Source organism: Kitasatospora sp. NPDC088742 (genome assembly GCF_055584905.1).
On record NZ_JBVJLD010000001.1, the window covers coordinates 228,714 to 341,150 of the forward strand.

Here is a 112,437-nt window from a genome sequence, read left to right on the forward strand (position 1 = left end):
GGGGTCGAGTGCGGCGGCGCGGCCGCGGGCGTGCAACTCGGTGATGAGGCGGCTGAGTTCGATGGGGGAGTAGCGGGCGTCCCGGGCCGCGTGGGCCTCGGTCTGGCGGTGCAGGGCGGAGACCACGGCGGTCGGCCAGTGCAGCGAGGCATCGGCCAACTGGGCTGCGGTGTGCTCCAGTTGGGCGGTGAAGACCGGGGTGGTGCGGGACGGTCCGTCGAGCAGGAGCTCGTCCGCCAGGGAGAGTGCGGTGATGAGGGGGCCGTCCGGGTCGGAGGAGGGCGCGTCGCCGAGGGTCACCTGGGTGGAGCCGGAGGCGTCGGCCGCGCGGAAGGCCCAGACGGCGAGGACGACGGTCTCGCCGTGGAGGCGGGCGGCGGCGTCGCTGATCGCGTAACCGAGGCCGTGCGGGACGGGGAAGCGGACGGTGCAGGACGGGAGTTCGACCCAGGGGGCGGGGTGGTCGGGGCCGGCGGGGTGGACGGTGGCCCGTCGGCTGCCCCGGGCCAGGGTGCGGCGGGCGGCGGCGAGGGCCGGGCGGCCGAGCACGGCTTCGAGCTGCTCGTCGTCGAACTCGACAGGTGACCAAGGGAGTTCGGGTGGGGAAGCGGTGGGGAGACGGCGCTGGTGGGAGATGACGAGGGTGATCAGGTGGCGGCAGACGCCGACCGCTTCGCAGCTGCAGGAGGCGGCGTCCAGGCCGAGCCCGGGCGGTAGTTCGCTCCGGCTGCCGTCCGGGTGGCGGCCGGAGACAGTGCCGTCCTCGGAGACGGTCACCTCCGGTCCGGCGCCGGCCTCCAGTTCGCGGGTGGCGCGCTTGACGAGACCCCGGTTGGTGAGCGCGGCGAGTGTGTCCGGAGTGAGGGCGAGCAGGTCGGGGCGGTCGGCGGGCGTGGTCATCGGCCGACCTTCTCGGCGACGAAGGCGGCCAGGTGTCCGGGCGTCATGGCCCCGACGTGGGCGCCCGCCTCGGCCAACTGCCCGGCGAGGACGCGGTCGTAGGACGGCTCCGCCTCCTCGTCCAGGGCCGCCAGGCCGAGCACGGTGGCGCCCTGGCCGGTGAGCGAGCGGACGGTGCGGAGCAGGCGGTAGCGGTCGCCGCCCTCGTAGAAGTCGGAGACCACGGCGACCACGGTGCGGCGTGGGTTCTCCACCAGCCGGGCGGCGTGGTCCAGGGCCCGGGCGATGTCGGTGCCGCCGCCCAGTTGGACGCGCATCAGCAGTTCGACCGGGTCGGCGACGTCCGAGGTCAGGTCCACCACCGAGGTGTCGAAGGCGATCAGGTGGGTGCGCAGGCCGGGCAGGCCCCAGAGGCAGGCGGCGGTGACGGCGGAGTGGATGACCGAGCCGACCATCGAGCCGGACTGGTCGACCAGCAGGATCAGCTGCCAGCGCTCCAGGTGCCGTCGGGAGCGGGAGTGGAAGCGCGGCCGTTCGATCAGCACCCGGCGCCGCTCGGGCTGGTAGTGCCTGAGGTTGGCCCGCAGGGTGGCCCGGAAGTCGAAGTCGCGCGCCACCGGGAGGCGGCTGGGGCGGCGCGAGCGGGCGCCGGTGAAGGCCCGGCGCAGCTCGGGGCGGAGACGGGCCGTCAGGTCCCGCACCACGGTCTCGACGATCCGGCGGGCCGTCCCCAGCAGGTCGGGGTTCATCAGGTGCTTGGTCCGCAGGACCGCCCGCAGCAGGGTGACGCTCGGCTCGACCCGGATCAGAACCTCCGGATCGGTGAGGATCTCCTCGATGCCGTAGCGCTCCACCGCGTCGCGCTCCAGACGCTCGACGGTCTCCTTCGGGAAGAGGCGGTGCACGCTGTCCAGCCAGTCCACGGCGGTGAGCAGGGAGGGGCCGTCGGAACCCTCGCGCCGGGCGAGCGGCGCCGGACGCCGGATCCCACGCCCCGTCAGGTCCTCGTCCCGGCCGTAGAGCCACTCCAGGGCGGCGTCCCGTTCGGCGACGGCCGGGGAGAGCGGGCCGGTGGTACGTTCGGCCGGTGCGCCGAGCAGCAGGCGCCAGCGCTCCAGGCCCGGGTCGGTGGCGGGGAGTTGAAGCTCGGTAGGGAGTTCGGGTTCGGCGGGGGTCTCGTCGGTCATCGGGCGGTCCGGGGGTCGGAGGTGAGGCCGTGGCGGTGGAGCGACTGGTGCACGTTCTCCTCCAGGGCACGGGCACGGACCAGGTCGAGCGGGTCGGCGGTGGTGCGCAGGAGGGTACGGGCGGAGCCGCGGCGGCCGCGCCGCTCCAGCAGGCGTTCCGCGATCCGTTCGCGTTCGCGGGGCGGGAAGTGGGCGAAGGCCTGGCGCAGGGCGGGCAGGCCGGTGAGGAAGTCGTGCTCGGTCATCGCGGTGACCAGTTCGTCCAGCGCGTCGAGCAGGGCGGGGGCCGGGGAGTCGGTCAGTTCCTCCCGGGCCAGGGTGAACAGCCCGGTCAGCCAGTCACCCAGCCGGTCCGCGCCGGAGGTGGCGAACTCGCGTGCCAGGGATGGAAGTTCGGGGACGGTGGTGTCGAGGGAGCGGAGCAGGCCGAGGGCGGCGCCCCGCAGGTCGGGCGGTGCGGCCGGGTCGGTGGCGATGCGGCGGGCGGTGTCCAGCACGGCGGCGGTGGGGAGGGGCAGCAGCTCCGCGGCGTGCCGGACGGCGTCCCGTGCGGCGGTCAGGGCGTGCAGGCGGGCGGGGTCGGGGCGGGTGCGGTCGCCGTGCAGGCCCTCGGCCAGCCAGAGGACGCGGTCGGCCGAGGCGCCGATGGTCCGGGCGAGCAGCGGGGAGGCGGCCGCGCCGTAGACGCGGTCGTGCCGCCACAGGTGCAGCGCGGTGCTCAACACCGCACCCGCGTCGGTGAGTTCGGGGAGTGCGGCGGCCCGGTCGGCGAGGGTGTGCAGGAGGCCGGCGGAGAGGGCGTCCGCGCCGCAGAGCACCGCGTCGAAGAGCAGGGCGGCGAGCGGGGCGGTGGCGGAACCCCCGTCGCGCAGGCGCTCGGTGAGGGCGACCACCGCGGCCTCGGCCACCCGGGCGCCGTACGCGCCGGCCTCGACCAGCGCGGCCTCCCGCCCGCCGGGCGGGGTGGGCTCCCACTCCTCGGTGAAGACCGGGTCGGCGCCGGAGGCCGGGCCCGAGACGCGGGTGTGACCGGGGATGCCCAGCACCCGCAGCCGGTGCAGCAGCCGGCTGCGCTCCAGCCCGGCCGGCTCGGTGAGATCGGCGGTGGCCGGGGATCCCAGGAGAACGCCGTGCACAGCGAGTTGGGCGGCGGCCTCGTGCACCAGCGGCGGTGCGGGGGTGTCGGGGTGCAGCCGGCCGACGCGGTCGCCGGCGCCGGCGGCCACCATCTCGACGACCACCGGATCGGAGCCGGGGGCGAGCGTGCCGCGCCCGTTCCACGGCAGCGGCCGGTCGAGCGCCTCCTTGACCAGGGCACCGGCCAGACCGTCCAGCACGTCGGTACGGCTGCGCACCCGGTGGCCACGCAGGGCGGCCAGACCGTCGGCCAGTCCGCGCGCGGCCACCAGGTCGGCGGTGGAGGCGGGCACCCGGCGCTTGCGCAGCCGGCGGACCACCTGCTCCAGCAGACCGTCGGCGGCGGCGGACGGGCCCTGCTCCCAGAGGAGTTGGTAGTAGCCCGGCGAGGGCAGGCCGGACTGGTACCCGGCGAAGGCGTCCAACTGCCGGAAGGAGTACGGGACGAGGAAGCTCCCGCCGACCGTGCCGGCCGCCGGTGCGGGGACCGGTGGCCAGTCGGCGGAAGAGGCCGAGGCGGAGAGGGTGCGGAGGGCCGGGGTGTGGAAGCCGCCGGTCACCACCAGCACCGGCCCCTCGGCGCGGGCCGCGGCGGCGCGCACCCAGGAGGCCATGTACTCCTCCCGGGCCTGGTCGCCGGGGTCCGCGACGGTGTCGCCGCGCACCAACTCGAAGTAGGTGTCCAGTCGTTCGGCCAGTCCGGCCGGGTCGGCCACCTCGAAGAGGCCGTCCCAGAGGGTGTCCACCGAGTCCGTGCCGAAGTGCTCGCACAGCCGGGCTACGGCCTCGGCGTACCGTGACTCGGCGTCGGCGAAGCGGTTGGCCGGTGCCGGCACCGAGATCCCGGACGCCCGTTCGGTGAAGGCCGGGTGCCAGGCGGGCAGGTCGATGAAGCGCACCTGCGCCCCCGCCGCCCGGCCGTGGGTGAGCGCGACCCACTCCGGCGAGTGCTCGCAGAACGGCGCCCAGGAGGTGGTGGTGCGGTGGGCGTCGCGGTGGTGGCCGAAGAGCGCGACCGGCAGCCGGTGGCCGAGCAGCAACTCGTCCAGGCGGTCGTTGAAGTCGGCCGGGCCCTCGATGAGGACGTGCGCGGGGCGCAGCTCCGCGATGGTGCGGGCCACCAACCCGGCGCAGGCGGGGGAGTGGTGGCGCACCCCGAGCAGGACGACACCGTGCAGGACGACGCCGTGCGGGCTCCCGGTGGCCGGGCCCGTCACGGTGCCAGCAGGTGCCGGGCCTGGTACAGGGCCTTCCACTGCGCACCGCGCCGTCGGGATCCCTGCTGCTCCAGGAAGCGTCGCAGCCGGGCCAGGTCCTCCGGGCTGTCCTTGGCGGCGGTGCCGGCCAGGCAGGTCACCAGGTCGGCGGCGTCGCCCGGTTCGCCCCGCAGGTACCAGCCCCGGACGCCGACGGCGTGGGCGACCGAGACCGCCTCGGCCGTGCTCATCACGGCGGAGATCCGCTCCCCGGCCGGCGCGCCGGAGCCGCCGCCCTGCCGCAGCTCGCGGAAGGTGGCCACCAGGACCTCCAGCACGTCCCGGTCGGCCGCCACCGTCACGCCGGAGCGGCGCAGCAGGGCACCGGCCTCGGCCTCGACCAAGGCCAGCTCGGTGTCGAAGTCCGCGATGGGGAAGACGGTTTCGAAGGTGAAGCGGCGCTTGAGCGCGGCGCTCATCTCGTTGACGCCCCGGTCCCGGGTGTTGGCGGTGGCGATCACGTTGAACCCGGCGCGGGCGAAGACCATGCCGTCCGGTCCGTCCAACTCCGGTACCGCGAGCACCCGTTCGGAGAGCAGGGAGAGCAGGCAGTCCTGCACCTCCAGCGGGCAGCGGGTGATCTCCTCGAAGCGGACGATCCGGCCCTCCGCCATCCCCCGCAGCATGGGGGCGGGCACCAGGGAGCGGGGTGACGGGCCTTCGGAGACCAGCAGCGCGTAGTTCCAGGAGTACTTGATCTGGTCCTCGGTGGTGGCCGCGCCGCCCTGCACGGTGAGCGTGGAGGTGCCGCTGACGGCCGCCGCGATCAGCTCGGAGAGCAGTGACTTGGCGGTGCCGGGCTCGCCGACCAGCAGCAGGCCGCGGTCGGTGGCCAGGGTCACCAGGGCGCGCTCGACCAGGGCCGTGCCGCCGACGAACTTGCGGCTGACACCGGCGCGTTCGTCGCCGATCACGAAGCGCCGGGCCGCCCGCAGGCTGAGCTGCCAGCCCGGCGGGCGCGGATCGCGGTCCTCGGCGCGCAGGGCCGCCAACTCCTCGGCGTGGCGCACCTCGGCGGGTGGACGCTGGAGCTCCTGGGAGGAGGTGCTCACGGTGAGGTCACCTCCTCCAGGTCGACGAGCAGCTCGGAGGCGGTGATCGGGTCCAGGTCACGGAAGCGCAGCCGCAGGTCGCCGCGGTCCCAGTGGTCGCGCGGTACCGTGTCCAGCCAGACCGTCTCGAAGGTCTGCTCGGGGAACATGTCCACGACGCCGACCGCGATGCCCTCGTGCAGCCCGATCACCAGGTGGCAGCGCTCGCCCAGCCGCCTGGAGAACCACCGCTCCACGCCCGCGTCCTGGGGCGCCCCGCGCTCCCAGCCGCGCTTGGTCAGACCGAGCAGCCGGCCGACCGGGACTTTGTAGCCCTCGAAGCGGTGCAGCCGGTTGGCGGCCAGCTCCTCGGGGGTCAGGTGACGTACCTCGCGGCCCAGTTGGGGGAAGGGCTGGAGCAGCTCGTAGTCGGCGAACAGCTCCGACCAGGCCGCCAGGGCCGGCCCGTCGAGCAGCAGCGGGTGCGCCAGCCGGACGGTCGCGGTGTCGGGCAGGGTGAACCCCTCGTCCGCCGCGTCGGCGAAGGTGCGGTCCTCGGCCACCCGGAACGCGGTGGTGACGGCGCCGCCGTCCAGGTCGGCCAGCCAGACCAGGCGGCGCGCCAGGTGCCAGACCAGTGGGTGCCGGACGAAGAGGTCGCCGAACTCGGCGGCGGTCCAGGTCCGTTGGGCCACCATCGCCGCCTCCAGCCGGCGCAGCTGGTCGGCGGCGACGGTGCGCACGTCCTTCTTGAGGGCGGCGAAGCGCTTGCGTTCGGCCGGGGCCAGCTCCGGGTGGTCCTTGACGCCCGGCGCGGGCAGGTCCTTGCGCCGCCGGCCGTCGGCGTCCAGCACGTACGGGCGCAGCTGCTCGTCGAAGCCGACCGTGAAGCGGCGCGGGCCGTAGTCCACCACCGTGGTGCCGTCGGCGTCGAGGCCGAGATCGGGCACCAGCCGGTCGGAGAGCTGATCGGCCGTCAGGCCCAGGCCCTCGGCCACCTCCGCGATCCGCTCCTGCGCACGGGACTTGAGCGCCTTGAACTTCACCCGCTGGGCGATGCCGTGCAGGTGCAGCAGCGCCACGTCGCTGCCGATCGCGGCCAGCACACCCAGGCCTTCGACGGCCCGGTGGTGGGCGCCCTCGCCAGGCCACTCCCGCAGCACCGGGGTCAGCCGGCGGACGGTCCCGTCGTCGCCGAGCAGGCCGAGCGCCGTCAGCGCCCAGCTCTCCTTGGACGGCATCCCGGCCTGGCGCCACTCCTCGAACAGCGCCCAGCCGAAGGCGGCCAGCGAATCCCGCCGGCAGGCCTCGGTGACGACCGCCACCCCGGCGTACGGCTCCTCCGGGCGGCAGAGCGCGAGCATGGTGAGCAGGTGCCGCACGGCCGTCTCGGGCAGCGCGGAGCCCGAGGTGAGCAGCAGTTGGGGCAGGACGGCGGGCTGCACCCAGACGGGGAGAGCGGGCAGCTTGGCGGGCAGCGCGTTCTCCAGCGGGTCGGCGGCCAGCGCCTCGGCGACGATCCCGGCCGCCTCGACGCCGTAGCGACCGGCCACAGCGGCGGTCAGGGTCGGTGTACCGGCCTCGACGGCGACCAGCCGCAGCGCCTGCTCGGCCGCCTTGCGGGCGGCGCCGTCCGGGCCGACGGCCTCCGGCACCAGCAGCAGGGCGCCCCGGATCCCGTGCCGGGCGAACCACGAACGGGCCGTCGGCTGGGCCGACTTGAGCCGCACCAGGCAGTCCGCCATCACCTGGGCCACCGCGGCGTCGCGGAACGGCAGCAGCAGCGGGGCGATGTTCGCGGGCTGGGCGGAGGCGGCCGAGAGGACCGCGGGGAGGGCGGAGAGGCCGTAGCGGGCGACCACCGGCCGCAGCTCGTCGGCGCCGCCCCAGGTCTCCACCGGACGCCACTTCTCCAGCCAGGGGGTGAGCAGCTTGAGCGGACCCTGCATCAGCAGCCGCCGCGCGTACCAGAGGTTGGCGCTGTGCTCGAAGACCTGCCAGGCCTCCTTCTTCCAGTCCGTCCCGGGCAGGTACGGGTGCAGCTCCTCGGCCGTGCCCCAGCGCTCGCGCTCACCGTCCCGCCACTCCAACTCCGGTGCGGCGTCGGCCTGGAGGCCGGTGAGCACGCGGACGGTACGGCGGGCACGGGGGCGGCTCCACGGCGGGGAGACCAGCAGGGCGGGCAGCTCCTCCGGGGTGGCCTCGGCCGCGCGGGGCCCGGCGCCGTCCAGAGAGGTGATCAACTCGACTGTCACGCCGTCCAGTTGGGACAGCAGCTCGGGCAGGACGCCGTGGTGGAGCTGGACGTGGGTGGTGAGCAGCCGGCGCGCGTCCGGGGCGCTCGGCCCGTCGGCGAGCACCGTCTCGGCCAGCAGGCGGGTGGCCCGGACGGGGTGGAGCCGCATGGCCTCCTGGAGCGCGGGCCGGGCCTGCTTCTCGGCAAGCCGGCCGAGCAGGAAGCGGAACGCCCGGTCGGTCGGGAGCTGTACCGCCACCGAGGCCACCGCGCGCAGCTCGTCCGAGCCGTGGTAGCTCCCCAGCGCGGTGTCGAGGTAGCGGTCGGCGGCGGTGCCGACGCCGTCGGCGAGGGTGGCGAAGAGGCCTGTGGACCATGCGCGGTACGGGAGTTGGGGGTCCGGGTCGAGCTGGTCCAGCTGGGCCGGGTCGTCCACCGTCGCCAGCAGGAGGGTGAGCAGCGGGCCGCCGTGGGCGCCGTAGTGGGGGGCGTCGGCGAGGCAGTCCTCGGTCCAGCCCGGGGTGCCCGGCGCCAGGTAGGCGGCCAGCAGGCGGCGGACGCTGTCGGTGCGGAGACCGTCGATCGCCTCGACGGTCTCCCGGTGGACCGCCTCGTCGGCGACCGCCAGCAGGGAGCGGAGCCGGGGGGCCAGCTCGCCGGCGCTGTTGAGCGAGGCCCGCTTGACGGAGCGGTAGCGCAGGCGGGGGTCGGTCCGGACGTTCCCGGCCTGGTGGTACTCGACCCGGAGCCCGGACAGCTCCAGCACGGCCTCGGCGGCGAACGGCAGGCCGAAGGTCACCGCCCAGGCGTCGACGAACGGGGACTTCGAGGGGCCGTTGTGCTGCCAGACGGGCGGCAGGATCGCGGCGATCACGGCGGCCCCGAGCGGGTCGGCCGCCCCGGCCAGGTAGGCGCGGGCGGCGGTGACCAGCTCCGCCGGTGCCTGGTGGGAGGTCAACACCCGCTCCACCCAGCCGAGTTGGTCCGCGATCCGCTCCTCCGCCTCGCGGACCGCCTTGGGTGCGGGGCGGGGCACCGCGCGTGTCCGGCCACCGCGGCGGGGCTGGAGGACGCGCTGCCAGGCGGCGGGGAAGACGAAGGCGGTCTCGTCCGGCAGCCCGGCCGGCTCCGCGTCCTCCTCGGCCTCCGGAACGATGGGCTCGGCGGTCTCGCCGGGAACGGCGGGCGCGGTCACCTCGGCGAAGGCGGGAGCGGGAGCGGAGCCGGCCTCGGTGTAGCCCTTGCGGGTCTTCTCCGCGATCAGCTTGGCGAGGTGGGCCTCGGCCGCCCCGGCGGAGGCGAGCTCCTTCACCTGCTCCCGCCCAGCCGTCCCGATCCGGCCGTACCGGACCACGACCGAGCTGCCCTCTACCGCCGCCTCCCAGAACTTCTCGGACCCGTCACCGACGAACTCCCAGCGCCGCACCGCTTCTCCTCCAGGCATGTGACGGGCCACCGGGTGCCGTGATCATCCGGTGTTCGATGCGGCCACCCTAACCAGCGCCCCCGACAGCGGAGCGGGGGAGTCCGCACCGCTGCCGGGGGCGCCGGCCGACCTGGAGACGCGAGGGGGCGTCAGCCCATGCTCTTGGCGCCGTCGATCGCCTCGCGGACGATGTCGGCGTGGCCGGCGTGCTGCGAGGTCTCGGCGATGACGTGCATCAGTACCCGGCGGGCCGACCACTTGGCGTCGCCGTCGAACCACGGCGCCTTCGGCAGCGGGTGGGCCACGTTCAGGTCGGGCAGGGTGGCCACCAGCTCGTCGGTCCGGGCGGCCACCTCGGCGTACGCGGCCAGGACGCCCTCCAGGGTCTCGCCCTCCTGCATGCGGAACTCGCCCTCCCGCGCCGCGAAGTCCTCCGCGGTCATCGCGGAGAAGTCCGGCATCGCGGACGGACCCTCCAGGATGAAGTTCACCCAGGTCTTCTCCACGCTCGCGACGTGCTTGATCAGCCCGCCGACGGTCAGCCCGCTGACCGTCGATCGGTGCGCGGCCTGCCGGTCCGTCAGTTCGTTGGCGGTGAAGCGGAGGAAGAACCGCGACTTGCCGAGCTGCTCCAGCAGGTCGGCGCGCTCCCCGTCGAGGGCCGGGGCGGTGGTCGGGGCCTGGAGGTTGGTGGTCATGGTGGCTCTCCGTCTTCGTCTTCGTCGTTCTGGTCGGTCGTTCCGTCGACAGGACCAAAGGTAGGCCGGAACTAGGTCAGAACGTGTCCGCTGTGCCGCCGGTCGCGGCAGAAGTTCCGGAGCCCGCCGTTCCGGGTCCCACGGGCAGGTGATCCCCTCGATCCGGTCATGGCCGGGCAAAACTTGGCGGCCCGCTCTTGAGCCGCGCACGCCGGTCCGAATAGACAGCTTCCGCACAGTCACCACCGATGCCGCCGCGCGGGAGGTCTCCGCCGCGGCGCGCTCCGTCACGCCTCCACGAGGGGCAGTTGACACTCCGTCGAACCGAGAGGGGAGCCGACGTGCCCACCGCACGGAAGCAGCTTTCCAAGAGCGTCGGCCCGGCCACCGCCACGGCCACCGCCGCGATAGCGACCGCAGCCGCCCTGGTCCTGGCGACCATGGGCGCGGCCGCACCCGCCTCCGCCACGCCCGCCGGCGAGGGCGCCAGGACCCTGAGCGGCAGCCACCCCGCCTGGGCCACCCCGCAGGCCGACCTCGGCGCCGTGGACGCCGCCGCGCCCGCGAGCGCCCGGATCTACCTGGCCGGCCGGGACGCGACCGGCCTGGCGGCGCTCGCCCAGGCCGTCTCCGACCCCGGATCGCCCGCCTACGGCCAGTACCTGACGGCCGATCAGGTGCGTGGCCGGTTCGGCGCCACCCCGCAGCAGGTCGCGGCCGTCACCTCCTGGGTGACCGGCGCGGGCCTCACCGTCTCCTCCGTCACCGCGCACTACGTCCAGGTGACGGGCCCGACCGGCGCGTTCGCCAAGGCCTTCGGCACCGACTTCCGCAGCTACCGCACCGCGGACGGCACCCACCGCGCCCCGGCCCGGGACGCCCAGCTGCCCGCCCCGGTGGCCGGCGCCGTCCTCGGCGTCTCCGGCCTGGCCGACGCGATCCACGTCAACGTCTCGCACGCGGTCTCCGTCCGTGAGGCCGAACGGCGCTCCGCCGCCGAGGGTTTGGCCGCGCCGGACAAGAAGCCCCCGGCCACGCTGCCGACCGTGCCGACCTGCTCCGAGGACGGCTACGGCTCCAAGACCGCCAAGGGCGCCCCCGAGGGCTACGAGAAGAACGAGCCCTTCGCCCCCTGCGCCTACGTCCCCGCCCAGCTCCGCACCGCCTACGGGGTGACCGGCGCCAAGGCCACCGGCAAGGGCGCCCGGGTCGCCGTCATCGACGCGTACGGCCTGCCCACCATGGAGCAGGACGCGAACCACTTCTCCACCCTGCACGGCGACCGGCCGTTCGCGCCCGGCCAGTACACCGAGCACGTCACCCCGGCGCAGTGGACCCACCAGGACGAGTGCGGCGGCGCCGACGGCTGGGCCGGCGAGGAGGCGCTGGACGTGGAGATGGTCCACGGCCTCGCCCCCGACGCCCAGGTGGTCTACGTCGGCGGCAACTCCTGCTACGACGAGGACCTGTACGACGCGATGGCCAAGGTCGTCGACGAGCACCTGGCCGACGTGGTCTCCAACTCCTGGGGCGAGATCATGCACGCCACCGGCGGCGACATCGACCCCGCCGTGGTGGCCGCGGACAACCACGTCTTCCAGCTCGGCGCCGTGACCGGCATCGGCTTCGCCTTCTCCTCCGGCGACTGCGGGGACAGCTCGCCCGGCGCCGCCGCCACCGGCGTCAACTGCGAGGCGGCGACCAACCAGGCCCAGACGGACTGGCCGTCCTCCTCCCCGTGGGTCACCTCGGTCGGCGGCACCGCGCTCCAACTCCGGGACGGGGACGGCCGGTACGGCGACGAGGTCTCGATGGGGGACAAGCGCTCGGTGCTCTCGGCCGACCAGAAGTCCTGGACCCCGTTCCCGGGCGCCTTCTACTTCGGCGGCGGTGGCGGTGTCTCCAAGGACTTCGCCCAGCCCTGGTACCAGAAGGGCGTGGTCCCCGACCGGATCTCCACCACCGCGGCCGACGGCACCCACTCCGCCACCCCGCTGCGCGCCACCCCGGACCTCGCCATGAGCGGTGACCTGGTCGCCGCCACCCTGGTCGGCTACACCGCCGACGGCGCGTACAGCGAGGGCGGCTACGGCGGCACCTCGGTCTCGGCGCCGGAGGCGGTCGCGATGCTCGCCGACGCCGTCCAGGCCCGCGGCGGCCGTGCCCTCGGCTTCGCCAACCCGGCGCTCTACGACCGGGCCGGGCGCGGGGTCTTCAACGACGTCGACGACACGGCCAACCACTCCAAGCGGGGCAACGTGGTCGACCTCGGCACGGTGAACGGCGCCCTGAAGATCCGCCTCTACCGGATAGGCGCGGACTACGGCCTCTCGGCCGCCCGCGGCTACGACACCGCCACCGGCCTGGGCTCCCCGGGCCGGGACTTCCTCCGGTCGTTCCGCCTCGGGGGCTGACGGCCGGTCAGGCGGGAAGGACCTCGTCGACGTGGTCCGCGCCGTAGCGGAACTCCTCGGCGAGTGACCGGAAGCGGCCCCGCCGGTCCTCGGTGACGGGGACCTCGCGGGCGCCGAGTGTCTGGAGGAGGAGACGGAAGCCCAGGTCGGGGTCGACCTCGGTGACCAGGGCCGCGAGCGCCGCCTCCTCCGGACCGCCCAGCCCGGCCTCCCGGACCTCCCGGAGCACGGGTCCGGCGAGGCCGGTGCGGGCGGGGGAGACCGAGGGCAGGTAGCAGGGGTCGACCTCCGCCAGGCGCTCGCGGCAGACCCGGGCGACCTCCTCCAGCCAGGCCCGCACGTCGGCGTCGAACTCCTCGGGGTCGGACCGCCGTTGAGAGGCCGTCAGCCACAGCGTGGTGAGCTCCCGGTCGGACAGCGCCGAGTCCAGCAGCCGCCGCACGTCCTCCAGCAGCACGGCGGCGTGCGAGCCGGGCACCTCGCCCAGGCCCTGGTCGGTGACTGTCCGGATGTTCTCCCGCACGGTGCCCAGGTGCCGCCAGTGCGACCCCCGGAACACGGCGGCGAGCATCGGCAGCCCGAACCGGCCGAGCCCGAAGTCGCGCCGGCCGGAGTCGATCGGGGGCCAGCGGACGTTCAGCTCCGCGCAGACGGCGGCGACGGGGTAGGCGAGCGAGTCACCGAGAGCCAGCAGCCGGGCGTACTGCTCCGCCCCGACCGGTACGGAGTACGCCTTGGCGGCCCGGAGGAACAGGCGGAACCCGAGATCGGCGTCCACCTCGCGCACCACCCGCAGCAGCGCCGGGACGATGTCCGGTACGGCGACGGCAGGTTGAAGGCCCTCCGCCGCCTCGATCTCCGCCGCCACCGTCCCGCGCAGCGTCGCCTCCGGGACCTGTGGCCGTACCGCGTCGAGGGCCTTCTCCTCGTACGGGCCCCGCTCCGGCGGGTACGGCGGGCACCGTTCCGCGATCCGGTGCAGCCAGGCCCGGACGTCCGTGCCCTCGGCGGCCGGGTCGAAGCACCGCCGGACGGCGGCCAGCCAGACGGCGCGAAGCACTTCGTCCGGCAGCGCGGAGCCGACCAGCAGCCGGGCGTCATGGCCCAGCACGGCGTCCTCCTCCGCCGTGGCCAGGACGAGCACCACCGGCCCGTCGAGCCGGAGCGCCGCCCGGGAGCACAGCGTGCCGGTCAGGCCGCTGAGCCCGAAGTCGGCCGGGTGGTCGTAGTAGTGGACCTCGCGCACGCGGGCCATCGTCCCTCCTGAGTGGAACGGGCACCCCTCGGTGTGAGGAGTGCCCGTTCCGTCGGTCATCTGCTGGTCACTGCGGGAGCGGGAACGAGGTGAAGACGACGTACCTGCTCGGATTGTGCGGCACCGAGCCGTCGGGCATCTTCTTGGGCACGTAGTTCAGCACGACCCGGATCTTGTTGCTCGCGGCTTCCGGTGCCGTGGCCTCTCCACCCTTGCGCCAGACCTGGCCGAGCGAGCCCTCGTTGTGGAGGGTCCATTCGAAGGAGAGGCAGTCCCGCTCGGCCAAGAAGCCCTTGTTGCGGCCGATCCGCTGGGCCTGCTCGTCCTGCCACCCCGCGAAGCGGGCCGCGTTGGTGTCGACCTTGATCCAATCCTCGATCGCCTGCTTGACGGCACGGGCCGCCGTCGCCTCGTCGGTCCACTTTCCGGCGATGCCGTCCTTCTCGGCCTTGGCCTGCATCTGAGCGGCGCTCTTGCGGAGGTGGTCCTGGAGCGTGTGTGCCCCGTACTTGCCCTCGTCGGCGACGAGGTCGGTGCAGTTGTGGACCAGGACGTCCCCGGTCCGCTCACCGCGCGGGCTGACGTAGAAGGTGTGCAGACCGTCGACGGTGAGGTCGAACACCTCACGGGGCGTCAGACCGGCCCGCTCGCGCAGGGCGGTGACGGTCTGCTCCGTACCCTCCGGGGTGCGGAGGCGGTCGCCGACCTGGAGCTCGGCGACGGTGGTCCAGCCTCGGCCGATCACGAAGAAGCGGTGCCCGACCGTGCTGGTGAGCTGCCCGCCGTCCAGCGAGAGGTCCGTCAGGCGCTCGGTGTCGTGCCGGAAGGTCTTCGTCACGGCCTGGGCCCGGAGGGCCCCGGTCCGGGCGTCGGTGGCCAGGACCCGGTCACCGACCCGGACCTCGCTGATCGCGCGGTGCGAGCCGTCCGCCATCAGGACGCCGGTGTCGCCCGGGAAGCTGTTCCGCTCACAGGCGACGAAGACGTCCTCGTAGGCGTGGACGGTCCCCTCGACCCGGGCGAGGGTCGCCGCGTCGAGGTCCAGGGCCCGCAGGGCGAGGAACGCGTCCCGGACGCCGACGCCGGTGTGCAGCGCGGCGTTGACCGCGTGCAGCGCGTCCCCGATCGCCTTGAACGCCTTGCCGGGGATGAACCAGGTCGCGGCCCAGGCGCACGCACCCCAACTCCCCTTCTCCCCACCGGGAACGAGGTGGGCGCACTCGATGAAGTCACCGAAGATGATCTTCACCGGGTCGATGCCGGAGTTGAACTCCACCATCGTCAGGGCGCGGACGACGTCCTGCTTCTGGTTCGGCAGGGTCGCCGGGCCGAGGTAGACCGTGGCGTCCCTCGGGCAGCCGGACTGGGTGGCCGGCACGCCCTCGGCGGTGCACAGGTAGAGGTCCACGTAGGCGTCGAAGTGGATGACCGCGGTGATGACGCAGTCGCCGATGTGGAGGATCGGGTTGCAGTTCTTCTGGTCCGTGATCTCCGGATCGCCGATCGGCTCCATCCGGAGGAGGACGTAGAAGAGGTTGGCGGTGCCACTGGTGGCACCGGTCGCGAGCTGGTCGTTCTTCGCCTTGGTCGCGGCCCGGTCGGCCGCCTCCTGGGCCTCCTGGGCGTACTTGAGCGCGTCCTTCGCGGCCTGCTCGGCCTCGGTGGCCGCCGCGTCGGCACGGTCGGCCGCGGCCCGGGCGTCCTTGGCGGACTGCTCGGCCCGGGCAGCCGCCTGCCGGGCACCCTCGGCGTCGAGGGCGGCCTGGTCGGCGGAGGCGCGGGCGTCGCGGGCGTACCCCTCGGCCCGTCCGGCGGCCTTGTCGGCGGCGGCCGCGTCCTCGGCGGCCTGGCGGTCGTACTCGGTGGTGCGGGCCAGCGAGGCGGCGGCCTTGGACGCAGCCGCGGCGGCGTCGGCGGCGTAGCCCAGCGCCTCCTTGGCGTAACCCCGGGCCTGCGCCGCGAAGCCGGCCGCGTTGGCCGCGTGCTGGTACGCCGCCTTGGCGTCGCCGGTGGCCGCGTCCGCGAGCGCCTTGGCGGTGGCCGCCTCCTGCTGCGCGTTCGAGGCGTGCGCGGCCGCGACGGCCTTCTGCTGCTCGGCGATCGTCTTCGAGGACTGCCCGGTCAGCACCACCAGACCCGCGGTGGCGTCGGTGGTGACGTACGGGGAGCCGAGCTGGATCGCGTCGTTGGCGGGCTTGGCCACCTGGCTCGCCGCGGCTCCGGCGTCCACGGCCGCCTGGGCGGTGACGTAGGCGTAGCCGGTGGCCTTCGCCGACGCGGCCCGGGCGTTGGCCGCCTCCTTGTCGGCGACGTCCGCGTGGGCCATCGCCTCCTTCGCCTTGCGTCCGGCCTCGTCGGCCATCGCGACCGCGGCGCGGGACTCGGCCGCGGCCCGGTCGCTGGCGTTCAGGGCCTCGGCGGCCGCGCTGGTGGCGGTCCGCATCGCGGCGTCGGCCTTGAGCTTCGCCGCCTGGGCGGCGTCCGCGTCGGAGCGGGCCCGCTTGGCGGCCGCCTCGGCGCGGGTGGCCGCGGCGTCTGCCTCGGCCGCCGCCCGGCCGGCCGCGTCGGCCTCGCCGCGCGCCCGTCCCGCGGCGGCTTCGGCGCGGTCGGCTGCCGCTGACGCGTCGTCAGCGGCCGCCCGGGACTCCTGGGCGAAGCCGTCGGCCTCGTGGGCCTGGGCGTACGCCTCCTTCGCGTCGGCCTTGGCCCGGGCGGCGTTGGACTGCTGCTCGGCCTCCCACGCGTCGTCCCGCTTGGCCTTGGCGTTGTCGCGGGCCCGGACCGCGTCGTTCTTCTTCCCGACCGCGGTGGCCTCGGAGGCCTCCGCCGACTTCCTGGCGTCGTCGGCCCGGACGGCCTCCGCCTCGGCGTTCCTCTTGTGCTGCGCCGCTTCGGTCTGCTTGGCGGCGGCGGTGTCCTTCTCCGCCTTCGCCTTGGCCTCCTCGGCCTCGGCGGCCAGGCGCTTGGCGTGCGCGTCGGCGGCGGCCGCCTTGGCGTCACCCTCGGCCTTCAGCGCCTCGGTGAGCTTGGCCTCGGCGGCCTCCTTCTCCTTCTTGGCGTTGTCGCGGTGCAGCTTGGCCGCCTCGGCGGCGGCCTGCGCCTGCAGCTCGGCCGTGCGCGCGGCCTCCTTGCGGAACTCCGCCTTCGACTGGGCGGCCTGGGCGAGCGCGCGCTGCGCGATCGTCTCGCCGTCGCCGGCGGCGGCCCGGGTGGCGGCCTCGGCGGTCTCGCCGGCCTTCACCATCGCGTCGAGCGCGGCGGAGACACCCTTGGTGACCTGGGCCTTCTGCAGACCCACCAGCAGACCGCGGCCGCGCGGCGCCCCGTTCTTGTCGGCGATCGCGTACGCGGCCTGCACGGCCGCGTCGGAGGCGGCGGCCGCGGTCTTCGCGGCGGCGGCCTGCTGCTTGAGCGCGGCGAGCTGCTTCTTGGCCCCGGCCTGAGCGTCCGTCAGGCCCTTGGCGGCCTGGTCGAAGTGGGCCTTCGGCTGGACCTCGCCGGTGTGCCCGGAGGGCTTGATGGTGAGCTGCTGCGGACCGGCCCCGTTGCAGGTGGCCAGCAGCGCGTCCTTGCCGAGGTCGTAGGTCGGGAAGTTGAGGCACTTGCCCGAACTCACGTGCTTCAGCGCGGTGGTGGCGCGGACGTTGTACGCCCAGACCTGGGCCGGGCCGCTGTTGCAGGTGGCGATCTGGAGCTTGGTGCCGTCGGCCTTGCCGTTGCCGGCCGCCTCCAGGCACTTCATGGTGCTGACGTTGCGCAGGTACAGGCCGTGGTCGTCGCCCCACACCCGCCAGCTCTGCGCGCCCGAGCCGTTGCAGGTGTAGACCTGCACCGGGGTGCCGTCGGCGGTCGCGCCGCCCTGGACGTCCAGGCACTTGCCCTTGGCGGCGGTCAGCTCCACGGTGGCGTTGGCTTCGCCGATCCAGCCGATCCCGCCCGCGGACCAGAAGTCCTGCCAGCGGGTCACGTGGTCGGCGACCCAGGAGTGCCCCAGCATCTGGCCGAGCGACTCGGCGCCGAGGGTGAGCGCCTTGGTGGCGTCCTTGGCGGAGTTCACCACCTGGTTGCGCTGGGCGGCCTGGGAGGAGACCTCCTGCTGCCACTCGGCGGCGGCGGTCGCCGAGGCCGCGTCGAGGACCTTGCCCGGGTCGATCGGGTCGCGCCAGGCGCAGGTGGAGAACCGGGTCTTGAGGTCCTCGACCGCGATCCGGTACTCCGCCGTGCCCGGTGCGGGCGCGGTGCGGGGGAAGCCGCCGGAGCCGAGGAAGATCCGGGCGTTGTCCGCGCCCATCGGCTCGGAGGAGTTGCTCCGCAGCCAGTCGAAGCCGTCGTGCTCCGCGCCGTCGCGGTACCAGTCGGTGCTGGTCGACGGGTCGGGGGACTTGCCGTAGAGCGGGGTGCCGAGGTCGGTGACGGCCTTGCGGGTCTTCTCGTCGGCCTTCGGGGTCGGGTCCGCGTAGAAGTCGCCCTCGCTCTTCCAGTACCGGTCCGCGATCCAGGAGGTCAGACCGGTCTGGGTCTGGAAGTCCTGGCCCTCGCTGATGCCGGGCGGCTTGTGGAAGGTCCAGTCGTTGATGCCGGCCGGGGTGGCCAGCCCGTACAGCGGCTTGGTCCAGCTGTCCCGGAGCGCGTAGAGGTCGGCCAGCTCCTTGTCGGCGGCGGCCTTGTCCTGCGCGTACGCCTGTGAGAGCGGGGTGGTCTGCCAGTGCTGACGGTCCGCCAGCAGGTGCAGCTTGTCGGCGGGTTGGTTGAGCCCGTCCTGCGCGGTGGCCGCCATGGCGGGCCCACCGAGCCGCAGCACGTCGGCCATCAGGCACTGGTCCTGCCGCAGCTGCTCGGCGGCGGTGTCGGTGTACCAGCCGTAGTCGTTGCCGGCCGGCGAGATCCGGTTCAGGACCTGCGGAAGGACGGCCGCGCCGCCGAGGACCGCCATGGTGACGACGGCCGTGACGGCGGGGGCCAGGAAGCCGGACCGCAGGGATCCGGGGCTGAACAACCCTGGTCTGTGACGCAAAGGGATGTCCCTTTCTCCGTTCGAGGGCAGCGGCGGGAGGAAGGAACGTCAGAATGCGGGCACGGCAGAGCGAGACCCCCGTTCCGGCGACGGTTCTCCCCCCGGGCCGCCGAAATGACATGCGTACGTGGTGGATCGGTGAAGATCCACTGCGCACGGGCCTCACCCTACTCATACTTTTTCGCGAACACGACAGGCATTTGCGGCGCCGGGTGAGTCGCCGCCGCCCGTCGAGGGGAGGCGCGGTCACGCCAAGGTGAGCTCCAGGCCGCCGGGTTGGCCGTCGGCCAGGGCGAGCGCGGCGGTGACCTCGGCGGGGAAGGGGTGCAGCCCGAGGAGCGCGGCCGTGAGGTCGGCGGTGGTGCGGTGCCAGTCGCCGAGCCGCTGCATCAGGGCGTGGCCCGAGCCGTGCACGGTGAAGCCCGCGACCCTGGCGCCGGCCTCGCGGGCGCGGGTGGCGAGCAGCCGGGTGGCGGCGGGGTCGGTGACGGTGTCCCGGTCGCCGTGCAGGGTGAGCAGGGTGCGGTCCTTGAGCTGGCCGACCGGCTCCTCGGGCGGGCACCACGGGGCCAGCGCCACCACGCCCGCCACGCAGGGGTGGCCGGCCGCGCGGATCGCCGCGCGGCCGCCCATCGAGTGGCCGATCAGCACGGTCGGCACGGGGCCGAGCGCCTCGGCGAGGTCGCTCAGGGCGGCGTCCGCGTCGCGCGCGGCGTCGGCGTGGTCGCCGTTCCAGCCCCGGTAGCGGTAGCGGACGGCGCCGAGGGCGATCCGCTGACCCGCCGTCACCTTGGCCACCGCGCGGGCGAATCCGGCCATCCGCAGCGCCGGCAGGTTCACCGGGCCGGGCCGGTCCTCGCTGAACTCCTTGCCGCCGTGCAGCACCAGCACCGCGGCCTCCGCGCCGTCCGGCGGCCCCCCGCGCCACCGCAGGGTCCGGTGGCCCACCGCTCTGCTCACGTCTCGCCCGTCCTTCTGCTCACCCGCCCCGTCCGGGGACGGCAACTGTACGCCCGCAGCGCGCGTGGACTGCCCGCAGGGCAGTCAGGGGCGCGAGGAACTGCGCGAATCGGAAGACAGAGACCCGTGTGCCGGGTACGGACAACCAGTTGCAAGTGAGCGCCCGTACCCGGCACACGGGTCCGTACCTTCCGCAGCGCGCAGTTCCCCGCGCCCCTGACTGCCCTCCGGGCAGTCCACGGGCCCGGCACTAGCCGAGGGTGGCGACGCCCGCGCGGAGGAAGGTGATGGCGGCCTCGATGTTCTCCTGCTCGGGGCTGTAGCAGAGCTCCGAGATGATGCCCGCCGCCGCGGCCGCCGCCATCCGGGGAGCGAAGTCGTCCGGGGCGCTGCCGGTCTCCTCGGCGAAGAGCCGGGTGCCCTCCTGGATCACCTCCGCCAGACGGGAGTTGGCGATCGCCTTGAGCCGCGGGTCGGCCTCCAGCATCTGCTCGCTGAGCTGGTCCAGTTCGGTGGTCTCGGCGAACCGGGTGCGCAGCCAGTGCTCCAGCGCGTTCAGGATGGTCCACCCCTCGGGGCGCTCCCGCAGCCCCGCGGCGAGCTCCGCGGCGAAGCCGTCGAAGTGGGCCAGGGCGAGGTCGAGCTTGGACGGGAAGTAGAGCGTGACCGTACGCGCCGAGATCTCGGCGGCGCTCGCGATGTCGGCGATGGTGGTCGCGTCGAAGCCCCGGGCGGCGAACTGCTCCAGCGCCGTCCGCACGATCGCCTCGCGGCGCCGGGCCTTGGAGCGTTCCCTGAGGCCGTCCTGGCGCTCGTCAGTGGTCATGCTGCGGAGATTACCACCAAGGGTTAAATTACAGTCCAGTGTAAAAATGCCGTACGGTGCAACGGAGCGCCCGGACGGGGCACGGAGCGAGGCAAGAGGGAGGACGGCATGGCGGCACGCCTGTACGGCTTGGGGCGGTGGGCGATACGCCGCCGCGGGCTGGTGGTCGCGGTCTGGCTGCTGGTGCTCGCGGTGGTCGGAGGCCTCGGGGCCACCCTGCACGGCAAGCCGAGCACCCAGTTCACCGTGCCCGGCATCGAGTCCCAGCAGGCCCAGGACCTGCTGGAGCGCCGCTTCCCGACCGCCTCCGGCGGCACCGCCCGGGTGGTGTTCGCCGCGCCCCAGGGTCAGACGCTGACCGACCCGGCCGCCCAGCAGGCGGTGGCCGAGGGGCTGAAGAAGGCCGCCGCCGTGCCCGGCGTGGTGCACGTCGCTGCGCCCGCCGAGACCGGCACCGTCACGCCGGACCACCGGATCGGCTTCGCGGACGTGCTGTTCGACCGGCCGGCCGACCAGGTGCCGCAGAGCTCCAAGGACGCGCTCACCGAGGCCGTCACCCAGGCGCGCGGCGCCGGGCTCCAGGTGGAGCTGGGCGGTTCGGTGATGGCCCCGGTCACCGAGGTCGGCGGCCCGGCCGAGGTGGTCGGCGTGGTGATCGCCTTCGCCGTGCTGTTCCTCGCCCTGGGCTCGCTGGTGGCGGCCGGGCTGCCGCTGCTGACCGCCGCCGTCGGCGTGCTCATCGGGGTGATGGGCGTTCAGTTCGTCTCCCGCTTCGTGGACCTCACCAGCACCGCCACCGTGCTCGCCCTGATGATCGGCCTGGCCGTCGGGATCGACTACGCGCTCTTCATCATCTCCCGCCACCGCGAGCAACTCGCCGACCCTGAAGCCGAGTTGGACGACTCCATCGCCCGGGCCACGGCCACCGCCGGCAGCGCGGTGGTGTTCGCCGGAGCCACCGTCATCATCGCGCTGGCCGCCCTCGCGGTCACCGGCATCCCCTTCCTCACCGCGATGGGCCTGGCGGCCGCCGTCACCGTGCTGCTCGCGGTGCTGATCGCCGTCACCCTGGTGCCCGCCGCGCTGAGCTTCGCGGGGGAGCGCCTGCGCCCGAAGCCGAAGCCCGCGAAGTCCAAGAAGGCCGGGGGCACCGCGAACTCCCCGTCCTGGAGCTCCCGTTGGGCCACCCTGGTGACCCGTCGCCCGCTGGCCGTGCTGCTGGTCGGGGTGGTCGGCCTGGTCGCCCTCGCGCTGCCCGCCAAGGACCTGCGGCTGGGACTGCCGAGCAACGCCTCCCAGCCCACCAGCAGCACCCAGCACAAGAGCCACCAGCTGCTGACCGAAGGCTTCGGCCCCGGCTTCAACGCCACCCTGGTCGCCGTCGTGGACACCGCCGAGGTGCCCGCCGAGCAGCGCCCCGCCACCGTCACCGGCCTGGCCCGCTCGCTCGCCGCCGACCCCGGTGTTGCCGCCGTGGCCCCGCCGGCCGCCGGCCCCGACGGCAGCCTGAGCGTGCTCGCCGTGGTGCCGAGGACCGGCCCGGACGACGAGGCCACCAGCGACATGGTGCACCGCCTGCGCGCCCTGGCCCCCGAGGTCGAGAAGGCCGGCGGCACCCTCTTCATCGCCGGCGGCACCGCCGCAACCATCGACATCTCGCAGAAGCTCTCGGACGCGCTGCCGCTCTTCGTGGCCGTCATCGTGCTGCTCGCCCTGGTCCTGCTGACCATCGCGTTCCGCTCGGTGCTGGTGCCGCTCAAGGCCGCGCTCGGCTTCCTGCTCTCGATCGCCGCCTCGCTCGGCGCCACCGTCTGGGTGTTCCAGCAGGGCCACCTCAACGGGGTGCTGGACGTGCCCTCGGCCGGTCCGGTGACGGCCTTCCTGCCGGTACTGCTGATCGGTGTGCTGTTCGGCCTGGCGATGGACTACGAGGTCTTCCTGGTCAGCCGGATGCGCGAGCACCACGAGCACACCAAGGACGCGGCCGGGGCGGTCACCCAGGGCCTGGCGCAGAGCGGACGGGTCGTCACCGCCGCCGCCCTGATCATGGTCGCGGTCTTCGGAGGCTTCGTCTTCAACCACGACCCGATCATCAAGTCGATCGGCTTCGCGCTCGCCTTCGGCGTCCTGGTCGACGCCTTCGTGGTCCGGATGACCCTCGTCCCGGCCGCCATGGCGCTGCTCGGCCGCCGGGCCTGGGGCCTGCCGAGGTGGCTCGACCGGATCACCCCGGACGTGGACATCGAGGGCGCGAACCTGCCGCCCCGCGGCGCCGCGCCCACCGCCGCGCAGGCGCAGGAGCCGGTGACGGCGGGGCGCTGACCCCCGCCGTCCGGGGGTGTCGCCCGATGATCTCCGTGGGATAGGACGTACCGGGAACGACGGGCCCTCCACCTGGGAGAGCCCCACCCCGGAGGAGAACTGATGCACCGTCGGACCTTCATCACCGCCGCCGTGGCGGGCACCGCACTCGGTCTCGCGCCGACGCTGCCCGCCGCGGCGGCCGGTCCGTACACCTCGCTGGACGCGCTCCAGCAGGCGATCGACCGCGCCGTCCCGGGCGACAAGCTGGTCCTCGCCAACGGCACCTACACCGTCCCGGCCAACCGGCCGGTCCGGATCTCCGGGCGCAACGGCACCCCGGCCGCGCCGATCACCATCGCGGCCGAGTCGCGCGGCGGTGTGGTGCTGCAGGGGGCGAAGGGCTTCGAGTTCGCGAACTCGAGCAACGTCACCGTCAGCGGCTTCGCCTTCCGGCAGAGCAGCACGCTGGAGATCCCCGAGAACTGCTCCCGGATCCGGCTCACCCGCAACGACTTCCGGCTCACCGACACCACCGGTTTCCACTGGCTGGTGGTCTCCGGCAACGACGTGAAGGTGGACCGCAACCACTTCCACGACAAGAGCACCGCCGGGGTCTTCCTGGTGCTGGACGGCCCGGGCGCCGACCGCTACGAGGTGGCGAAGCGGCTGACCGTGCTGCGCAACCACTTCTCCGACCACCGCTACACCGGCGCCAACGGCGGCGAGGCGATCCGACTGGGCGTCAGCCACCGGGCGCTGGGCGACGCGGACGCCACCGTCGAGTACAACCTGTTCGAGCGGTGCGACGGCGACCCGGAGGCGGTCTCGGTCAAGTCCTCGGGGAACACGGTCCGGTACAACACCCTGCGCGACGGCAAGGGCGGCATCGTGCTCCGGCACGGCAACGGCTCCACCGTCGAGGGCAACCACCTGCTCGACGGCGGCGAGGGCATCCGGATCTACGGCAACGACCACGTGGTGGTCAACAACCACCTGGCCGGACTGACCGGCCGGGCCCTGGTGATCGGCAGCGGCAGCACCCGGGACCACTCCGCGGGCGAGCCGGACTCCGAGCGGACCGGCCACGACGCCTGCGACCGCGCGCTGATCCTGCACAACACCCTGGCCGGGAACGCGGGCGGCCTCTCCGGCGAGGACCGTACCTACGAGCCGAGGGACGTGGTGATCGCCGACAACCTGCTGACCGCCGAACGCGGCACCCTGGTCAACCTCGGCCGCACCACCGGCTTCACCTGGCAGGGCAACATCCTCTGGGGCGCCGCCGCCAACGGCACCGTCCCGTCGGCGGGTTGGCGCCGGGTGGACCCGCGCCTCCAGCGCGGCACCGACGGGGTCAACCGCCTCACGGCCGGCAGCCCGGCCATCGGGGCCGCCACCTACACCGGCGCCCCGGCCGTGACCGAGGACGTGGACGGCCAGCCGCGCGGTACCACTCGCGACGTCGGCGCCGACCAGTACTCCACCCAGCCCCCGGCCCGCCGCCCGCTGACCCCGGCCGAGGTCGGCCCGGACGCGGCCTGAGCCCTCCGTGCCTGCCTCGGCCTCGTTCTGACGGCAGGTCAGCCGGCGATCGGGGCCGAGGCCCGGTCCACCAGCCGGGCCAGGGCGGTGGCCAGCGCACCGAGCCCGGGCCCGGCCGGGCCACCCGGTTCGGTCATGTAGCCGTCGCGGCGGATCTCCACCATCAGCGCGCCGACCCGGGCGTCCTTCCCGTAGTGGCGCAGCGGCACGTAGGTGCCGGCGAACGGGCTGTCCAGCCCGGTGCCGCCGAAGCCCTCGAAGCACGCGCGGGCCGCCGCCAGCAGCCCGGCGGGGGTGTGGAACGGATCGGTGCCCAGGCAGACCGGCGGGCGCGGGCCCTCGCTGTGCAGCTCGTACGGCAGGGCCGAGCTCGGGTAGGAGTGCACGTCGATCAGCACGGCCCGGCCGGTGGCCGCCAGCCGCTCCTCCACCGCCTCGGTGAGGGCGGCCGCGTACGGGTGGAAGTACCGCTCCAGCAGCGGTTCCTGGTCATGGCCGTCCGGACGCAGCCGCTCGCCGTGGGTGGTCCGGGTGTACACCGCGCCCATCCCGGCCTTGAGCATCTCCTCGCGCTCGTCCGGGAACCGCTCCGGGTCGACCACCAGGCGGGAGAGCCGGTTGACGAACCGCCAGGGGGTGAGGGCGGCGGCCCCGGCGGCGGTGGCGGCCAGCTCGGCGGTGTGGGCGTCGGTGATGTGGTCCAGCTCCAGGGCCAGGGACGGGTCGTCGAGCAGGATGCCCCGGCGGACCTCGGGGGGTATCTCCCGGGAGGAGTGCGGCACGTGCAGGATCACCGGCGAGCGGGCATCACCGGAGTGGAGCCGGTACGGGCTGTCGTCGGTCACGGGGTACTCCTCGGTGGTGCGGCGGCAGGTGGTGCACCGCCATCATGCCCCGCCTCCGTACAGTGGAGTTCGATCTTCGACCAGTGACCGAAGCGACTGAGAGGCCGTCACCATGAGCCCCGTCACCATGAGTCAGAGCGCAGACCGTGCAGCCCGCGCCGAACTGGGCGTGATCGGCGGGTCCGGGCTCTACGCCCTGCTGGACGAGGTCACCGAGGTGGTGGTGGACACCCCGTACGGGCCTCCGAGCGACTCGGTCTTCCTCGGTGAGGTGGCCGGGCGCCGGGTGGCCTTCCTGCCCCGCCACGGCCGGGGCCACACCCTGCCGCCGCACCGGATCGACTACCGGGCCAACCTCTGGGCGCTGCACTCCCTGGGGGTCCGTCAGGTGCTCGGCCCCTGCGCCACCGGCGGCCTGCGGGCCGAGTACGGGCCCGGCACGCTGCTGGTGCCGGACCAGTTCGTGGACCGCACCGCCGGCCGTCTGCAGACCTACTACGACGGACTGCCGCTGCCCGGCGGCGGCCGCCCCGAGGTGGTGCACGTCTCGATGGCCGACCCGTACTGCCCCGACGGCCGGGCCGCGGCGCTGGCCGCCGCCCGGAGCTGCGCCTGGGAGCCGGTGGACGGCGGCACGCTGGTGGTGATCGAGGGCCCGCGCTTCTCCACCCGCGCCGAGTCCCGCTGGTTCACCGCCAACGGCTGGTCGGTGGTCGGCATGACGGGCCATCCGGAGGCCGTGCTGGCCCGGGAGTTGGGCCTCTGCTACACCTCGCTGGCGCTGGTCACCGACCTGGACGCGGGCGTGGAGACCGGCGAGGGCGTCACCCACGCGGAGGTGTTGGAGGTCTTCGGGCGGAACGTGGACCGGCTGCGCACCGTGCTCTTCAAGGCCCTGGAGGGCCTGCCCGCCGACCGTGACTGTGTCTGCTCGCACGCCCTGGACGGCCTGGAGACCGGCCTCCCCGGCGTCGGCGCCTGACCGCCGCGTCGCCCGCCCGAGGTCAGTCCGCGGTGGCCCAGGCGGGCGTCGGCGCGTCCACCGAGAGCGGGCAGCCGGCCGGGGTGAGGTAGGTGACCATCAGCACCACCGGTTCGGTGCCGTGGTTGTGGCCGACGTGCGGGTGCTCCGGCCCGGCCGGCTCGAAGACCACGCCGCCCGGCTCGGTGGTCTCCGCCGTGCCGTCGGCCAGCAGCCTGGTCAGGGTGCCGGACTTGACCACGGCCACCACCGGGCCCGGGTGGTAGTGCCAGCCGGTGGTGCCGCCCGGGGCGATCACCACCTCGCCCACCACCACGTCGGTGTCGCCCCCGGGGCGCAGCGGTAGCGAGCCCTGGTGCGAACCCCGGGCCAGCGGGGTAGAGCTGAGGCCCCGGGCGCCGTCGCCCCCGGCCCGGATCGATCCGCCCTCGGCCCGGACGGACCCGCTGTCGCGCGGCCGAGGGACGGTGCGTATGCCTGTGGTGGTGTTTCCCATGGTGTTCCGTGCCCCCGCACATCGGTTCCGTCGATCAGATGATCTTCGGTACGGGAACATACCAGCGTTGTTGATCTTCGCGTCCGCCCGCCGGTGCCCGATGATGGACGGGTGCCAGAAGGAGACTCCGTCCACCGCGTCGCCGCCGAGCTGGACAAGGCCCTCACCGGCCGGGTGCTGACCCGGGCCGAACTCCGGGTGCCCGCACACGCCACCGCCGACCTGACGGGACGTCGGGTGCTCGGCACGGTCCCGCGCGGCAAACACCTGCTGACCAGGTTCGACGGGGGCCTGACCCTCCACACCCACCTGCGGATGGACGGCCGCTGGGCGGTCTTCGGGCCGGGGGAGCGCTGGTCCGGCGGCCCGGCCCACCAGATCCGGGCGGTCCTCGGCACCGAGGGGCCGACCGCCGTCGGGTACCGGCTGCCGGTGGTCCGGCTGCTGCGCACCGCCGAGGAGTCCACCGCCGTCGGCCACCTCGGCCCGGACCTGCTCGGCCCCGACTGGGACGTGGCCGAGGCCGTCCGCAGGCTGCTCGCCGCACCCGAACGGCCGCTCGGGGCAGCCCTGTTGGACCAGCGCAACCTCGCCGGGATCGGCAACATCTACGCCAACGAGCTCTGCTACCTGGCCTCCCTCACCCCCTGGTCCCCGGTCGCCGGGGCCGCCCCGGTCCTGGACCGCCTGCTGGCCCGGGCCCACCAGCTCCTGGACGCCAACACCTCCCGCCCCGGCCACCCGACCGTCCCCGACCCCCGCCCCGGCCGGCTCAACTGGGTCTACGGCCGCGACCGGAAGCCCTGCCTGCGCTGCGCCACCCCGATCCGCGCCGCCACCCACGACCGCGACCGCCCCGCCTACTGGTGCCCCCGCTGCCAGCGCGGGCCTACGCCGGGCCCGTCACCAGTGCAGGGTGGCGCGGGTCGTCGCAGCGGACGGTGAGGTCGGCGAGCGAGGCAGGGTCGGTCTCCTCGGCGTAGCGGGCGAAGGCCGGCAGGGTCCAGCGCTGCTCGGGTGCGGTGCGGCGGGCCAGCGCCGCCGGGGTCAGCGCCAGATGGACCGTCAGGTCGAAGGGCAGCCAGCGGCCGAGCAGCAACGGCCCGTCCAGCAGCAGCACCGCGTCCGGCGGCAGGGTGAGGTAACCGGCCCGGGTGGAGCGGTCGGTGGCCGGATCGCGGAAGGTCGGCAGCACCCGGCCGCTGCCGCCGGGCTCCAGCGGGTCGAGCACCTCGCGCAGCAGCGTGCGATCGTCCAGCCAGAGGTCGTGGAAGGCGTCGGCGTCCTGGTGGCCGTACTCCAGCCGGATCGAGGCGGCCCGCAGGAAGTCGGCCGCCGAGACCCGCTGCACCGGGCGGCCGCGCAGCCGCAGCGGCTCCACCAGCGCGTCGGCCAGCTCGCCGGGCCGGGCGGCGTCCGCGCCGTCCAGCGCGACCCGGATGCGGCGGCCGTCGTCGACGGGCAGCGCGGCGATCCGGTCGGCGAGCAGCTCGGCCAGGCGCTCGGGCGAGATGGGCTGCACCGGCACGGGGTGCTCTCCTCTCCATGGGGGACGTCCTCCGCTCTCAAGGCGCGGGGGTGCCGGTGTATGCCCGTGTGACGGTGGCGCCGCATGGCGCTCCAGTGGCACCACTCGGTGCCACCGTGGCACCGTATGGGCCTCCGTGAGGCTCGTGGTGCCATGGTCCGGCGGGTCGCCTGAAGGGGATCGGTGCAGGTCAGGATAGATGTAGCACCACATGGCGCCACTATGACGCCAGGGGGGCTTGCGAGTGGTGCCACTGTGGTGCCATGATGGCGTCATGGACCTCACCCCGTATGTCGACACCCTCCGCCGCGAACTCGCGGTGGCCGCCGAGGCGGGAGGCGACGACGCCCGCGAGCTCGCGGAGCGGCTGACCGCCCCCCTGGAGTCGGCGACCAGGCTCACCATGCTCAACGTGCTCTCGGCCGCGATGGACGAGATCACCCGCGAGCTGGCCCCGGGCTCGGTGGACGTGCGGCTGCGCGGGCTCGACCCGGACTTCGTGGTGACGCTGCCGCCCGCCGGGCACGGCGCCCCGGCGGAGCCGTACGCCCCGGCGGAGCAGTACGCGGCGGGCGAGCCCGACGAGGGTGGCGCCACCGCCCGGGTCAATCTGCGGCTGCCGGCCCCGCTCAAGGCGCGGGCCGAGGAGGCCGCGAGCCGCGAGGGCCTGTCGGTCAACGCCTGGCTGGTGCGCGCGGTCTCCTCCGCCCTCGACGGCCCTGCCCGCCCTTCCTCGCCGGGCCGGGTCCAGTCGGTCGGCCAGAGCATCACGGGCTGGGTGCGCTAGTGCCGTGCCCGGCAAGGTTTGCCCCGTCACGCCGCCCGGCACGCACTCTCGCCGCACCGGCCAAAAGCCCGGGTAGCTCCGCTACGACGGGCCTTCGCCCGGCACGCCGATAGCACGCACCGAACGACGCGACGGGGCAAACCTTGCCGGGCACGGCACTAGCTCTCCGCCCGCCAGTACCTCCTGACGGTGCGTCAACCACGCGCCGGATTTCCACCGCACGTCCCCCACCTGCGGGGATGCCACCGAGAGCCGAGAGGACGCCACAGCCATGCCTTCGTTCGACACCCCCGCCCTGATCACCGTCACCGCCCACGTCGAGGCCGGCTCCATCCGCCTCACCGCCGGGGACCGTACCGACACCGTGGTCGAGGTGCTGCCCCGCAACCCCAAGAAGGACGCCGACCGCCGCGCGGTCGAGCAGACCGAGGTGACCTTCGTCAACGGCGCGCTCACCGTGAAGACGGCCAGGCACCGCAACTCGCTGCGCAAGCCGGGCACCGTGGACGTCACCGTCCAGCTGCCCGCCGGCTCGGTGGCCGACGTCACCGGCGCCTGGGCCCAGGTGCTCGGCGAGGGCCGGCTCGGCGAGGTGCGGGTGAAGACCTCCACCGGCGACACCCGGCTGGACACCACCGGCGCGCTCTGGCTGACCGCCTCGCACGGCTCGATCACCGTCGAGCGGGTCGAGGGCACGGCCGAGATCACCACCAGCACCGGCAGCGTCCGGGTCGGCAGCGTCACCGGCTCCGCCGTCCTGAAGAACTCGCACGGCACCACCAGCGTGGAGCTGGCCGGCGGCGACCTGCGGGTGAGCGGCGCCAACGGCGACATCGACGTCCGGCGGGCCGAGGGCTCGGTGACCGCCACCACCGCCCACGGCACCATCCGGGTCGGTGAAGTGGTGCGCGGCACCGCCCAGTTGGAGACCAACTACGGCGCCATCGAGGTGGGCATCCGCCAGGGCACCGCCGCCTGGCTGGACGTCAACTCCGACGCCGGGCAGGTCCGCAACATGCTCAGCAGCTCCGACGCCCCGGCGGAGACCGAGGAGACCGTCAAGGTCCGCGCCCGGACCCGCTACGGCAACATCGACGTCCTGCGCGCCCGGGGCTGACCCTTCCTCAATCCGCCGTCCCACCAGGCAAGTCCACTCACCGAAAGGGGAGGGCTCCATGCCTTCGTCTGTCATGCCCACGCCCAGGAGCACCGGCGGCTCGCAGGCCCCCGCCGCCGTCACCGCGGTCGGTCTGCGCAAGTCCTACGGCGACAAGACCGTGCTCGACGGGATCGACCTGCGCATCCCGGCCGGATCCGTCTTCGCCCTGCTGGGGCCGAACGGCGCCGGCAAGACCACCGCCGTGAAGATCCTCTCCACCCTGATCGGCGCCGACGACGGCCAGGTCCAGGTGGCCGGCCACGACCTGGCCACCCACCCGCAGAAGGTCCGCGCCGCGATCGGCGTCACCGGCCAGTTCTCCGCCGTCGACGGCCTGATCACCGGCGAGGAGAACATGCTCCTGATGGCCGACCTGCACCACCTCCCCAAGGCCGAGGGCCGCCGGGTGGCGGCCGAACTCCTGCGCCGCTTCGACCTGGTGGACGCGGCGAAGAAGCCCGCCTCCACCTACTCCGGCGGCATGAAGCGCCGCCTGGACATCGCCATGACCCTGGTCGGCGGCCCCAGGATCATCTTCCTCGACGAGCCCACCACCGGCCTCGACCCGCGCTCCCGGCACGCCATGTGGCAGATCGTCCGCGAGCTGGTGGCCGACGGCACCACCGTCCTCCTCACCACCCAGTACCTGGAGGAGGCCGACGAACTCGCCGACCGCATCGCGGTGCTGAACGGCGGAAAGATCGTCGCCGAGGGCACCGCCGACGAACTCAAGCGCCTCGTCCCCGGCGGCCACGTCCGCCTGCGCTTCACCGACCCGCACGCCCATCGCAGCGCCGCCGCCGCCCTCCCGGACGCCGCCCGCGACGACGAGGCGCTCGCCCTCCAGCTCCCCAGCGACGGCAGCCAGCGCCAACTGCGCCGCATCCTCGACCACTTGGACAACCACGGCATCGAGGCCGACGAGCTCACCGTGCACACCCCCGACCTGGACGACGTCTTCTTCGCCCTCACCACCCACCCCGCGGAGGCCTCCCGATGAGCAGCTCCCTGTCCCTGGCCGTGCGCGACTCCTCCACCATGCTGCGGCGCAACCTCCTGCACGCCCGCCGCTACCCCTCGCTGACCCTCAACCTGCTGCTCACGCCGATCGTCCTGCTGCTGCTCTTCGTCTACGTCTTCGGCGACGTGATGAGCGCCGGCCTCGGCGGCGGAGCCGACCGCTCCCGGTACATCGCCTACCTGGTCCCCGGCATCCTGCTGATGACCATCGGCGGCACCACCGTCGGCACCGCCGTCTCGGTCTCCAACGACATGACCGAGGGCATCATCGCCCGCTTCCGCACCATGGCCATCCACCGCGGCTCGGTCCTGATCGGCCACGTCATCGGCAGCGTCGTGCAGTCCGTCGCCGCCGTGGTGCTGGTCGGCGCGGTCGGCGTGGCCATCGGCTTCCGCTCCACCGACGCCACCGTCCTGGAGTGGCTCGCCGCCCTCGGCCTGCTGACCCTCTTCGCCCTCGCCCTGACCTGGATCGCCGTCGGGATGGGCATGGTCAGCCCCAGCGCCGAGGCGGCCAGCAACAACGCCCTCCCGCTGATCTTCCTCCCGCTGATCTCCAGTGCCTTCGTCCCCGTCACCGCGATGCCCGGCTGGTTCCAGCCCGTCGCCCAGTACCAGCCCTTCACCCCCGCCATCGAGACCCTGCGCGGACTGCTGCTCGGCACGGAGATCGGTGACAACTGGTGGATCGCCCTGCTCTGGTGCCTGGGCCTGACCGCCCTCGGCTACCGCTGGTCCAAGTCCGTCTACGACCGCGACCCCAAGTGACCCGTCACCACCCCGAGCGGTCGCCGCTGACACCACGTCAGGGGAGGCCGCTCCGGCGGCGTTCCCGGCGAACCCTAGGGTGGAGCGGGTGACGACCTCTCAGATCTCCGACCCGGTGGCCCTGCTCACCGCCGACCCCTACGCGGGCTACGCCGCCCTCCGCGAGGCCGGCCCCGTGCACCGCGTCACCGGCCCCGACGGACTGCCGGTCTGGCTGGTGACCCGCTACGCCGACGTCCGCCAGGCCCTGGCCGACCCCCGCCTGGCCCTGGACAAGCGCCACGCCGCCCCCGGCAACTACCGTGGCTTCGCCCTGCCGCCCGCGCTCGACGCCAACCTGCTCAACATGGACCCGCCCGACCACACCCGGATCCGCCGCCTGGTCTCCCAGGCGTTCACGCCCCGGCGGATCGCCGCCCTGCGCCCCGCCGTCGAGCGGACCGCCGAGGAACTGCTGGACGTGGTCGCCCCGCTCGGCCGGGCCGAGCTGATCTCCGCCTACGCCGCCCCGCTGCCGATCACCGTGATCTGCGACCTGCTCGGCGTCCCCGCCGACCACCGGCACGACTTCCGGTCCTGGACGGACACCCTGGTCGCCCCCGACCCGGCCCGCCCGCAGGACGCCAAGGCCGCCGTCGGCGCGATGCTCGCCTTCTTCACCGAGCTGATCGCCCGCAAGCGCACCGAGCCCGGCGAGGACCTGCTCTCCGCGCTGATCGCCGTCCGCGACGTCGGCCCGGCCGAGGACGACGCCCAGGACCGGCTCACCGAGGACGAGTTGACCTCGCTCGCCTTCCTGATCCTGTTCGCCGGCTACGAGAACACCGTCCACCTGATCGGCAACGCCGTCCTCGCCCTGCTCAGCCACCCCGAGCAGCTCGCCGCCCTGCGCCGCGACCCGGCGCTGGCCGCCCCCGCCGTCGAGGAGTTCGCCCGCTACGACGGCCCCGCCCCGCTGGCCATCCGCCGCTTCCCCAAGGAGGACGTCACGATCGGCGGCGTCACCGTCCCCGCCGGGGAGACCGTCCTGCTCGCCCTGGCCTCCGCCAACCGCGACCCGGAGCAGTTCCCCGCGCCGGACCGCCTCGACCTGGCCCGCCCGGAGAACCAGCACCTGGCCCTCGGCCACGGCATCCACTACTGCCTCGGCGCCCCGCTGGCCCGGCTGGAGACCGAGGTCGCCCTCACCGCCCTGCTGCGCCGCCTCCCGGGCCTGACCCTCGGTCAGCCCGCCGGGGAGCTGCGCCACCGCCCCTCGCTGCGGGCCCGGGGCCTGCTGGAGCTGTCCGTACAGTGGGGCCCCACACAGCCCACGGACCTGGAGGACGGATGCTGACCCTGGCCGAGGTGGACGCCCTGGCGGAGCGGGCGCACGCGGGGCAGACGGACAAGCTCGGGGTGCCGTACATCGGGCACGTCCGGGCGGTGTCGGCCGGGCTGGCGCCGTTCGGCGACGGCCTGCGGATGGCCGGGCTGCTGCACGACGTGCTGGAGGACACCCCGATGACGGCCGAGGACCTGCTCCGGGCCGGGGTGCCGGCCGCGGTGGTGGCCACCGTGCGCCGCGTCACCCGGGTGGCGGGGGTCGGGTACGAGGAGATGGTCCGTCAGGTGGCGGGGGATCAGGCCGCCGCCCTGGTGAAGATCGCCGACAACGCGCACAACTCCCACCCCGACCGCACCGCCGCCCTGGACCGGGCCAGCCGGGAGCGGCTGGCGGCGCGGTACCGGGGAGCGCGTTCGGTGCTCTGGGCGGCGGTGCCGGAGGCGGACGTCCGCGCGGTGCTGGAGCTGGTCAATCCGGCCCTGCTGGCGGAGCTGGCCTCGCCGCGCGGATGAGCGCAGGCTGGGAGGTGGCCCCGCAGCGGCGGGCCCACGAACCAGGGAGCACCACCATGTCGGACATGCAGCAGCGGCTCGGCGAGAAGGACGCCACCGACCGGGAGGACGTCCGGTCGGCCGACCCGGAGGAGGGCATCACCTCGTACCAGACCATGCACGCCTGGGAGGAGTCCCAGGCCGAGGGCGACCGCGACGAGGACGAGGGCTAACCCTCGGAGCGCAGGTCGGCGATCCGCTGGATCTTCCCGACCGAGCGCTCCAGCGTGTAGGGGTCGACCACCTCCACCTCGGCGCTCACGCCGACGCCGTCCTTGATGTCCCGGACGATCGCCGCCCCGGCCTCGGCCCGCTGTCGCGGGTCGGCGTCGGGGCGGGCCTCCACCCGGACGGTGAGGTGGTCGAGGCGGCCCCGGCGGGTCAGCCGGAGCTGGAAGTGCGGGGCGACCGACGGGGTGCGGAGCAGGATCTCCTCGATCTGGGTGGGGAAGAGGTTGACCCCGCGCAGGATGATCAGGTCGTCGCTGCGGCCGGTGACCTTCTCCATCCGGCGGAACGCGGGCCGGGCGGTTCCCGGCAGCAGCCGGGTCAGGTCCCGGGTGCGGTAGCGGATGACCGGCAGCGCCTCCTTGGTGAGCGAGGTGAGGACCAGCTCGCCGTGCTCGCCGTCCGGCAGGGACTCGTCGGTCAGCGGGTCGACGATCTCCGGGACGAAGTGGTCCTCCCAGATGTGCAGTCCGTCCTTGGTCTCCACGCACTCCTGCGCCACGCCCGGCCCCATCACCTCGGAGAGGCCGTAGATGTCCACCGCGTGGACGCCGGTGCGCTCCTCGATCTCGCGCCGCATCTCCTCCGTCCAGGGCTCGGCCCCGAGGATCGCCACCCGCAGCGCGGTGGAGCGCGGATCCACCCCCTGCTTCTCGAACTCGTCGAGCAGGGTGAGCAGGTAGGACGGGGTCACCATGATGACCTCGGGCTCCAGGTCCCGGATCAGCTGGACCTGACGGGCGGTCATGCCGCCGGAGGCCGGGATCACGGTGCAGCCGGCCCGGGTGGCGCCGTCGTGCGCGCCGAGGCCGCCGGTGAACAGCCCGTACCCGTAGGCGACGTGCACCTTGTGCCCGGCCCGTCCGCCGGCCGCGCGGATCGAGCGGGCCACCAGGTCGGCCCAGACCGAGAGGTCGTTCTCGGTGTAGCCGACCACGGTGGGGCGGCCGGTGGTGCCGCTGGAGGCGTGGATGCGGCGCACCCGCTCCATCGGGACGGCGAACATCCCGTACGGGTAGGTCTCGCGCAGGTCCGCCTTGGTGGTGAACGGGAAGCGGGCCAGGTCAGCCAGCGTGCGGCAGTCTTCGGGCCGGACCCCGGCGGCGTCGAACTTGCGCCGGTAGAGCTCGACGTTGTCGTAGGCGTGCCGCAGGGTGGCCCGGAGCAGGGTGAGTTGGCGCTCCCTCAGCTCCTCGGCCGTCAGCCGCTCGCCGGCGTCCAGCAGTTCGGCCGGCAGCGGCTCTCCCAGGCGCATGCCCATCCGCATCTCCTCCGCCATCCGGTCTCCGACCGGTCATTCGGTTGGTGCGCGAAAACGGTGCCCAGTAATCCACCACCCGCCCCGGCTGTCAAGACGCCGGGGCGGGTGGTGGGGGAGGGATGTCAGTTGGCGAGGCTGAAGTCGCCGCCGACCGGGGCGGCGATCTTGTCTACGCCGGTCAGGGCGGTGAGGGTGGTGACGGGGTTGGGGCTGTCGGTGGTGGTGCCGTTGCCCAGCTGGCCGGAGCCGTTGTTGCCCCAGGAGCGGACGGTGTTGTCGCCGAGCAGCACGATGGTGTGCTCGCGGCCGCCGGCCACCAGCTGGATGCCGGTCAGCGCGGGGACCGGGACGGGGGTGATCCGGTAGTCGGTGGTGCCGTCGCCGATCTGGCCGGAGGTGTTCTGGCCCCAGGCCTTGAGCTTGTTGTCGGAGTCGGTCACGGCCAGGCTGTGCTTGCAGCCGGCGGCGATCTGGGAGACGCCGCCGAGCCAGATGCCCTGGGTGTCGACCGGGGTGTAGCGGTTGATGGTGGAGCTGTCGCCGAGCTGGCCGGTGGCGTTGTAGCCCCAGGCCTTGATGGCGTTGCCGCTGGTGGGCCGGGTGGTGCTGCTGGCCGGGCCGACCAGGGCGAGGTTGTGGTCGCAGCCGGCCGCGATCTTGGTCACCCCGGTCAGGCCGGAGACCGGACTCGGCACGTTACGGCTGGCCGAAGTACCGTCGCCCAGCTGGCCGTTGATGTTGTAGCCCCAGGCCCAGACGGTGCCGTCCTCGCGCAGGGCGATGCTGTGGTTGAGGCCGGCCGAGATCGCCACCACCTTGTTGAGGCCCTCGACCCGGACCGGGACCGAGCTGTCGGCGTTGGTGCCGTTGCCGAGCTGGCCGTAGTTGTTGTGGCCCCAGGAGACCACCGTGCGGTCGGCCAGCAGGGCCAGGCTGTGGGTGCCGCCGGCCGCGATGTCGGTGGCGTTGGAGAGGTTGACCACCTGGCCGGGCGCGTTGTGGCTGAAGACCGAACCGTCGCCCAGCTGACCGGAGTTGTTGGAGCCCCAGGACTGCACGGTGCGGTCGGTGAGCAGCGCCAGCCCGTGCCCGTTGTGGGCACCCGCGCCGCCGGCCGCGATCTTCACCACCTCGGCGCTGGTCAGGCCGAGCACGGTGGTGGCGGTGGTGCGGAAGTCCGTCCAGGTGCCGTCGCCGAGCTGTCCGGCGCGGTTGTTGCCCCAGGACTTGAGCCGTTTCTCCTGCGCGTGCGCGGTGCCGGCGGGCAGCGCGAGCGGGGCGGCTATGGTCAGCGCGGCGAGGGTGGCGGCCAGCGCGGGGCGGAGCCGGGACCGGTTCGAGGTACGGGAGGTGGACATCTGCTGCCTTTCGTGGGTGGGTGTCAACGCGCCAGGCTGAACTGGCCGTTGGACGGAGCCGCGACCATGGAGACGCTGCCGGACTTGGCCAGCACCTGCACCGGGAGGTTCCGCTGAGTGGTGGTGCCGTCGCCGAGCTGGCCCTTGTCGTTCAGCCCCCAGGACTGGACGGTGCCGTCGGCGAGGACCGCCAGGTTGTGGGAGGCCCCGGCGGCGATCGCCAGCACTCCGGTCAGGCCGGTCACCGGGACGGAGGTGTTCCGCTGGGTGGTGGTGTCGTCGCCGACCTGGCCGTTGGTGTTCAGGCCCCAGCCGCGCACGGTGCGGTCCTCCAGCAGGGCCAGGCTGTGCGAGGCCCCGGCGGCCAGCGCGGTCACCTTCCGCAGGCCCAACACCGGGACGGGGTAAGGCTTGTTGGCGACGGTGTCGTCGCCGAGCTGGCCCTTGTCGTTGAGGCCCCAGGCCATCGCGGTGCCGTCGTTGAGCACGGCCAGGGCGTGCGAGGCGCCGGCGGTGATGCTCTTGACGGTGCTGAGCTCGGGCACCGCGACTGCGGTGGTGCGGGTGGCCGGGGTGGCGTTCGGCGGGTTGGGGGCGGGGGTGGCGGGCTTGGCGGTGATGCCGAGCTGGCCCTTGTCGTTGTTGCCCCAGGTCTTCACCGTGCCGTCCTTGAGCAGCGCCATGCTGAAGGTGTCGCCGGCCGCCACCGCCTGCACCTCGTCGAGGCCCGCGACGGTGACCGGGAGCTTGGCGTCGTTGGTGGTGCCGTCCCCCAACTGCCCCTTGTCGTTGAGGCCCCAGGCCTTCACCGTGCCATCCTTGAGCAGGGCGAGCGCGTGCGAGCCGCCGGCCGCGACCGCCTCCACGTCGCTCAGCCCGGCCACCAGGCTGGGCACCGACCACTCGTCGCTGGTGCTGACCGCTCCGTTGCCCAACTGGCCCTTGTCGTTGCGGCCCCAGGCCTCGACGGTGCCGTTGCCCATCAGGGCGAGGGCGAAGCCGGTCTGGGTGGCGTTGGCGCCGGCGCCGCTGGCGGTGCCGCCGGCCGCGATCCCGTTCACCTCCGCGCCGGAGAGGCCGACCACCGAGATCGGCGTCAGGCGGACGGCTTTGGTGTTGCCGTCGCCGAGCTGGCCGTTGGTGTTCTGGCCCCAGGCGCGCAGCCGGAGGTCGTAGGCGGAGGCGGCGGAGGTGGGCAGCGCGGTGGCGCCCAGCAGGGTCAGGCCGGCCACCAGGGCGGGGACGGCGGTGGCGGGCAGGCGGCGGAGCTTGCGGTGCGGGTGCATCTCTTCCTTCGGGGTCATCGAGCGGTTCGGTGGACCGGGGCGCCGTGCAGCGGGGCGCGTCCGGGGAGTGGGGTGAGGCGGTCCTGGAGCGGGCGGTCCGCGACGGTGCCCGGGAGCGCTGGCTGGGTGGCGAGCTGAGCGGCCGTCAGGGGCACGGCGGCCAGGGCGAGCAGCGCGGCTCCGGCCCGCAGCGCGCGGGCAGGGTGGAACGAGCGGGTCATGGGGGATTCCTCGACGATCCGGGCCGCTGGGCGTGGGAAACGCGCGGCCGCTGGGGGACAGGGGGTCGGGATCGTTCGAACACCTACCCGGGTCGGCCGGCCGTCCTCACCACCTTCGACCGGCTTCCATGCCAATGGCGCAGCGAGATGGTTCGTCTTCGCCCTATCGGCCCGTTCTGATGGCGGAGCGTGATCGCTGCTTGAAGGATGACGGAAGATCATGAGCGCCCGTCAGCTGACCGGTGCTCAACAATCCGGCAAGAATGCCCAGTTCAGTGGAGCGAACCGTGCTGCGGAAGAAACGCGCCAGACTCCTCGTCATCACCCTCAGTAGCTCGCTGGCCCTGGCCGCCCCGGCGGCGGCGGAGGACACCGAGCCGGCCACGGTGGTGAACGGGACCTTCTCCTCCCCGACCGTCCCCTCCGACAAGGACTGGGCCGTTGGCATCGACGGCTGGACGGGCGGGGGCGTGGCCTCGGCCGGACGGGCGGAGCATCCGCGCGGCCTCCAGGCGGCTTCCCTGACCTGGGGACAGAGGTCCGTGCCGGTCAGTACCCGGGTCCGCGGTGTCCGGGCGGGGGCCACGGTCACGGTCAGTTGGGACGAGAGCCCCGGTAACTGCGCCGGCCAGGGCACCCGGCTCGGCTACACCGTGGCGGTGGCGGGCGATACGAACGGTCGGGGGAGCTTCACCACCAATCCGGTCAACGGCAGGTCCAACTGGTACACCGGCCGGATGTACTCCTTCTCCGCCGCCGAGGACGCCCCCGAGATCACCTTCACGGCGACCGCTGACGCCGGATGCGGGCCGCTGGTCACCAACGTGGTGGCCAAGCAGACCTCACCCCCGCTCGCCGCACCGTCCAAGCCGGAACAGAACGACCCCTGCGCGGGCGATGCGAAGGACAGCCCCGGCTGCAAGGACGTGGCCGGGAGCAAGGAGAAGATCGAGAACTGCCCACCCACCAGCAAGGAGTGCCTGGGCAGCGTGGCGGGAGAGGGCAAGGCGGAGAAGGACGGCATCGCCAAGGAGACCGCGGCGGTCGAGAACTTCGGCAAGGTCCCCCGGGACGAGCCGCCGAACGCCGCCGCGAGCGAGCTCTGCGCCCTGCCGAACGCCTTGACCGCCTCCGCCGGGCCCGGCGACGCGGTCGTCCCGCCGAGCGAATGGTGGTTCTGCTGATGCGCCGTCACCTGCCGGCCCGTCACGTCCTGGCCCGATTGGGCTGCCCGGCGGCCGCGCTGGCCCTGACCGTCGCCGTCCCGCTGCCCGCGCACGCCGCCGACCCGGTCGCCGTCCAGGTGCCGAACGGCACCTTCGCCCGCCCGGTCGCCCCGGACAACGGCACCCAGTCCGGCCACGCCGACTGGTACCCGGACACCAACGCGGTGGTCTTCGGCAAGGCCCTGGCCCAGCACCCGCAGGGCTACCAGGCCACCTCGCTGAACTGGAACGGCGTGGCGCGCTCGATGCGCACCCGGCTGTGGGGCGTGAAGAACGGCTCCCAGGTCACGCTGCGCTGGGACGACAGCCCGAGCACCCACCCGCAGTGCAAGCTCGACCAGGTGAAGGACGGCCAGCGGTACAACGTCTCGCTGGTGGTCCCGAGCGGCATCCCGCCGGACCCGCAGGTGACCACTAACGGCACCGACGAGGTGGGGAAGGCGAGTTGGACCACCGGCAGGGTCTTCGAGTTCACCGCGACCGAGGACAACCCGATGGTCTCCTTCGACTCCGAGGAGCGCCGCTCGCTCTCCTGCGGCCCGCTGATCACCAATGTGACGGCCACCCAGGTACCCGTGCCGGTGGACCAGAAGATCGGCAAGGAGCGGCTGCCCGGCCCCTCCGCCTACAACGGCGTCGCCACCCTGGAGCCGGGTGTCGCCGTGGACGACTGCGAAGGATCGAGCACCGCCTGCCAGTTCACGGTGGACCGGCGCTACTCGTACCAGTACTACGGCCGCACCCGGATCGTCGGCGAGGTGTACGCGAACTGCACCCGCAACACGGTGGTGGACGCCCACCCGATGTCCAACACCGAGCCGCCGTACGACAACCTCACCCAGTACTACGCGCTCAAGGGCACCCCGCTCACCCCGGACCGCGCCGACATCTCGGTCAGTCGGCCCAACCTGGCCTCCCAGGTGGCGGCCGGCTTCGCCGCCGGCGGGGGGAACCCGGCAGCCGTCTCCACCAGCAACCCGCTCACCTGGAGCCGGACCACCACCAAGTCGCTCAACCCCACCATCCAGCCGGGCGAGGTGAGTTGGATCGAGGTGCAGCCCGCCCGGGAGCGGGTGGTCGGCACCTTCACCAACAGCCGCAACGCCTACCGCCTGGACGCCACCTTCGACGTCCCGGCCACCGCGCTCCCGGACCGCTACTTCCAGCGCACCGGCCCGCTGAACGAGGTGGAGCTCCTGCGCTGCGGCACCGCCCGCCCGAGCGCAGGCACCCCGGACAACGCGCCGGGGGCGGACCAGCGGCTGCTGACCCTGGACGCCCCGCCGGTCGGCACGCGGGCCCGCTCCGTCGAGCTCAATCCGTAGTCTCCGCGCGTGACTTGGCCGCCTGCCGGTGATCCGGCAGGCGGCCAAGTGCAGTGCTTGGTCCAGATGCGGCGCTTGGTCCAGATGTGGCGCTCAGTCCAGGGCGGCCCACGCCCCTTCGGCCGTCAGCCGGTACCGGGCGTCGGGCCGGGAGCCGTCGGTGCGCGGCGCGAGGTCCAGCACGCCCTCGGTGAGTGCCCGGCCGGGCGGGCGGAGCGTCAGGCAGCGGCCCGGGCTGCTGAAGGTCTGGGCCACCAGGGAGGAGACGTTGACGCTGGAGGGGCTGTCCACGGTGACGTTCTTGATGAGCTTGCCGGTGCCGTCCACCGTGAGCTCGCCGACCGTGCGGGTCATCGCGTTCAGCACCCCGAACTGCAGCTCGTCACCGGCCTTGAGCTTGAACTTCACCTGTGTGGTCTCGGTGCTGGTGCGCTTCCACTCCTTGGAGAAGGCGAGCTTGAAGGCCAGCGCGAAGGTCGCCTTGGCGCTCAGCTTGAGCTGGCCGGCCGCGCCCACCGTGCCGCCGGCCGCCAGCGTGGCGCCGTTGGCGATGTCGGTGTTGGGGCCCTTGTCGGTCGGCGCGGTGTGGTCGGTGTGGGTGATCTCGGTCTTGTTGCTCACGCCCACGCTGCCCGCCACGTCCGTGGTGTTGTCGATGCTGCCCTCCAGCGTGGCGCTGCCGGAGATCTCGCCGGAGACGTTGTCGGTGGTGCTCGACTCCAGGGTGACGGTCCGGTAGACGTCGATGTCCTTGTTGGTGCAGTTGATCGCCGCGTTGCCGAGCGACATCGCCGCCGTGGTGTACTCGCGGGAGGCGCCCGGGTGGACCCGGAACGAGCAGCCGTACTCACCACCGCAGCCGTGCGCGAGACCGGTGGCGTCCGGCAGTGGGGCGGCGCCGTCGAAGGCCTCGGCGGGTGCCATCGGCTCGTTGCCCCGGGCCTCCACCGCGGCGGCCGGCCAGACGGCGGCGAGCGGCAGTACGAGGGCCGCGAGCAGGGACGTGGTGCGCTTCACCGCTTCCTCCAATCGCCCTGTGCGGTGCGGACGTACACCGCGCTCGGCCGGCGCGTGTCCTGCTCCGGCGGCAGCTCGACCAGCCCTGTCGCCGCCCGCCCCTTCGGGCGCAGCGCAAGGCACTTGTCCGGGCTGGTGAAGGTCTGCGCCACCACCGCGCTGACGTTGGCGGTGGAGGGGCCGTCCACCGTGATGTTCTTGATGAGCTTGCCGGTGCCGTCCACCGTCAGCTCGCCGGCGGTGCGCACCATGGCGTTGAGCACGCCGAACTGGATCTCGTCCCCGGGGCTGACCTCGAAGACCACCCGGGTCGACTCGGTGTTGACGGACTGCCAGGTACGGGAGTAGGCGGCCTTGAAGGCCAGCTGGAAGGTGGCCTTCACCCCGAGGTGCAGGGCGTTGGACCCCGAGACGGTGACGGGCACCTCCAGGGTGTTCTTCGCCTGGTCCTCGGTGGTGGGGCCCTTGTCCTTGTTGGGGCCCCACTGGTTGACGCTGTTGACCATGCCGGGGGCGATGCTGGCCGCCGCCGAGGCGCTCACCGTGCCGTCGATCGCGCCCTCCAGGGCCGCGCTGCCGGAGATCTCGCCGTTGATGTTGTCGGTGCTGCTGGTCACGAAGGTGACGGTGCGGTCGATCTCCATGACCTCGTCGGTGCAGTTGATGGCGGCGTTGCCCAGCGACATCACGGCACTCAGGTACTCGCGGGGGATCCGGTTGTACATCCGGAAGGCGCACGCCGCGCCCTTGTCGCAGAGGTCGGTCACCTCCTTGGTGGTGGCCAGGCGCTGCTCCCCGTCGTAGGCCTCGGCCACCAGGGGAGGGGGTGGCCCGGTGTCGTCGTCGGCGCTGCTCGGCAGGGCGAACGGGACCAGGACGGCGAGCGCGGCCATGGGGGCCAGTACGGCGGTCCGGGCGCCGTGCCGTCTCCTGGTCGGTGGGCGTGCGGCATCAACCACGGGAACTCTCCTGAGGCGTGGGACGGTTCGGTGCCTCCATCCTCAGGTCGGCCCCGGCGGCGGGCGAACGGTCGCCGGGGTTCCTGCGCCATTCGATGGTGCGTCAACCTCCGTGTGGAGCAGCCACCTTGAGGGCGCCCGCCACGTCCGGCGTAGTCCGCCGGGCGGGTCGGCGCCTGGGCGGATTGAATGGGGCTCAGCGGGGGGAGAGGCCGTCCAGCAGGGTGGTGAGGACGCTCCGCAGCCGGGCCGTCAGCAGGCCCTCCTCGGCCGGGGCCGGGTCCTGGATCCAGCGGATCAGGGTGCCCAGGTAGAGGTCGTGGAGCAGGTCGCCGACCTGGTGGGCGGGCAGCACGGTGGCCAACTCGCCCCGGGCGCTGCCGGCTTCGACGATCCGGGTGAAGATCTCGGCCAGGTAGGGGCGCTCGGTGAGCGGCCGTCCGGCCCGGACCCAGGCGGTGAGCATCGCCACCGTGACCTCGCGCTCGCCCTCGTCGAGCCGCCCGAGCACCGTCATGCAGTGCTCCAACCGGGCCACCGCGTCCGGGTGTTCGTCCTCGGGGAGCTGATCCAGCGAGGCGGCCAGCCGGGCCCGGCGGTGCCGCCCCCACTCGCTGATCAGGTCCTCCTTGCGCTGGAAGTGGTTGAAGAAGGTGGCCCGGGCGACGTCGGCGTCCTCCGCGATGTCGTCGACCGAGGTGCCGTCGTACCCCTGCGCGGCGAAGAGTCTCAGCGCCGAGTGGTAGAGGCTCTCCTTGACCCGCAGCTTGTTGCGCTCCCGGCGCCCGAGTGACGTTGCCGCTGCCCTGGTCATGCCCCATGCCCCCCGCTGACGATCCCCCTGGCCAGCTTTATACCATGGTGGAAAGTTGACCGTGGGTAACGTTTTGACAGTCCGTCAGGTGGGTAACCGCGGCCTCCGTGCGCTTCCGGGGTCCTTTTCGGTAGCTGTCCGCGACCGCCGGGCCGTCCGGCAATTCCTCAATTCGCCGGCGGTGCTCCGCACCGAATTGCTCCGTGCGGAATCCTCCTACCTGACAAAGGGTCCCGGCAATTCATCGGTACGTCGTCAATTCGATTCGCCGCGCCGCCGGGAGGTCTGACGGAGGCCCGGCCGGAAAGTGGCGACATACCGGGACGAACTCGCTGATCTGCGAGGTCAGTTCGTCAGATCGAAACTCACACCATCCGCGTGGGTGATCTGCGTCACATACAAAACTGTACTTGCGTCTACCTTTGGACGCCCATTTACTTCTGTCATCGATCAACAGACAGGGAAGGCACTCAGATGCAGGACTCCACCCTGAACATCGCGATCATAGGAATGGGGCCACGGGGCCTTTCGGTCCTGGAGAGAATCCTCTCCCGGCTCTCCGCGCGACCGGTTTCCCGGCCGGTCCGGATCTACACCGTCGATCCGGCCGAAATGGGCGCCGGCCGGGTCTGGCGGACCGACCAGTCCGAGTGGCTGCTGATGAACACCGCCGCCGGTGAGGTCAGCCTCTACTCCGGCGAGCCCGACGAGGGCCCCTGGCGGGCCGGGGCCGGCCCCTCGCTGCACGAGTGGCTCGCGGCCGACCCCGGGACGTACCCCGAGCTCGGCTCGCCCAACACCTACGCCCCGCGCCGGGTCTACGGCCGCTACCTGCGCGACGTGTACCGGCGGATCACCGAGCACCTCCCCGAGGGCGTCGGCGTCGTCCCGGTCACCGCCCGGGCCCGCTGGGCCAAGCGCGGCGAGACCCGCGACTACCGGCTGACCACCAGCGACGGGCAGCAACTCGACGTCGACAAGGTGGTGTTGACCACCGGTCACCCGCACAACTTCGCCGGTGGCGCCGACCGCGACCTGCTGGACTTCGCCTCCCGGCACCGCGGCACCAGCTACCTGCGCGGCGACTCCGCCGCCGACATGGACCTGGAGGACCTGCGCCCCGGCCGCCCCGTCGCCGTGATCGGCCTCGGCCTCACCTTCTACGACGTCACCACCGTGCTCACCTCCGGCCGCGGCGGCCGCTTCGTCGAGCGGGTCGACGGACGCCTCACCTACGAGCCCTCCGGCCACGAGCCGCACATCTACGCCGGCTCCCGCAGCGGCCTGCCGCTGCTCGCCCGGGGCCGCAACCAGAAGGGCTCCGACTACCGGTACACCCCGGCGATATTCACCTCCCAGGCGCTGGCCGAGGTCCGCCGCCGCGCGGTGGACGAGAGCGGTTCGGCCAAACTCCGCTTCCGCGACCACGTCCTGCCGCTGATCCTGCGCGAGGTGGACCACACCTACTACCGCACCACCGTGCTGCACCGCGACGGCGAGCAGGCCGCCGCCGAGTTCTCCACCGCCTTCAAGATCGCGGTCGCCTGCGACCAGGAGCAGGTCGCCAAGCTGCTCGCCGACACCGGCCTGGCCGGCCTGCCGGCGATCGACCTGGAGCGGATGGCCCGCCCGTTCGCCGGGGAGTCCTTTGCCTCGCCCGCCGACTTCCACTCCCGGCTCACCGAGGTGCTCTGCGGCGACGCCGCCGAGGCCGAACTCGGCAACATCGACGGCCCGTTGAAGGCCGCGCTGGACACCCTGCGGGACATCCGCGGCTCCGTCCGGGAGGCGGTGGAGTTCGCCAGCCTGCACCCCGACTCCCAGCGCGACGAGTTCCTCGCCTGGTTCAACCCGATCAACACCATGGTCTCGGCCGGCCCGCCGGTGCTGCGCATCCGCCAGGCCGTCGCCCTGATCGAGGCCGGCGTGCTCACCGTGGTCGGCCCCGACCTGGAGATCGGCCGCTGCGAGGACACCGGGCAGTTCTCGCTCGAATCCCGGTCCGTGGCAGGCTCGTTCGTCAACGCCACCACCCTGATCGACGCCCGCATCCCGCGCTCCGACATCCGGGTGGACGCCTCCCCGCTGATGCGCCAGCTGCTCGGCGACGGCTGCGCCGCCGCCCACACCAACGTCAGCGAGCAGGACGGCGCCAGCTTCACCACCGGCGCCCTCGCCGTCACCGAACGCCCCTACCGGGTGATCGACCGCACCGGGACCCCGACCAAGGGCCTGTACGCGCTCGGCATCCCCACCGAGGAGCTCCGCTGGTTCACCCAGATCGGCAACGGCCGCCCCGGCCCGATGGTCGGCTTCCACGCCGACGCCGACGCGATCGCCCAGGACATCCTCAGCGCCTGACCCCCTGCCCCCTACCAGGAGTTGACGCACCGTGACCGAACAACACCCCGACGCGTACCAGGAGTTCAGGGCAGCCAGGGACCTCCTGCTGGAGCTGCGCGAGGACCACGACGCCGCCGTCGCGAAGTTCAGCTGGCCCCGGCCGGAGAAGTTCAACTGGGCGCTCGACTGGTTCGACCGGATCGCCGAGGGCAACGACCGCACCGCGATCCGGATCACCGACGGCACCGAGGCCGTCCAGCTCAGCTACGCCGAACTCGCGGCCCGCTCCAACCAGGTGGCCAACTGGCTGCGCGCCCAGGGCGTCCAGCGCGGCGACCGGGTGCTGCTGATGCTCGACAACCAGCTCGCCGTCTGGGAGTCCATGCTCGCCGCCATCAAGCTGGGCGTGGTGGTCCTCCCCACCTACACCACCATCTCCGGCGACGACCTCGCCGACCGGATGGAGCGCGGCGAGGTGGCCCACGTCCTGACGGCCAGTCACCTGACCGGCCTGTTCGACCCGTTCACCGAGGTCACCCGGATCGCCGTCGGCGAGCCCGTCCCCGGCTGGCGGCCGTACGCCGAGGCGTACGGCGAGAGCACCTCCTACTGCCCGCAGCGCGAGACCCGCGCCGACGAGCTGCTCTTCCTCTACTTCACCTCCGGCACCACCTCCCGACCGAAGATGGTCGCCCACACCCACGTCAGCTACCCCGTGGGCCACCTGACCGGCATGTACTGGAACGGGCTGCGCCCCGGCGACGTGCACTGCAACGTCTCCGCCCCCGGCTGGGCCAAGCACGCCTGGTCCTCCTTCTTCGGCCCGCTCAACGCCGAGGCCACCGTGCTCTCGGTCAACCTGCCGCCCGGCGCCTCGCCCCGGCTGCTGCTGGAGATCGCCGACCGCGAGCAGGCCACCAGCCTGTGCGCCCCGCCCACGGCCTGGCGGACCCTGCTGCAGACCGACCTCGGCCGCAAACCCGCCGCCCTGCGCGAGGCCTCCTCGGTCGGCGAGCCGCTCAACCCCGAGGTGATCGACCAGGTCCGCACCGCCTGGGGCCTGACCGTCCGGGACGGCTTCGGCCAGACCGAGACCACCGCCCAGATCGGCAACACGGCCGGCCTGGCCGTCCGCCCCGGCTCCATGGGCAAGCCGCTGCCCGGCTACCCGATCCTGCTGGTCGACCCCAAGACCGGCAAGGCCGGCGACGAGGGCGAGATCTGCGTCGACCTGACGGACCGTCCGGTCGGCGTGATGACGGAGTACCTCGGCGACCCCGAGAAGACCGCCAAGACCCTCGCCGACGGCCTGTACCACACGGGCGACATCGCCCGCCGCGACGCCGACGGCTACCTGGTCTACATCGGCCGCAACGACGACGTCTTCAAGTCCTACGACCACCGCATCTCCCCGTTCGAGCTGGAGAGCGTCCTGCTGCGCCACGAGGCGGTGGCCGAGGCCGCCGTCATCCCGGTGCCGCACCCGGTGGGCTACCGGGTGCCCAAGGCGTACGTCGCGCTCGCCGACGGGTACGCCGCCGACGCCGAGACCGCCCGCGCCGTCCTGGCCTTCTCGGCCGGGCAGCTGGCCCCGCACCAGCAGATCAGCGCGCTGGAGTTCGCCCACCTGCCGAAGACCACCTCGGGCAAGATCCGCCGCGCCGAACTGCGGGCCGGCGCCGCCGGGGTGGAGCACCGGGCCGAGGACCTGCTCGACGAGCAGACCGTCCACGCCGCCCCTGGCCTCTGACCCCCTCTCACCACCTCTCCCCTTCCTAGGAGTTCCGCCATGCCCGAGTACATCGCCCAGCAGCGCAAGGTCGAGGTCTTCCCGGACCTGCTCGGCGCCGGGTCCAGCAGCGACAGCCTCAACTGGCAGGCCTACGTCCAGCCCGGCCGCCAGGCCGTCGACGTGCACTGGCTCTACACCGGCGAGGAGACCGGCCCCGACGGCGCCGAGGCCTACATCGCCCACTTCGGCCCCGGCGCCCACGGCGACCTGCACCGCCACCTCGGCTTCGAGCTGCTCTTCATCCTGGAGGGCGAGCTGGAGAACGACAACGGCGACCGCTACCTCCCGGGCACCCTGGTGGTCGAGGTGCCGGACAGCATCCACCGGGTCTCCAGCACCAAGGGCTGCAAGATGATGGTCATCCGGGAGAAGCGCACCCTCCCGATCCAGCCCGGCGAGCTGCCCGACACCGGCCTCGCCCTGGACGGCGCCCCGCTGTCCTCGGATGTGCAGAGCTGACATACCCACTTGCCGTGCACCGGAGTTCCCTTCCCGCTCCGGTGCACGGCTGTCACCGTTGCGTAGACGATCCCTTCCGCATTCCGCCCCGCACCACGACCAGGAGACCTCCCCATGGTCCAGTTAACGACCCCGCCCACCCCGCCCACGCCGGCGGCCCCGGTGGCCCCGACCGTCGGCCGGTCCGGAAAGGTCCACGGCACCCGCTACAAGTGGGGGATCCTCTGGATCGGCATCTTCGCGCAGGCCGCCTTCAGCGCCACCTTCCAGGGCATCCCGACCTCGGGCTCCATCCTGCAGTCCGCCTACGAGCTGAGCACCGGTCAACTCGGCTTCGTGCTCGCCGCGGTGACCGCCGGCATCTTCGTCACCGACGTCTTCTGGGGCATCCTCTCCGACCGGATCGGCGAGCGGGTGGTCCTGATCACCGGCCTCTCCGGCACCACCGTCGCGCTCGCCCTGGTCACCGCCTTCCTGGTGCCCTCCGGCGGGGCCGTGCCCTCCTTCGTCGCCCTGGCGGTGGTGCTCTTCTTCGCCGGCGCCCTCGGCGGTTGCGTCAACGGAGCCTCCGGCCGCGCGGTGATGGGCTGGTTCCCGCCCGCCAAGCGCGGCTTCGCCATCTCCCTGCGGGTCGCGGCCGTCCCGGCCGGCGGCGCGATCGGCGCCGCGGTGCTCCCGCCGCTGGCCCTCGGCGCGGGCTTCCGCTGGGTGTTCGCCTTCCTCACCCTCTTCTGCCTGCTGGCCACCCTCGCGGTGGTGGTCTGGCTGGACGAGCCCCCGCTCGCCCGCACCAAGCGCGACGGCTCCACCGCCGCCACCGAGGTCCCCGACCCGCTCAAGCGCTGGGACATCTGGCGGGTGGCCATCACCGCCTTCCTGCTCGACCTGCCGCAGTTCCTGGTCCTGACCTTCGGCTCGGTCTTCCTGCACACCGTCAAGGGCATGTCGATCGGCTCGATCGCCGTCCTGCTGGTGGTCATCCAGATCCTCGGCGCCATCTCCCGCGTCTGGGGCGGCCGTTGGACCGACCGCCGCGGCGGCCGCTACCGCCGCACCCTGGTCACCCTCTACTCCTGGGTGATCGCCGCCGCCTACACCGGCATCGCCCTCTTCGAGTCCTCCCCGACCTGGGTCGTCGCCGGCCTCCTCATCCTGGCCGGCTTCCTCTCCTGCGGCTGGCACGGAGTGCACTACGCCGAGATCGCCACCATGGCCGGCGCCGAACGCTCCGGCACCGCCCTCGGCCTCGAGAACACCATGGTCTTCGCCGGCGCCTTCGCCACCCCCCTCCTCATCCCCCTCCTCCTCGACGTCTCCGGCTGGTGGGCCGTCATGCTCCTCATCGGCGCCGCCCCGGCGGTCCTCTCCGCCCTCCTCATGCCCCGCGAACTCCCGCGCGAGGCAGCGATCTGACGCTCCGGCCCAGGCCACCTGACCCGGCCACCGGCCCGCGGACCTCCGATGCGTCCGCGGGCCGTTCGGCTCAGCCTTGCGGCGGCTCCAGACCGAGCAGGCGGCGGGTCAGCGCACGGGTGTTCCGGTCGAACCGGCCCGGCTCGGAGGTGATCATGGAGGCGACCTCCCGGTAGGGCTCCGGGCGGTACCTTCGCGCCGCGAGCTCCAACTGCCCCGGGAGCGGCCGGTCGTGGTCGAGCCCCGGGGCCAGCTCGGCCAGCCGGGCGGCCGGTGACCGGGGGTTCACGTCCTCGGCGGGGAAGCGCCCGAGCAGGACGGGGCTGCCCGTGACGGTGCCGTAGAGGGTGGCCGATCCGTGGTCCCCGATCACGAGGTCGGCCGCGACCAGCAGGCGTCGCCAGTCGCTCTCGGGGCGGACCAGCCGGACGCCTCCGAGGTGCGGGGCCAGCCAGGCCTCGAGCTGCCAGCGGCCGTGGGCCGCCCAGACGTTGGGGTGCAGGAGCACGGCTATTCGGTGCCGCGTGGGGGACAGCTCCGCCGTCAGCCGGGAGAGCAGGCGGTCGAGGCGGTGGAAGAGGGATCCCGCTCCCCAGGTGCAGCAGACGAGCACCAGTCGCCGACGGCCCGTCAGCCCGAGGGCCCGACGGTGGTCCTCCCGGTTCGGGAGAGCGGCGGTGATCCGGTCGAACACGGCGTCGCCGAGCACCTCGGTGACCGGAGACGCCTCCGGGCAGAGCTCGGCGATCTGCTCGCGCTCGGAGTGGTGGGCGACCCCGATGGCGGCGGGTACCACCCGTCCCTGCCAGGTCAGGTAGCGGCGGCCCAGGCCGCCGACGGTCCGCTCGGGGTGGTCGGCGGGGCGGGACAGCTTGATGTGCCCGGCCCCGTGGGCCAGCCGTAGTACCGGCCCACGGAGCTGCTCGACCCCTTGCGACCCCGCTGCCAGGACGAGGTCGAACTCGGTCCGTACCGCTTCCGCCCAGGGGAGCAGGATCCCGCCCAGCCGTCGGACGAACTCGGCGGCGCCCGGGTTGAAGGCGTGGGGTGCCACCGTGAACACCACGCTCACCCGGGGTTCGCCGTGGAACAGCGGCAGCACCTCGGCCAGCCGCTGCCCGTAGACCAGGGTGTGTACCACGACCAGGACCCGTTTGTGGGCGGTCCTGGTCAGCCACTGGGCGGGATCGCGGACGAGCGGAGAGGAAGGGACGGACGACACGGACGACACGGGCGACTCCTCTGCTGACGGTCCGTCGATCGCGGTCACGACCGACGGGAGAGGAGTGCCCGTTGCGGCGGTGGATCAGATGCGGTCGCCGAACTCGGTTTGGAGGCGGTGGAGTTGGCGGGGGCCGGGGATGCCGTCGGCTTCGGGGCCGGTGTCGCCGATGTGGAGTTGGTAGGCGCGCATGGAGGCGGTGTCGGCGGGGCCCCAGTCGGGGCCGGGGCCGACGGAGTACTGGGAGCAGCCGGCGGCGGTGAGGAGGCGGCCCATGGTGGTGATGTGGGGGCCGTGGGAGCCGGGGCCGTAGGGGTGGCCGTCGATGACGACCTGACGGGGGATCAGGGGGGTGGGGAGGTCGGACTCGTCGGCCTGCTGGCCGAACCAGGTGGTGCCGGGGCGGTCGCGCCAGGCCGGGTCGGCGCAGACCAGGCCCTCGGGGAAGTCGGGGTAGCCGTAGGAGTCGACGTAGGCGGAGCGGCGCTGGTAGGTGCGCTGGTAGACGCCGTCGCCGTTGGCGGAGCCGTCGTCGTTGGTGTTGCCGGCGATGACGGTGATGGTGTCGGTGGTGTAGGCGGTGACCAGGCCGGTGTGTTCGCCGCCGGGGCCGTAGGGGCCGTTGGAGGTGCCGAAGAGGACCTGGGCGCCGATGGCGGGGTAGGCGGAGAGGCGGCTGCGGCGGGCGAACCAGTCGCGGGCGGTGGAACAGGAGGCGGTGTCGGGGTAGAGCGCGGCGTTGCCGCTCTCGGCGGCGACGGCGGAGACGAAGTCGGCGCACCAGCTCTCGGCCTGGCGGCCCATCGCGGTGGAGAAGCGGTTGCGGTTGCCCGCGCCCTCGCGGTAGCCGAGGTGGCTCCGGGCGGTGTGCAGCATGGCCCGTGCACCGGACATGGTCTGTCTCCTGACGAATAGGCGAGCGGGCCCTGCCAAACGAAGTTCGGCAGGGCCCGGTTACGGAGCGTCAGGCCCGGTCAGGGGCGCGGGGGGAGGCGCGAGGGGCGCTCAGCAGCGGCCGAGGGTCTCGCACTCCTCCCAGCGGGTGGCCGGGACAAGGGCCGCCTCGGGCGAGGCGGAGGACGGCGCCTGGAAGGAGCGGGCGGCCGGGGCGTTGGCCGGGGCGTTCGCGGAACCCTTCGCCGGGGCCTGGGTCGGGGTGGACGCGACCGGGGCCGGGCCGGTGGCCAGGCGGACGGCGATGGCGTCCAGGACGAAGCGCGGGCGGGCGCCCGGGAAGTTGTTGAGCATCGCGCTGAAGGCCAGGCGGCGGCCGTCGGGGGCGGTGGCGTAGCCGATCAGGTTGTCGACGCCGCTCATCGAGCCGCTCTTGGCGTGCACGTTGTTCTCGGCGGCGGTGCCGCGCATGCGGGCGGCCAGGGTGCCGCCGACCATGCGCTCCTGGTTGCCGGCGACCGGGAGGGCGTCGTACCAGGTCTTGAACCACGGCTTGTGGGTGGCCAGGTCGAGCAGGGAGGTGAGCTTGCCCGGGGTGACCAGGTCGTAGCGGGAGAGGCCGGAGCCGTCCACCTGACGGCCCGTCGGGAGCTCCAGGCCGTTGGTCTTGAGGAAGCCGTTGACCTGGGCGGAGCCGGTGCCCCAGGTGCCCGCACCGCCCTTGACCTTGCCGATCTCCTTGATCAGGTGCTCGGCGATGCCGTTGTTGCTGATCTTGAGCATCGGGACGATCAGCTTGCCGAGCGGCTCGGAGTCGTGCGCGGCCAGCGGCTGGGTGGTCTCGGTGCCGGTGGCGGCCTTGGCCGGGCGGACCACGCCCACGCCGGCCCGCTCCAGGGCGCCGTTGAAGACCTCGCCGGTGTAGGCGGCCGGGCCCTCGACGGTGACCAGGGAGTCGACCGGGGCGGCGTTGGCGGCCAGGCTGCCGGTCAGGGCGATCTCGTTGACGCCGCGCTTGCGCTCGACGCCGCTGGAGTTGCCGGAGCCGGCCGCGCCGGTGGTGATCTGGCCGGTGAACTTCACCGGGGCCTCGGCCGGGAAGGTGGTGACCTTGGCGGGCTGGCCGGCGGTGGTCGGGGTGACGGTCACCTTGACGGTGTCCATCGAGTACTCGGAGTCCGGCGCGATGGTCAGCGCGGAGATCTGCGGGCTGTAGGAGTACGGCTCGTCGTCCCAGGCCCAGCCCGGGCCGAGCGGCACCGAGTCGTAGCGGGTGGCGTCGGTGAGGACCCGGCCGGTGATGGTGGTGATGCCGGCCGCGGCCACCTGCTTGGCCAGCGCGTCCAGGTCCGCCGGGCGCAGGCTCGGGTCGCCGCCGCCGCGCAGCACGATGTCGCCGACCAGGACGGAGCCGTAACGGGTGCCGGAGGTGAGGACCTGGGTGGTGAACACGTGGTTCTCGCCCAGCAGGTCGAGGGCGGCCGCGGTGGTGACGGTCTTGAGCACCGAGGCCGGGGTGAGCAGCGCGCCCTGCCCGCGCTGGTAGACCACCTGGCCGGTGGTGGTGTCGATGACCTGGACACCGGCCTGCGCGTTGGCCAGCGCCGGGGTGGCGAGGATCGCGTCGAGGTCGGCGATCAGCTTGGGGTCGGCCGGGGTGGAGGTGTCGGCCTGCGCGACGCCCGCGAGGAGCGAGGCGGCGACGGCGACGGCGGCGAAGGGCAGGACGTGGCGGCGGCTGGTGCGCAGCGACAAGGGAGCTCCCGGGCTCTCGGACGTGACGGGGCGCGCGAAAGCGCGTCCGCGCCCGACAGACCGGTGCGGAACAGGCCAAAGCCCCCCGTTGGCGTGCACAGACTAGCAGTTGACGAACGGTCTGATGATCGCCGGCGGGGGGCCTTGGCGAGAGGGGAAAGGGGGTAGGGGATGAGTGGTCAGAGCTGCGGGGCGCGGGCGTTCCCCGTCTTGGTGGCCTCGACCATGGCCTGGTGCAGATTGCGGGCGGTCGTCTCGTCGGCGGCGGGGAGCGGGCTGCCGAGCACGGTGAACCAGTCCTGCGCGCCGGTGTACTGGACGGTGATCTTCACCTGCCCCTCCACCCAGGTGGTGTGAAGCGTCAGATTGCCGGTGATCGCGCCGAGCTCCTCGGTGTGCACGCCGCCGTGCCCGGCATGGATGCCCTGAGTGGTCCAGGTGGCCCACGTCTCCACGGTTCCTCCTGCTGCTGTCCGGGGGTGATCATGCGTCAAGAGTTACCCGGCCACGGTACCCCGGCCAGGCGGCGATCACCCCCTGTCACCTGTCAGGGGCGCGGCGCAGACTGGAACCATGTGCCGATCGATCAAGACGCTGCGCGCCCCGGTCACCCCCGAGGTCACCGAGGACGACATCCACGCCGCCGCCCTGCAGTACGTCCGGAAGGTGTCCGGCTTCCGGGCGCCCGCCGCGCACAACCAGGAGGCCTTCGAGCGGGCGGTGGAGGCGGTCGCCGAAGCCACCCGGGAGCTGCTCGACCATCTGGTGGTCAGGGGGCAGCAGCACCAGCCGGCCCACGAGCACTGACGCTCCGGCCGGCCTACCCCAGGAATCCCCGGAGCAGGGCGGCGGTGGCCTCCAGGTGCTCCTCGGTGGTGCGGCGGGCGGCCGGTACGTCCCCGTCGAGGATGGCCCGGACCATGGCGCGGTGCTGCTCCGAGGCGTGTTCGATGTTGCGGCCGAGCACCGGGATGGCGTTGAGCAGGTCGTTCAGCCGCATCCGGCCGGCCGCCACCCCGGCGGCCAGCGAGGGCGAGCCGGTGAGCTCGGCGATGGCCAGGTGGAAGCGCGAGTCGAGCTGGCGGTAGTCGGCCGGGTCGCAGCCCTCCAGGTCGGCCAGCCGCCGCTCCAGCCGTTCGCGCTGGGCGGGGGTGAGCGGGCGGCGGGCGGCCTGCTCGGAGGCCCCGGTCTCCAGGACCAGACGGTACGTCAGGGCGTCCTCCAGCTCGGCGCCCATGTCCTGGACGGCGCGCCGGAGTTGGCCCAGGTCGGGCGGGGGGAGGCGGTAGGTGACGAAGGTGCCGCCGTAGCGGCCGCGGCGCGGTTCGACGCAGCCGGCCTGCTGGAGCGAGCGGAGCGCCTCGCGCAGGGTCTCGCGGCTGACGTTCAGCCGGACGGCGAGCTCGCGCTCGGGCGGGAGACGGTCGCCGTGGGCGAAGACGCCGAGCTTGAGGGCGGCCAGGATGCGCTCGACGGTCTCCTCGAAGGCGTTCCCCGTCCGCACGGGGCGCAGGACGGCCGCGCTCCGCCAGTCCACACCCTCGTCAGCCACGGGAGGGATGGTACAGAGCGAAGGGGGAGGGGTGAAGGACGGTGGGGTGGGAGGACGGGAGGGACGGGATGAGGGGAGGGTAGGTGCCCAGGGAAGGGGGAGGGGTGAAGGACGGTTCCGAGGGCCGGGGCGGGCGGGGGGTCCGGGTGGTGAAAAGGCGGGGCGGGGAGAGGGGTGGTGCTGGCATGCTGCTCCCGTGGACAAGCCCGAGATCTCGATCGACTTCGCCGCCGAGCTGCACGTGTTCGTGAGCAACCCCCGCCGAGGCGGCTGGTCCGAGGTGAGGACCGACGGGTCCTCGACGCTCGGGCACGTGGTGGAGTCGCTCGGCGTACCGCTGACCGAGGTCGGCGCGTTCGAGACGGAGGCCGGCGAGGCGCTGGCCTCCTCGCACGTGCCGGTGGACGGCGAGCGGATCGCCGTCCGAGCGGTCGTCAGGCCGCAGCCGCTGCCCGGCCCGCCGCGCTTCCTGCTGGACGTGCACCTGGGCACGCTGGCCCGTCGGCTGCGCCTGCTCGGGGTGGACGCGGCGTACGAGAGCCTGGACATCGGGGACCCGGCACTGGCGACGCGTTCGGCGGCCGAGCAGCGGGTGATGCTCTCGCGGGACCGGGGGCTGCTGCACCGGCGCGAGCTCTGGGCGGGGGCGTACGTCTACAGCCACCGCCCCGCCGAGCAACTGCGCGACGTGCTCTCCCGGTTCGCGCCCCCGCTCGCGCCGTGGACCCGGTGCACCAGCTGCAACGGTGTGCTCCGGGCGGCGGACAAGGCCGAGGTGCGCGAGCAGCTGCGGGACGGGACCGAGCGGTCCTACGACGTCTACGCCCAGTGCGGGGACTGCGAGCAGGTGTACTGGCGCGGGGCGCACCACGCGCAGCTGAGCGGGATCGTGGACGCGGCGGTCGCGGAGTTCGGCGGGGCGGTCGTCGAGCGCTGATTCGTCGAGCGCTGAGCCACCGGCTCTTGACGGGGGATCAGGGGAAGGGAAACATGCTGCCCACGCCAAAGGTCTGAAACCGGTCCTTTGGCCGCCACGATGACGTGGGCGCACGTTTCGGCTCTCTCCCGAACCCCTCAACCCCCAAGGGGTGCGCATGCCTTCAGAGCACAGCCCTGAGCACAGCCCTGAGCACCACACCACCGACGACGAGCACCGGCTACGGCAGCTCGGCTACACCCAGGAGCTGGCCCGCTCCATGTCGGGCTTCGCCAACTTCGCCGTCTCCTTCTCGATCGTCTCCATCCTCTCCGGCTGCCTGACCCTCTACGGCTTCGGCCTCAACACCGGCGGCCCGGCCCTGATCACCTGGGGCTGGCCGGTGGTCGGCCTGATGACGCTCTGCGTCGCTCTGTCGATGGCCGAGATCTGCTCCAGCTACCCCACCGCGGGCGGCCTGTACTACTGGGCCGCCAAGCTGGCCCGCCGCAACGGCGCGGCGGCCTCCTGGTTCACCGGCTACTTCAACTTCATGGGCCAGGTGGCCGTCACCGCCGGGGTGGACTTCGGGGCCGCGTTCTTCACCAACGCGTTCCTGGACCTCCAGTGGGGCTACGCCGCCACCACCGAGCACACCATGGTGCTGTTCGCGGTGATCCTGCTGCTGCACGGGCTGCTCAACACCCGCGGCGTGAAGCTGGTGGCCCTGCTCAACACGGTGAGCGTCTGGTGGCACGTGGCCGGCGTGGCGGTGATCGTCGGCGCGCTGGTGCTGCTGCCGTCCGAACACGCCTCCGCCTCCTTCGTGTTCACCAAGTTCGTCAACAACACCGGTTTCTCCAGCGGTTTCTACGTCTCGATGCTCGGCCTGCTGCTGGCCCAGTACACCCTGACCGGCTACGACGCCTCCGCCCACATGACCGAGGAGACCAGGGACGCCGCCCGCTCCGGGCCGAAGGGCATCGTCAACTCGGTGCTGGTCTCGCTGGTGGCCGGCTGGGTGCTGCTGCTCGGGCTGACCTTCGCGATCACCGACTACGAGGGCGTGACCGGGACCTCGACCGGGGTGCCGCCCGCGCAGATCTTCCTGGACGCCGTCGGCCCGACCGGGGCGAAGCTGCTGCTGCTGATCGTGATCGGCGCCCAGTTCTTCTGCGGGATGGCCTCGGTGACCGCCAACTCCCGCATGATCTACGCCTTCTCGCGGGACGGCGCACTGCCCGGTTCGCGGATCTGGCACCGGATCAACCCCCGGACCCAGACCCCGACCGCCGCCGTCTGGCTGGCCACCGGCGGAGCGTTCCTGCTGGGCGCGCAGAACCTCTGGAACGCCACCGCCTACGCGGCCGTCACCTCGATCTCCGTCATCGGGCTGTACATCGCCTACGTCGTACCGGTGTTCCTGAGACTCCGTCAGGGTGACGCCTTCGAGCGCGGCCCGTGGCACCTGGGCCGGTGGAGCAAGCTGATCGGTAGCGTGGCGGTCGGCTGGACGGCGCTGATCTCGGTGCTGTTCATGCTGCCCACCGTCAGCCCGGTCACCGCCGCCAACTTCAACTACACCCCCGTCGCGGTGGCGGCCGTGCTCGGCTTCGCCGGGGTCTGGTGGCTGGTGTCGGCCCGGCACTGGTTCACCGGCCCGAAGGTGACCGCCGAGGACGAACCGGCCGACCGCGCAAGCGCTTTGGAGAACCGATGAGCAGCCCCCGCCTCACCCTCGAACGGCTGCGCGAGCTGGTCGCCGACGGCTCCGTGGACACCGTGGTGCTCGCCCTCACCGACATGCAGGGGCGCCTCCAGGGCAAGCGGATCGCCGCCGGCCACTTCCTGGACGAGGTGGCCGGCCACGCCGCCGAGGGCTGCGGCTACCTGCTCGCGGTCGACGTCGACATGAACACCGTGGACGGCTACGAGGTCTCCTCCTGGGAGACCGGCTACGGCGACTTCGTGATGAGGCCCGATTTCGCCACCCTGCGGATGGTGCCCTGGCACCCGGCCACCGCGATGGTCCAGTGCGACGTGCTCCAGCAGGACGGCACCCCCGTCCCGGTCTCCCCGCGCCAGGTGCTCCAGCGCCAGCTGGACCGGCTGGCCGGCTACGGCTGGCAGGCCTACGCCGGCACCGAGCTGGAGTTCATCGTCTTCAAGGACAGCTACGAACAGGCCTGGGACAAGAGCTACTTCGGCCTCACCCCGGTCAACCAGTACAACGTCGACTACTCCATCCTGGGCACCTCCAGGATCGAGCCGCTGCTGCGCCGGCTGCGCAACGAGATGGCCGGGGCCGGGCTCACCGTGGAGTCCGCCAAGGGCGAGTGCAACCTCGGCCAGCACGAGATCGCCTTCAAGTACGGCCCGGCGCTGACCACCTGCGACGACCACGCGGTCTACAAGACCGGCGCCAAGGAGATCGCCGACCAGGCCGGCTACAGCCTCACCTTCATGGCCAAGTACGACGAGCGCGAGGGCAACTCCTGCCACGTCCACCTGAGCCTGCGCGACGAACAGGGCACCCCGGTCTTCGCCGGTGACGGCCCGTACGGCTTCTCCCGCACCATGGAGCACTTCCTGGCCGGACAGCTGGCCTGCCTGGGCGAGTTCGCCCTGCTGCTGGCACCGACCGTCAACTCCTACAAGCGCTACGTCCCCGGCAGCTTCGCCCCCACCGCCATCGCCTGGGGCCGGGACAACCGGACCTGCGCGCTGCGGGTGGTCGGCCACGGCCCCTCGCTGCGGTTCGAGAACCGGGTGCCCGGCGGGGACGTCAACCCCTACCTGGCACTGGCCGCGCTGATCGCCGCCGGACTGCACGGGGTGGAGCACCAGCTCGCCCTGGAACCGGAGTTCACCGGCAACGCCTACGCCTCCGACGCCCCCCGGGTGCCGTCCACGCTGCGCGACGCGGTGGCCGCCTTCGAGGCGAGCGAGGCCGCGGCGCTCGCCTTCGGCAAGGGCGTGGTGCGGCACTACGTGCACGCCGGGCGGGTCGAACTCGCCGCCTACGACGCGGCGGTGACGGACTGGGAGCGCCGCCGGGGGTTCGAACGCCTGTGAAGTCCCGTCCGTCTACCGAGGAGAGCATGCAGTGACCGGAGAGCCCGACCTGTACGAGGTCGTCAACCCCGCCACCGAGGAGGTGATCGCCACCGTCCCGATGACCACCCTGGCCGAGACCGACGCCGCCGTCGCCCGGGCCAAGGCCGCCTTCGAGGGCTGGCGCAAGGTCGCCCCGGCCGACCGGGCCCGGCTGCTGCGCGCCTTCGCCGCCGCCGTGGACGCCGACCGGGAGGAGCTGGCCCGGCTGGAGGTGGCCAACGCCGGGCACACCGTGGGCAACGCCCGCTGGGAGGCGGGCAACGCCCGGGACGTGATCGAGTACTACGCGGCCGCCCCCGAGCGCCTGTTCGGCCGTCAGATCCCGGCGGCCGGCGGTGTGGACCTGACCTTCCAGGAACCGCTCGGCGTGGTCGGGATCATCGTGCCGTGGAACTTCCCGATGCCGATCGCCGCCTGGGGCTTCGCCCCGGCCCTGGCGGCCGGCAACACCGTGGTCCTCAAGCCCGCCGAGCTCACCCCGCTCACCGCCCTGCGGCTGGCCGAACTGGCCCGGCGGGCCGGCCTCCCGGAGGACGTGTTCCAGGTGCTGCCCGGGCGCGGCCCGGTGGTCGGCGAGCGCTTCGTCACCCACCCGGACGTGCGCAAGGTGGTCTTCACCGGCTCCACCGCGGTGGGCAAGCGGGTCGCCGCCGGGTGCGCGGCGCAAGTCAAGCCGGTGACACTGGAGTTGGGCGGCAAGAGCGCCAACATCGTGTTCGCCGACGCGGACCTCGCCAAGGCGGCGGCTACCGCCCCGTACGCGGTCTTCGACAACGCCGGGCAGGACTGCTGCGCCCGTTCGCGGATCCTGGTGCAGGCCACCGTGCTGGACGAGTTCATGGCCGGCTTCGAGCGGGCCGTGCGCGCGGTGCGGGTCGGTGACCCGGCCGACGAGAAGAGCGAGATGGGCCCGCTGATCTCGGCCGCCCAGCGCGAGCGGGTCGCCTCCTACGTCAAGGAGCCCGCCTTCACCGGGAGTTGCCCCGACGGGCCGGGCTTCTGGTACCCGCCGACGGTGCTCGCGCCGGTCCGGCACGACGACCCCGCCTTCACCGAGGAGATCTTCGGGCCGGTGGTGACGGTGGTCCCGTTCCGCGACGAGGAGGACGCGGTGCGGATCGCCAACGCCACCGAGTACGGCCTCTCCGGCTCCATCTGGACCAGGGACGTCGGCCGCGCCCTGCGGGTCGCCCGCGCCGTCGAGGCCGGCAACCTCTCGGTCAACTCGCACTCCTCGGTGCGCTATTCGACCCCCTTCGGCGGCTTCAAGCAGTCCGGCCTCGGCCGGGAGCTCGGGCCGGACGCCCTGCACGCCTTCACCGAGACCAAGAACGTCTTCATCGCAACGGATCAGGAGTAGTCGGATGAGCAACCGTCTGGACGGCCGGGTGGCCGTCATCACCGGCGCAGGCAGCGGCATCGGCCTGGCCACCGCCCGGCGGTTCGCCGCCGAGGGCGCCAAGGTCGTCTGCGTGGACCTGGACGAGGAGAGCGGGGAGAAGGCGGCCAACGAGGTCGGCGGGCTGTTCATCCGCGCGGACGTGACGGACGAGGAGGCCGTCCGCCAGATGTACCAGACCGCCGTGGACACCTACGGCAGCCTGGACATCGCCTTCAACAACGCGGGCATCTCGCCGCCCGACGACGACTCCATCCTCACCACCGGCGTGGAGGCCTGGCAGCGCGTCCAGGACGTCAACCTGAAGAGCGTCTACCTCTGCTGCAAGTACGCCATCCCGCACATGCAGCGGCAGGGCAAGGGCTCGATCATCAACACCGCCTCGTTCGTCGCGGTGATGGGCGCGGCCACCTCGCAGATCTCCTACAGCGCCTCCAAGGGCGGGGTGCTGGCGATGAGCCGCGAGCTGGGCGTGCAGTTCGCCCGGGAGGGCATCCGGATCAACGCGCTCTGCCCCGGGCCGGTGAACACGCCGCTGCTCCAGGAGCTCTTCGCCAAGGACCCGGAGCGGGCGGCCCGCCGCCTGGTGCACATCCCGCTCGGCCGCTTCGCCGAGCCGTCGGAGATCGCGGCGGCGGTGGCCTTCCTGGCGAGCGACGACTCGTCCTTCATGACGGCGAACACCTTCCTGGTGGACGGCGGCATCTCGGGTGCGTACGTGACGCCGCAGTAGCCGGCGGGACGACCCGCGGGTGGGTGACGTCTCGTCAGCCGCCCGCGGGGAGTTCCAGTTCGTACCAGACGACCTTGCCGGTGTCGGTGACGCGGGTGCCCCAGCGGTGGGAGAGCTCGTTGACGAGGTACATCCCGCGCCCGCCCTCGTCGGCGTCCTCGGCCACCCGCAGGCGCGGCGGCCGGGCGTCCACGTCGGTGACCTCGACGGTGACCATCCGGTCGCGGAAGATCCGCAGCTCGAACGGGCGGCCCGCGTGCACCAGGGCGTTGGTGATCAGCTCGCTGGTCAGCAGCTCCGCGTGGTCGGCCAGGCCGCCGAGGCCCCAGGCGACGAGCACCTCGCGGGTGAAGTGCCGGGCCCGGCCGACCACGGCCCGGTCCGCGGCCAGCGGCATGACGGCGTAGCGGTCCGGGCCGACCGGACGGGCCCGGGCCAGCAGGACGGCGACGTCGTCCTGCCCGGCCGGGGCGTCCAGGGCCGCGAGCAGCGCGTCGCAGGTGCGCTCCAGGCTGCCCCGACGGCCGGTCACGGCGCGGCGCAGCAGTTCGATCCCGTGGTCGATGTCGTGGTCGCGCCGCTCCACCAGGCCGTCGGTGTAGAGCACCAGCAGGCCGTCCTCGGGCAGGGTGAAGGCACGGTTCTGGAACGGCACCCCGCCCACGCCCAGCGGAGCCCCGGCGGGCAGCTCGACCAGTTCGGCCTCCCCCGAGGGCGGGGCCACCAGCGGGGGCAGGTGCCCGGCCGAGGCCGCCGTGCAGCTGCGGTCCAGCGGGTCGAAGACCACGCACACGCAGGTCGCGAACTGGCCCTCGCCGAGCGCCGAGGCGGCCTCGTCCAGGCGGCGCAGCAGCCGGGCGGGGTCGAGGTTGAGGGTGGCCAGCGTCCTCGCCACGGTCCGGAGTTGGCCCATCGTGGCGGCGGCCCGGATGCCGTGGCCCATCACGTCGCCGACGATCAGCGCGACCCGGCCGCTGCCGATCGGCACCACGTCGAACCAGTCGCCACCGACCTCGCTGACCACGCTGCTCGGCAGATAGCGGTGGGCCAGCTCCAGCCCGAGCGAGTGGTGCACCTCCTGCGGCAGCAGGCTCCGTTGGAGCGTCAGCGCGGTCTCCCGCTCCCGCTTGTAGAGCCGGGCGTTGTCGATGCAGACGGCGGCCCGGGCTGCCAGCTCCTCGGCCAGCGCCACGTCGTCGGCGGTGAACGGCTCCGGGTTGACGGTCCGGATGAACTCGGCGCCGCCCAGTACCGTTCCGCGCGCCAGCAGCGGCACCATCACGTACGAGTGCACGCCCGCCGCCATACCCGGCTCCACCCGGTCCGGCGCCGCGACGATCCGGTGCAGGGCCGCCTCGTCCACCTCGGCCACCAGGATCGAACGGCGCGAACGCAGGCTCTCCGCATAGAGGTTGGCCGATCGGCTGGGCTCGCCGACGTCGTCGGCCGCCCCCATCAGCACCTCCGAGCCGCGCACCTCGCCGACCGCCACCGCCCGCAGCAGGGCCGGCCCGTCGGCCGGCGGCGGGGCCGGCTCCTCGCCCTCCAGCACCGACTCCAGCAGGTCGACGGTGACGAAGTCGGCGAACCGGGGCAGCACCACCTCCACCAACTCCTGGGCGGTGCGGGCGAGATCGAGGGTGGTGCCGATCCGGGTGCTGGCCTCGTTGAGCAGGGCGAGGCGCTGCTGCGCGGTGTGCGCCTCCTCCAGGGCGAACTGCCGGGCCCGGGCGGCGTCCCGCTCCCGGGTGTAGAGCAGCGCGTTGTCCACCGCCACGGCTGCCCGGGCGGCCAGCTCCGCGGCCAGGGCCGCGTCCTGGGCATCGTACCGACGGTCCGTCAGGTTCCGGTAGAAGACCGCGATCCCGACCGCCGCCCCGCGCGCGATCAGCGGCACCACCATCATCGTGTGCACCCCGTCGGCCCGCATCGCCGCCGCCTGGGCGGGCGCGTCCGCGAACCAGTGCGAGGCCTCGCCGTCCAGGGTCGGCAGCAGCACCGGGCGGCGGTGCGTCAGTGCCCAGGCGTACGGGGCCGAGGGGTGGTAGTGGTGCACCGCGCCGACCGGGGAGAGCGGCACCATGTCGGAGCCCGGCACCGAGTGGAAGGCCATCCGGCGCAGCACCGCGGAACGGTCGGTGGGGCTGGGCAGTTCGGCCGGCTGGCCCGCCGCGAGGGTGTCCAGCACCTCCACCGCCACGGTGTCGGCCAGTTCCGGGGTCGCCACCTCGGCCAACTCCTGGGCGGTGCGGGCGAGATCGAGGGTGGTGCCGATCCGGGTACTGGCCTCGTTCAGCAGCGCCAGCCGCTGCTGGGCCCGGGCCGCCTGGGCCTCGGCCCGGAACCGCTCGGTGACGTCGACGATGGTCGAGCTCACCCCGAGCACCCCGCCTTCGGGGCGGTCCAGCCGGAAGTAGGAGGCCGACCAGGCGCGGTCGCGGCCGGGATCGCCCGGGGTACGGCCGTACGAGCGGGCGTCCAGCACCGGCTCGCCGGTCGCCATCACGTGCCGCATCACCGCCTCGATCTCCTCGCCGTTGATCCCCGGCAGCACCTCGGTGACCCGGCGGCCGAGCTGCTCCGCCACCGGCAGGCCGTTGGCCCGGGCCAGCGCGTCGTTGAGCCGGACGAAGCGCAGCTCGGTGTCGTACACCGCCATGCCCACCGGGGACTGGCTGAAGAAGCTGTCCAGCACCGCCAGGTCCGCGTGCAGCCGGTGCACCGCCGTCACGTCCGAGGCCACCGCGAGCACCAGCGGGCGGCCGTCCGGGCCCAGCACCGGATGGGTGCGGAACTCCAGGTTCACGTGGTGGCCGTTGCGGTGCAGCACCGGGAAGACGCCCGACCAGCCGCGGCCCGTCAGGATGCGGCGGAACAGCTCCAGCACCTCGGGCCGCTGGTCCTCGGTGACCAGCAGCTGGGCCGCCCGGGCACCGACCGCCTGCCGGGCCGGATAGCCGAGCAGGGCTTCGGCGTCCGAGCTCCAGTGCAGGATGCGGCCGTCCTCGGAGATCAGCGCGGTCGCGATCGGGACCATCAGGAGGCCGTCCTGCTCATCACTTCGCATGTGTGGACCACCGCCCGGGGGTGGGGCTGCCGTCCTGTCATCGTCGCACGCGGTGGAGTGGGTGGCGCGACTCCACCGGAGCGGGTGGCGGAGCGGGCGCGGGGCGCAGGACGGCGGGGGAGTGGTTGGTCACGTTCTCGTAACGGCGGCGCAGCGAGGACGACAACCGGGGCTCCTAGGCTCGGCCGCAGCCGTCCCGGCCACGTCGAACGAGGAGGACCCTGGTGCACCGCCCGCCCGTCTGGCTCGCCCACCCGCTCCGGTGGCCGCGCGGCGGCCCGCCACCCTGGCCCGCGGTGCTGCGCGGCGCCCTGGGCACCGGCCCGGCGCTGGCCCTCGGGCTGGCCACCGGCCGCCCCGCGGAGGCCATCGCGGCCGGGCTCGGCGCGTTCTTCGGCACGCTCAACGACCGCCCGGGGACGCGGCGGGTCGCCGCGCTGCGGATCGGGCTGCCGGCGGTGGCCGGGGCGGCCGGGTTCTTCGGCGCGCTGGTGCCGGGGTGGTGGGCGCTGCCGCTGCTGACCGTGGTCGGGCTGGTCTCGGGCGCGGTGAGCGTGGCGGGGCCGCTCTGGTCGGCCGCCGCCGTCCAGCTGCTGGTCTTCACGGCGGTCGGGGCCGGCATGCCGGTCTCGGCCCCGCCGTGGGCGATGGCGGCGGCCTTCCTGGCGGGGGCGCTCTGGCAGCTGCTGCTGCGCCTGGCGGTCAGCCCCTCCGACGCGGACGGCGAGCGGCACGCCGTGGCCGCGGTCTTCGACGCCCTGGCCGACGCCTTGGCCGCCGCGGGCACCCCGGGCGCCGAGCCCGCCCGGCGGCGGCTGACCGGTGCGCTGGACGAGGCGGACCTGGCCCTGCGCCTGCGGTGGCCCCGGGGGTGGCGGGCGGACGGTCCGTCAGGGGGAGACGGGCAGCCGCCGGCGGACGGTGCGGCGGCTGACGGACCGTCGGCGCGGCCGGCACCCCGAAGGGGGGTCGGCGGTCCGCCGCGCCCCGGCGGTCCCGGGGCCGTGGGGGTCGAGGCCCGGCGGCTGTGGGAGCGGTTCGAGGCGGCGGCCGCGCTCTGTGAGGCGAGCGTGGCGCTGCTGTGGGAGGGGGAGCGGCTGCCGGGGCGGATCGTGGCGGGGCCGCGGCGGCTGGCTGAGGCGGTGCGGGCGGGGGCGGTGCCCGGGGCGGTGGCGGCGCCGGTGTCGGACAGTGCGGCCAGGGCGGCGTTCGACCGGGCGGTGCTGGAGGCGACGCTCGCGTTCGCGGGTACGGGAGCCGCTCCGGCGGCGCCGCCGCGCCGGGTGCGGCCCGGGGCGCACCCCGCCGGGCCGGCCGGGCGGGAGTACGGGCTGCGGGTGGCGGCCTGCGTGGCCGTCTCGACCACGCTCGCGCTGCTGCTCGGGGCCGCGTACTGGTACTGGCTGCCGGTCACCGCCGCGTTCCTGGTGAAGCCCGACATCGGGCCGCTGTTCTCACGGGTGGTCAGCCGCTGCGCCGGGACGGCCGTCGGGGTGCTGCTGGCCGCCGTGCTGCTGCCGCACGGTGCGGAGGTGGCCGCCGCGGTCCTCGGCGGGGCGCTGGTCCCGCTGGCGGCCCGTCACTTCGCCGCCCAGACGGCCGTGGTGACGGTCACCGTGCTGGCCTTCGTCTCGCTCGCGGGCGACACCAGCGCCGCCGGCGCCCGGCTGGCGGACACCGCGCTGGCCTGCCTGGCCGTCCTGCTGGTCGGCCACCTGCCCCGGCTCAGCTCCACCCGCACCCGGGTCGGCCACCGGTACGCCGTCGCGCTGCGGCACGCCCAGGAGTACCTGGACCACGTCCTGGCCCCGGGCCGGCCGGGCCGGGCCGAGCGGGACGCCCTGCGCCGCACCGCCTACCGTTCGCTGGCCCAGGCGCGGGCCGCCGCCGAGACCGCCGCCGCCGAGCTGCGGGCGGACCGCGACTGGCTGCCGGTCGGGGCCGGGGCGGAGCGGATCGTCGACGCGACCACCGCCTGCGCCGTCCGGCTGGACCACGGCCGCCCGTACCCGTCGGAGCGCGCCGCCCGCCGGATCACCGGCGAACTGGCCTCCCTGGCAAGTGAGTTGGACGGCGGGAGGGTCTCGTCCGGCCCGGCGGCGAGCGCCGCACCCGCCGACTGCCGCACGCTGGCCGAGATCCACGGCGAACTGCGCCGGATCAGGGCCCTGGCCGCCGCTCGGTAGACTGCACCGGATTCTCGAACGGTGGTCAGCGGCGACCGCCCCGCGTCACACCCACCCCCCTGGAGTTGGTCCCGTCATGCCGTTGGCGCTCGTCGCCCTCGCCCTCACCGCCTTCGCGATCGGTACCACCGAGTTCGCCGCGATGGGCCTGCTCCCGCAGGTCGCCGACGACCTCGGCGTCCCGGTGCCGCAGGCGGGCTGGCTGATCTCGATGTACGCGCTCGGGGTGGTGATCGGCGCCCCGCTGCTCACCGCCGCGTGCGCGCGGCTGCCCCGCAAGGCTGTGCTGGTCGGCCTGTCCGCGCTGTTCACGGTGGGGAACCTGCTCTGCGCGCTGGCCCCGAACTTCCCGCTGCTCGCCGCCGCCCGGCTGATCACCGGGCTGCCGCACGGCGCCTTCTTCGGCGCCGGGGCGGTGGCCGCCGCCGAGCTGGCCGCGCCGCACCTGCGGGCCCGGGCGGTCTCGGTGATGTTCTCCGGCCTCACCGTGGCCACCATCCTCGGCGTGCCGGCCGCCACCCTGCTGGGCCAGCACCTCGGGTGGCGCGCGGCGATGCTCGTGGTGGTGGGCGCCGGCGCGGTCGGCACGCTGGCCCTGGCCCGGCTGCTGCCCGCACTGCCCAGCCGGCCCGGGGCGGGGCTCCGCAGCGAGCTGGCCACCTTCCGCAGCGGCCAGCTCTGGCTGGCCCTCGGCACGGTGGTGACCGGCTGCGCCGGGATGTTCGCCTGCTACACCTACATCACCCCGGTGCTCACCGAGGTCTCCGGCTTCTCGGGGCAGGGCGTCACGGTGGTGCTGGCCCTGTTCGGCGTCGGGATGACGCTCGGGAACCTGATCGGCGGCTACGCGGCCGACCGCGCGCTGCGCCCGTCGATCAGTGCGACGTTCCTGCTGATGGCACTGGCACTGGGGCTGTTCGCCCTCACCGCGAGCACCCCGTGGGCGGCGGCGCTGACGGTGGTGCTGATCGGCCTGTTCGGCTTCGCCGTGGTGCCGACGGTGCAGACCCTGGTGATGCAGAAGGCCCGCACCGCCCCGACCCTGGCCTCGGCCACCCTGCAAGGCGCCTTCAACCTGGCCAACGCGCAGGGCGCCTACCTCGGCAGCCTGGCCCTGTCGGCCGGCCTCGGCTGGACCTCGCCCACCCTGGTCGGCTCCGGCCTGGCGGTCGTGGGCTGCCTGATGGCGACCGCCGCCTGGGCCCTCGACCGCCCGTCCCGGCGGCCCGCTCCGGTGGAGCCGGTGCGGGAGCACGGCATCAGCCCTCTGGTTGCGGACGGGTCCGTGTAACCAATACAAGTGGTTGCATGGCACTGAGTTGGAAACTCGTCATCGACTGCGCCGACGCCTCCGCCCAGGCGGACTTCTGGGCCGCGGCCCTGGAGTACGAGGTGGAGGACCCGGGCCAGCTGATCGAGCAGTTGCTGGCCGCCGGCCAGCTGCCCGAGGCGGCCGTCACCGACCACCGCGGCCGCAAGGTCTTCCGCGGCTACGGCGCGGTCCGCCATCCGGAGGACCCCTTCGACCCGGTGAGCGGGGTCGGCAAGGGCCGCCGCCTGCTCTTCCAGCAGGTCCCCGAGCCCAAGACCGTGAAGAACCGCCTGCACATCGACCTGCACGCCGGGCCCGGCGGACTGGCCGGGCTGGTGGCGCGCCTGGAGGCACTGGGCGCCGTCAAGGTCCAGGAGTTCGACAAGGGCCCGGCCGGTCACTGGTGGGTGATGCGCGACCCGGAGGGCAACGAGTTCTGCGCGGCCTGACGGCCCGGTGCGCCCACAACCCTTTCGCCTGACGGAGCGTCTACAGTGTTGGCGGTCAGGGCGGCTTGAGGGGTGGGCGTGGCGGAGCGACCGGAGTCCGACGAGGTGGCGGAGCGGACGGCGGCCGGGGTGAACCGGGTGGACGGCGGCCGGGTGGACGGGCACCTGATCCAGGCCCAGGTGATCGAGCACCTGACGGTCAGCGGCCCGCAGCGGCCGGTGCCCGGCCAACTCCCGCTCACCAGGGGCAGGTTCTTCGACCGCCTGGGTGAACAGGCCAGCTGCACCGCCGAGCTGGGCCGCCCCCGTACCGGGCGCCCGGCGGTGCTGGTGCTCAGCGGCGTCGGCGGCGTGGGCAAGAGCGAGCTCGGCGCCCACTGGGGCCACCGGATGCGCGAACGCTTCCCCGACGGCCAGCTCTACGCCGACCTCGGACGGCTGCGCCAGGACGGCGCGGTGGACTTCGCGGCCGTGCTCGGCGGCTGGCTGGAGTCGCTCGGGGTGGACGCCGGCTGGCTGCCGCCCACCCTGGCGGAGCGTCAGGCGCTGTTCCGCTCCCGGACCACCGGCAGCCGGGTGCTGGTGCTGCTCGACGACGTGGACGACGACGACGAGCTCGCCCTGCTGCTCCCGGCCGGGGAGCAGAGCGCGGCCGTCGTCACCAGCCGGGCCCGGCTGGCCGAGGCCGAGCAGAACGGCGCCCTCGCCGTCCCGCTCGGCATGCTGCCGCCCGGCGACGCCCGCCGGATGCTGGCCGAGCTGATCGGCCCGGAGCGGGCGGCCGCCGAGGAGCAGGCGGTGGCCGAACTGGCCGAACTGTGCGGCGGGTTGCCGATCGCGCTGCGGGCGGCCGGCGGGCAGCTCAGCCGCCGGCGGCGGGCCCGGGTGGCCGAGCTGGTCGACCGCCTGAGAGGCGGTCAGGCGGGCGCGGACGGTTCGTCGGGCACGGGCAGCGGGCTGATCGGAGGCACGGGCGTGGAGGCACTCTGGGACACGAGCTACCATGCCCTGCCCGAGGACGCGGCCCTGCTCTACCGCACCCTCGCCGAGCACCCCGGCGGCGGGTTCGGCGCCGGCGCGGCCGCGGCCGCCACCGACCTGGACGCCTGGGCCGCCGAGGCCGGTCTCGGCGACCTGGTGGACGCCGGACTGCTGGAGGAGGACACCGCCACCGGGCGGTTCGGTTACCACAGCCTGCTGCGCGAGCACGCCGCCCGCCGGGCCAGGGCCGCCGACCCGAGCGGCATCGGCCGCTCGGCCGCCTGGCAGCGCACCGTCCACTGGTACGCCCGCCAGGCCGAACGCGCCGACCGGGCGATGGGCGAGCGGCTGCGCTACCTCCAACCGCTGCCGCCCGGCCCCGGGCCCGACCTGGAGTTCGCCGACGACACGGCCGCGCTCGGGTGGTTCCGCGCCCAGCGGTACAACCTGCTGGCCTGCCTGCACACCGCCGCGTCGCTGGGCGACGACCAGATGGTCTGCCGGCTGGCCGAACCGCTCTGGAAGCTGGTCGAGGACCTGCGGCCGTACGAGTACTGGATCGAGGCCTACACCCTCGCGATCGCCGCCGCCGAGCGGGAGGAGGAACTTCTTCTCCTCGCCCGCTACCGGGCCCAACTCGCCCGCGCCCACTGGGAGCTGCGCGACTTCGAGGCCGCCCACGCCCAGCTGCGCCCGGCCCTGGCCGCCACCCGGGTGGCCGGGGACCGGCGGACCGCCGCGATGGTGCTGGAGTTCACCGGGAAGGCTTGGCTGGCCGAGGGACGGCTGAACGAGGCCCAGGCCGCCTTCGAGGAGTCGCTCCAGATCAACGAGAACCTCCGGCAGGTGCGCGGTACCCGGCTCCAACTCCACCACCTGGGGCAGGTGTTGGACCGACGTGGCCAGTGGGACGCGGCCGCCGAGGTGCTGCTGCGCGCGTACCGGCTCGGGGACGGCACGGACCGCCGCACCACCGCCCGGATCGCCACCAGCCTCGGCGGGGTGCAGCTGCGGCTGGGCCGGCACCAGCAGGCCGTCGAGCTGCTGGAGCAGGCCCTGCGGGTCTTCACCGAGCGGAACACCCCGACCGACCAGGCGCCGGTGCTGGAACTGCTCGCCGAGACCGCCCTGGCCGCCGGTGACCGGGCGGCGGCCCGCGGGCACCTGGACCGCGCCTGGCAGATCCACCAGGCCACCGGCAGCCCACGGGCCGCCGAACTCCTGGCCCGGCTCCACGAGTTGGAGGCCTCGGAGGGCTGACCTGCCCGGGGCGGGCTCAGCGGAAGGCCGGGGCGTGGCGCCGGGCCCAGTCGGCGAAGGACTGCGGGGCCCGGCCGAGCACGGTCTCCACGTCCGGGCTGATCCGCAGCTCCTCGGCGGTGGGCTCGCCCAGGATGTCCAGGGTGCCGTCCACCACCACCTCCGGGAGGAAGCGGGAGAGGTGCTCGCGGGCCTCGGCCCGGCTCAGCCCGAGGAAGCGGACCGGCTCACCGAGCGCCGCGCCCAGTGCCTCGGCCTGCTCGCGCGGCGAAACCCGTGCGGGGCCTGTCAGTTGGTAGGTGCGGCCGGCGTGGGATCCGGTCCGGTCGCGCAGCACCGCCGCCGCCACGGCGGCGATGTCCGCCGGGTCCACCAGCGGCAGGCCGACCTCGCCGAACGGGGCCGCCACCGTCCGGTGGGCCTTCACCGACTCCAGCCAGAGGTAGGCGTTGGAGGCGAACCCGCCCGGCCGCAGCACGGTCCACTCCAGGCCGGAGGCGCGCAGCGCCGCCTCGAAGGCCCGCAGGCCGTCGTGCGAGACCAGCCCCGGCCGGGTGCCCGCCGCCTGCGAGGACTGGAGCACCACCCGCCGCACCCCCGCCGCCTTCGCCACCCCGAGCACCGCCTCCGCGTCCAGCTCGGCACCCGAGCCCGCGATCAGCAGGTGGAGCGCCTCGGCACCCGCCAACACCGGCTCCAGCGTGGCCGGTTCGGCCAGATCGGCCACCTGGTGGAGCACCCCGGCGGGGAGCCCCTCGGCCGCGTTCCGGGACACCGCCGTCACCTGCTCACCGGCCTCGGCCAGGGCCTGCACCAGCGGCCGGCCGACGTTCCCGGTGGCTCCGGTCACCACGATCATCTTCTGCTCCACTCTCGTCTCCACCCCGTCCGTCCGGGGCGATGAGACCAGCCTCGCCGTCAAACTGGCCACCTTCTGGCCACTTTGACGGCGAGGTGCAGAACCTTTCCCGGGCCGGTGCGGTCAGCTGGTCCAGAACGACGACAGGTTCCGGTAGGTGTCGTGGCAGGCGATGGAGTCCTGGTAGGACAGCGAGTTGCCGTTCTGGGTGTCGATGAGTCGGTAGTCGTTCCCGGTGATGAGCGTGGAGGCGTCCAGGGGACGGTCCCTTCCCTGAGGCTCTGGTCGATCAAATCCGGCATATGACAACGACAGTCAGCATCCACACAACTGCCCACCGCTGTCGACAGGACGTCGGCGGCCGGGGGCTGGAACCGGACACGATTGCCAGACGACTCCTGCGCCCCAGAGCCGTCCCGGCGCGATGCGGGGTCCACCTCACCGACAATTCGCGAACAGTCACGGCGCGGAGCGAGCAGAATGACCGCTCATGAGAGCCGATCGACTGGTGGCCACCCTGCTCCTGCTCCAGCGCCGGGGCCGGGTCACCGTGGCGGAGGTGGCCGCCGAGCTGGAGACCTCCGAACGGACCGCCCGGCGCGACCTGGAGGCGCTGGCCGCCTCCGGTGTGCCGCTGTACTCGCAGCGCGGCAGGGGCGGAGGATGGACCCTGGTCGGCGGGGCCCGCACCACCCTCAACGGCCTGACCACGGACGAGATCCGCTCGCTCTTCCTCACCGCCGGGCCCGCTGCCGCCTCGCCGGAGGCCCGCACCCTGCTGCGCAAGCTCGTGCAGGCCCTGCCCGCACCCCAGCGGGCCGGAGCGGAGGCAGCCGCCCGGGGCGGGGTGGCCGACCCGACCGACTGGTCCCGGGCACCCGTCACCGCGGCCGAACCGCACCTGGAGGTGCTCCAACGGGCCGTGGTGGAGGGCGAACAGGTCCGCCTCGGCTACGCCACCCCCGGGCGGCCCGAGCGCGAACGCACCGTCCACCCACTCGGCCTGGCCACCAAGGCGGGCGTCGGCTACCTGGTCGCGGCCACCGACGGGGACCTGCGCTCCTACCGCCTCAGCCGCGTCACCGGGGCCGCCCCGACCGGCGTACCCGTCGACCGTCCGGACGGCTTCGAACTGGCCACGGCCTGGCGGGAGTTGGCCGCGCGAATGGAGGAGCGCCTGCACGCCGCCACCGTGCTCGTGCGCGCCGAGCCCGGCACCGAGGCGCTGCTGCACCGCCTCAGCTCCGGGCGGGTCCGGTCGCGGTGCGAACTCCCGGACGGGTGGCTGGAGTTGGAGATCGACGGCCCGGCGCCCGAGGTGATCGCGGCCCAGTTGGCCGGGCTGGGGGCCAGGATCGAGATCCTGGAACCGCCGCAGGCCAGGGCCGAACTGGCCAGGATCGGGGCGGAACTGACTGCCCGCTACGGTTGAGCGCGCGGTCGGAGGAGGGGGAGTGCGGTGAGCGAGGTGGAGTGGATGGTCTTCCCGTTGAGCTTCAGCGTCCGGGAGGGTGAGGGGACGTGGGAGGTCGATGCCAGTGCGGCGGCGGCCGCCGAGGTGGTCGACCTGTTGCTGCCGACGGCGCACGGAGCGGTGGTGGTCGCTGACTTGGCGACCACCAGTTTCCTGGACGAGGACTACCTCGAGTGGAGTCCGTCCAGGATCGCGGCGGAACGGGGTGCGGCGTGCCGGGTGCACGCGATCGGCGAGTGGGCCGGCCGCACCATGGGGTTGAGCGAGGAGCTGCTGGTGCTTGACCGGGACGTTCTGCCCCGTTTCCTGGGCGGCAGTTGGTCCCCGTACGTGCTGATGCTGGCCGACGTCGAACCGGGTGTCACCCCTGGGGGCTTGGACGAGCTGGCGCTGGTGATCGGCACGGCCCGTGGCGGTGAGCCCCTGCTGCCGAGGCTGCCCGGCTCACGCGTGCTCTTCTTCGGGCACGACGACTGCTACCTGACGGTCGAGACCCGGGACGCTGCCCTGCCGGCCCGGCTGTTCGGCCGGCTGCTGGCACTGACGGCGGGGGCGGCGCTGGGCGAGGCGACCGGGGCGCCCTGGGAACCGGGGGTGTCTCAGGTGGCCGTCCCGGAGCCGGGCGGCGCGCTGGTGGAGCGGCTGATCGGCGAGAACCCGCACTGGCACGGGAGGGTGGTGCGGGCCTCCGAGGAGGAGGTGGCCGTCGCGCTGGCGGCGCTGCCGTGGCGGTGGCGGCTCGGCGAACGGCCGGGGCACACCGACTTCACGGCCGTGCTCGACCCGGGGGCGGGTGTCTGGCGCCTAGTGCCGGGGTCAGCCGGCTGAGGGCGGCGGGGCCGGTTTGACCGTGGCGGTGTGGTGGTGGCCGCCGAGTTCGACGCGGACGGCGCCGGGCAGCGGGTGACCGGTCGTCAGCAGGTGGTGCAGGGCCGAGGCGGCGAGCAGGGGATCGGTGTCGGCGGGGAGCGTGGTGGTGAGCAGCTCGCCGGTACGCAGACGCAGCAGGCAGCGGTGCCGGTCCAGGACGAGGGCCGCGATCCGGCAGGCGGGGTAGCGGGCCAGGGCACGGTCGAGCCAGCCGGGGCCGTGGGCGGGGTCGTGGGTGGAGAGGACGGCGGCGCTCTGGGCCAGGCGGCCGGCCTCGGGAGAGAGTTCGGCCAGGCGGTGGCGGTGGGCTGCGTCGTCCTCGGGGTGGAGCTCGGCGAGTCGGGAGGGACGGCGTTCCAGCCGGACCAGGGCGGGCTTCCCCTCCGTCGCTTCCTCCACCAGGGCGGTGTGGACGGTGAGTTGACGGACCGGTGTGGTGTCGAGGCGGGGGAGCGGGACCGGTTCCGGGTGCGGTGCGGAGGTGGGCGGGGTGAGGCCGAGCCGGAGGTGGACCAGTTCGGCGAGCAGGGCGAGGGATTTGCCCTCGGCGGCGAACGCGCCCGGTGGCAGCACGGCCGGGGCGAGGTCGCCGGAGAGCTGCGGGAGGAGCGGGGAGGTGAGGTCCAACTGGGGTGCGGTGGCCATGAGTTCTGCCATCGGTGAGCCCGGGTCGAGCTCGCTGCCGCCGTCCGTGGCGAACAGGATCGGCAGACCGGCCGCCGCCGCGTAGAGCGCGACCGAACCGTGGTCCCCGATCAGCACCCCGGCCGCCGCCAGCGCCGCCCGCCACCCCTCGTGCGGCGGCACGCAGATCAGCCCGGCGGCCCTGGCGCCCGCCTGGCGTAGACGGAGGGCGAAGGCGCCGTGCTCGGCCCACTCGTTCGGGTGCAGGACCAGCGCGACGCGGTACTCGTCCACCGGCAGCTCGGCCAGCAGGCGGGTGAGCAGCTCCGGGTGACGGTGGCTCAGCGAGGCCGGGCCCCAGGTGGAGGAGACCACGACCAGCCGCTGCCCCGCCCGAAGCCCGAAGGCGCGGCGGTACTCCTCCTGCCACTCCAGGCTGGCCCGGAGCCGGTCGTGGCACGGGTCCCCGACCACGGTGGCCCGCTCGGCGGCCGGCGGGCAGACCCGGGCCAGCCGGGCCAGTTGGGCGGGGTGGGCGAGTCCGATGGCGGCCGGGACCACCTCGCCGTCGTGCAGCAGCTGCTCGGGGGAGAGGCCGGACGGGGCGGCGGCGTCGCCGCTGCCCAGGCGCTTGTTGAAGCCGGCGCCGTGCGGGACGAGGAGAAGCGGGGAGCTGAGCCGGTGCAGCTCGCCGTTGGCGCTGGCGCCGATCGCGAGGCCGTAGCGGTGGTGGACGGCCTCCGGCCAGGGGGTGACGCGGATGTCGTGACGGTCCAGCAGCTCGGGGAGGCCGTCGTCGTAGGCGGAGCCGGGGGCGATGGTCCAGTGGAGGCGGACGCGGTGGTCGTCGGCGAAGAGCGGCACGATGTCGAGCAGACGGTTCAGGGTCGTCGCGGTGCGGATGACGAAGAGTACGTCCGGACTACGAGACGCGACGGCTCCCGGCTCCCGGCTCCCGGCTCCCGGCTCCCGGCTCCCGGCTCCCGGCTCCCGGCTCCCGGCTCCCGGCTCCCGGCTCCCGGCTCCCGGCATGATACCGCTCCGATCGTCAATACAGCAGGTCAACGGCGTTATGGGCACCGGCCGGCCGACAGGTGCGACCCCGCGACGATACCCCGTGGTCAGCTCCCGTTCCGGCTCCGCTGCCGGACCACACGCCGAGGGCCCGGGGCGGTGGTCGTACCGCGCCGGGCCCTCCGGAGGCTGAGGGTCGTGGATCAGTCCAGGTAGTCGCGCAGGACCTGTGAGCGTGAGGGGTGGCGCAGCTTCGACATGGTCTTGGACTCGATCTGGCGGATCCGCTCGCGGGTCACGCCGTAGACCTTGCCGATCTCGTCCAGGGTCTTCGGCTGACCGTCCGTCAGGCCGAAGCGCATCGAGACCACGCCCGCCTCACGCTCCGCGAGGGTGTCGAGCACCGAGTGCAGCTGCTCCTGGAGGAGGGTGAAGGAGACCGCGTCGGCCGGGACGACCGCCTCGGAGTCCTCGATCAGGTCACCGAACTCGCTGTCGCCCTCGTCGCCGAGCGGGGTGTGCAGGGAGATCGGCTCGCGGCCGTACTTCTGGACCTCGACCACCTTCTCCGGGGTCATGTCCAGCTCCCGGCCGAGCTCCTCCGGGGTGGGCTCGCGGCCCAGGTCCTGGAGCATCTGGCGCTGGACGCGGGCCAGCTTGTTGATGACCTCGACCATGTGCACCGGGATGCGGATGGTGCGGGCCTGGTCGGCCATCGCGCGGGTGATGGCCTGACGGATCCACCAGGTCGCGTAGGTCGAGAACTTGAAGCCCTTGGTGTAGTCGAACTTCTCCACCGCACGGATCAGACCGACGTTCCCCTCCTGGATCAGGTCCAGGAACAGCATGCCGCGGCCGGTGTAGCGCTTGGCCAGCGAGACCACCAGGCGGAGGTTGGCCTCCAGCAGGTGGTTCTTGGCGCGGCGGCCGTCCTCCGCCAGCAGCTCCATCTCGCGGCGCAGCTGAGGGCTCATCGAGTCGTCGGTGTCGACCCGCTCCTCGGCGAACAGGCCGGCCTCGATCCGCTTGGCGAGCTCGACCTCCTGCTCGGCGTTGAGCAGCGGGACCTTGCCGATCTGCTTCAGGTAGTCCTTCACCGGGTCGGCCGTGGCCCCGGCGGTGGCGACCTGCTGGGCGGGGGCGTCGTCCTCGTCGCCGTCGGAGAGCACGAAGACCTCGGTCTCCTGCTCCTCCGGTTCGGCTGCCTGGGCCCCGTTGTCCTCCCACCCGCCGTCGTCGGACGACGGCGCGGCCACCGGCACCTTGGCGGTGGCCCGCTTGACGGGACGCTTCTTCTCGGCGACGGAAACCCTGCTGGGCGAGCTGAGCGACACGAGGAGCCTCTCACAAGGGGAGTGGGACAGCGCGGGTACGGACTCGTCCCGCGCGACAACACCTCCCCTTTCATCGCAGCAGAAGTCGATCCGTTACGGATCTAATTACGTGACGTGGACCACGGTATTGCGCCCAATGGCCGAAAGGCGCTACGGCCGATCGGGGGGATATCAACCGGTTCGTCCCGGATCAGCCCGAGGCCTTCAGCAGTACGTATGGATGTAGAGGAGCACCCGGCCGGCCTCGGAGGTGAACTCGTAGGCCACGTGCGACGGCCGGTCGTCGGCGCCGTAGCGGGCCCGGGCCTCCTGCCAGGCGGCCGGACGGTCGGCCTCGGGCAGGAGGGGGTGGTGCCAGCGGCCGCGCTCCTCGTCGTACTCGATCTCGCTCGTGGTCATGGCATGCGCGGTGGCCGCCAGGCGCTTGGCGCGGCGGGGGTCGAGCGGCCCGCGGGCGAGCTGCCAGAGGCCGCCGTCGGCGTCGAGGAGGGTGCGCGCGGTGACCGGGTTCTCGTAGGGGGTGTGGCTGTACCCCGGGTCCGGGTCCGGCTCCGTGGGGGTGGTGGTCTCGCTCTGCTTCCGCTTCTTCGGCACCTGCGCAGTATGGCAGGCCGCCATTCGGAACATGATCGTCCGGATTTGTGGGGGAACTGTGTTCCCGAGGTGGGGGCATGTCGTACTGTCAGGTGCTCATGTATCGATCTCGGGGGGATTCTCGTCATGCGCCGTGCCGTGTCCGCAGCCGCTCTGGTGGCCGCCCTGGTCCTGGTCGCCGGGTGCGGTGAGGAGCCGCATCCGGCGGGCGGTGACCACGTGGAGCCCGGCTCCACGAAGTCGTCCGCCGCTCCGCAGAGCTCCGGCGGGGCGGCCCCGCCCGCCGCTCCGGCCGCGCCCGGGACGACCTTCACGGTGGCGTTCGCGGGGGACGTGCACTTCGAGGGGCGGACCGAGGCGCGGCTGAACGTCAAGGCGCCGGAGCAGGCGCTCGGCGCGATCTCCAAGAAGCTGGCCGACGCCGACCTCTCGGTGCTGAACCTGGAGACCGCGATCACCGAGCGCGGCGCGCCGGAGGTGAAGACCTACACCTTCCGCACCCCGGCCCGCTCGCTCAAGGTGCTCCAGGACTCGGGGGTGGACGTGGTCTCGCTCGCCAACAACCACGCCGTGGACTTCGGCCAGCCCGGGCTCACCGACACGCTGGCGGCCAAGGCCTCCTCGCCGATACCGGTGGTCGGCTTCGGCAAGGACGCCACCGAGGCCTTCGCCCCGTACGTGGCGGAGGTCAAGGGCGTGAAGGTCGCGGTGCTGGCGGCCAGTCAGGTCGACGAGGAGACCAACCGGAAGTGGCGGGCCGGGGCCGGCAAGCCCGGGATCGCCTCGGCGCTGGACGAGGCCGCGCTGCTGAAGGCGGTGGCCCAGGCCAAGGCGCAGGCCCCGGTGGTGCTGGTCTACCTGCACTGGGGGGAGGAGGGGAAGGCCTGCCCGACCGCCGCGCAGACCTCGATCGCGAAGAAGCTCTCCGCCGCCGGGGCGAACGCCGTGGTCGGCACCCACGCCCACACCATGCTGGGCGCGGGCATGCTCGGCTCCACCTACGTGGCGTACGGCTTCGGCAACTTCCTCTGGTACGGCACCTCCAGCTACGCCAACTCCAACGAGACCGGCGTGACCACCCTGACCCTCACGGCCGAGGGCAAGGTGGCCGGCGAGGAGTTCACCCCGGCCCAGGTCAGCGGGCAGGGTGTGCCCGTGCCGGAGACCGGGGCACAGGCCGCCGCGTCGCTCAAGCGGCGCGACGGGCTGCGCGGCTGCACGGGCCTGGCCCCGGTCTCCAGGTAGGACGACGGGTCAGCGGCCGCCGTTGACCACGGCGCTGGAGACGCCGCCGGCCGGGACGTTCCAGCGGGCCAGGACCTTGTCGTACTCGCCGTCGCGGATCAGCTGGTCGAGCACCTTGGCCAGCACGTCGCGCAGCGCGGTGGAGTCCTTGGGCAGGGTGATCCCGTATGGGCTGGTCTGGAACTGACCGCCCGTCACCTGGAAGCGGCCCTTGCCCTGGCCGTCCTGGGTGTTGTACTCGGCCACCGGGTAGTCGTTGAGGTCGGCGACGGCCCGCCCGGCGGACACCTCGGCCAGGGCCTGCTGGTCGTTGTCCGTCCGGCGGATGGTCAGCGGCTTGCCGGTCTTGGCGCAGGCGGCGGTCTGCCGCTGGGCGATCTCGTCCTGGACGGTGCCGCGCTGGAGCGCGACGGTCTGGCCGCACAGGTCGTCCAGCGAGCCGATCCGGGCCGGGTTGCCCTGCCGGACCAGGATCGAGGTGCCGGTGACGAAGTAGTCGACGAAGTCCACGCCGGAGTCGGCGGTGCGGCCCTGGTCGTCCAGGCCGAGCTGGCGCTGGCGGGTGTCCAGCACGGCCGACATGGCCAGGTCGACCCGGTGCTCGCGGACGGCCGGGAGGACCTGCTCGAACGGCATGTCGGTGAACTCCGTCCGCAGCCCCAGCCGGGAGGCCAGGAGGCGGGCCAGGTCCACGTCCAGGCCGGCCGGGGTGCCGTCCGCCTCCTTGAAGTCGACGGGTGGGTAGTTGAGGTCGGAGGCGATCCGCAGGACGCCCGCATCCCTTACGGCGCGCGGGAGTTGGGAGCGGAGGTGGCTGGGGGAGGACCCCGGTTGTCCGGTGGTGGTACTGGCGCAGGCGGCCAGCGTCAGGCAGCCCAGGACCGCGAGGGCGCGGCCGGGCACGGTGCAGACGTGCATGGCGAGGGTGCTTCCTGAGGGAGGGAAGTGTGAGGGGAGCCGCCGCCGTCGGGCTGCCGGGGTTGTGCAGCCTGCCAGGGTGCGGGCCTCGCCGTGCCCCTGATACCGCCGCTGTGTGAGCGGCCGGCCGGTCGGCGCAAAGGCCCGCCGTACGGGGCGGGACCGCCATCCTCGCACCCCGGGCCGCGCGGAGTGCCACCACCCCCTGGCTGGGGCGGAGCCCCCTGCCGCTACTCGGCGTCGAGGTAGACCCAGGCGCCGTCCTCGCGGACGAAGCGGCTGTGCTCGCGCATCGAGCCCTCCTCGCCGCCGTCGCGGTAGTGCGCCCGGAAGGTGACGGTGCCCTCGGTGTGGAAGGCCCCGCCCTCGGTGGTGGCCAGCACCTCCAGCCGCTCCCAGACCAGGCCCGGGTCGAAGTCCAGCGACCCCGGGCGGGTGGCGGCGGCCCAGCTGCGCAGCAGGTACGGCTCGTCGTGCACGGCGAAGGCGCTGTAGCGCGAGCGCATCAGCTGCTCGGCGGTGGCGGCGGTCTTCTCGCCCCGGTGCAGCGGCCCGCAGCACTCGCCGTACGCGGCCGCCCGCCCGCACGGGCAGGGGACGGTGCCGCGGAGGACGGGAGCGGCGGGGCGGGGTGCGGGCGCGGGCTTGCGGCGTCGGGACATCGCACCATTGTCGCCCACGCCCTCGGGCCCCTCCGGCCATCCAGCTCAGAGCCCGCGCAGGCGCTCCAGCTCGCGGCGGTCGCGCTTGGTCGGGCGGCCGGTGCCGCGGTCGCGGAGGCCGAGCTCGGCGGCCGCCTCGCGGGTCGGGGGCGGCGGGCTGTCGTCCCGGTAGCAGTCGACGGCGACCTCGGCGCCGACCCGCTTGCGGATCAGCTTCCGGACCGTCACCACCCGCTCCCGGCCGTCGTGGAAGAGCCGCACCACGTCGCCCTCGCGGACCACCTGGGCGGGCTTGGCCCGCTCGTCGTTGACCTTGACGTGCCCGGCCCGGCAGGCCGCACCGGCCATGGAGCGGGTCTTGGTCAGCCGTACCGACCAGATCCAGCTGTCCACCCGTACGCTCTGCACATCCTCCGCCATGGCCCCGACCCTACCTCCGGCCGGGTGCGGGTACGCCGGATTTCCGGCCGGTGCGCGGGCCCGGGGGAAGGGGCTGGCGTTGACGTCGGGGGCAAGGTCTACCGTCAGGGCATGCGGATCGGCGAACTCGCGGCACGGGCCAACACGACCACGCGCACCCTGCGCTACTACGAGTCGCGCGGACTGCTGCCCGCGCGCCGGAGCGTCAACGGCTACCGCAGCTACGACGAGGAGGACCTGCGGCTGCTGCGGCAGATCCGGATGCTCCAGGACTTCGGCTTCGAGCTGGAGGACACCCGGCCGTTCGTGGAGTGCCTGCGGGCCGGCCACCCGGCCGGGGACTCCTGCCCGGCCTCGCTCCAGGTCTACCGGGCCAAGCTGGCCGAGCTGGACGAGTGCATCGACCGGCTGCGGCAGGTCCGCGACCAGGTCGGGGCCCAACTCCTGCGCGCGGAGGAGGACATGGCGCGGCTCGCCGGGGAGGCGGCCGAGGCCGGGCCCTCCTGCGAGCTCGTTCCGCACCATCCCTGACGGATCCCGAACGGATCCCCAACCCGCCCGAAGGAGGGCCCATCCGATGAGTGCTCAGCTGACCTCGGTCACCGACGAGACCTTCGCCGCCGAGGTGCTCGCGGCCGACCTGCCGGTCCTGGTCAAGTTCACCGCCGACTGGTGCCCGCCCTGCCGGATGGTCGCCCCGGTGCTGGCGGAGATCGCCGCCGAGCGGGCCGGCACCCTGCGGGTGGTCCAGCTCGACGTGGACAGCAATCCGGAGACCCAGGCCGCCTACAGCGTGCTGTCGATGCCCACCATGATGGTCTTCCGCAACGGTGAGCCGGTGAAGTCGGTGGTCGGTGCCCGGGCCAAGGCGCGGCTGCTGCGCGAGCTGGACGACGTGCTCTGACAGGACGTGCGCCGAGGGGCCCGGACCGCCGACCGGCCGTCAGAACACGATCTGGTCCAGCTCGGAGAGCTCCGTCCAGCGGTGCTGCGGCGGGGCGCCCTCGGGCACCGGGCCGGGGCGTAGGCGGTCGGCGCCGGGCAGCGGCCCGAGGTCCAGGCCGGTGAGGGCGGCGATGTCGGACACCGGGGTCTGGAAGGTCCGGAACGCGCCGAGCGGCGGCACGGCTCCGGCCGCCTCGGCGGCGGCCAGCGCCGGGCCGGCCGTGGCGAGGTCCGGGCTCTGGTCCAACAGGTAGGCGGTGGAGGCCAGTTCGCCGTCCTCGGTGAGGAAGGCGGTCACCTTCCAGAAGCTCAGCGGAATGCGTACGCCCCGGTACGGCGGATCGGACACCCGCAGCACCGGGCCGCTCAGCACCACCAGCTTGCGCTCGGAGTCGGCGGCGTGGTCCAGCAGGTAGCTCTCCAGGCCGAGCCAGAGCAGCTTGCCCCGGTTGAACTCCTCCGACTGCGGCGCGGCGTTGGTGAGGTAGAAGGTGTCGTCGTTGGCCTGGAGTGCCTCGGCCTCCCCGCCCCAGACCGGGTCGAGCCGACGGACCAGGTGGCCCCGGTCGAGCGTGTTGTGCTCGTAGACCGGGGCACCGGTCTGCTGGTCGGCGGGGATCCGGGGGTCGAAGCGCCAGGGGTCGTCCTCCCGTCGCAGGTCGCGCAGCCGGTGGCCGTCGATCGCCACGGCGGTCGCGGCCGCCATCCGCCGGTCCGGGCGGAAGACCACCGAGAAGTGGGTGTAGCGCAGCACCACCGTGCCGATGCCGGGATCGACCGGCAGCGGCAGCGGCACCTCGGGGCCCAGGAAGCGCGGGCGGTAGCCCCGGCGGCCCGCCAGCTCCGCCGGAGTGGGGGCGGGGGCGGGGGCCGGTGCGGGGCTCAGGTCGGAGGGGGAGGCGGGCCGAGGGGCGGGGTGGGGGTCGGGGGAGCTGGAGGTCATGGCGGCCCCCTACCTCCGCCCGGCTCCCGCCACACCTGGTGACACCCGTTCGGCGCAGACGTCGCGCGGAGTTCCCCTGTGGGGTGAGCGGGCGTCAGATCCCGTTACCGGTGGGCCCGTTGGCGGATCAGGCGGCCGAAGTCGGCGCCGGTGCCCGAGGGGGAGGGGAGGGTGCGGGCGGTGGCGTCGTCCAGCAGGGCGGCGACGGTCTCCTGCGCGCAGCCCCGGTTGCTGCCGATGCCGCCGACGGGGCCGCGCTTGGCCCAGCCGACCACGTAGGTGCCCGGTAGGGCCCGGCCGGTCGCCGGGTCGGTGACGCGGCCCAGCCGGTTGGGGACGGTCCCGGTGCGCCCGTCGTGCGGCAGGCCAGGGACGGGGGTGCCCCGGTGGCCGATGGAGCGGATCACCAGGCCGGCCGGGAGGGTGGTGACGGGGCCGTCGGAGCCGGTGGTCCGGACCTCGATCCCCTCCACCCGCTGCCCGCCGGTGAGGGCGGCCGGGGTGGTGTGGAAGCGCAGGGTGATCCGGCGGGTGCCCGCGGGCGGTGGCGGTGCGTCGGCCGGGACGGTCGGCAGTCCGGCGAGCAGTGCGGCCTTCTCGCCGGGCAGGGCCGCCGCGACGGTGGCCAGGGTGGCCCGGTCCTCCGCCAACACGAGCTCTACGCCGGGGAGTTGACGAAGAGCGAGGAACTCGGGCGCGGTCCAGGCGGCGTGCTCGGGGCCGCGGCGGGCCAGCAGGACCACCTCGCGCACCTTGCTGCCGCGCAGCGCGGTCAGCGCGTGGGCGGCGATCTCGGTGCCCGCCAGGCCGTCCGGGGCCTGGAGCAGGATGCGGGTGATGTCGAGGGCGACGTTGCCGTTGCCGACGACGACGGCGCGTTCGGCGGTGAGCGGGACGGCGTCGGCCGAGACCTCCGGGTCGCCGTTGTACCAGCCGACCACGGTGGTGGCGGGCAGGCTGCCGGGCAGCTCCTCGCCCGGCAGGCCCAGGCGGCGGTCGCCGTCGGCGCCGGTCGCGTAGACCACCGCGTGGTGGTGGGCGGCGAGTTCGGCGTGCGTGAGGTGGCGGCCGATCTCGGTGGAGAGGTGCAGCCGCAGCCGGGGGTGCCGGTAGACCTGCGCGAGGTGGCCCGCGATCCGCCGGGTGGTGGTGTGGTCGGGGGCGACGCCGAGCCGGAGCAGTCCGCCGCTGACGGCGCGTCGGTCCAGCACGGTGAGCTGGGCGTCGGTGGAGCGCAGCAGCTCCTGCGCGGTGTACGAGGCGGCCGGGCCGGTGCCGACGATGGCGATCCGCAGCGGCTCGGCCCGGGCGGGCAGGCTGCGCGGGAAGGAGGGCGCGCCCCAGGCGTGGTCGGTGGGGTTCTCCTCGTAGTAACGGCGGTTCAGTTCGACGAACACCGTGTCCGGGCCGGTGAGTTCGTCGGTCGGCCGGATCGCCTCGACCGGGCAGGCGTCGGCGCAGGCGCCGCAGTCGATGCACGCCTCGGGGTCGATGTAGAGCAGGTCGGTGCGGCCGAAGTCGGGCTCGTCGGGGGTGGGGTGGATGCAGTTGACGGGGCAGACCGCGACGCAGGTGGCGTCGTTGCAGCAGGAACGGGTGATCGCGTAGGCCATGGCCGGGTGGGGTCCTCGGTGCTGGGAGTCGTGGGGGTGGCTGCTGCTGATGCTGACGGTGGCTCAGAGCATGTCGACCCGGCGGTAGAGGGCCACGGCGCGGTCGGTGAGCAGGCCGTTGTCGGCCAGGAAGGCCATCAGGTGGGCGGAGCTGGTGCGCATCATCGCCTTGCGGTGCTGGTTGCCCCGCGCCTCCGCGACCGCCCGGACGGGGTCCAGCCCGGCGGCGGCGTAGACGCCCTTGTTGACCATGCTGGAGACGATCACGAACGCGGCGGTGGCGATCCCGCCCGCCGCTAGCCGGCGGCGCAACGGGCCCGCGCCGTACAGCCGTTCGCGGATCTCCTGGCGGGCGAACTTCATGTGGCGGGACTCCTCCACCACGTGGATCCGGGAGGTGCCGCGGACGATGTCGAGGACGTTCTCGCCGCGCATCCAGTCGCGCTGCATCACGTCCAGCACCTCCTCGGCGACCAGGATGCCGCCGTAGGCCATCTCACCCCGGGCGGTGGCCTTGAACAGGCGCCCGGCCTCCGCGAGCACGCGCTTGGGCTTGTACTGCGGGGCGCCCATCTTCTCGCAGGCGCGGGCGAACATGATGGAGTGCCGGCACTCGTCGGCGATCTCGGTGAGGGCGAAGCGGAACTCGGCGCTGCCCGGGTTCTTGAGGTACTGGTCGCGCAGCACCATCTGCTGGAGGATCATCTCGAACCAGATGCCGGTGCTCATGATCGAGCAGACCTCGTGCCGGGTGAGGGTGACCCGCTGACGCTCGGTCATCTCGTCCCAGAGCCGGGTGCCGTAGAGGGTGCTCCACTCCGGGTTGAGCCCGTAGTGCTCCTCCGGCAGCGGCGCGTCCCAGTCGATCTCGACGGACGGGTCGTAGGAGAGCCGGGCCGAGGAGTCCAGCAGCCGCCGGTACACCTCCTCGCCGTCGGCGAGCTCGAGCTGTGCTGTCCGTACTGTCCGTTCCACCGCACCGGTCCGGGCCATGGCTGCCTCCGTCGTACGCCCTCGCGAGCCCCGAGCCCGCTATTAGACGGAGAGTACAATAAGCGGGTCGCGACGAGAACCCCTCCGGCAGGGTGAAGCCAACTGCGCTTCGGTGGAAGGTGATTGGCGGCGGGTTCGCGGTGGGGTGCGGTCAGGCCTTCGGGCGGGCCGGGGGCTTGGGCAGGCCGCGGTAGCCCGGGTGGACGCCGGGGGTGAGGCCCTGCTGGTTGGCGACCAGGGTGAGCAGCTCGGCGAGCTGGGCCCGCTGGGCGGGGGTGAGGGCGGCCAGCAGGTCCGCCTCGTGGGCGGTGGCCACCTCGCGGACGGCGTGCAGCGACTGGAACCCCACCGCGGAGAGGTGCAGCTCGTGGTGGCGGCGGTCCTCGGTGCTGCGGCGGCGCTCGACCAGGCCCTTCTTCTCCAGGGCGTCGATCAGCGCGACCACCCGGCTGGGGACGACGCCCAGCTGCTCGGCGAGGGCCCGCTGGCTGAGCCCGGGGCGGGTCGCGATCATCCGCAGCAGGCCCACGTCGGGCGGGTTGAGACCGAGCTCGGCGGTCCGTTCGGCGAAGCGCGCGGCGGCGTGGCCGCCGACCTGGGCGAGCAGGAAGGCGGGGTTGGTCGGGGCCGGGGGCGGTTGCCGGTGGGTGCTCACGGGGTTATCGTACTGCCCAGAAAACGATTCTCTGCTGTGAACTATTCACCTGGGGGAACTGATGTCCACTCAGCCCGTTGAACACGGGGCCGGGCGGGAGGCCGTGCGGGAGACCGGACGGGAGGCGCAGGGCGGTCCACCGCCCGGCATCCTGGCCGTGGTCTTCACCGCGCTCTTCCTCGCCGCCCTGGTGCTCGGCACCCTGCTGGCCGACGGCGCCACCTTCCCCTCCCCGTTCGGGGAGACGGACGCGCTGGTGGCCTACTTCCGCGACCACGGCCAGGCGGTCCGCGTGATGGGTGCCCTCCAACTGGCCGCCTCCGTCCCGCTCGCCGTCTACGCCGCCACGGTCTCCGCCCGGCTGCACCGCCTCGGCGTCCGCGCCCCCGGAGCGACCATCGCGCTGGCCGGCGGCATCCTGGCCTCGGCCTTCCTGGCCTGCTCGGGCCTCACCCTCTGGGTGCTCTCCCGCCCCGAGGTCGCGGAGGCACCGGCCCTGCTCCGCGCCCTCGACTACGCGGCCTTCGCCGCCGGCGGTCCGGCCCACGTCGCGCCGCTCGGCCTGCTGGTGGCGGGCCTGGCCGTGCCGGGCCTGCTCGCCGGTCTGCTGCCGAGGTGGCTCGCGGTGGCCGGGCTGGTGATCGCGGTACTGGCGGAGCACTCGATGCTGGTCCTGCTGGCGGACGGCGTCGCGCCGGTGCTGCCGCTGGCCCGGTTCACCGCGCTGGCCTGGCTGGTCGCGGTCGGGTTCCTGCTGCCGAAGCGGCGGACGCGGGCGAACGAGCGCGGAGCGAAGGGATGACGACCATGGGACGCAAGGAAGTTGACGGGGCGGTGGCCGGGGATGGGGGCGCGGGCCGTCCGCCGGGTGCCGCCGGGCAGGCCGCCGGGCCGGCCGAGCGGCTGGTGCGGTACCAGCAGCCCGAGCGGGCCCTGCCGTACCTGGGGCGGCCCGGCCCGGCCGCGCTGGCGGCGCTGTTCGGGCTGGAGCCCGCCGTCTACGAGGGCCTGCTCGTGCGCTTCGAGGAGCAGGCCAGGGGCACCGCGGCCGAGTTGACGGCCGATCCGGCTTTCGCGGCGAGGGTGGCCGTCCTGCCGTTCCGGCCCGGGCAGCGGGTGCTGGTGATCGGTGAGAGCACCACCGCCGACCGGCTGTCCTGGTGCGAGATCCTGCGCCATCTGCTGCCCGTGGGCGTGGAGTTGGACAACCTCGCGGTCTCCGGCCGCACCACCACCGAGGCGCTCGGCCGGGCCCCCTGGCTGGCGTCGGCGGGCGTGCCGGACGCGGTGCTCTGCATGCTGGGCGCCAACGACCTGCGCCGCGGCGGCCCGTCCTGGGCCCGGCTGGTGAGCGCCGAGGAGACCGGGCGCAACCTGCGAGAACTGCGCAACTCCCTGCCACAGGTACCCTGGTGGTGGATCACCCCGAGCGCGGTGGACGAGGAACGGATCGCCGCCCACCCGCCGTTCCACCAGGCGGCGATCACCTGGCGGACCGAGGACGTCGCCTCGCTCGCCGGCCACCTGGCCGGACTCCCGGACCCGGTGGTCGACGTCCGGGCCGCCACCGAGGGGCGGCAGGCCGAGGACGGCCTCCACCTCACCCCGGACGGACAGCGGGCGGTCGCGGTGGCCGTGGTCGAGGCCCTGGCCGGCACGGCGGTGGAGCGGTGAAGCTGCTGCTGGCCGGCGCCACCGGCGGAACGGGCACCCAGGTGCTGGCCCAGGCCCTGACGGCGGGTCACCAGGTCACTGTCCTCGTCCGCGACCCGTCCCGTCTGACGCCCGCGGTCGTCGGAGCCGCCCGGGTGGTGACGGGCGACGTCCTGGCACCGGCGGCCGGCTGGCGGTCGGCATTGGCCGGACAGAACGCGGTGGTCTCCTGCCTGGGTGCCACCGACGGCCGGGGCCCGACCCAGGTGTACTCGCGGGGCACGGCGAACCTGGTGGCCGCCATGCGGGAGCACGGCGTGCCCCGGCTGCTCTGCCTCTCCTCGGCCGGGCTCGACCCCGAGCCGGACGTCCCGTGGTACCAACGGCTCGTCATCCGCCTCGCGGTGCAGCCCCGTTACCGCCACGCCTACGCCGACATGGCCGCGATGGAGGCTGCCCTGGCGGCGGCACCCGAGCCGGACTGGACGGTTGTCCGGCCGCCGATGCTCACCGACGGGCCGTTCACAGGCCACTACCGGACGGCCGTCGCCACCCGCCTGCCCCGCCCGGGCCGGATCTCCCGCGCCGACCTCGCCCACTACCTGCTGGCCGCCCTGGACGACCCGGCCACCCACCGGGCGGTGGTCGAGATCGGCTACTGACCGCCTCTGGTCGGAGAGTTCAGGGGCGGCCGGTGAGGGTGACGATCGAGGAGTCCCAGTCCGGGCCGTGGTCGACGATCGCGGAGAGCACCACGTCGGTGTGCCGGGTCCAGGAGTTCACCCGCTCCTGGACCCCCTGCTTGCAGGCCTTCTCGACGGTGTCACCGCCGAGGTAGCTGCCCAGGTGCATGTTGACCACCTTCAGTTCCACGCAGCCCTTGGTGGACTCCACGTAGCCACGCAGCCGGAAGCCGCCGCTCTCCTTGGTGACGGTCAGCCGGGCGATGCCGCCGACCGAACCGTCCCCGGCGTGGGCGTCCAGCGCGATGCTCTGCTGCTGCAGCATGCCCCGGGGGCCGGCCGCGGAGGCCGCCGCGGGCAGCGCGGCGACGAGCACGGCGGTGACGAGAAGGACGGTCCTGCGCACGGGTTCTCCTAGGCCGATCGGACGACGACGGTCCCTGCCCAACGCCCACCGCCCGCACCGGTCACGCGAGTTGGTCCACCCGGGGTAGGCGGTCGGCAGCGACCGGCCGCGAACGCCGGAAAGGCCGGGCAGCGCGAGGCTGCCCGGCCGATCCGGCGTGCGGGGTGACGTGCGGTCAGGAGGGAGCGGGGTGACGTGCGGTCAGGAGAGGAGCCAGTCGGCCACCGCCTTCGCGGCGCCGTCGGCGAGGCCGCCGATCGCGGCGGCCGTGACGACCAGCAGGAGGTGACGGGTGTAGCGGCGCATGGGAGCGTCCTTCGCGGAGAGTACGGGCAGGGCGCCGGCCGGCGATGCCGGTATCTTCGACCCGGGGCGCACCGGGGAGCCGGTCGGCGAAGGAATCCGGACGGGCCGCAGGTCGGTGCAGGTCAGCGGCGTGCGCGGGGCCTGTTCGGGGACGATCTTCGAACGGGCCCGGCCGGGAGGGAGCGGGCGTGGACGAGAAGGCCTTCGGTCAGGTGCTCCAGGAGGTCCGGGCCCGGGCCGGCGGGCCGAGCCTCAGCAAGCTGGCGAAGATCGGTGGGCCGCCCGCTTCGACGCTGAGCCCGGTGCTGAACGGTTCCTTCCACCGGCCGCCCGACCTCGGCCTGGTGCTGAGCTACCTGAGGGCCTGCCAGAAGTACGCCGCTGACCACGGTGCGCCGATCCCCAGGTCGCTCACCGACGAGCAGCTCTGGCGTGACCGGCTGGACCGGTTGACGGCCGTCCTGGAGGACCGCGAGCGCAGGGCGCCTCCGCCCGGCCCGACCTGGCTCGTGCCCTGGGCGACGAGCGCGACGGCGGCGGAGCCGGACCTGAACTGGAGCCCGAGCGCCCTGCTCGCCGAGGGCAGCCGCCAAGTCCCGTTCGTCGGACGGGAACCCGCCCACCGACGGCTGGCCGAATGGCGGGATGCCGAGCACGCCGACCCGGCGGCCGTACGGCTGCTGGTGGGCCCGGGAGGGCAGGGAAAGAGCCGGCTCGCGGCACGCCTGGCCGAGCTCAGCCCGGCGGGCTGGACGGTCTGGCGCGCCAGGTGGCGCCCCGGCGGGGCGGAGGGCCGTGTCGCGGTGCTCCCGGGGCCGACCGGCCGGAAGGCGCTGGTGGTGGTCGACTACGCGGACCGCTGGCCGGGCCACGACCTGGAGTCACTGCTGGAGCAACTCGTCGTGGCAGAGGGCGGGTTGCTGCGGGTGCTGCTGATCGCCCGCTCGGAGGTCTTCTGGTACCGGCACGTCCATGCCCTGCGGCGGTTCGGCTACGCGGTGGCCGATCCGGACCGCCTGGCCGGGCTGCCGGCCGGAACGGACGACCGCGCCGAGATGTACGTGGCGGCACGCACGGCGTACGCGAAGGCGCTCGGTGTGCGGTTGCACGACCCGGAGACGGTCCCGGCCCGGCTCCGGGACGGACGCTTCGGGCTGGTGCTCGCGGTGCACATGGAGGCCTTGGCCTCGGTCTACCAGCGGCTGACCGGTTGTCAGGAGACCGAGCACGACGAGGCCGGGCTCTCCGCCGACCTACTCGACCGCGAACGGGACCACTGGCGGCGGCTCCGGGAGGCCGGGGCGATCTCCCTCGACGACGGCACGATGGCACGGGCGGTGGTGGTCGCCACCTTGGTCCAGGGAGCCGGGCACGAGGACGCCGTCGCGGCACTGCGGGCGGCCGGAGTCGCGGAGACGGACCGGGAGGCTCGGGAGGTGCTCCGGGACCACGCCGTGGCCTACCCGTCGGAGGACGAGTTCACCGAGCTCGCCCCGCTGCGCCCCGACCGCCTGGGCGAGGACCTGATCGGACTCACGGTGCCGGGGGGCGGAGTCCGGCGCCGCCTCACCCAGCCATGGGCGGACCGGGTCTGCGTGCGGTTGCTGGCCCGTCCGGGCGGCAGTGCCTCGGCGGAGGTGCCCGCCTGGGCCCGTCCGGTGCTGGAGGTGGTGACGGCGGCGGCCCTCAGGTGGAGACACCTGGCCGCCCGTCAGCTGGCTCCCGTCCTGATGGCCGATCCGGAGCTGATGGGAGCGGCGAGCAGCGCGGCGCTGGCCACCCTCGGTGAACTCAAGGGCCTGGACCCGGCGTTGCTCGTGCGGGTGGCCCTCGCACTGCCCTGGAGGCGTCCGGAGATCGACCTGGGCGCGGCCGTCCTGGCCCGGAAGCTGCGGACGGTCGTGCTCGCGCTGGCCTCCGCGCCCGACCAGCGCGTCGAGGCGCACCACTGGCTCGCCTTCCGGATGATCAACGGTGGTCACGACGAGGAGGGGCTGGCGGAGATCGAGGCGGCCGTGGCGCTCCTGCGCGTGCGGGTGGCCGAGGAGGCCGGTGACCTGCGGGCCAGGTACGTGCTTGCCGTCATGCTGGACAACAAGGGCTTCGTCCTCCAGCGGCTGGACCGGGACGCGGAGGCGGAACGGGCCACCCGGGAGGCGGTGGCGGAGTTCGAGGCGCTGCTCGCGGAGGGCGGTGGGGACGGCGGTGCGGAGAGCGGGCTGGTGGCGGCGCTCGGCTGGAGCCTGGCCAACCTCGCCGGCCGCGAACTGCCCCCGCAGGAGCGGCTCTCCGTGGCGGATCGGGCCATCGGGATCGGACGCTCGCTCACTGCCGGAGATGCGGCCCGGCCCGACGTGGAGCTGGCCGGAGCACTGCACAACCGAGCCGAGGCGCTCGCGGAGCTGGGGTTGATCGCCGAGGCCGTGCGGGACGTCCGGGAGGCGGTGGAGATCCGCACCGAGCAGGCCCGCCGGGACTTCGGCGGCAGTGCCAGGAACCTGGTGACGGTGCTCCGGGCCCAGGCGGAGCTGCTCGACCGGGTGGAGGACGCCGCGGGCGCGTCGTCGTCGCGTTCGCGCGCGGTCGAGGTCGCCCGGAAGCTGCACGCCCTCAGCCCGACCGGGGAACACGTCGAGCTGCTGCGGAACTGCCTCCGCTCCCTCGCCCTGGCGGATGGCGCGGATGCGGCGACCGGGGCGCTGGTCCGGAGGCGGGCGAGCCTGCGTCCGACGGAGCAGTTCGGCCGAATCGACGGGTGAGGCACCTCCGGTGCGGAGGGGTTCGACGGGGGCGGGCAGGATCGCGGTGGGTCTTCAGGCTTACCAGTTGGTGGGTGGTAAGCCCGAGGTGGCGTAGACCAATGGGCCGTCAATGCCCTTGCCGCGCAAGGCTGGAGGATCCGGAAGGCGGGATTTCGTTCTCGAACGTCTGTGCGCGGATCGGCCGGACTGGTAAGTTCCGTGCAGGTCGGCGGTGACGTGCGGGTCGGCGGTGGGGAGAGGAGGGGCGCGATGGCGGACGCGGTGGGCTCGGCGTACAAACGCACTCGGGTCCGGGACTACCTGCGGGATCTGGTGGAGGCCGGCGCGCCGGGCGATCCGATCCCCTCCGAGCGGGTGCTCTGCGAGCAACTCGGCGTCTCCCGGCCGACCTTGCGGGCGGCGGTGGACGGGCTGGTGACCACCGGGCTGATCGTCCGTGAGCACGGCCGCGGCATGTTCGTGGCCCGGGTGAAGATCACCCAGGAGCTGGCGGCCCCGGCCGACCAGGGCTTCACCCTGCCCCGGGCGGCGGGTAGTTGGGCCGGGCGGGTGCTGGAGTTCTCGCAGGTCCAGGCGGGTGCCCGGGTCGGCCGCAAGCTGCAGCTGCCGCCGATGGCCGGGATCGTCTACATCGCCCGGCTGCGGCTGGTGGACGGTGAGCCGATGGCCATCGAGCAGCTGCACGTCCCGGCCGCACTGGTGCCCGGGCTGGCACCGTCCGACATGGAGAGCGGGGACTTCTACGAACTGCTGCGCGGGCGGCACGGGGTGAGGGTGCACCAGGCGGTGCAGTCGATCGAGCCGACCGTGGTGAACGAGAAGGAGGCGGGACTGCTCGGCGTGCCGGTCTTCTCCCCGGCCCTCCAGTTCGAGCGCCTCACCACCGACCGGGACGGCCGTCCGGTCGAGTACGTCCACTCCCTCTACCGGGGTGACCGCTACCGGATCCTCTCCCACATCGCGCTGGCCGAGGAGGACGCCGGCACCGGAACCGCGGGCGCCGGGCACCACCCGGGCATCCCGCCGGGCGACCTGGCCGCCGCCGCCGTGGGCCAGACGCTGACCACCGGGGACGTGCAGCCGCTGATGTGAGGGTCCGTCAGGAGGGCTTGCCGGCGCGGACGGTGTAGACCAGCGGGACGCCCTGCCGGGGCGGCAGCCGGAAGTGGCCGGCGTCGTGCTCGTGCAGGAACTCCACCCGCAGGCCCGCGGCGGCCAGGGCGCTGACCACCTGGCCCACGCCGTGCGTCCACTGGTACCGCAGGGTGGCGGTGCTGGTGCTGTCCGGGTCGGCGTAACCGCCGGGCTCGTCCACCACCGTCGGGCCCTGGAGGAAGTAGTCGCCCTCGACCGTGCGGCCGTCCTCGCCGAGCAGGTCGGCGAAGGGGTGGAACTCGGCCACGTAGAGGAAGCCGCCCGGGCGGACCAGCGCGGCGGCCGTCCGGGCCCAGCGGGCGAGGTCGGGCAGCCAGCAGAGCGCGCCGTAGCCGGTGTAGACGGTGTCGAAGGTCCGCCCGCCGAGCACCTCGACGGCGTCGTAGACGTCGGCCGTTACGAACTCGGCGTCCCCGGCGCCGATCTCGGTGGCGAGCTCGCGCGCCACCGCCACCGCCGGGGCGGAGAAGTCCAGGCCGGTCACGGTGGCGCCGCGCCGGGCCCACGAGAGGGTGTCCAGGCCGATGTGGCACTGGAGGTGGAGCAGCGTGCGGCCCTTCACGTCCCCGACCTCCTCGGGTTCGAAGGAGCGCAGGGTGTCCCGGCCGGCCACGAAGCCGGGGACGTCGTAGAAGGGGCCCGCGACGTGCACGGGGACGCGTTCGTCCCAGTTGGCGCGGTTGGCCTCGCGCCAGTCGGTCGGTTCGGTGGTCGAAGTGGTCGAAGTGGTGTCCATGGGGCGGAAGTTAGCCGGGTGGCCGGACGCGGATCAATCGCATTACGACCACCCGGCGCACCGGACGGGGCGTCAGTAGGTGACGGTGATCCGGCGGGCCGGGCCGTCCACCCGGACCAGGCCGCCGACCGGGATGACCAGCTGCGGGTCGGTGTGCCCGAGGTCCACGTCGAAGACCACCACCGTCTCGGGCGCGTACCGGGCCACCGCGCGCAGGACGGCCTCGCGCTGCTCCTGCCGGTAGGCGGCCTTGGCGGCGGCGTCCAGCGGCTGCTCGAAGGACCAGGCGCGGGCCCGGCCCCAGAGCAGGGCGGGGAAGCGGCCCAGCAGCCCGCGCTCGCCCATGTTCCGCAGGATGCGGTGGATCTCCTCGGCGCGCGGCATCTCCTCGGAGGTCTCCAGGAAGAGCACCTCGCCCTCGTGCTCCTCGGCGGGGCCGATCTCCTTGTCGGCCATCATCAGCCAGGAGAGGATCTCCACGTTGCCGCCCCAGGCCCTGCCCTCGACCACCCGGTCGGCGTTGTGCCATGACCAGCCGTCAGCGGGCTCCATCAGCGGCTCGCCGTCGAAGGTGGCCGGCTCGTCCCAGCGGCCGACCACGTCGCCGTACCCGGTGGCGGCGGTGAGCTCGTACGGGCCGGAGCCGAGCAGTGCGGCGCGCAGCGAGGCGGCGGTGAGCGGGTGCAGGGCGCCGGGGCGGCCGAGCTCGACCATCACGCAGGCCCCGTGGTACGCCACCATGCCCGCGTTGCGCAGGAAGAGCAGCAGGTTGGTGTTGTCGCTGTAGCCGAAGAAGGGCTTGGGGTTGGCGCGCAGCAGCTCGCGGTCGAGGTGGGGCAGCACGGTCAGCTGGTCGTCGCCGCCGATGCTGGCGATCACGGCCTTGACCGTGGGGTCGGCGAAGGCGGCGTGGATGTCGGCCGCGCGCTCCTCGGGCGTGGAGCCCATCCTCCGGGAGGCCGGGTACTCGACCGGCTCCAGGCCGAACTCCTCGCGCAGACGCCGCAGTCCGAGCTCGTAGGGGAGGGGGAAGAGCCCGGGCAGTCCGGCGGAGGGCGAGAGGACGGCGACCCGGTCTCCGGGGCGCGGCTTGGCGGGGTAGGTGATGTCCGTCATCCGGTGATCTTAGGAAACGGTGCACCGGGGGCGGCAAGCCCATTACCGGCAGGCGCAGTACCGCCGTGGTCCGGGCCGAGGGCGGTGCGCCGCCCCGTCCGGCACGACGGACGGGGCGGAGCGCCGCCGACTTGTCAGGGCTCCCGGCGACTGGTCAGGCCGGCCGGGGCGGGCGGGAGTTTGAGCGCCGCCAGGTCCTGGCGGGCGGCGTCGGTCAGCGGTACGCCCCAGGCCAGGTAGAAGGCGGTCAGGTCCTCGCGGGCCACCCGGCTGGTGGTGAGTGCCAGGTTGGCCCAGCGGTCGCTGCCCTGCGGCGGGTCGACCCGCACCGTGTGGTGGACGGCCGGCCAGAAGCCGTCGCCGTACTCGAGCGTCAACTGCTGCAGCATGACGAGCTGTTCGAAGGCGTCGAAGTCGGACCCGTAGGAGAGACCGGCCCGGCCGAGCTTCGGCAGGGCGGTGTCGTAGGTCTTCTGGGCGGCCAGCCGGGAGGTGCGGCCGAGCGCCTTGCCCACCGCGAGCGAGTGCAGGTTGACCGAGACCTCCGTCAACTCGCTGGGCTTGACCGCCTGTTGCTGCCGGTGGTGGCCCTGCTCGTGCCAGACGCCCCAGCCCGCCGAGGCGCCGTCGGCGATCCAGGAGGCGGACTCGTCCTGGAAGCCCATGTAGTCGTTGGTGGCGAAGGCTGCCCCGGCCCGGCGCTCCACCTCGACGTAGTGGAAGGGGAACACCCCGGGGGAGTCCGGCCCTGGCGCGGTGGTCGCGTCGGCGGCGCCGGGCGGGGTGAACCCGGCGGAGGTGTCCTCGATCGCCCGGGCACACTCCAGGTGGCGCAGCACCGGCTCCGGCGAGGCGGCCGCGTACCGGGCGGCGCCCTCCCGGGTGAGCGTGACGATGGTCCGGCCCGCCACCAACTCGGCGTAGCGGGTGGGGCGTTCGGCCAGCAGGGTGCGCCACTCGGCGGCCGTGGTGCGGCCCAGCACGAAGACCGGCGCGGCCTGGCCGCCGTCGAGCGTGACGGTGACCCGGTCGGTGGCGGCGCCGTCGAAGGCCAGGTAGACCATGCCGCCGCGGTGGTCACGGACCGGGGTGGAGCCGCTGGTGGCCACCGGGTAGCGGCGGGCGGAGGCCAGCCGGGAGCCGACCGGCGGGCCGACCAGCACCCGCAGGGCGCCGCCCGAGCCACCGGTGGCGGAGACGGTGAGGGTGGCGCCCGGCGGCAGGTAGAGGCCGGTCGGCCGGACGTCGGAGGGGAGTTGGGCCAGCCCCTGGCGCTGCCGCTCCTGCTCCGCCGAGGGCAGGCCGGTGAGCGTGACGGCGTAGGGCCGGCCCGGCACCGGGGGGATGAAGGGTGCCAGACCGTCAGGTCCGGTCGCGCTCGGGCAGGCCGGGGCGGTGAGCACCGCCTCGGGGCTCGGCGCGGACTCGACGCCGTCGGCGGCGATCGCGGTCACGGTGTAGCGGTGCGGGCCGCCCGGCCCGAGGCCGTCGTCCTGGAAGCTGCGCCCGGTGGTCACGCCGATCCTGCCGCCGTCGCGGCGGACGGCGTAGCCGGCGGGCGCGGGGCCGCCCAGGGCCGGCCAGCTGAGCGTGGCCGAGGTCGGCGAGGAGGCCTTGGCGGTGGGGGCGCCGGGGGCGGCCTGGACGCGGGCCTGGCCCGGCCGGTCGGTGGCGGGGACACTGGTCCAGGACTGGTTGGCACCGCCGCTCGCCCCGTAGAGCCCGGCGGTGCCGGAGGAGCGGTAGTGGTCGAGCGCGAGCTTCGGGTCGGCGGCCCAGCGCAGCACGCCGGTGGCCGGGTCGTACTGCCAGCGGGCGCGGTCGGAGCCGTCGGTGACGGGGCGTCCGACCACGGTCCGGTCGGCGGTGACGTCCAGGACGGGGTACGGGGCGGTGGTGGACTGCACCCGGCCCTCGGCGGTGACCGTCCACCGCTGGTTCGCCGGGGTGGCCGCTCCGTTGAGCGAGGCGCAGGGTTCCACGGTCAGCGCGCGGGCGGGGGTCGGCACCGGATCGAGGGTCAGGCAACGGCTCTCGGTGCGCAGTTCGACGCCGGCCGCCCCGATCGGCAGGGTGGAGACGGGAGAGAAGGACCACTGCTGGTTCTCGTTGCCGTGCGGGGCGTAGAGCGAGGCCCGGTCCGAGCCGGTGTTGAAGTCCAGCACGTACCGCGAGCCGTCCTGCCAGCCGAGCCGCCCGGTGGCGGCGTCGTAGGTCCAGGGTCCGGTGGACGCGCCGCCGGTGCCGCCGGACGGGACGGCGGCAGTCATGGCACCGGAGGCGGGGGAGCTCCCGGCGGGCAGGCCGAGCGCGAGGCCGCCGGCCAGCGCGCTGAGCAGCGTGCCCTGCCCGTCCAGCCGCCACTGCTGCCCGGCGGGGGTGGGCTCCCCGTACTGCGAGGCGCAGGACCGCAGCCGCACCTCCCGGGATTCCTCCACCGTCAGGCACTGGCCGTAGGAGCGGAGTTCGGACCAGCTGTCGGCCGCACGGGGCGGGGCCGCCCCGGCCGGGGGAGCGGCGGCCAGCAGCGGCAGCACGGCCAGGCAGGAGGCGACGGGACGTCTGAGACGGTGGGGGAGGTGCACGGCATCACCTTCGAATGGGGACAAATGGGACACGATCGCGACCAGCATCACCGCGCCCGCCTCGGATCCACCGTCACCACAGCTCCGTGACCTGTGGAATCACCCCGTCGGAGGGGGAGGGCATCGTCTACTGTGTCCGCCATGGTGACTGATGGGCTCCGGACGGGCGGGCCGGTGGCGGCAAGGGATGCGAGTTGCGGCCGATGCGAGCAGGCCGACGGGCTGAGCCGGTTCACGGAGCGTCGCCGGCCGGTCGTCCGGAGCCGGGGCGCGCTGCGGTTCCTGGTCGCGGCGGTCCTGGTGGTCACGGCCGTCGAGCTGGTGCTCATCGGGAACGCCGTGGCGGCCGCGGTGCTGCTCGCGCTCGCGGTCCCGGCCGCGCTGTCCTGCGTGCTGGCGGTCCGCCGGGCGCGGGAGGAGACCCTCCAGGTCCTGCACTGCCCGCACTGCCTGACCCGCACCGAGATCTGACGCACCGTCCGGGAACGGCGGCGCGGGCCGCACCCCCGTGAAGGGGTACGGCCCGCGCGCGGTGTACCGGTCAGCCCGTGAGGTCCGGGCGCTGGGTGACCCGGATCGCGTTGAGCAGGGTCTTGCCGTTGGCGGCGACGAAGCGCACGTCCAGGCGGCCGTCGGTGACGGTGGCGGTGAAGGACTGCGTGAGGGCCGTCCTGGTACCGGACTTGAGGGCGATGTCCAGGTTGGGGATGACCTCCTTGTCCTCGACCAGCACGTCGAAGACCCGGCTGTTGGGGGACTTGCGCTCAAGCTCGGCGAAGTCCAGCTCGACGGTGTAGACGCCGTTCGGCACCTTGTCGAAGGCGTAGCCGTACATGCCCTCGCGGGCGGTCTGGAAGCGCTTCGGATCGGCGGTGCCGGCGATCGCCTCCCGGGTGTCCTTGGTGGAGGAGCGGCCCTGGTAGCCGTAGGAACCGGCGGCGTACTCGCGGTCCTTGGTCCAGCTGTCCCCGAGCGAGTCGGTCAGGGTGCCGGTGGCCCCGGCGTCCAGGGCCACCTGGTAGGCCGGGACGACCAGGGTGACCGGCACCGTCAGCTGCGGGGCCCGGCCGCTCGCGGAGCGGACCAGCAGCTGGGCGGTGAGCACCGTGCCGGGCGTGACGCCGGCCGCGTCCAGGGCCAGGGCGACGCCCTGCTGCCCGCCGGTGGGCAGCTGCCCCGAGGCCGGGGTGACCTTGAGCCAGGGCGCGTCCACCACCTCGGTGACGGTGAAGGCCGTCGCCGCACCGGAGTTGGCGAGCAGGAAGCTCCGGCTGCGGTTCTGCCCGGCCGGGACGACGGCGGTCAGGCCCGGCACCGAGGCGGTGACCCGGCCGGTGGCCAGCGCGGTGACCGGCCGCTGCACGGTGCCCGCGGTGACGGTGAGCGCCTTGCCGGAGGTCACGTAGTCGGGTGCCGCGGTCTCCAAGGTGTAGTCCCCGGCGGCGGGTTGGATCAGGTAGGAGCCGTCCGCGCCGCTGACGGCGGTGCCGGCGGTCGCCCCGGCGGAGGTCAGCAGCCTGACGGTGGCTCCGGCCAGCGGCTTGGCGTCGTTGGCGTCCGTCACCGTGCCGCGCAGCAGACCGGTCCTGGCCGGGCGGAAGGCCAGCGCCAGACCCTCCGTCACCGAGGCGGTGTTGAAGGAGTACTGGAAGCCGTCGGTGCCGGTGGCGTTCTCCAGGCCGATGGTGGCGCTGTTGGCGGTCGGCAGGCCGGCGGTGACGTCCTTGTACCGGTAGGTGAAGCTGCCGTCCTCGCCGATCGTCACCGAGAAGGAGAGCCGGGTGGTGCGGGCCGAGTAGAAGGCGGCGCCGCGCCACTCCACCACGAAGGCGCGGTTCGGCGCGGTGCCGGTGGTGGCGGTGTACACCCCGGACTGGGCGTCCAGGTAGAGGTCGTCCCAGAACGGGTAGAGTGCCGCGTTCGGCAGCGCGGTGGAGGGCAGCGAGGTGTTGGCGTACACCGTGGAGGAGGCCGGGAAGGAGACGTGGCCGTCCGTGGAGAGGTACGCCGAGGTGTACACCGAGCCGTACAGCGCGACGGGGAACGGGAGTTGGACCTGCTCGGCGGCGGTGTCCCCGGTGAGGGCGAGCTTGCTGGTGCCGGGCGTCCACCCGCCGTCGGCGGCCGCGCAGGTGTAGCCGAACGTATCGCTGCGTACCGGGAGTTCGATGTCCAGCGCGGTGTCGGCGGTCAGTGCCAGGTTCCGCTTGGCCTGGTCGGCGCAGCGGTACGGGGAGCTCGCGGTGAGGTCGTACTCGCCCAGCGGGAGGGCGAGTTGGTACCGGCCCTCGGCGTCGGTGGTGGCGGTGACCGGGGTGCCGGCGGCCGTGACCACCGAGCCGGCCGCCGGGGCGCCGCCGCTGCGGACGGTGCCGGAGACGGTGGCGGTGGGTGCGCGCTCGACGGCGAAGTCGCGGGCGGCGGTCTGGTCGGCGACCACCGTCACCTCGGCCGTGGCGGCCAGGTAGCCGTACTTGGAGACGGTCAGGGTGTAGGCGCCCTCGGCGAGGTTGGACAGCGCGTACCCGCCGTCGGCACCGGTGGTGGCGGTACGGTCCCCGCCCGCCCCGTGGGCCAGCACGGTGGCCCCGGCCAGCGGCGAACCGCCGGACGTGACAAGGCCGTTGACGGCGCCGACCGGCCCGTGCGGGGCGGCCGAGACGGCCGCGAAGGCGTCCAGCCGGCCCTCGCCGAAGATGTTGTTCCGGGCCGCGGTGCCACCGCAGGCGGTGGCGTCGGTGTCGATGGCGGTGCGGCCCAGCAGCGCCTCGGTCTCGGCCACGTTGCCCCGCAGGGCGGGGGAGCGGGACCAGATCAGGGCCACCGTGGCGGCGGTGTGCGGCGAGGCCATCGAGGTGCCGCTGAAGGAGGCGTAGCCGCCGCCGGGCACGCTGGAGCGGACGTTCTCGCCGGGGGCCGCCAGGTCGGGCTTCAACTGGCCGTTCTCGCCGGGCCCGCGCGAGGAGAAGCTGGAGATGGCCCCGGCGCTGTTGAAGGAGCCGGAGGAGTAGGCGTTGGTGTAACCGCCGGGGTAGCCGTTGGAGTTGCAGCCCGGCCCGCTGTTGCCGTTGGAGAAGGCGGGGAAGATGCCCGCGTCTGTCCAGGCCTGCACGGTCTGCCGGTACCAGGTGTCGTAGAGCGTGCCGCCCCAGGAGTTGTTGACCACGTCGGGTGCCAGGTCCGGGCGGGGGTTCTGCCCGGCGAGGTCGGTCGGTGCGATCACCCACTGGCCGGCCGCCAGCAGCGAGGCGTCGGAGCAGGAGTTGGACTCGCAGCCCTTGGCGGCGATCCACTTGGCGCCGGGGGCGACGCCGATCCGGTCCGCGCCGTTGGAGCCGACCATGGTGCCCATGGTGTGGGTGCCGTGGTCGTTGTTGTCGCAGGGCGCGGCGGTGGAGCAGATGCCCGCCGGGTCGAACCAGTTGTAGGCGTGGTCGTAGCCGCCGCTCGCGGTGCGGCCGCGGTAGGCGCCGTTGACCGCCGGGTGGGTGTAGTCCACCCCGGAGTCGATGTTGGCCACCACGACGCCCTCGCCGCGGTCGCCGAGCTCGTCCCAGACCCGGGGCGCCCCGATCCGGTCCACGTTCCACTCGACCGCGTCGGCGGTCTTGGGCTCCGCCGTGCCCGGCAGCGCCTCGTCCAGCTTCACGCTCACCGCGGCCCGGACCTTGGCCACCTCCGGCTGACCGGCGATCAGCTCCAGCAGCTTGCGGTCGCCGGTGACCCGGATGGTGTTGACGATCCAGTACGAGCGGTACTCGGCCTGGGCGTTGTCCAGCAGGCCGCGCAGGTGCTTCTGACTGGCGTCGGCGTGCACGGTCTTGGAGCGGTAGAGCGCCTCGGTCTTGGCGGCCTTGGTGGTGGCGCGCTGTGCCTCCACCGTGCTGGCCTGGGAGTTGAGCTCGACCCAGTACACCGCCTTGTCCTCGTCGGCGAGTTGCTCCAGCACCTTGGGCTCGACCTTGGCCGTGACCGTGTCGGGTGCGCTCGGTGCGGGCGCCGCGAAGGCCGGTGCGGCCAGGACGGCGGCGGGGAGGGCGATGGTCGTGATCAGTGCGGCGGCGGCGGACCGCCATCGACCGGTGGGATGTGCCACGGACTCTCCTTCGCGCGGTGGCGGCGTACAGGGGGACGCCGCACGGACGGGTGAGATCGGTGGTGCGGTCGGCATCCCTGCCCGGGGCGTGGTGGGAGGGAAACGGATTCAACATGGCTGTGACATGACATGGCAGACAAGTGACGCACTGTGTCCTGAATCTGACGCCGGGTCATGTGGTGCCGGGGCGCCCCGTGTGGTCGATCAAGAGTTGCGGGGCCGCCGCGCGGTACCCAGAGTCGGATCATGACCGGATCCGTGCGCCCATCACCCGTGTACCGGGGCCCCGCCGTGGTGCTGGCCGAGGGCCGGGAGATCCCGGTCCGGGCCGAACTCACCGGCGACGTCCCGCAGCTCGGCCTGCCCAGCTGGACCGGCGAGCTGCGGATGGCCGGTGCCGACGGGGTCGGCGAGGCGGTCCGCACCGGCCGGCTGCGGCTCCCCGACGGCTGGGAGGGCGGCTTCGCGGTGATCCGGCGGATCTTCGGCGTCTCCGCCGTCTGGGTGCGCGGCAACGACCCGGAGGTCTCCCCGGCGGACTGGCCGTCCTGACGCCGGTCGGTCCGAGTGACGTGCTGTCAGGCGAGGGGCTTCTCGAACCAGTGGTGGGCGTAGGGCTCGTCGTTGAAGGCGGGCACCTCGCGGAAGCCGTACGCGTGGTAGAGGCCGATCGCGGTGGTCAGCGCCCGGTTGGTGTCCAGCCGCAGCACGGCGGCGCCGCCGACGACGGCCCGCCGCTCCAGCTCCGTCAGGAACCGCCGCCCGAGGCCGAGTCCGCGCGCCTGCGGCGCCACCCACATCCGCTTCACCTCGGCCGGGCCGCCCGGCGGCAGCTTCAGCCCCGCGCAGCCGACCGGCTCGCCGTGCAGCCGGGCGACCAGGAAGACCCCGTGCGGAGGCTTGCGCCCGCCCGGGTCGGGCAGCCGGCCGAGGGCCGGGTCGAAGCCGGAGTCGAAGGTCTCGGCGAGCTCGGCGAAGAAGGAGCGCAGGCAGTGGAGCGGGTCCGGGTGGTCCGGCGCGACCGGGTCGAGGGTGGCGCGCTCGGCGGCGCCGGCCTCGGTCAGGCGGACGGTGCGCACCGGCCGGTCCGCCACCCCGGGCTCCACCGTCACCAGGCCGCCCGCCTCCAGCGAGCGGAGCAGCCGGCTGACGTACCCCGAGTGGCCAGAGGCGCGCGTCGGTCCTTGTCGCGGCGGGACGCCCGGGGTCGGATGGTCCCGACAGGAACCGCCCCGGCAGGAGAGTGCTCATGAGGATCCACCTGACCAGCGTCTTCGTGGACGACCAGGCCGCCGCCCAGACCTTCTACACCGAGGTCCTCGGCTTCCGCACCAAGGCCGACGTCCCGATCGGCGAGGACCGCTGGCTCACCGTCGTTTCCGCCGAGGACCCCGACGGCCCCGAGCTCCTCCTCGAACCCTCCGGCCACCGCGCCGTCAAACCCTTCAAGCAGGCCCTGGTCGAGGACGGCATCCCCGTCGCCTCCTTCCTGGTGGCCGACCTGGACGCCGAATACCGGCGCCTGCTCGGCCTCGGCGTCCGCTTCACCCAGCCCCCGACCCCGATGGGCCCGGTCTCCACCGCGGTCCTCGACGACACCTGCGGCAACCTGATCCAGCTCGTCCAGCACCACTGACCGGCCGCTGCGGACCGACCTGTAGCGTGGTCCGGAGTGATCGTCCGTCAGGGGTGGAGAGGTGCGTGTGTGATGGGTGCTGCCGATGAGCGGGTCGGACCGCCGCTGCTGGGGGACGAGCGGGAGACGCTGCGGGCGTTCCTGGAGTACCAGCGGGCGACCCTGGCGATGAAGTGCGAGGGGCTGACGGACGAGGAGCTGCGGCTGCAGTCCTCGCCGCCCTCGACGCTGTCGCTGCTGGGCCTGGTGCGGCACCTGGCGGAGGTCGAACGGGCCTGGTTCCGGCGGGTGTTCGACGACAACGAGGTGCCGCTGGTCTGGTCGGACGTGATCGACTTCCAGGCGGCCTACGACGCGAGCGACTCCACCCGCGCGGAGGCCTTCACCGCCTGGGAGGCCGAGGTGGAGACCTCCCGCCGGATCGAGCGGGAGGCCGCCTCACTGGACCTGACGGGGCGTCAGCCGCGCTGGGAGGAGGACGTCTCGCTGCGGATGGCGATGGTCCACGTGCTGGTCGAGTACGCGCGGCACAACGGCCACGCCGACTTCCTCCGCGAGTCCGTCGACGGCACCGTGGGCGCCTGAGGCCCGTCAGCCGCCGACGGGCCGCTCAGCCGCGCGGCCGCCACTCCTCGCGGAGCATGCCGAACAGCACCTCGTCGTGGCGGACGCCGCCGACCATGACGGCGTCGCGCCGGCGGCCCTCCTCGCGGAAGCCCAGCTTGGTGAAGGCCCGCACCGCCCGCTCGTTCCCGCTCCAGGTGTCCAGCTGGACGCGGACGAGCGGGTACGCGCCGAACAGGTGGTCCACCAGCAGGCGCAGCGCCTCCGAACCGTGGCCCGTCCCCCAGAAGTCGCGCTCGCCGATGGTGATGCCGACGGTCACGCAGCCGGCCCAGGGGTCCAGGTCACGGTAGTCGACCATGCCGATCACCTGGCGGTCCGTCAGCGTCTCGACGGTGAGCACCGCCGACTCGCGCGGCACCAGCCGCAGCATTCGCTCGAAGCCGAGCGCCACCGCCTCCCGGGTGACCGGCCCGAAGGTCGGGTCGCCGGCGCAGGCCCAGTGCACCACCTCCGGGTCGTTGCGCCAGCGCAGGTGGTGCTCCGCGTCCTCCTCGCGCAGGGCGCGCAGGGAGACGAGACGGCCTTCGATCATGCGGGATTCCCCTTTGGGACGGTGACGTTCGACCGCACACCGTAGCCGGGGACGATCATGCGGTCGAAGGGTTTTCCGGACCGCCCGTGGAAGGGGGCCGGAGGGTGAGGAGCAGCTGCGGGAGCACCCGGCCGGGGATCGACTCGGACGGGGTGGTGCCGGTGCGGACCGCGCCCATCGCGAGGTAGAAGGGCTCGGCGTTCGGGTCGGCGTCGACGGTGAGCCCGGTGAAGCCCAACGCCCGCGCGGTGGCTTCGAGATGGCCGAACAGCAGCCGCCCGACGCCCCTGCCGATCGCCTCCGGGTCGACGAACAGCATGCCCAACTCGCCGGTGAGCGGCTCCCCTTCGAGCGTCGCGAAGCCCAGGACCCGGCCGTGGCCGTCGACGGCCACGGTGGCGCGGCGCGGGGCGAGCTCCTCCGGGGTGAGGGTGAGCTCCTCCCGGCAGGCCGCCATGAAGGCGGCGTCGTACCCCCAGTACGCCTTTGACCGGAGGGCCAACTCGCTGAGGATCCCGGCTTCGTCGGGCCGCGCCGCCCTGACCTGAGGCGCCGTCACAGCGCGCTCGGGAGGTAGTAGCCGTAGCCGTGGCGGCCGGGGACCGCCCGGGTGAGGGCGTCGACCAGCTGCGCCGGCGGGGCGGCGAAGACCGTGGGGTAGTCGCGCTCGCCGAGCTCCGGCCGGACCGGCCAGGCCAGCCGCTCCCGCTCCAGGTCGTACTGGGCGTCCACGCCCTCGCGGTTGCCCCGGGCGTCGAGGCGGGACCAACGGCCGTTCAGGTGCACGGCGTTGAGGGCGTGCAGCACGAAGCCGCCCGCGTCGTCGCCCAGCCGCTGGTAGCAGAGGCCGGTCGGCACGCCCTGGGCACGCAGCAGGGCGGCCAGCAGGTGGGCCTTGCCGTGGCAGATCGCGTTGCGCTCGGCCAGCACCTCGGAGGCCCGGTACGCCGCGCTGTAGCTGCCCGCGTCGGCGGAGTGCGCCACCTGGTCGCGGACGTGGTGGAAGGTCTCCTCGGGGCCGGACAGCCCGGCGGCCAGCCGCCGCAGCTCGGGGTGTTGATGGTCGATCACGTCGTCCGCCACGAGGTAGGCGGCCAGGTCCTCGGTCTCCGGTTGCAGCAACATCCCGCCACCCTGCCGCCCCGGCCGGGTGCGGCGCACGGAATTCCACTCCCCGGACACGGCCGCCCCGCCCGGGTGGGGCGGGAGCCATCCGGCTGACCGGAGGCGTCCGAGTACCACGACGCGATGATCGACCACGACCGGCTGATCGGCACCCTGCTGGACCTGCTGGACGACCTGGGCATCGCCGGGAACACCATCGTGGTCTACGGAATGGACAACGGCCCGCACGCCAACACCTGGCCGGACGCGGCCACCACCCCGTTCCGCAGCGAGAAGAACTCCAACTGGGAGGGCGCGTTCCGCACCCCGGCCATGGTGCGCCGGCCCGGCCGGATCGCGGCCGGGGTCGTCTCCAACGAGATCGTGGCCGGGCTGGACTGGCTGCCGACCTTCGCCGCCGCGGCCGGAGAGCCGGAGATCGTCGAGAAGCTCAAGGCCGGGACCACGCTCGACGGCCACAGCTACAAGGTGCGCCTCGACGGCCACGACCTGCTGCCCTACCTGACCGGCCGGAGCGAGCGGGGCCCGCGCACGGAGTTCTTCTACTTCTCCGACGACGGCGACCTGATGGCGATGCGCTACGACAACTGGAAGCTGATCTTCATGGAGCAGCGGTCCCCGGGCACGCTGGCGCTCTGGGCCGAGCCGTTCACCGTGCTGCGCGTGCCCAAGCTGTTCAACCTGCGCACCGACCCGTTCGAGAAGGCCGACGTCACCGCGAACACCTACTACGACTGGTTCCTGGCACACGTGTTCCTGCTGGTCCCGGCCCAGCGGATCGTCGCGGAGTTCCTGGCCACCTTCAAGGAGTACCCGCCCCGGCAGAAGGCCGCGAGCTTCACCGTCGACCAGGTCCTCGCTGCGCGCGGTGACCACGGACCCCCGGCGGGGCGCAGGCGGAACCACCTGGGGTGGGCCGTGCGTTGACCGGCGGTCAGGTGATCGGTGGTGGTGGAGGACCGGGTGCGGCTGGAGTCGGTGCGGGTGCGGTACGGCCGCCGGGGCGGGTACGTGCTGGACGGGGTGACGCTGGATCTGCCGGGCGGGGCGGTGACGGCGGTGGTGGGCGGGAACGGGTCGGGGAAGTCCACGTTGCTGCGGCTGGCCGCCGGGCTGGTCCGGCCGGACGGCGGGGTGGTGCGCGGGCGGCCCGGGCGGGTCGGGTACGTGCCCGAGCGGCTGCCGGCCGGGCTGCGGCTCTCGGCCCGGTCCTACCTGCGGCACATGGGGCGGATCCAGGGCCTCGGCGGCGCGGCGGCGGCCCGGCGCGGGGACGAGCTACTGGAGCGCTTCGCGCTCACCGGTGATCCGCAGGCGCCGGTGGCGACCTTGTCGAAGGGGAACGCGCAGAAGGTCGCACTGGCCCAGGCGCTGCTGGCCGGGCCGGAGTTGCTGGTGCTGGACGAGCCGTGGTCGGGCCTGGACACCGAGGCGCACCAGGCCCTGACGGAGTGTCTGGCGGAGCGGCGGGAGGCCGGGGCGGTGGTGCTGCTGACGGAGCACCAGCAGGGGACGGTGGCCGCCACCGCCGACGCCGTGCACCACCTCAGGGGAGGGCGGCTGGTGGCGGAGGAGACGGCGGTGGTGTCGGTGCGCCTCGCGCACCCGGCCGAGGAGGCGCTCACCGCGCTCACCGGTGTCCGGGCCCACCGGGGTGCCCGGCTGGAGGTCGACCCGGAGCACTCGGACGCGGTGCTCGCCGAGTTGCTTCGGCGGGGGCACTCCATCCGTGAGGTCAGCCGGAGCGGAGGGCAGGACTCGTGACCGCCGTCGCCCGCTACACGCTCGCTGACTCCCTCCGCTCCCAGCGCTACCTGCCCCAACTCGTGGCGTACCTGGGCCTGCTGGCCGTCCTGCACGCCATGCCCGGCCCCGTCCTCCAGGGCTACGGAGCCTCGGCCGGTGCCCTGCTGCCCGTGATGGTCTGGCTGACGCTGGCCCTGCACAACACCGAGGACCCGCTCCAGGCCGCCGTCACCGCAGTCAACGCGGGAGGCCGTACCCGCGCCCTGCTCGGCCGGACCGCCGCCGCCCTGCTCTGCGGCCTCGCCCTGGCCGCCGCCGCGCTGGTCTGGCCGATGGCGGCGAGCGGGACGCTCCACACTGCCGGCGAACTGACGGACGGTCTGCTCGCTCACACCACTGCCGTCCTGACCGGCACCGCACTCGGCGGCCTCTGCGCCCGCCCGGTGATCCGCCGCCCCGGCTACGCCTTCGCGACGGCGGCGCTGCTCAGCCTGGTCGCGCTGATCAGCCGCACCGTGAGCCCGGTGAACGGGACGGTCCGCCTGCTCAGCGCCGCGCCGCCCGCCCCGCCCACCACCACGCTGCTCGCCCACACCGCCTGGGCCGCCGCCCTGCTGGCCGTGCTGACCGCCTTCACGGCCTGGCTGGCGGACCGCCGGCACTGAAGTCCCTAGGGTCGGGTGGCACGCTCCAGGTCCAGCAGGACGGAGTGGTACGGCCGCCCGGTGGCGTGTTCCATGCCGACCTCGCACATCCGGTTGGCCGAGACGTGGGTGGAGAACTGGCGGGACGTCACCTCGGCGGCCTCGCGGGCGGTGGCGGATTCGGTGAGCTCCCTGTGCAGCATGCCGCGGTCGCCGGCGAAGGCGCAGCAGCCGGCGTCCTCGGGGATCACCACCTCGTCCGCGCATGCGGCGGCCACCGCTCGCAGCTGCGCCTCGTCGCCGAGGTGCTGCATCGAGCAGGTGGGGTGGAGCACGGCGGACTCCACGGTGCGCAGGATCCGCAGCGAGGGGAGGAGCTCGGCGGCCCAGACGACCGAGTCCACCACCGTGAGCCCGGCGTGGAGTTCGCGGTTGGGCTCGGTGAGGAACGGGACCACCTCGTGGGCGATGCCGAGGGTGCAGGAGGAGGCGTCCACCACCAGTGGGCGCTTTCCGCCGCCGGTCCAGCCCCAGGCGGCCTCGACGATCCGGTTGGCCATCAGGACGTTGCCGTCCTCGTAGCCCTTGGAGTGCCAGATGGTGGCGCAGCAGGTGCCGGCCACGTCCTCCGGGATCCAGACCGGCCGGCCCGCCCGCTCGGAGACCGCGACCAGGGCCTCGGGCAGGGTGGGCCCCTGGTGGCCGGCGGGCTCGCCGAAGATGCGGTTGACGCAGGCGGGGTAGTAGACGGCGGCCGCGCCTACCCGGGAGGTGGGCGGCATCCGGCGGGTGGCGGCGCCCGGGATCTCGGGCAGCCACTCGGGCACCAGATCCCGCCGGACCGCCTTGCGGGCGGTTCCGGTGACGGTGGTCAGCAGCCGGTCGGAGATCCGTTCGGCCGCGCCGACGGCGAGCCGGGCGGAGGCCTCGACCTGCTTGAAGCGGGCGGCCAGCAGGGCGGCGGTGCGCTCCTCGCGCGGGCTGTGGCGCTGGTGCCGGAAGTCCCTCATCATCGCGCCGGTGTCGATGCCGACGGGGCAGGCCAGCTTGCAGGTGGAGTCGCCCGCGCAGGTGTCCACGGCGTCGTAGCCGTAGGCGTCGAGGAGCTCCACGGAGACCGGGGAGGATTCCGGCTGTCGCATCAACTCCCGCCGTAGCACGATCCGTTGGCGGGGTGTGGTGGTGAGGTCGGCGCTCGGGCAGGTGGGCTCGCAGAAGCCGCACTCGATGCACGGGTCGGCCACCGGCTCGATCCGCGGGATGGTCTTGAGGCCACGCAGGTGGCCCAGCGGGTCGCGGTCCAGCACCACCCGGGGGGCCAGGATGCCCTGCGGGTCGATGAGTTGCTTGGTCCGCCACATCAACTCGGTGGCCTGCGGCCCCCATTCGAGCTCCAGGAACGGCGCGATGTTGCGCCCGGTGGCGTGCTCGGCCTTGAGCGAGCCGTCGAAGCGTTCGACGGTGAGCTCGCAGAAGGCGGCCATGAAGGCGGCGTAGCGGTCCAGGTCGCCCTGGTCGGCCGGGTCGAAGGAGAGCAGGAAGTGCAGGTTGCCGTGGGCCGCGTGGCCGGCCACGGCGGCGTCGAAGCCGTGCTCCGCCTGGAGCCCGAGCAGCGCCTCGCAGGCCTCGGCCAGCCGGGACGGCGGTACCGCGAAGTCCTCGGTCAGCAGGGTGGTGCCGGGCGGGCGGGCCGAGCCGATCGCGGAGACGAAGGCCTTGCGGGCCTTCCAGTACCCGGCCACGGTGGCGGTGTCCCGGGTGAAGCGGTTGGTCACCGAGGCGGCAGGGGTGGCCAGTTGGAGCTTGCCGAGCAGCTCATCGGCCCGGGCCTCGGCGGCGGTCAGGGCGGCCTCGTCGGGGGTGCGGAACTCCACCAGCAGCGCGGTGGTCTCCTTCGGCACGGTGGCCCAGTCGGCCGGGACGCCGGCCACCGCGGCGGAGGCGCGCAGGGTGTTGCCGTCCATCAGCTCGACTGCCAGCGCCCCGGCCTCGGTGAAGAGCGGGACGGCGGCCGCGGCCTCCCGGAGCGAGGGGAAGAAGAGCAGACCGGCCGAGGCCAGGCGGTGCAGCGGCAGGGTGTCGAAGACCGTCTCCGCGACGAAGCCGAAGGTGCCCTCGGAGCCGACCATCAGGCCGCGCAGGATCCGGACGGGGGTGTCCCCGTCCAGGAAGGCGTCCAGCCGGTAGCCGTTGGTGTTCTTGATCTCGTACTTGGCGCGGATCCGCGCCACCAGCGCCGGATCGGCCTCGATCTCCGCCTTGAGCGCCAACAGGCCTTCGCAGAGCGCCGGTTCGCGTTCGGCCAGCTTCCGGTCGGCCTCCGGTTCGGCGGTGTCCAGCACGGTTCCGGAGGGGAGCACGACGGTGAGCGAGGCCAGGGTGCGGTAGGAGTTGCGGGTGGTGCCGGCGGTCATGCCGGAGGCGTTGTTGGCCACCACGCCGCCGAGGGTGGCGGCGATCGCGCTGGCCGGGTCGGGGCCGAGCACCCGGCCGTGCCGGGCGAGCGCGGCGTTGGCCCGGGCCACCGTGGTGCCGGGGCGGATCCGGGCCCGCTCGGCCCCTTCGCCCTCGACGGTGATCCCGGCCCAGTGCCGCCGCACGTCCATCAGGATGTCCTCGCCCTGGGCCTGCCCGTTGAGGCTCGTCCCGCCCGCCCGGAGCACCACCTGACGGCCCTTCCGGTGGGCGTAGGCGAAGACCGCCGAGACGTCGGAGACGGTCTCGGCGATCACCACCACCTGCGGCACGAAGCGGTACGGGCTGGCGTCCGAGGCGTACCGGACCAGGTCGGAGACCTTGCTCAGCACCTTGCCGGGCCCGAGCAGCGCGACCAGGTCGTCGCGCAGCCCGGCCGGGGTGCCCCCGGCCCGCCCGTCGGCCACCCGGTCACCCGCCGGGGTGGTCGGTGCGGTGGGCCTCAGCGCGTTCGGGTCCGGCTCCAGCAGCGGCATGACGCGACACCCTCTCCTCGTCCGAACGGCTCCGCCCATCTCTACACGAGGGCGGGCCGGGCACCAACACGCCCGGCCGACGGCCCCGTTCGAGGTGTGGCCCGGGCACGGTGGTGCCAAGCTCGGTTCTGTCCCACCGAGCCGCGACAGAAACGGGCAGCGCCATGCCTACGATGATCTTCGTCAATCTCCCCGTGCGTGACCTGGACCGGTCGCTCGCCTTCTTCGAGAAGGTGGGGTACGAGCCCAACCCACAGTTCACCGACGAGACCGCCGCCTGTCTGGTGGTCAGCGACAGCATCTTCGTGATGGCGCTGACCGAGGCGAAGTTCAAGGAGTTCACCAAGAAGGACCTGGCCGACACCAACACCACCACCGAGGTGATCCTCGCCCTGACCGCGGAGAGCCGCGAGGAGGTGGACCAGGTGGTGGACCGGGCGATCGCGGCGGGGGCGGGCCCGGCCAACGACCCGATGGACCTCGGCTTCATGTACAGCCGCAGCTTCCACGACCTGGACGGCCACATGTGGGAGTACGTCTGGATGGACCCGGACGCGGCGGCCCCGCACGAGGCGTAGCGGCCTCCCCTCGGAGCCCTCGGAGCCGACGGGGCGTCAGGGGGTGAGGACGACCTTGCCGAGGTTGGCCCGGGCCTCGATCACGGCGTGCGCCCGGGCCGCCTGGGCCAGCGGCAGCCGGGCGTGCACGGCGGCCCGCAGCCGGCCGGCCAGCGCCAGCTCCCAGAGCTGCTCGCCGTGCAGGCGGTAGAGCTCCGGGTGGGTGCGGACGAAGCGGGACATGGAGTGGCCGATGACGGTCTTGCCGCCGGCCAGCAGGTCGTACGCGGGCAGGGTGCCGCCGCCGGAGGAGAAGTAGACCATCCGGCCGCCGGGGACCACCGCGTCCAGCGTCCGGGGGAGCAGTTCGCCGCCGACGCCGTCCAGCACCACGTCGGCCGGCTCGCCCCACTTCTCGTCCTCGTACAGCACCACCTCGTCGGCGCCCAGGCCGCGGACGAACTCGGCCTTGGCCGGCGAGCTCACCACGCCCACCACCCGGCGCACCCCGCGCAGCTTGGCCAGCTGCACCAGCAGGTGCCCGACGCCGCCGGCCGCGGCGGTCACCAGGACCGACTCCTCGGGGTGCGGCGAGGCGGTGGCCAGCACGGCGAGCGCCACCTGGCCGTTGCGGCGCAGCGCGAGCGCCTGCTCGGTCTCCAGCTTCGGCGGGATCCGCTCCGTCAGGGCGGCCGGGACGACGGCCAGTTCGGCGTACGCCTCGTCGAAGGCGAGCGAGACCACCCGCTCGCCGATCGCGAAGCCCTCGACCCCGGGGCCGCCCGCGACCACCCGGCCGGCCACCTCGCCGCCGATCACCCCGGCCCCCTCCGGCAGCGGCCCGGCGGCGCCGGTGCCCCGCACCTTCCGGACGCCGGGGAGGCTGACGCCGATCACTTCGGTGCGCACCAGCAGCTCGCCCGGGCCGGGCTCGGGCACCTCACCCCGCTCGACCCTGAGCACCTCCGGGTCCCCGTACGCGTGGAAGCGGACCCGTCGCATCAGGACCTCCCTGGATCGTCATCGTTGGTGTACCCAACGGACTTGTCGGCGTCCCCACGGTATACCTAGATCATGGGGAGGTCCAACGATCATCCGGCTAGGCTTGTCTCGTGAACCAACCACCGCAGGCCCCCGACGCGATCCGGACCCTCCCGAGCTGGCTGCTCGGCCGGGCCTCGGCCCGGGGCCACCGGCTGGTCGGCGAGGCGCTGGCCCTGGCGGGGCTGCGGATGCCGCAGTACGCGGTGCTGGCCGCCGTCGCCGAACTGGCGCCCGTCTCCCAGGCGGAGCTCAGCCGCAGCACCGGGATCGACCCCAAGGACATGGTCGCCCTGGTCGGCGAGCTGCAGGACGACGGACTGGTCGAGCGCGCGCCCGACACCAGGGACCGGCGCAAGAACGTCATCACCCTCGCCCCGGCCGGGGCCCGGCGGCTGCGCCGCGGCGACCAGCTCTGCCGGGAGGCCAACGACGAACTGACCGTCGCCCTCAGCTCGGCCGAGCGGGACCAACTGGCCGAGCTGCTGGCCAGGTTGGTCCGCTCCGGCGAGCTCTGACCGGCCCGGCCGCGGCGCACCGTCGGCCCGTCCGCTCCGGCGCTGGCCAGCGCAGGTATCAGCGCAGGTAGCCGTCGAGCAGCGCGGCCTCGGCACGGAGCCGGGCGGCCGGCTCCTCGCGGCCCAGCAGCTCGTACTCGGCGGCCGCCTCCTCCCGCTCGGTCCGCTCGGCCCGGACGATCGCCGCCACGTCCGCCTCGGTGAG

94 protein-coding genes and 3 pseudogenes (2 of these 97 running past the window's edge) are annotated in these 112,437 nt (G+C 73.7%); 47 read left to right on the forward strand and 50 right to left on the reverse strand.

All coding sequences use genetic code 11. The annotated features are described in order from the left end of the window. The 6 genes from ACZ6ZR_RS00960 to ACZ6ZR_RS00985 all read right to left on the reverse strand — a co-directional run. On the reverse strand, positions 1–900 hold the 5' end (the start) of the coding sequence (locus ACZ6ZR_RS00960) for a hypothetical protein (RefSeq protein WP_465638009.1). 1,017 nt of this gene lie to the left of the window's left edge; only the first 900 of its 1,917 coding nucleotides appear in the window; its start codon is at positions 898–900; the stop codon falls past the left edge of the window. Beyond that, positions 897–2,087, reverse strand: coding sequence for a VWA domain-containing protein (locus tag ACZ6ZR_RS00965; RefSeq protein ID WP_465638011.1), 1,191 nt, complete (start codon positions 2,085–2,087; stop codon positions 897–899). The genes ACZ6ZR_RS00960 and ACZ6ZR_RS00965 overlap by 4 nt, the downstream gene beginning before the upstream one ends. Beyond that, a complete protein-coding gene (locus ACZ6ZR_RS00970) occupies positions 2,084–4,441 on the reverse strand; it encodes a DUF5682 family protein (protein WP_465638012.1) in 2,358 nt (785 codons plus the stop codon). Before ACZ6ZR_RS00970 ends, ACZ6ZR_RS00965 begins: the two co-directional genes overlap by 4 nt. Further along, the gene (locus tag ACZ6ZR_RS00975; RefSeq protein WP_465638014.1) at positions 4,438–5,532 is read right to left on the reverse strand and encodes an ATP-binding protein; all 1,095 of its coding nucleotides are present in this window, start codon (positions 5,530–5,532) and stop codon (positions 4,438–4,440) included. The genes ACZ6ZR_RS00970 and ACZ6ZR_RS00975 overlap by 4 nt, the downstream gene beginning before the upstream one ends. Further along, complete coding sequence (locus ACZ6ZR_RS00980; RefSeq protein WP_465638016.1) at positions 5,529–9,173, reverse strand: WGR and DUF4132 domain-containing protein; 3,645 nt, start codon at positions 9,171–9,173, stop codon at positions 5,529–5,531. Before ACZ6ZR_RS00980 ends, ACZ6ZR_RS00975 begins: the two co-directional genes overlap by 4 nt. Positions 9,174–9,322: 149 nt before the next feature. Beyond that, positions 9,323–9,871, reverse strand: a complete 549-nt coding sequence (locus ACZ6ZR_RS00985) for a DinB family protein (protein ID WP_465638018.1) — start codon at positions 9,869–9,871, stop codon at positions 9,323–9,325. 341 nt (positions 9,872–10,212) lie between these two features. Between ACZ6ZR_RS00985 and ACZ6ZR_RS00990 the strand changes: the two genes are divergently transcribed. After that, the gene (locus ACZ6ZR_RS00990) at positions 10,213–12,285 is read left to right on the forward strand and encodes a S53 family peptidase (RefSeq protein ID WP_465638020.1); all 2,073 of its coding nucleotides are present in this window, start codon (positions 10,213–10,215) and stop codon (positions 12,283–12,285) included. 7 nt (positions 12,286–12,292) lie between these two features. Here ACZ6ZR_RS00990 and ACZ6ZR_RS00995 read toward each other — a convergent pair whose 3' ends face one another. The 4 genes from ACZ6ZR_RS00995 to ACZ6ZR_RS01010 all read right to left on the reverse strand — a co-directional run bounded on the left by ACZ6ZR_RS00995 (position 12,293) and on the right by ACZ6ZR_RS01010 (position 20,340). Then, positions 12,293–13,540 (reverse strand): hypothetical protein, encoded by a 1,248-nt coding sequence (locus tag ACZ6ZR_RS00995; protein WP_465638021.1) that lies wholly within the window; start codon positions 13,538–13,540, stop codon positions 12,293–12,295. Positions 13,541–13,607: 67 nt separating this feature from the next. Beyond that, a complete protein-coding gene (locus tag ACZ6ZR_RS01000) occupies positions 13,608–18,473 on the reverse strand; it encodes a ricin-type beta-trefoil lectin domain protein (protein WP_465638482.1) in 4,866 nt (1,621 codons plus the stop codon). A 327-nt stretch (positions 18,474–18,800) separates the two neighbouring features. After that, a complete protein-coding gene (locus ACZ6ZR_RS01005; RefSeq protein WP_465638022.1) occupies positions 18,801–19,514 on the reverse strand; it encodes an alpha/beta hydrolase in 714 nt (237 codons plus the stop codon). A 250-nt stretch (positions 19,515–19,764) separates the two neighbouring features. Then, a complete protein-coding gene (locus tag ACZ6ZR_RS01010; protein ID WP_465638024.1) occupies positions 19,765–20,340 on the reverse strand; it encodes a TetR/AcrR family transcriptional regulator in 576 nt (191 codons plus the stop codon). A 108-nt stretch (positions 20,341–20,448) separates the two neighbouring features. Here ACZ6ZR_RS01010 and ACZ6ZR_RS01015 point away from each other — a divergent pair, with 108 nt between their 5' ends. Both ACZ6ZR_RS01015 and ACZ6ZR_RS01020 read left to right on the forward strand, forming a co-directional pair. Then, the gene (locus tag ACZ6ZR_RS01015; protein ID WP_465638026.1) at positions 20,449–22,662 is read left to right on the forward strand and encodes an MMPL family transporter; all 2,214 of its coding nucleotides are present in this window, start codon (positions 20,449–20,451) and stop codon (positions 22,660–22,662) included. Positions 22,663–22,764: 102 nt separating this feature from the next. Next, a complete protein-coding gene (locus ACZ6ZR_RS01020; protein ID WP_465638028.1) occupies positions 22,765–24,186 on the forward strand; it encodes a chondroitinase-B domain-containing protein in 1,422 nt (473 codons plus the stop codon). A gap of 38 nt (positions 24,187–24,224) precedes the next feature. Here ACZ6ZR_RS01020 and ACZ6ZR_RS01025 read toward each other — a convergent pair whose 3' ends face one another. Then, a complete protein-coding gene (locus ACZ6ZR_RS01025; protein ID WP_465638030.1) occupies positions 24,225–25,031 on the reverse strand; it encodes an N-formylglutamate amidohydrolase in 807 nt (268 codons plus the stop codon). 127 nt (positions 25,032–25,158) lie between these two features. Here ACZ6ZR_RS01025 and ACZ6ZR_RS01030 point away from each other — a divergent pair, with 127 nt between their 5' ends. Beyond that, on the forward strand, positions 25,159–26,013 hold the full coding sequence (locus tag ACZ6ZR_RS01030) for an S-methyl-5'-thioadenosine phosphorylase (protein ID WP_465638032.1): 855 nt from the start codon (positions 25,159–25,161) through the stop codon (positions 26,011–26,013). Positions 26,014–26,035: 22 nt separating this feature from the next. Here ACZ6ZR_RS01030 and ACZ6ZR_RS01035 read toward each other — a convergent pair whose 3' ends face one another. Beyond that, positions 26,036–26,509: a cupin domain-containing protein gene (locus ACZ6ZR_RS01035; RefSeq protein ID WP_465638034.1), complete on the reverse strand. Its 474-nt coding sequence runs from the start codon at positions 26,507–26,509 to the stop codon at positions 26,036–26,038. Between the two features lie 111 nt (positions 26,510–26,620). Between ACZ6ZR_RS01035 and ACZ6ZR_RS01040 the strand changes: the two genes are divergently transcribed. Further along, the gene (locus tag ACZ6ZR_RS01040; RefSeq protein ID WP_465638036.1) at positions 26,621–27,454 is read left to right on the forward strand and encodes a DNA-formamidopyrimidine glycosylase family protein; all 834 of its coding nucleotides are present in this window, start codon (positions 26,621–26,623) and stop codon (positions 27,452–27,454) included. Here the strand turns inward: ACZ6ZR_RS01040 and ACZ6ZR_RS01045 are convergent. Next, positions 27,399–28,037 (reverse strand): nucleoside/nucleotide kinase family protein, encoded by a 639-nt coding sequence (locus tag ACZ6ZR_RS01045; RefSeq protein ID WP_465638038.1) that lies wholly within the window; start codon positions 28,035–28,037, stop codon positions 27,399–27,401. The genes ACZ6ZR_RS01040 and ACZ6ZR_RS01045 overlap by 56 nt on opposite strands. A gap of 274 nt (positions 28,038–28,311) precedes the next feature. Between ACZ6ZR_RS01045 and ACZ6ZR_RS01050 the strand changes: the two genes are divergently transcribed. From ACZ6ZR_RS01050 to ACZ6ZR_RS01080, 7 genes are all read left to right on the forward strand, one after another. After that, entirely contained in the window at positions 28,312–28,824 is a 513-nt protein-coding gene (locus ACZ6ZR_RS01050) for a hypothetical protein (protein WP_465638040.1), read from the forward strand. A gap of 271 nt (positions 28,825–29,095) precedes the next feature. Continuing rightward, positions 29,096–29,941, forward strand: a complete 846-nt coding sequence (locus ACZ6ZR_RS01055) for a DUF4097 family beta strand repeat-containing protein (protein ID WP_465638041.1) — start codon at positions 29,096–29,098, stop codon at positions 29,939–29,941. Positions 29,942–29,999: 58 nt separating this feature from the next. Then, complete coding sequence (locus tag ACZ6ZR_RS01060) at positions 30,000–30,983, forward strand: ATP-binding cassette domain-containing protein (protein ID WP_465638043.1); 984 nt, start codon at positions 30,000–30,002, stop codon at positions 30,981–30,983. After that, positions 30,980–31,771 carry an ABC transporter permease gene (locus ACZ6ZR_RS01065; RefSeq protein ID WP_465638045.1) on the forward strand — a complete coding sequence of 264 codons (792 nt, stop codon included), beginning with the start codon at positions 30,980–30,982 and terminating at the stop codon, positions 31,769–31,771. Before ACZ6ZR_RS01060 ends, ACZ6ZR_RS01065 begins: the two co-directional genes overlap by 4 nt. An 88-nt stretch (positions 31,772–31,859) precedes the next feature. Continuing rightward, on the forward strand, positions 31,860–33,107 hold the full coding sequence (locus ACZ6ZR_RS01070; RefSeq protein WP_465638046.1) for a cytochrome P450 family protein: 1,248 nt from the start codon (positions 31,860–31,862) through the stop codon (positions 33,105–33,107). Beyond that, positions 33,101–33,610, forward strand: coding sequence for an HD domain-containing protein (locus ACZ6ZR_RS01075; protein ID WP_465638048.1), 510 nt, complete (start codon positions 33,101–33,103; stop codon positions 33,608–33,610). Before ACZ6ZR_RS01070 ends, ACZ6ZR_RS01075 begins: the two co-directional genes overlap by 7 nt. A gap of 56 nt (positions 33,611–33,666) precedes the next feature. Continuing rightward, positions 33,667–33,822, forward strand: a complete 156-nt coding sequence (locus tag ACZ6ZR_RS01080; RefSeq protein WP_465638050.1) for a hypothetical protein — start codon at positions 33,667–33,669, stop codon at positions 33,820–33,822. Here the strand turns inward: ACZ6ZR_RS01080 and paaK are convergent. From paaK to ACZ6ZR_RS01100, 4 genes are all read right to left on the reverse strand, one after another. Next, positions 33,819–35,138: a phenylacetate--CoA ligase PaaK gene (paaK, locus tag ACZ6ZR_RS01085; protein WP_465638484.1), complete on the reverse strand. Its 1,320-nt coding sequence runs from the start codon at positions 35,136–35,138 to the stop codon at positions 33,819–33,821. The genes ACZ6ZR_RS01080 and paaK overlap by 4 nt on opposite strands. 122 nt (positions 35,139–35,260) lie before the next feature. Then, complete coding sequence (locus ACZ6ZR_RS01090) at positions 35,261–36,496, reverse strand: RCC1 domain-containing protein (protein WP_465638052.1); 1,236 nt, start codon at positions 36,494–36,496, stop codon at positions 35,261–35,263. A 23-nt stretch (positions 36,497–36,519) separates the two neighbouring features. Beyond that, positions 36,520–37,800: an RCC1 domain-containing protein gene (locus ACZ6ZR_RS01095; protein ID WP_465638054.1), complete on the reverse strand. Its 1,281-nt coding sequence runs from the start codon at positions 37,798–37,800 to the stop codon at positions 36,520–36,522. After that, entirely contained in the window at positions 37,797–38,003 is a 207-nt protein-coding gene (locus ACZ6ZR_RS01100; RefSeq protein WP_465638055.1) for a hypothetical protein, read from the reverse strand. Before ACZ6ZR_RS01100 ends, ACZ6ZR_RS01095 begins: the two co-directional genes overlap by 4 nt. 287 nt (positions 38,004–38,290) lie before the next feature. Here ACZ6ZR_RS01100 and ACZ6ZR_RS01105 point away from each other — a divergent pair, with 287 nt between their 5' ends. Together ACZ6ZR_RS01105 and ACZ6ZR_RS01110 are read left to right on the forward strand one after the other, a co-directional pair. Next, positions 38,291–39,187, forward strand: a complete 897-nt coding sequence (locus ACZ6ZR_RS01105) for a hypothetical protein (RefSeq protein WP_465638056.1) — start codon at positions 38,291–38,293, stop codon at positions 39,185–39,187. Next, positions 39,187–40,554 (forward strand): hypothetical protein, encoded by a 1,368-nt coding sequence (locus ACZ6ZR_RS01110; protein WP_465638058.1) that lies wholly within the window; start codon positions 39,187–39,189, stop codon positions 40,552–40,554. The genes ACZ6ZR_RS01105 and ACZ6ZR_RS01110 overlap by 1 nt, the downstream gene beginning before the upstream one ends. A 93-nt stretch (positions 40,555–40,647) precedes the next feature. Here ACZ6ZR_RS01110 and ACZ6ZR_RS01115 read toward each other — a convergent pair whose 3' ends face one another. From ACZ6ZR_RS01115 to ACZ6ZR_RS01125, 3 genes are all read right to left on the reverse strand, one after another. Beyond that, a complete protein-coding gene (locus tag ACZ6ZR_RS01115; RefSeq protein ID WP_465638060.1) occupies positions 40,648–41,571 on the reverse strand; it encodes a hypothetical protein in 924 nt (307 codons plus the stop codon). After that, a complete protein-coding gene (locus ACZ6ZR_RS01120; protein WP_465638062.1) occupies positions 41,568–42,530 on the reverse strand; it encodes a hypothetical protein in 963 nt (320 codons plus the stop codon). The genes ACZ6ZR_RS01115 and ACZ6ZR_RS01120 overlap by 4 nt, the downstream gene beginning before the upstream one ends. A 196-nt stretch (positions 42,531–42,726) precedes the next feature. Beyond that, entirely contained in the window at positions 42,727–43,344 is a 618-nt protein-coding gene (locus ACZ6ZR_RS01125) for a TetR/AcrR family transcriptional regulator (RefSeq protein ID WP_465638064.1), read from the reverse strand. A 474-nt stretch (positions 43,345–43,818) separates the two neighbouring features. Between ACZ6ZR_RS01125 and ACZ6ZR_RS01130 the strand changes: the two genes are divergently transcribed. From ACZ6ZR_RS01130 to ACZ6ZR_RS01145, 4 genes are all read left to right on the forward strand, one after another. Then, on the forward strand, positions 43,819–45,705 hold the full coding sequence (locus tag ACZ6ZR_RS01130) for an FAD/NAD(P)-binding protein (RefSeq protein ID WP_465638066.1): 1,887 nt from the start codon (positions 43,819–43,821) through the stop codon (positions 45,703–45,705). 31 nt (positions 45,706–45,736) lie between these two features. Beyond that, on the forward strand, positions 45,737–47,437 hold the full coding sequence (locus ACZ6ZR_RS01135) for an AMP-binding protein (RefSeq protein ID WP_465638067.1): 1,701 nt from the start codon (positions 45,737–45,739) through the stop codon (positions 47,435–47,437). Between the two features lie 39 nt (positions 47,438–47,476). Continuing rightward, the gene (locus ACZ6ZR_RS01140) at positions 47,477–47,938 is read left to right on the forward strand and encodes a cupin domain-containing protein (RefSeq protein ID WP_465638068.1); all 462 of its coding nucleotides are present in this window, start codon (positions 47,477–47,479) and stop codon (positions 47,936–47,938) included. Positions 47,939–48,052: 114 nt separating this feature from the next. Continuing rightward, positions 48,053–49,351, forward strand: coding sequence for an MFS transporter (locus tag ACZ6ZR_RS01145; RefSeq protein ID WP_465638070.1), 1,299 nt, complete (start codon positions 48,053–48,055; stop codon positions 49,349–49,351). A gap of 70 nt (positions 49,352–49,421) precedes the next feature. Here the strand turns inward: ACZ6ZR_RS01145 and ACZ6ZR_RS01150 are convergent, their stop codons facing one another. The 4 genes from ACZ6ZR_RS01150 to ACZ6ZR_RS01165 all read right to left on the reverse strand — a co-directional run bounded on the left by ACZ6ZR_RS01150 (position 49,422) and on the right by ACZ6ZR_RS01165 (position 53,677). Continuing rightward, positions 49,422–50,582: a hypothetical protein gene (locus tag ACZ6ZR_RS01150; RefSeq protein ID WP_465638071.1), complete on the reverse strand. Its 1,161-nt coding sequence runs from the start codon at positions 50,580–50,582 to the stop codon at positions 49,422–49,424. 75 nt (positions 50,583–50,657) lie between these two features. Continuing rightward, complete coding sequence (locus ACZ6ZR_RS01155; protein ID WP_465638072.1) at positions 50,658–51,467, reverse strand: peptidoglycan-binding protein; 810 nt, start codon at positions 51,465–51,467, stop codon at positions 50,658–50,660. Positions 51,468–51,578: 111 nt separating this feature from the next. Continuing rightward, positions 51,579–53,222 carry a D-alanyl-D-alanine carboxypeptidase/D-alanyl-D-alanine endopeptidase gene (gene dacB / locus ACZ6ZR_RS01160; RefSeq protein WP_465638073.1) on the reverse strand — a complete coding sequence of 548 codons (1,644 nt, stop codon included), beginning with the start codon at positions 53,220–53,222 and terminating at the stop codon, positions 51,579–51,581. A 179-nt stretch (positions 53,223–53,401) separates the two neighbouring features. After that, positions 53,402–53,677, reverse strand: coding sequence for a hypothetical protein (locus tag ACZ6ZR_RS01165; RefSeq protein WP_465638075.1), 276 nt, complete (start codon positions 53,675–53,677; stop codon positions 53,402–53,404). A gap of 118 nt (positions 53,678–53,795) precedes the next feature. On the opposite strand from ACZ6ZR_RS01165, the gene ACZ6ZR_RS01170 reads away from it, so the two are divergent. Next, on the forward strand, positions 53,796–54,029 hold the full coding sequence (locus ACZ6ZR_RS01170; protein ID WP_465638077.1) for a DUF2277 domain-containing protein: 234 nt from the start codon (positions 53,796–53,798) through the stop codon (positions 54,027–54,029). A gap of 13 nt (positions 54,030–54,042) precedes the next feature. Here the strand turns inward: ACZ6ZR_RS01170 and ACZ6ZR_RS01175 are convergent, their stop codons facing one another. After that, on the reverse strand, positions 54,043–54,774 hold the full coding sequence (locus ACZ6ZR_RS01175) for a FadR/GntR family transcriptional regulator (protein WP_465638079.1): 732 nt from the start codon (positions 54,772–54,774) through the stop codon (positions 54,043–54,045). 196 nt (positions 54,775–54,970) lie between these two features. On the opposite strand from ACZ6ZR_RS01175, the gene ACZ6ZR_RS01180 reads away from it, so the two are divergent. The 5 genes from ACZ6ZR_RS01180 (at position 54,971) to ACZ6ZR_RS01200 (ending at position 60,939) form a co-directional block, all read left to right on the forward strand. Next, on the forward strand, positions 54,971–55,711 hold the full coding sequence (locus ACZ6ZR_RS01180) for a Mut7-C RNAse domain-containing protein (RefSeq protein WP_465638081.1): 741 nt from the start codon (positions 54,971–54,973) through the stop codon (positions 55,709–55,711). A 157-nt stretch (positions 55,712–55,868) separates the two neighbouring features. Continuing rightward, complete coding sequence (locus ACZ6ZR_RS01185) at positions 55,869–57,410, forward strand: amino acid permease (RefSeq protein WP_465638083.1); 1,542 nt, start codon at positions 55,869–55,871, stop codon at positions 57,408–57,410. Beyond that, entirely contained in the window at positions 57,407–58,765 is a 1,359-nt protein-coding gene (locus ACZ6ZR_RS01190; RefSeq protein ID WP_465638084.1) for a glutamine synthetase family protein, read from the forward strand. Before ACZ6ZR_RS01185 ends, ACZ6ZR_RS01190 begins: the two co-directional genes overlap by 4 nt. Positions 58,766–58,865: 100 nt before the next feature. Further along, positions 58,866–60,167 (forward strand): aldehyde dehydrogenase family protein, encoded by a 1,302-nt coding sequence (locus ACZ6ZR_RS01195; RefSeq protein WP_465638486.1) that lies wholly within the window; start codon positions 58,866–58,868, stop codon positions 60,165–60,167. Between the two features lie 4 nt (positions 60,168–60,171). After that, entirely contained in the window at positions 60,172–60,939 is a 768-nt protein-coding gene (locus ACZ6ZR_RS01200; protein WP_465638086.1) for a 3-oxoacyl-ACP reductase, read from the forward strand. A 34-nt stretch (positions 60,940–60,973) separates the two neighbouring features. Here the strand turns inward: ACZ6ZR_RS01200 and ACZ6ZR_RS01205 are convergent, their stop codons facing one another. Continuing rightward, the gene (locus tag ACZ6ZR_RS01205; protein ID WP_465638088.1) at positions 60,974–64,006 is read right to left on the reverse strand and encodes a SpoIIE family protein phosphatase; all 3,033 of its coding nucleotides are present in this window, start codon (positions 64,004–64,006) and stop codon (positions 60,974–60,976) included. Positions 64,007–64,230: 224 nt separating this feature from the next. On the opposite strand from ACZ6ZR_RS01205, the gene ACZ6ZR_RS01210 reads away from it, so the two are divergent. The 4 genes from ACZ6ZR_RS01210 to ACZ6ZR_RS01225 all read left to right on the forward strand — a co-directional run bounded on the left by ACZ6ZR_RS01210 (position 64,231) and on the right by ACZ6ZR_RS01225 (position 70,194). Next, entirely contained in the window at positions 64,231–66,192 is a 1,962-nt protein-coding gene (locus ACZ6ZR_RS01210; RefSeq protein WP_465638090.1) for an FUSC family protein, read from the forward strand. A 76-nt stretch (positions 66,193–66,268) separates the two neighbouring features. Further along, positions 66,269–67,483, forward strand: coding sequence for an MFS transporter (locus ACZ6ZR_RS01215; protein WP_465638092.1), 1,215 nt, complete (start codon positions 66,269–66,271; stop codon positions 67,481–67,483). Between the two features lie 17 nt (positions 67,484–67,500). Then, positions 67,501–67,953 (forward strand): VOC family protein, encoded by a 453-nt coding sequence (locus ACZ6ZR_RS01220; protein WP_465638094.1) that lies wholly within the window; start codon positions 67,501–67,503, stop codon positions 67,951–67,953. 78 nt (positions 67,954–68,031) lie between these two features. Then, entirely contained in the window at positions 68,032–70,194 is a 2,163-nt protein-coding gene (locus tag ACZ6ZR_RS01225; RefSeq protein WP_465638096.1) for a tetratricopeptide repeat protein, read from the forward strand. Positions 70,195–70,210: 16 nt separating this feature from the next. Here ACZ6ZR_RS01225 and ACZ6ZR_RS01230 read toward each other — a convergent pair whose 3' ends face one another. Together ACZ6ZR_RS01230 and ACZ6ZR_RS01235 are read right to left on the reverse strand one after the other, a co-directional pair. After that, positions 70,211–71,053 (reverse strand): NAD(P)H-binding protein, encoded by an 843-nt coding sequence (locus tag ACZ6ZR_RS01230; RefSeq protein WP_465638488.1) that lies wholly within the window; start codon positions 71,051–71,053, stop codon positions 70,211–70,213. Positions 71,054–71,176: 123 nt separating this feature from the next. Then, entirely contained in the window at positions 71,177–71,362 is a 186-nt protein-coding gene (locus ACZ6ZR_RS01235; protein WP_465638098.1) for a hypothetical protein, read from the reverse strand. 181 nt (positions 71,363–71,543) lie between these two features. Between ACZ6ZR_RS01235 and ACZ6ZR_RS01240 the strand changes: the two genes are divergently transcribed. Both ACZ6ZR_RS01240 and ACZ6ZR_RS01245 read left to right on the forward strand, forming a co-directional pair. Further along, a complete protein-coding gene (locus ACZ6ZR_RS01240; protein ID WP_465638100.1) occupies positions 71,544–72,485 on the forward strand; it encodes a helix-turn-helix transcriptional regulator in 942 nt (313 codons plus the stop codon). A 27-nt stretch (positions 72,486–72,512) separates the two neighbouring features. Continuing rightward, positions 72,513–73,355: a hypothetical protein gene (locus tag ACZ6ZR_RS01245; RefSeq protein WP_465638102.1), complete on the forward strand. Its 843-nt coding sequence runs from the start codon at positions 72,513–72,515 to the stop codon at positions 73,353–73,355. Here the strand turns inward: ACZ6ZR_RS01245 and ACZ6ZR_RS01250 are convergent. The 3 genes and pseudogenes from ACZ6ZR_RS01250 to ACZ6ZR_RS01260 form a co-directional block, all read right to left on the reverse strand. Then, the gene (locus ACZ6ZR_RS01250) at positions 73,344–74,885 is read right to left on the reverse strand and encodes a translation initiation factor 2 (protein WP_465638104.1); all 1,542 of its coding nucleotides are present in this window, start codon (positions 74,883–74,885) and stop codon (positions 73,344–73,346) included. The genes ACZ6ZR_RS01245 and ACZ6ZR_RS01250 overlap by 12 nt on opposite strands. 353 nt (positions 74,886–75,238) lie before the next feature. Next, positions 75,239–76,315 (reverse strand): annotated as a pseudogene (locus ACZ6ZR_RS01255) (RNA polymerase sigma factor); the annotation flags it as partial. Between the two features lie 258 nt (positions 76,316–76,573). After that, a complete protein-coding gene (locus ACZ6ZR_RS01260; protein ID WP_465638106.1) occupies positions 76,574–76,963 on the reverse strand; it encodes a hypothetical protein in 390 nt (129 codons plus the stop codon). Between the two features lie 126 nt (positions 76,964–77,089). Between ACZ6ZR_RS01260 and ACZ6ZR_RS01265 the strand changes: the two genes are divergently transcribed. Next, the gene (locus tag ACZ6ZR_RS01265) at positions 77,090–78,208 is read left to right on the forward strand and encodes a CapA family protein (RefSeq protein ID WP_465638107.1); all 1,119 of its coding nucleotides are present in this window, start codon (positions 77,090–77,092) and stop codon (positions 78,206–78,208) included. Between the two features lie 9 nt (positions 78,209–78,217). On the opposite strand, the gene ACZ6ZR_RS01270 is transcribed toward ACZ6ZR_RS01265, so the two are convergent. The 3 genes from ACZ6ZR_RS01270 to ACZ6ZR_RS01280 all read right to left on the reverse strand — a co-directional run bounded on the left by ACZ6ZR_RS01270 (position 78,218) and on the right by ACZ6ZR_RS01280 (position 80,316). Further along, positions 78,218–79,126: an ABC transporter substrate-binding protein gene (locus ACZ6ZR_RS01270; protein ID WP_465638109.1), complete on the reverse strand. Its 909-nt coding sequence runs from the start codon at positions 79,124–79,126 to the stop codon at positions 78,218–78,220. Positions 79,127–79,356: 230 nt separating this feature from the next. Next, a complete protein-coding gene (locus tag ACZ6ZR_RS01275) occupies positions 79,357–79,788 on the reverse strand; it encodes a YchJ family protein (RefSeq protein WP_465638111.1) in 432 nt (143 codons plus the stop codon). A 45-nt stretch (positions 79,789–79,833) separates the two neighbouring features. Next, positions 79,834–80,316: an RNA-binding S4 domain-containing protein gene (locus tag ACZ6ZR_RS01280; RefSeq protein WP_465638490.1), complete on the reverse strand. Its 483-nt coding sequence runs from the start codon at positions 80,314–80,316 to the stop codon at positions 79,834–79,836. A gap of 3 nt (positions 80,317–80,319) precedes the next feature. On the opposite strand from ACZ6ZR_RS01280, the gene ACZ6ZR_RS01285 reads away from it, so the two are divergent. Next, positions 80,320–80,739 carry a MerR family transcriptional regulator gene (locus ACZ6ZR_RS01285; RefSeq protein WP_465638113.1) on the forward strand — a complete coding sequence of 140 codons (420 nt, stop codon included), beginning with the start codon at positions 80,320–80,322 and terminating at the stop codon, positions 80,737–80,739. A 46-nt stretch (positions 80,740–80,785) separates the two neighbouring features. Further along, complete coding sequence (trxA, locus tag ACZ6ZR_RS01290; protein ID WP_345281460.1) at positions 80,786–81,112, forward strand: thioredoxin; 327 nt, start codon at positions 80,786–80,788, stop codon at positions 81,110–81,112. A 39-nt stretch (positions 81,113–81,151) separates the two neighbouring features. On the opposite strand, the gene ACZ6ZR_RS01295 is transcribed toward trxA, so the two are convergent. From ACZ6ZR_RS01295 to ACZ6ZR_RS01310, 4 genes are all read right to left on the reverse strand, one after another. Then, a complete protein-coding gene (locus ACZ6ZR_RS01295) occupies positions 81,152–82,096 on the reverse strand; it encodes a DNA/RNA non-specific endonuclease (RefSeq protein WP_465638116.1) in 945 nt (314 codons plus the stop codon). 104 nt (positions 82,097–82,200) lie between these two features. Then, positions 82,201–83,709 carry a 4Fe-4S binding protein gene (locus ACZ6ZR_RS01300; RefSeq protein WP_465638118.1) on the reverse strand — a complete coding sequence of 503 codons (1,509 nt, stop codon included), beginning with the start codon at positions 83,707–83,709 and terminating at the stop codon, positions 82,201–82,203. Between the two features lie 63 nt (positions 83,710–83,772). Next, positions 83,773–84,702 carry an AurF N-oxygenase family protein gene (locus ACZ6ZR_RS01305; protein WP_465638120.1) on the reverse strand — a complete coding sequence of 310 codons (930 nt, stop codon included), beginning with the start codon at positions 84,700–84,702 and terminating at the stop codon, positions 83,773–83,775. A gap of 151 nt (positions 84,703–84,853) precedes the next feature. Further along, the gene (locus ACZ6ZR_RS01310) at positions 84,854–85,357 is read right to left on the reverse strand and encodes a MarR family winged helix-turn-helix transcriptional regulator (RefSeq protein WP_465638122.1); all 504 of its coding nucleotides are present in this window, start codon (positions 85,355–85,357) and stop codon (positions 84,854–84,856) included. A 61-nt stretch (positions 85,358–85,418) separates the two neighbouring features. Here ACZ6ZR_RS01310 and ACZ6ZR_RS01315 point away from each other — a divergent pair, with 61 nt between their 5' ends. Genes ACZ6ZR_RS01315 through ACZ6ZR_RS01325 form a run of 3 tightly spaced genes read left to right on the forward strand, consistent with a single transcriptional unit; the run spans position 85,419 to position 87,672 of the window. Next, positions 85,419–86,159, forward strand: coding sequence for a hypothetical protein (locus ACZ6ZR_RS01315; RefSeq protein ID WP_465638124.1), 741 nt, complete (start codon positions 85,419–85,421; stop codon positions 86,157–86,159). Continuing rightward, a complete protein-coding gene (locus ACZ6ZR_RS01320; protein WP_465638126.1) occupies positions 86,156–87,031 on the forward strand; it encodes an SGNH/GDSL hydrolase family protein in 876 nt (291 codons plus the stop codon). Before ACZ6ZR_RS01315 ends, ACZ6ZR_RS01320 begins: the two co-directional genes overlap by 4 nt. After that, complete coding sequence (locus tag ACZ6ZR_RS01325; RefSeq protein ID WP_465638128.1) at positions 87,028–87,672, forward strand: NAD(P)-dependent oxidoreductase; 645 nt, start codon at positions 87,028–87,030, stop codon at positions 87,670–87,672. The genes ACZ6ZR_RS01320 and ACZ6ZR_RS01325 overlap by 4 nt, the downstream gene beginning before the upstream one ends. Positions 87,673–87,691: 19 nt before the next feature. On the opposite strand, the gene ACZ6ZR_RS01330 is transcribed toward ACZ6ZR_RS01325, so the two are convergent. Continuing rightward, entirely contained in the window at positions 87,692–88,099 is a 408-nt protein-coding gene (locus tag ACZ6ZR_RS01330; protein ID WP_465638130.1) for a hypothetical protein, read from the reverse strand. A gap of 494 nt (positions 88,100–88,593) precedes the next feature. On the opposite strand from ACZ6ZR_RS01330, the gene ACZ6ZR_RS01335 reads away from it, so the two are divergent. Then, the gene (locus ACZ6ZR_RS01335) at positions 88,594–91,164 is read left to right on the forward strand and encodes a hypothetical protein (RefSeq protein WP_465638132.1); all 2,571 of its coding nucleotides are present in this window, start codon (positions 88,594–88,596) and stop codon (positions 91,162–91,164) included. A gap of 252 nt (positions 91,165–91,416) precedes the next feature. Continuing rightward, entirely contained in the window at positions 91,417–92,259 is an 843-nt protein-coding gene (locus tag ACZ6ZR_RS01340) for a GntR family transcriptional regulator (RefSeq protein ID WP_465638134.1), read from the forward strand. A gap of 7 nt (positions 92,260–92,266) precedes the next feature. Here ACZ6ZR_RS01340 and ACZ6ZR_RS01345 read toward each other — a convergent pair whose 3' ends face one another. The 3 genes from ACZ6ZR_RS01345 to ACZ6ZR_RS01355 all read right to left on the reverse strand — a co-directional run bounded on the left by ACZ6ZR_RS01345 (position 92,267) and on the right by ACZ6ZR_RS01355 (position 96,759). Further along, positions 92,267–93,058, reverse strand: a complete 792-nt coding sequence (locus ACZ6ZR_RS01345; protein ID WP_465638136.1) for a class I SAM-dependent methyltransferase — start codon at positions 93,056–93,058, stop codon at positions 92,267–92,269. A gap of 72 nt (positions 93,059–93,130) precedes the next feature. Next, a complete protein-coding gene (locus ACZ6ZR_RS01350; RefSeq protein ID WP_465638138.1) occupies positions 93,131–94,174 on the reverse strand; it encodes a S66 family peptidase in 1,044 nt (347 codons plus the stop codon). Between the two features lie 134 nt (positions 94,175–94,308). Next, positions 94,309–96,759, reverse strand: coding sequence for a M60 family metallopeptidase (locus ACZ6ZR_RS01355; RefSeq protein ID WP_465638140.1), 2,451 nt, complete (start codon positions 96,757–96,759; stop codon positions 94,309–94,311). Positions 96,760–96,900: 141 nt separating this feature from the next. On the opposite strand from ACZ6ZR_RS01355, the gene ACZ6ZR_RS01360 reads away from it, so the two are divergent. Then, positions 96,901–97,230, forward strand: a complete 330-nt coding sequence (locus ACZ6ZR_RS01360; protein ID WP_465638142.1) for a hypothetical protein — start codon at positions 96,901–96,903, stop codon at positions 97,228–97,230. A gap of 70 nt (positions 97,231–97,300) precedes the next feature. Here the strand turns inward: ACZ6ZR_RS01360 and ACZ6ZR_RS01365 are convergent, their stop codons facing one another. Then, positions 97,301–100,855, reverse strand: a complete 3,555-nt coding sequence (locus ACZ6ZR_RS01365; RefSeq protein WP_465638144.1) for a S8 family serine peptidase — start codon at positions 100,853–100,855, stop codon at positions 97,301–97,303. 246 nt (positions 100,856–101,101) lie between these two features. On the opposite strand from ACZ6ZR_RS01365, the gene ACZ6ZR_RS01370 reads away from it, so the two are divergent. Continuing rightward, on the forward strand, positions 101,102–101,407 hold the full coding sequence (locus ACZ6ZR_RS01370) for a hypothetical protein (RefSeq protein WP_465638146.1): 306 nt from the start codon (positions 101,102–101,104) through the stop codon (positions 101,405–101,407). Between the two features lie 26 nt (positions 101,408–101,433). Here ACZ6ZR_RS01370 and ACZ6ZR_RS01375 read toward each other — a convergent pair. Continuing rightward, positions 101,434–102,015 (reverse strand): annotated as a pseudogene (locus ACZ6ZR_RS01375) (GNAT family N-acetyltransferase); the annotation flags it as partial. A gap of 89 nt (positions 102,016–102,104) precedes the next feature. Between ACZ6ZR_RS01375 and ACZ6ZR_RS01380 the strand changes: the two are divergent. Then, a complete protein-coding gene (locus tag ACZ6ZR_RS01380; RefSeq protein WP_465638148.1) occupies positions 102,105–102,491 on the forward strand; it encodes a VOC family protein in 387 nt (128 codons plus the stop codon). Positions 102,492–102,563: 72 nt separating this feature from the next. Continuing rightward, positions 102,564–103,076, forward strand: coding sequence for a DinB family protein (locus tag ACZ6ZR_RS01385; protein ID WP_465638150.1), 513 nt, complete (start codon positions 102,564–102,566; stop codon positions 103,074–103,076). 25 nt (positions 103,077–103,101) lie between these two features. Here the strand turns inward: ACZ6ZR_RS01385 and ACZ6ZR_RS01390 are convergent, their stop codons facing one another. From ACZ6ZR_RS01390 to ACZ6ZR_RS01400, 3 genes are read right to left on the reverse strand one after another with little or no spacing between them, the layout of a single operon-like run. Further along, the gene (locus ACZ6ZR_RS01390; RefSeq protein WP_465638152.1) at positions 103,102–103,650 is read right to left on the reverse strand and encodes a GNAT family N-acetyltransferase; all 549 of its coding nucleotides are present in this window, start codon (positions 103,648–103,650) and stop codon (positions 103,102–103,104) included. A 55-nt stretch (positions 103,651–103,705) separates the two neighbouring features. Beyond that, positions 103,706–104,152, reverse strand: coding sequence for a GNAT family N-acetyltransferase (locus ACZ6ZR_RS01395; protein WP_465638154.1), 447 nt, complete (start codon positions 104,150–104,152; stop codon positions 103,706–103,708). 53 nt (positions 104,153–104,205) lie between these two features. After that, entirely contained in the window at positions 104,206–104,775 is a 570-nt protein-coding gene (locus ACZ6ZR_RS01400; protein WP_465638156.1) for a transglutaminase domain-containing protein, read from the reverse strand. A 117-nt stretch (positions 104,776–104,892) separates the two neighbouring features. On the opposite strand from ACZ6ZR_RS01400, the pseudogene ACZ6ZR_RS01405 reads away from it, so the two are divergent. The 3 genes and pseudogenes from ACZ6ZR_RS01405 to ACZ6ZR_RS01415 form a co-directional block, all read left to right on the forward strand. Next, positions 104,893–105,702: pseudogene (locus ACZ6ZR_RS01405) on the forward strand (sulfatase-like hydrolase/transferase); the annotation flags it as partial. A gap of 21 nt (positions 105,703–105,723) precedes the next feature. After that, the gene (locus ACZ6ZR_RS01410) at positions 105,724–106,539 is read left to right on the forward strand and encodes an ABC transporter ATP-binding protein (protein WP_465638158.1); all 816 of its coding nucleotides are present in this window, start codon (positions 105,724–105,726) and stop codon (positions 106,537–106,539) included. After that, a complete protein-coding gene (locus ACZ6ZR_RS01415) occupies positions 106,536–107,186 on the forward strand; it encodes a hypothetical protein (protein ID WP_465638160.1) in 651 nt (216 codons plus the stop codon). Before ACZ6ZR_RS01410 ends, ACZ6ZR_RS01415 begins: the two co-directional genes overlap by 4 nt. Before the next feature lie 5 nt (positions 107,187–107,191). Here the strand turns inward: ACZ6ZR_RS01415 and ACZ6ZR_RS01420 are convergent, their stop codons facing one another. Then, a complete protein-coding gene (locus ACZ6ZR_RS01420; protein ID WP_465638162.1) occupies positions 107,192–110,116 on the reverse strand; it encodes an FAD-binding and (Fe-S)-binding domain-containing protein in 2,925 nt (974 codons plus the stop codon). 164 nt (positions 110,117–110,280) lie between these two features. Here ACZ6ZR_RS01420 and ACZ6ZR_RS01425 point away from each other — a divergent pair, with 164 nt between their 5' ends. Continuing rightward, the gene (locus ACZ6ZR_RS01425; RefSeq protein WP_465638164.1) at positions 110,281–110,694 is read left to right on the forward strand and encodes a VOC family protein; all 414 of its coding nucleotides are present in this window, start codon (positions 110,281–110,283) and stop codon (positions 110,692–110,694) included. A 36-nt stretch (positions 110,695–110,730) separates the two neighbouring features. Here the strand turns inward: ACZ6ZR_RS01425 and ACZ6ZR_RS01430 are convergent, their stop codons facing one another. Next, a complete protein-coding gene (locus ACZ6ZR_RS01430) occupies positions 110,731–111,675 on the reverse strand; it encodes a quinone oxidoreductase family protein (RefSeq protein WP_465638166.1) in 945 nt (314 codons plus the stop codon). Positions 111,676–111,785: 110 nt separating this feature from the next. Between ACZ6ZR_RS01430 and ACZ6ZR_RS01435 the strand changes: the two genes are divergently transcribed. After that, entirely contained in the window at positions 111,786–112,232 is a 447-nt protein-coding gene (locus tag ACZ6ZR_RS01435; protein WP_465638168.1) for a MarR family winged helix-turn-helix transcriptional regulator, read from the forward strand. A 58-nt stretch (positions 112,233–112,290) separates the two neighbouring features. Here ACZ6ZR_RS01435 and ACZ6ZR_RS01440 read toward each other — a convergent pair whose 3' ends face one another. Beyond that, on the reverse strand, positions 112,291–112,437 hold the end of the coding sequence (locus tag ACZ6ZR_RS01440; protein ID WP_465638170.1) for a hypothetical protein. 219 nt of this gene lie beyond the right edge of the window; the window shows 147 of its 366 coding nt (coding positions 220–366); the start codon falls outside the window, past its right edge; its stop codon occupies positions 112,291–112,293.

What these genes read in the sequence shown, in the direction of transcription:
- paaK (WP_465638484.1), bottom strand. Translation starts at nt 35,138, where the DNA reads ATGGGCATGCGCCTGGGAGAGCCGCTGCCGGCCGAACTGCTGGACGCC.
- ACZ6ZR_RS01110 (WP_465638058.1), top strand. Translation starts at nt 39,187, where the DNA reads ATGCGCCGTCACCTGCCGGCCCGTCACGTCCTGGCCCGATTGGGCTGC.
- trxA (WP_345281460.1), top strand. Translation starts at nt 80,786, where the DNA reads ATGAGTGCTCAGCTGACCTCGGTCACCGACGAGACCTTCGCCGCCGAG.
- ACZ6ZR_RS01060 (WP_465638043.1), top strand. Translation starts at nt 30,000, where the DNA reads ATGCCTTCGTCTGTCATGCCCACGCCCAGGAGCACCGGCGGCTCGCAG.
- ACZ6ZR_RS01155 (WP_465638072.1), bottom strand. Translation starts at nt 51,467, where the DNA reads ATGTCCGGTGCACGGGCCATGCTGCACACCGCCCGGAGCCACCTCGGC.
- ACZ6ZR_RS01075 (WP_465638048.1), top strand. Translation starts at nt 33,101, where the DNA reads ATGCTGACCCTGGCCGAGGTGGACGCCCTGGCGGAGCGGGCGCACGCG.
- ACZ6ZR_RS01315 (WP_465638124.1), top strand. Translation starts at nt 85,419, where the DNA reads ATGTCCACTCAGCCCGTTGAACACGGGGCCGGGCGGGAGGCCGTGCGG.
- ACZ6ZR_RS01130 (WP_465638066.1), top strand. Translation starts at nt 43,819, where the DNA reads ATGCAGGACTCCACCCTGAACATCGCGATCATAGGAATGGGGCCACGG.
- ACZ6ZR_RS01380 (WP_465638148.1), top strand. Translation starts at nt 102,105, where the DNA reads ATGAGGATCCACCTGACCAGCGTCTTCGTGGACGACCAGGCCGCCGCC.
- ACZ6ZR_RS01050 (WP_465638040.1), top strand. Translation starts at nt 28,312, where the DNA reads ATGGACCTCACCCCGTATGTCGACACCCTCCGCCGCGAACTCGCGGTG.
- ACZ6ZR_RS01145 (WP_465638070.1), top strand. Translation starts at nt 48,053, where the DNA reads ATGGTCCAGTTAACGACCCCGCCCACCCCGCCCACGCCGGCGGCCCCG.
- ACZ6ZR_RS01010 (WP_465638024.1), bottom strand. Translation starts at nt 20,340, where the DNA reads ATGACCACTGACGAGCGCCAGGACGGCCTCAGGGAACGCTCCAAGGCC.
- ACZ6ZR_RS01370 (WP_465638146.1), top strand. Translation starts at nt 101,102, where the DNA reads ATGACCGGATCCGTGCGCCCATCACCCGTGTACCGGGGCCCCGCCGTG.
- ACZ6ZR_RS01015 (WP_465638026.1), top strand. Translation starts at nt 20,449, where the DNA reads ATGGCGGCACGCCTGTACGGCTTGGGGCGGTGGGCGATACGCCGCCGC.
- ACZ6ZR_RS00965 (WP_465638011.1), bottom strand. Translation starts at nt 2,087, where the DNA reads ATGACCGACGAGACCCCCGCCGAACCCGAACTCCCTACCGAGCTTCAA.
- ACZ6ZR_RS01240 (WP_465638100.1), top strand. Translation starts at nt 71,544, where the DNA reads ATGAGAGCCGATCGACTGGTGGCCACCCTGCTCCTGCTCCAGCGCCGG.
- ACZ6ZR_RS01055 (WP_465638041.1), top strand. Translation starts at nt 29,096, where the DNA reads ATGCCTTCGTTCGACACCCCCGCCCTGATCACCGTCACCGCCCACGTC.
- ACZ6ZR_RS01300 (WP_465638118.1), bottom strand. Translation starts at nt 83,709, where the DNA reads ATGGCCTACGCGATCACCCGTTCCTGCTGCAACGACGCCACCTGCGTC.
- ACZ6ZR_RS01230 (WP_465638488.1), bottom strand. Translation starts at nt 71,053, where the DNA reads ATGATCGTGGTGACCGGAGCCACCGGGAACGTCGGCCGGCCGCTGGTG.
- ACZ6ZR_RS01065 (WP_465638045.1), top strand. Translation starts at nt 30,980, where the DNA reads ATGAGCAGCTCCCTGTCCCTGGCCGTGCGCGACTCCTCCACCATGCTG.
- ACZ6ZR_RS01020 (WP_465638028.1), top strand. Translation starts at nt 22,765, where the DNA reads ATGCACCGTCGGACCTTCATCACCGCCGCCGTGGCGGGCACCGCACTC.
- ACZ6ZR_RS01200 (WP_465638086.1), top strand. Translation starts at nt 60,172, where the DNA reads ATGAGCAACCGTCTGGACGGCCGGGTGGCCGTCATCACCGGCGCAGGC.
- ACZ6ZR_RS01035 (WP_465638034.1), bottom strand. Translation starts at nt 26,509, where the DNA reads ATGGGAAACACCACCACAGGCATACGCACCGTCCCTCGGCCGCGCGAC.
- ACZ6ZR_RS01195 (WP_465638486.1), top strand. Translation starts at nt 58,866, where the DNA reads ATGACCACCCTGGCCGAGACCGACGCCGCCGTCGCCCGGGCCAAGGCC.
- ACZ6ZR_RS01140 (WP_465638068.1), top strand. Translation starts at nt 47,477, where the DNA reads ATGCCCGAGTACATCGCCCAGCAGCGCAAGGTCGAGGTCTTCCCGGAC.
- ACZ6ZR_RS01320 (WP_465638126.1), top strand. Translation starts at nt 86,156, where the DNA reads ATGACGACCATGGGACGCAAGGAAGTTGACGGGGCGGTGGCCGGGGAT.
- ACZ6ZR_RS01095 (WP_465638054.1), bottom strand. Translation starts at nt 37,800, where the DNA reads ATGACCCCGAAGGAAGAGATGCACCCGCACCGCAAGCTCCGCCGCCTG.
- ACZ6ZR_RS01000 (WP_465638482.1), bottom strand. Translation starts at nt 18,473, where the DNA reads ATGGCGGTCCTCGGCGGCGCGGCCGTCCTTCCGCAGGTCCTGAACCGG.
- ACZ6ZR_RS01350 (WP_465638138.1), bottom strand. Translation starts at nt 94,174, where the DNA reads ATGACGGACATCACCTACCCCGCCAAGCCGCGCCCCGGAGACCGGGTC.
- ACZ6ZR_RS01295 (WP_465638116.1), bottom strand. Translation starts at nt 82,096, where the DNA reads ATGACCTCCAGCTCCCCCGACCCCCACCCCGCCCCTCGGCCCGCCTCC.
- ACZ6ZR_RS01340 (WP_465638134.1), top strand. Translation starts at nt 91,417, where the DNA reads ATGGCGGACGCGGTGGGCTCGGCGTACAAACGCACTCGGGTCCGGGAC.
- ACZ6ZR_RS01285 (WP_465638113.1), top strand. Translation starts at nt 80,320, where the DNA reads ATGCGGATCGGCGAACTCGCGGCACGGGCCAACACGACCACGCGCACC.
- ACZ6ZR_RS01430 (WP_465638166.1), bottom strand. Translation starts at nt 111,675, where the DNA reads ATGCGACGGGTCCGCTTCCACGCGTACGGGGACCCGGAGGTGCTCAGG.
- ACZ6ZR_RS01425 (WP_465638164.1), top strand. Translation starts at nt 110,281, where the DNA reads ATGCCTACGATGATCTTCGTCAATCTCCCCGTGCGTGACCTGGACCGG.
- ACZ6ZR_RS01090 (WP_465638052.1), bottom strand. Translation starts at nt 36,496, where the DNA reads ATGTCCACCTCCCGTACCTCGAACCGGTCCCGGCTCCGCCCCGCGCTG.
- ACZ6ZR_RS01125 (WP_465638064.1), bottom strand. Translation starts at nt 43,344, where the DNA reads ATGACCAGGGCAGCGGCAACGTCACTCGGGCGCCGGGAGCGCAACAAG.
- ACZ6ZR_RS00995 (WP_465638021.1), bottom strand. Translation starts at nt 13,540, where the DNA reads ATGGCCCGCGTGCGCGAGGTCCACTACTACGACCACCCGGCCGACTTC.
- ACZ6ZR_RS01265 (WP_465638107.1), top strand. Translation starts at nt 77,090, where the DNA reads ATGCGCCGTGCCGTGTCCGCAGCCGCTCTGGTGGCCGCCCTGGTCCTG.
- ACZ6ZR_RS00985 (WP_465638018.1), bottom strand. Translation starts at nt 9,871, where the DNA reads ATGACCACCAACCTCCAGGCCCCGACCACCGCCCCGGCCCTCGACGGG.
- ACZ6ZR_RS01030 (WP_465638032.1), top strand. Translation starts at nt 25,159, where the DNA reads ATGAGTCAGAGCGCAGACCGTGCAGCCCGCGCCGAACTGGGCGTGATC.
- ACZ6ZR_RS01270 (WP_465638109.1), bottom strand. Translation starts at nt 79,126, where the DNA reads ATGCACGTCTGCACCGTGCCCGGCCGCGCCCTCGCGGTCCTGGGCTGC.
- ACZ6ZR_RS01400 (WP_465638156.1), bottom strand. Translation starts at nt 104,775, where the DNA reads ATGTTGCTGCAACCGGAGACCGAGGACCTGGCCGCCTACCTCGTGGCG.
- ACZ6ZR_RS01170 (WP_465638077.1), top strand. Translation starts at nt 53,796, where the DNA reads ATGTGCCGATCGATCAAGACGCTGCGCGCCCCGGTCACCCCCGAGGTC.
- ACZ6ZR_RS01220 (WP_465638094.1), top strand. Translation starts at nt 67,501, where the DNA reads ATGGCACTGAGTTGGAAACTCGTCATCGACTGCGCCGACGCCTCCGCC.
- ACZ6ZR_RS01305 (WP_465638120.1), bottom strand. Translation starts at nt 84,702, where the DNA reads ATGGCCCGGACCGGTGCGGTGGAACGGACAGTACGGACAGCACAGCTC.
- ACZ6ZR_RS01345 (WP_465638136.1), bottom strand. Translation starts at nt 93,058, where the DNA reads ATGGACACCACTTCGACCACTTCGACCACCGAACCGACCGACTGGCGC.
- ACZ6ZR_RS01185 (WP_465638083.1), top strand. Translation starts at nt 55,869, where the DNA reads ATGCCTTCAGAGCACAGCCCTGAGCACAGCCCTGAGCACCACACCACC.
- ACZ6ZR_RS01385 (WP_465638150.1), top strand. Translation starts at nt 102,564, where the DNA reads ATGGGTGCTGCCGATGAGCGGGTCGGACCGCCGCTGCTGGGGGACGAG.
- ACZ6ZR_RS01215 (WP_465638092.1), top strand. Translation starts at nt 66,269, where the DNA reads ATGCCGTTGGCGCTCGTCGCCCTCGCCCTCACCGCCTTCGCGATCGGT.
- ACZ6ZR_RS01080 (WP_465638050.1), top strand. Translation starts at nt 33,667, where the DNA reads ATGTCGGACATGCAGCAGCGGCTCGGCGAGAAGGACGCCACCGACCGG.
- ACZ6ZR_RS01100 (WP_465638055.1), bottom strand. Translation starts at nt 38,003, where the DNA reads ATGACCCGCTCGTTCCACCCTGCCCGCGCGCTGCGGGCCGGAGCCGCG.
- ACZ6ZR_RS01390 (WP_465638152.1), bottom strand. Translation starts at nt 103,650, where the DNA reads ATGATCGAAGGCCGTCTCGTCTCCCTGCGCGCCCTGCGCGAGGAGGAC.
- ACZ6ZR_RS01420 (WP_465638162.1), bottom strand. Translation starts at nt 110,116, where the DNA reads ATGCCGCTGCTGGAGCCGGACCCGAACGCGCTGAGGCCCACCGCACCG.
- ACZ6ZR_RS01275 (WP_465638111.1), bottom strand. Translation starts at nt 79,788, where the DNA reads ATGTCCCGACGCCGCAAGCCCGCGCCCGCACCCCGCCCCGCCGCTCCC.
- ACZ6ZR_RS01360 (WP_465638142.1), top strand. Translation starts at nt 96,901, where the DNA reads ATGGTGACTGATGGGCTCCGGACGGGCGGGCCGGTGGCGGCAAGGGAT.
- ACZ6ZR_RS01205 (WP_465638088.1), bottom strand. Translation starts at nt 64,006, where the DNA reads ATGCGAAGTGATGAGCAGGACGGCCTCCTGATGGTCCCGATCGCGACC.
- ACZ6ZR_RS01190 (WP_465638084.1), top strand. Translation starts at nt 57,407, where the DNA reads ATGAGCAGCCCCCGCCTCACCCTCGAACGGCTGCGCGAGCTGGTCGCC.